At 70.6% G+C, this 109,778-nt stretch carries 121 protein-coding genes, 1 tRNA gene and 1 pseudogene (2 of these 123 cut by a window edge); 86 read left to right on the forward strand and 37 right to left on the reverse strand.

Annotated features, from left to right (window positions below; all coding sequences use genetic code 11):
* Together ACT01A_RS19935 and ACT01A_RS19940 are read right to left on the reverse strand one after the other, a co-directional pair.
* On the reverse strand, nt 1–56 hold the start of the coding sequence (locus ACT01A_RS19935; protein ID WP_445148847.1) for a GGDEF domain-containing protein. It extends 1,003 nt beyond the left edge of the window; 56 of the gene's 1,059 nt are visible here — the first part of the coding sequence; it begins with the start codon at nt 54–56; its stop codon lies beyond the left edge, outside the window.
* Between the two features lie 124 nt (nt 57–180).
* Nucleotides 181–1,266, reverse strand: coding sequence for a carboxylate-amine ligase (locus ACT01A_RS19940; RefSeq protein ID WP_445148848.1), 1,086 nt, complete (start codon nt 1,264–1,266; stop codon nt 181–183).
* A gap of 27 nt (nt 1,267–1,293) precedes the next feature.
* Here ACT01A_RS19940 and ACT01A_RS19945 point away from each other — a divergent pair, with 27 nt between their 5' ends.
* Nucleotides 1,294–1,755: a DUF4396 domain-containing protein gene (locus ACT01A_RS19945; RefSeq protein WP_445148849.1), complete on the forward strand. Its 462-nt coding sequence runs from the start codon at nt 1,294–1,296 to the stop codon at nt 1,753–1,755.
* Nucleotides 1,752–2,618 (forward strand): hypothetical protein, encoded by an 867-nt coding sequence (locus ACT01A_RS19950; protein WP_445148850.1) that lies wholly within the window; start codon nt 1,752–1,754, stop codon nt 2,616–2,618. The genes ACT01A_RS19945 and ACT01A_RS19950 overlap by 4 nt, the downstream gene beginning before the upstream one ends.
* Here the strand turns inward: ACT01A_RS19950 and ACT01A_RS19955 are convergent.
* Nucleotides 2,563–2,808 (reverse strand): hypothetical protein, encoded by a 246-nt coding sequence (locus ACT01A_RS19955; protein ID WP_445148851.1) that lies wholly within the window; start codon nt 2,806–2,808, stop codon nt 2,563–2,565. The genes ACT01A_RS19950 and ACT01A_RS19955 overlap by 56 nt on opposite strands.
* 155 nt (nt 2,809–2,963) lie before the next feature.
* Between ACT01A_RS19955 and ACT01A_RS19960 the strand changes: the two genes are divergently transcribed.
* Nucleotides 2,964–3,086, forward strand: coding sequence for a hypothetical protein (locus tag ACT01A_RS19960; RefSeq protein WP_445148852.1), 123 nt, complete (start codon nt 2,964–2,966; stop codon nt 3,084–3,086).
* 84 nt (nt 3,087–3,170) lie between these two features.
* On the opposite strand, the gene ACT01A_RS19965 is transcribed toward ACT01A_RS19960, so the two are convergent.
* The gene (locus ACT01A_RS19965) at nt 3,171–4,766 is read right to left on the reverse strand and encodes an aldehyde dehydrogenase family protein (RefSeq protein WP_445148853.1); all 1,596 of its coding nucleotides are present in this window, start codon (nt 4,764–4,766) and stop codon (nt 3,171–3,173) included.
* A complete protein-coding gene (locus ACT01A_RS19970; RefSeq protein ID WP_445148854.1) occupies nt 4,763–6,121 on the reverse strand; it encodes a proline dehydrogenase family protein in 1,359 nt (452 codons plus the stop codon). The genes ACT01A_RS19965 and ACT01A_RS19970 overlap by 4 nt, the downstream gene beginning before the upstream one ends.
* A 128-nt stretch (nt 6,122–6,249) precedes the next feature.
* Here ACT01A_RS19970 and ACT01A_RS19975 point away from each other — a divergent pair, with 128 nt between their 5' ends.
* Both ACT01A_RS19975 and lepB read left to right on the forward strand, forming a co-directional pair.
* On the forward strand, nt 6,250–7,407 hold the full coding sequence (locus ACT01A_RS19975; RefSeq protein WP_445148855.1) for a helix-turn-helix domain-containing protein: 1,158 nt from the start codon (nt 6,250–6,252) through the stop codon (nt 7,405–7,407).
* A 6-nt stretch (nt 7,408–7,413) separates the two neighbouring features.
* On the forward strand, nt 7,414–8,049 hold the full coding sequence (lepB, locus tag ACT01A_RS19980) for a signal peptidase I (protein WP_445148856.1): 636 nt from the start codon (nt 7,414–7,416) through the stop codon (nt 8,047–8,049).
* Here the strand turns inward: lepB and ACT01A_RS19985 are convergent.
* On the reverse strand, nt 8,013–9,143 hold the full coding sequence (locus tag ACT01A_RS19985) for a hypothetical protein (protein WP_445148857.1): 1,131 nt from the start codon (nt 9,141–9,143) through the stop codon (nt 8,013–8,015). The two genes, lepB and ACT01A_RS19985, sit on opposite strands and share 37 nt — an antisense overlap.
* A 394-nt stretch (nt 9,144–9,537) precedes the next feature.
* Here ACT01A_RS19985 and ACT01A_RS19990 point away from each other — a divergent pair, with 394 nt between their 5' ends.
* Both ACT01A_RS19990 and ACT01A_RS19995 read left to right on the forward strand, forming a co-directional pair.
* Nucleotides 9,538–9,975, forward strand: a complete 438-nt coding sequence (locus ACT01A_RS19990) for a hypothetical protein (protein WP_445148858.1) — start codon at nt 9,538–9,540, stop codon at nt 9,973–9,975.
* A gap of 41 nt (nt 9,976–10,016) precedes the next feature.
* A complete protein-coding gene (locus tag ACT01A_RS19995; protein WP_445148859.1) occupies nt 10,017–11,486 on the forward strand; it encodes a phospholipase D-like domain-containing protein in 1,470 nt (489 codons plus the stop codon).
* Between the two features lie 11 nt (nt 11,487–11,497).
* On the opposite strand, the gene ACT01A_RS20000 is transcribed toward ACT01A_RS19995, so the two are convergent.
* The 5 genes from ACT01A_RS20000 to ACT01A_RS20020 all read right to left on the reverse strand — a co-directional run bounded on the left by ACT01A_RS20000 (nt 11,498) and on the right by ACT01A_RS20020 (nt 14,453).
* The gene (locus tag ACT01A_RS20000) at nt 11,498–12,334 is read right to left on the reverse strand and encodes an SGNH/GDSL hydrolase family protein (RefSeq protein ID WP_445148860.1); all 837 of its coding nucleotides are present in this window, start codon (nt 12,332–12,334) and stop codon (nt 11,498–11,500) included.
* Between the two features lie 146 nt (nt 12,335–12,480).
* A complete protein-coding gene (locus ACT01A_RS20005) occupies nt 12,481–12,849 on the reverse strand; it encodes a DUF3618 domain-containing protein (protein ID WP_445148861.1) in 369 nt (122 codons plus the stop codon).
* Nucleotides 12,846–13,286: a phage holin family protein gene (locus ACT01A_RS20010; protein ID WP_445148862.1), complete on the reverse strand. Its 441-nt coding sequence runs from the start codon at nt 13,284–13,286 to the stop codon at nt 12,846–12,848. The genes ACT01A_RS20005 and ACT01A_RS20010 overlap by 4 nt, the downstream gene beginning before the upstream one ends.
* A 10-nt stretch (nt 13,287–13,296) precedes the next feature.
* A complete protein-coding gene (locus ACT01A_RS20015; RefSeq protein WP_445148863.1) occupies nt 13,297–13,977 on the reverse strand; it encodes a type 1 glutamine amidotransferase in 681 nt (226 codons plus the stop codon).
* Nucleotides 13,974–14,453, reverse strand: a complete 480-nt coding sequence (locus ACT01A_RS20020) for a winged helix-turn-helix transcriptional regulator (protein WP_445148864.1) — start codon at nt 14,451–14,453, stop codon at nt 13,974–13,976. The genes ACT01A_RS20015 and ACT01A_RS20020 overlap by 4 nt, the downstream gene beginning before the upstream one ends.
* Before the next feature lie 134 nt (nt 14,454–14,587).
* Between ACT01A_RS20020 and ACT01A_RS20025 the strand changes: the two genes are divergently transcribed.
* The 10 genes from ACT01A_RS20025 to rplL all read left to right on the forward strand — a co-directional run bounded on the left by ACT01A_RS20025 (nt 14,588) and on the right by rplL (nt 21,801).
* Entirely contained in the window at nt 14,588–16,213 is a 1,626-nt protein-coding gene (locus tag ACT01A_RS20025) for a circularly permuted type 2 ATP-grasp protein (RefSeq protein WP_445152851.1), read from the forward strand.
* A gap of 3 nt (nt 16,214–16,216) precedes the next feature.
* Complete coding sequence (locus tag ACT01A_RS20030) at nt 16,217–17,185, forward strand: alpha-E domain-containing protein (RefSeq protein WP_445148865.1); 969 nt, start codon at nt 16,217–16,219, stop codon at nt 17,183–17,185.
* Nucleotides 17,182–18,057 carry a transglutaminase family protein gene (locus ACT01A_RS20035; protein WP_445148866.1) on the forward strand — a complete coding sequence of 292 codons (876 nt, stop codon included), beginning with the start codon at nt 17,182–17,184 and terminating at the stop codon, nt 18,055–18,057. Before ACT01A_RS20030 ends, ACT01A_RS20035 begins: the two co-directional genes overlap by 4 nt.
* 169 nt (nt 18,058–18,226) lie before the next feature.
* Nucleotides 18,227–18,376: a 50S ribosomal protein L33 gene (gene rpmG, locus ACT01A_RS20040; protein ID WP_445152852.1), complete on the forward strand. Its 150-nt coding sequence runs from the start codon at nt 18,227–18,229 to the stop codon at nt 18,374–18,376.
* Between the two features lie 19 nt (nt 18,377–18,395).
* Nucleotides 18,396–18,857 (forward strand): preprotein translocase subunit SecE, encoded by a 462-nt coding sequence (gene secE / locus ACT01A_RS20045; protein WP_445148867.1) that lies wholly within the window; start codon nt 18,396–18,398, stop codon nt 18,855–18,857.
* Nucleotides 18,858–18,890: 33 nt separating this feature from the next.
* Entirely contained in the window at nt 18,891–19,412 is a 522-nt protein-coding gene (gene nusG, locus ACT01A_RS20050; RefSeq protein WP_272474283.1) for a transcription termination/antitermination protein NusG, read from the forward strand.
* A 62-nt stretch (nt 19,413–19,474) separates the two neighbouring features.
* Entirely contained in the window at nt 19,475–19,897 is a 423-nt protein-coding gene (gene rplK, locus ACT01A_RS20055; protein ID WP_445148868.1) for a 50S ribosomal protein L11, read from the forward strand.
* Nucleotides 19,898–19,899: 2 nt separating this feature from the next.
* A complete protein-coding gene (rplA, locus tag ACT01A_RS20060; RefSeq protein ID WP_445148869.1) occupies nt 19,900–20,637 on the forward strand; it encodes a 50S ribosomal protein L1 in 738 nt (245 codons plus the stop codon).
* 88 nt (nt 20,638–20,725) lie between these two features.
* Nucleotides 20,726–21,418 carry a 50S ribosomal protein L10 gene (gene rplJ, locus ACT01A_RS20065; protein ID WP_445148870.1) on the forward strand — a complete coding sequence of 231 codons (693 nt, stop codon included), beginning with the start codon at nt 20,726–20,728 and terminating at the stop codon, nt 21,416–21,418.
* A 5-nt stretch (nt 21,419–21,423) separates the two neighbouring features.
* On the forward strand, nt 21,424–21,801 hold the full coding sequence (rplL, locus tag ACT01A_RS20070) for a 50S ribosomal protein L7/L12 (protein WP_445148871.1): 378 nt from the start codon (nt 21,424–21,426) through the stop codon (nt 21,799–21,801).
* A gap of 75 nt (nt 21,802–21,876) precedes the next feature.
* Here the strand turns inward: rplL and ACT01A_RS20075 are convergent, their stop codons facing one another.
* From ACT01A_RS20075 to ACT01A_RS20085, 3 genes are read right to left on the reverse strand one after another with little or no spacing between them, the layout of a single operon-like run.
* Nucleotides 21,877–22,575 (reverse strand): M15 family metallopeptidase, encoded by a 699-nt coding sequence (locus ACT01A_RS20075; protein ID WP_445148872.1) that lies wholly within the window; start codon nt 22,573–22,575, stop codon nt 21,877–21,879.
* Nucleotides 22,569–23,216 (reverse strand): zinc ribbon domain-containing protein, encoded by a 648-nt coding sequence (locus tag ACT01A_RS20080; RefSeq protein WP_445148873.1) that lies wholly within the window; start codon nt 23,214–23,216, stop codon nt 22,569–22,571. Before ACT01A_RS20080 ends, ACT01A_RS20075 begins: the two co-directional genes overlap by 7 nt.
* A 2-nt stretch (nt 23,217–23,218) precedes the next feature.
* On the reverse strand, nt 23,219–23,704 hold the full coding sequence (locus tag ACT01A_RS20085) for a DUF4282 domain-containing protein (RefSeq protein WP_445148874.1): 486 nt from the start codon (nt 23,702–23,704) through the stop codon (nt 23,219–23,221).
* 196 nt (nt 23,705–23,900) lie between these two features.
* Between ACT01A_RS20085 and ACT01A_RS20090 the strand changes: the two genes are divergently transcribed.
* The 8 genes from ACT01A_RS20090 to ACT01A_RS20125 all read left to right on the forward strand — a co-directional run bounded on the left by ACT01A_RS20090 (nt 23,901) and on the right by ACT01A_RS20125 (nt 38,103).
* Nucleotides 23,901–24,794: a TerC family protein gene (locus ACT01A_RS20090; protein WP_445148875.1), complete on the forward strand. Its 894-nt coding sequence runs from the start codon at nt 23,901–23,903 to the stop codon at nt 24,792–24,794.
* Between the two features lie 60 nt (nt 24,795–24,854).
* Entirely contained in the window at nt 24,855–26,228 is a 1,374-nt protein-coding gene (locus ACT01A_RS20095; RefSeq protein ID WP_445148876.1) for a Vgb family protein, read from the forward strand.
* 262 nt (nt 26,229–26,490) lie between these two features.
* Nucleotides 26,491–30,144, forward strand: coding sequence for a DNA-directed RNA polymerase subunit beta (gene rpoB / locus ACT01A_RS20100; protein ID WP_445148877.1), 3,654 nt, complete (start codon nt 26,491–26,493; stop codon nt 30,142–30,144).
* Nucleotides 30,145–30,165: 21 nt separating this feature from the next.
* Entirely contained in the window at nt 30,166–34,443 is a 4,278-nt protein-coding gene (rpoC, locus tag ACT01A_RS20105; RefSeq protein ID WP_445148878.1) for a DNA-directed RNA polymerase subunit beta', read from the forward strand.
* A gap of 123 nt (nt 34,444–34,566) precedes the next feature.
* On the forward strand, nt 34,567–35,259 hold the full coding sequence (locus tag ACT01A_RS20110) for a hypothetical protein (RefSeq protein WP_445148879.1): 693 nt from the start codon (nt 34,567–34,569) through the stop codon (nt 35,257–35,259).
* Between the two features lies 1 nt (nt 35,260).
* Nucleotides 35,261–35,806, forward strand: a complete 546-nt coding sequence (locus ACT01A_RS20115; protein ID WP_445148880.1) for a DUF6036 family nucleotidyltransferase — start codon at nt 35,261–35,263, stop codon at nt 35,804–35,806.
* 123 nt (nt 35,807–35,929) lie between these two features.
* Nucleotides 35,930–37,039 carry a GGDEF domain-containing protein gene (locus ACT01A_RS20120; protein ID WP_445148881.1) on the forward strand — a complete coding sequence of 370 codons (1,110 nt, stop codon included), beginning with the start codon at nt 35,930–35,932 and terminating at the stop codon, nt 37,037–37,039.
* Nucleotides 37,036–38,103 carry a GGDEF domain-containing protein gene (locus tag ACT01A_RS20125; protein WP_445148882.1) on the forward strand — a complete coding sequence of 356 codons (1,068 nt, stop codon included), beginning with the start codon at nt 37,036–37,038 and terminating at the stop codon, nt 38,101–38,103. Before ACT01A_RS20120 ends, ACT01A_RS20125 begins: the two co-directional genes overlap by 4 nt.
* On the opposite strand, the gene ACT01A_RS20130 is transcribed toward ACT01A_RS20125, so the two are convergent.
* A complete protein-coding gene (locus ACT01A_RS20130) occupies nt 38,100–38,618 on the reverse strand; it encodes a hypothetical protein (protein WP_445148883.1) in 519 nt (172 codons plus the stop codon). The genes ACT01A_RS20125 and ACT01A_RS20130 overlap by 4 nt on opposite strands.
* 168 nt (nt 38,619–38,786) lie before the next feature.
* On the opposite strand from ACT01A_RS20130, the gene ACT01A_RS20135 reads away from it, so the two are divergent.
* The 4 genes from ACT01A_RS20135 (at nt 38,787) to ACT01A_RS20150 (ending at nt 41,611) form a co-directional block, all read left to right on the forward strand.
* Nucleotides 38,787–39,698: a hypothetical protein gene (locus ACT01A_RS20135; RefSeq protein ID WP_445148884.1), complete on the forward strand. Its 912-nt coding sequence runs from the start codon at nt 38,787–38,789 to the stop codon at nt 39,696–39,698.
* A gap of 35 nt (nt 39,699–39,733) precedes the next feature.
* A complete protein-coding gene (locus ACT01A_RS20140) occupies nt 39,734–40,255 on the forward strand; it encodes a hypothetical protein (RefSeq protein WP_445148885.1) in 522 nt (173 codons plus the stop codon).
* Between the two features lie 288 nt (nt 40,256–40,543).
* The gene (locus ACT01A_RS20145) at nt 40,544–40,927 is read left to right on the forward strand and encodes a hypothetical protein (RefSeq protein WP_445148886.1); all 384 of its coding nucleotides are present in this window, start codon (nt 40,544–40,546) and stop codon (nt 40,925–40,927) included.
* A 171-nt stretch (nt 40,928–41,098) separates the two neighbouring features.
* Entirely contained in the window at nt 41,099–41,611 is a 513-nt protein-coding gene (locus ACT01A_RS20150; protein WP_445148887.1) for a hypothetical protein, read from the forward strand.
* 13 nt (nt 41,612–41,624) lie between these two features.
* Here ACT01A_RS20150 and ACT01A_RS20155 read toward each other — a convergent pair whose 3' ends face one another.
* On the reverse strand, nt 41,625–42,758 hold the full coding sequence (locus ACT01A_RS20155) for a hypothetical protein (RefSeq protein ID WP_445148888.1): 1,134 nt from the start codon (nt 42,756–42,758) through the stop codon (nt 41,625–41,627).
* 138 nt (nt 42,759–42,896) lie between these two features.
* Between ACT01A_RS20155 and ACT01A_RS20160 the strand changes: the two genes are divergently transcribed.
* From ACT01A_RS20160 to ACT01A_RS20190, 7 genes are all read left to right on the forward strand, one after another.
* Nucleotides 42,897–43,661 (forward strand): class I SAM-dependent methyltransferase, encoded by a 765-nt coding sequence (locus tag ACT01A_RS20160; protein ID WP_445148889.1) that lies wholly within the window; start codon nt 42,897–42,899, stop codon nt 43,659–43,661.
* 441 nt (nt 43,662–44,102) lie between these two features.
* Nucleotides 44,103–45,482, forward strand: a complete 1,380-nt coding sequence (locus tag ACT01A_RS20165; RefSeq protein WP_445148890.1) for an aspartate aminotransferase family protein — start codon at nt 44,103–44,105, stop codon at nt 45,480–45,482.
* Nucleotides 45,483–45,491: 9 nt separating this feature from the next.
* Nucleotides 45,492–47,129 (forward strand): PucR family transcriptional regulator, encoded by a 1,638-nt coding sequence (locus ACT01A_RS20170; protein WP_445148891.1) that lies wholly within the window; start codon nt 45,492–45,494, stop codon nt 47,127–47,129.
* 27 nt (nt 47,130–47,156) lie between these two features.
* Nucleotides 47,157–48,290: an alanine dehydrogenase gene (gene ald, locus ACT01A_RS20175; RefSeq protein WP_445148892.1), complete on the forward strand. Its 1,134-nt coding sequence runs from the start codon at nt 47,157–47,159 to the stop codon at nt 48,288–48,290.
* A 120-nt stretch (nt 48,291–48,410) separates the two neighbouring features.
* The gene (gene rpsL, locus ACT01A_RS20180; protein WP_324911581.1) at nt 48,411–48,806 is read left to right on the forward strand and encodes a 30S ribosomal protein S12; all 396 of its coding nucleotides are present in this window, start codon (nt 48,411–48,413) and stop codon (nt 48,804–48,806) included.
* Nucleotides 48,807–48,813: 7 nt separating this feature from the next.
* Nucleotides 48,814–49,284 (forward strand): 30S ribosomal protein S7, encoded by a 471-nt coding sequence (rpsG, locus tag ACT01A_RS20185; RefSeq protein WP_445148893.1) that lies wholly within the window; start codon nt 48,814–48,816, stop codon nt 49,282–49,284.
* A 141-nt stretch (nt 49,285–49,425) separates the two neighbouring features.
* On the forward strand, nt 49,426–50,487 hold the full coding sequence (locus tag ACT01A_RS20190) for a PASTA domain-containing protein (protein ID WP_445148894.1): 1,062 nt from the start codon (nt 49,426–49,428) through the stop codon (nt 50,485–50,487).
* On the opposite strand, the gene ACT01A_RS20195 is transcribed toward ACT01A_RS20190, so the two are convergent.
* Nucleotides 50,484–51,008, reverse strand: coding sequence for a hypothetical protein (locus ACT01A_RS20195; RefSeq protein ID WP_445148895.1), 525 nt, complete (start codon nt 51,006–51,008; stop codon nt 50,484–50,486). The two genes, ACT01A_RS20190 and ACT01A_RS20195, sit on opposite strands and share 4 nt — an antisense overlap.
* A gap of 235 nt (nt 51,009–51,243) precedes the next feature.
* Between ACT01A_RS20195 and fusA the strand changes: the two genes are divergently transcribed.
* The 34 genes and pseudogenes from fusA (at nt 51,244) to ACT01A_RS20365 (ending at nt 73,226) form a co-directional block, all read left to right on the forward strand.
* Nucleotides 51,244–53,343 carry an elongation factor G gene (gene fusA / locus ACT01A_RS20200; protein ID WP_445148896.1) on the forward strand — a complete coding sequence of 700 codons (2,100 nt, stop codon included), beginning with the start codon at nt 51,244–51,246 and terminating at the stop codon, nt 53,341–53,343.
* A gap of 102 nt (nt 53,344–53,445) precedes the next feature.
* Entirely contained in the window at nt 53,446–54,630 is a 1,185-nt protein-coding gene (gene tuf, locus ACT01A_RS20205; protein WP_445148897.1) for an elongation factor Tu, read from the forward strand.
* A gap of 198 nt (nt 54,631–54,828) precedes the next feature.
* Nucleotides 54,829–55,155: a 30S ribosomal protein S10 gene (gene rpsJ / locus ACT01A_RS20210; protein WP_027005623.1), complete on the forward strand. Its 327-nt coding sequence runs from the start codon at nt 54,829–54,831 to the stop codon at nt 55,153–55,155.
* A complete protein-coding gene (rplC, locus tag ACT01A_RS20215) occupies nt 55,155–55,772 on the forward strand; it encodes a 50S ribosomal protein L3 (protein ID WP_445148898.1) in 618 nt (205 codons plus the stop codon). Before rpsJ ends, rplC begins: the two co-directional genes overlap by 1 nt.
* Nucleotides 55,765–56,412, forward strand: coding sequence for a 50S ribosomal protein L4 (rplD, locus tag ACT01A_RS20220; RefSeq protein WP_445148899.1), 648 nt, complete (start codon nt 55,765–55,767; stop codon nt 56,410–56,412). The genes rplC and rplD overlap by 8 nt, the downstream gene beginning before the upstream one ends.
* Nucleotides 56,412–56,714, forward strand: coding sequence for a 50S ribosomal protein L23 (rplW, locus tag ACT01A_RS20225; protein ID WP_445148900.1), 303 nt, complete (start codon nt 56,412–56,414; stop codon nt 56,712–56,714). Before rplD ends, rplW begins: the two co-directional genes overlap by 1 nt.
* A 3-nt stretch (nt 56,715–56,717) precedes the next feature.
* Nucleotides 56,718–57,560: a 50S ribosomal protein L2 gene (gene rplB / locus ACT01A_RS20230; protein WP_445148901.1), complete on the forward strand. Its 843-nt coding sequence runs from the start codon at nt 56,718–56,720 to the stop codon at nt 57,558–57,560.
* A gap of 14 nt (nt 57,561–57,574) precedes the next feature.
* Nucleotides 57,575–57,847 (forward strand): 30S ribosomal protein S19, encoded by a 273-nt coding sequence (gene rpsS / locus ACT01A_RS20235; RefSeq protein ID WP_445148902.1) that lies wholly within the window; start codon nt 57,575–57,577, stop codon nt 57,845–57,847.
* Nucleotides 57,848–58,146: 299 nt separating this feature from the next.
* Complete coding sequence (gene rplV, locus ACT01A_RS20240) at nt 58,147–58,458, forward strand: 50S ribosomal protein L22 (RefSeq protein ID WP_445152853.1); 312 nt, start codon at nt 58,147–58,149, stop codon at nt 58,456–58,458.
* A gap of 4 nt (nt 58,459–58,462) precedes the next feature.
* The gene (gene rpsC, locus ACT01A_RS20245) at nt 58,463–59,371 is read left to right on the forward strand and encodes a 30S ribosomal protein S3 (RefSeq protein ID WP_445148903.1); all 909 of its coding nucleotides are present in this window, start codon (nt 58,463–58,465) and stop codon (nt 59,369–59,371) included.
* A gap of 52 nt (nt 59,372–59,423) precedes the next feature.
* Nucleotides 59,424–59,840: a 50S ribosomal protein L16 gene (gene rplP, locus ACT01A_RS20250; RefSeq protein WP_445148904.1), complete on the forward strand. Its 417-nt coding sequence runs from the start codon at nt 59,424–59,426 to the stop codon at nt 59,838–59,840.
* Nucleotides 59,837–60,040: a 50S ribosomal protein L29 gene (gene rpmC, locus ACT01A_RS20255; protein ID WP_445148905.1), complete on the forward strand. Its 204-nt coding sequence runs from the start codon at nt 59,837–59,839 to the stop codon at nt 60,038–60,040. Before rplP ends, rpmC begins: the two co-directional genes overlap by 4 nt.
* 353 nt (nt 60,041–60,393) lie before the next feature.
* Nucleotides 60,394–60,630: pseudogene (gene rpsQ / locus ACT01A_RS20260) on the forward strand (30S ribosomal protein S17); the annotation flags it as partial.
* A complete protein-coding gene (gene rplN, locus ACT01A_RS20265) occupies nt 60,627–60,995 on the forward strand; it encodes a 50S ribosomal protein L14 (protein WP_445148906.1) in 369 nt (122 codons plus the stop codon). The pseudogene rpsQ and the gene rplN, both read left to right, overlap by 4 nt.
* Nucleotides 60,996–60,997: 2 nt before the next feature.
* Nucleotides 60,998–61,318, forward strand: coding sequence for a 50S ribosomal protein L24 (gene rplX / locus ACT01A_RS20270; RefSeq protein WP_445148907.1), 321 nt, complete (start codon nt 60,998–61,000; stop codon nt 61,316–61,318).
* 14 nt (nt 61,319–61,332) lie between these two features.
* Nucleotides 61,333–61,938, forward strand: a complete 606-nt coding sequence (gene rplE, locus ACT01A_RS20275) for a 50S ribosomal protein L5 (protein WP_445148908.1) — start codon at nt 61,333–61,335, stop codon at nt 61,936–61,938.
* A 4-nt stretch (nt 61,939–61,942) separates the two neighbouring features.
* Nucleotides 61,943–62,128, forward strand: coding sequence for a type Z 30S ribosomal protein S14 (locus ACT01A_RS20280; RefSeq protein ID WP_146922762.1), 186 nt, complete (start codon nt 61,943–61,945; stop codon nt 62,126–62,128).
* A gap of 7 nt (nt 62,129–62,135) precedes the next feature.
* Nucleotides 62,136–62,543, forward strand: coding sequence for a 30S ribosomal protein S8 (gene rpsH / locus ACT01A_RS20285; RefSeq protein ID WP_445148909.1), 408 nt, complete (start codon nt 62,136–62,138; stop codon nt 62,541–62,543).
* A gap of 7 nt (nt 62,544–62,550) precedes the next feature.
* Nucleotides 62,551–63,084 carry a 50S ribosomal protein L6 gene (gene rplF / locus ACT01A_RS20290; RefSeq protein WP_445148910.1) on the forward strand — a complete coding sequence of 178 codons (534 nt, stop codon included), beginning with the start codon at nt 62,551–62,553 and terminating at the stop codon, nt 63,082–63,084.
* Nucleotides 63,081–63,434: a 50S ribosomal protein L18 gene (gene rplR, locus ACT01A_RS20295; protein ID WP_445148911.1), complete on the forward strand. Its 354-nt coding sequence runs from the start codon at nt 63,081–63,083 to the stop codon at nt 63,432–63,434. The genes rplF and rplR overlap by 4 nt, the downstream gene beginning before the upstream one ends.
* Complete coding sequence (gene rpsE / locus ACT01A_RS20300; protein ID WP_445148912.1) at nt 63,431–64,096, forward strand: 30S ribosomal protein S5; 666 nt, start codon at nt 63,431–63,433, stop codon at nt 64,094–64,096. Before rplR ends, rpsE begins: the two co-directional genes overlap by 4 nt.
* Nucleotides 64,096–64,269, forward strand: coding sequence for a 50S ribosomal protein L30 (gene rpmD / locus ACT01A_RS20305; protein ID WP_445148913.1), 174 nt, complete (start codon nt 64,096–64,098; stop codon nt 64,267–64,269). Before rpsE ends, rpmD begins: the two co-directional genes overlap by 1 nt.
* A 4-nt stretch (nt 64,270–64,273) precedes the next feature.
* A complete protein-coding gene (gene rplO, locus ACT01A_RS20310; protein WP_445148914.1) occupies nt 64,274–64,789 on the forward strand; it encodes a 50S ribosomal protein L15 in 516 nt (171 codons plus the stop codon).
* 116 nt (nt 64,790–64,905) lie between these two features.
* Nucleotides 64,906–65,769 carry a DUF6159 family protein gene (locus tag ACT01A_RS20315; RefSeq protein WP_445148915.1) on the forward strand — a complete coding sequence of 288 codons (864 nt, stop codon included), beginning with the start codon at nt 64,906–64,908 and terminating at the stop codon, nt 65,767–65,769.
* 61 nt (nt 65,770–65,830) lie between these two features.
* Nucleotides 65,831–67,108, forward strand: a complete 1,278-nt coding sequence (secY, locus tag ACT01A_RS20320; RefSeq protein ID WP_445148916.1) for a preprotein translocase subunit SecY — start codon at nt 65,831–65,833, stop codon at nt 67,106–67,108.
* Nucleotides 67,109–67,175: 67 nt separating this feature from the next.
* The gene (locus ACT01A_RS20325) at nt 67,176–67,850 is read left to right on the forward strand and encodes an adenylate kinase (RefSeq protein ID WP_445148917.1); all 675 of its coding nucleotides are present in this window, start codon (nt 67,176–67,178) and stop codon (nt 67,848–67,850) included.
* A 45-nt stretch (nt 67,851–67,895) separates the two neighbouring features.
* On the forward strand, nt 67,896–68,663 hold the full coding sequence (gene map, locus ACT01A_RS20330) for a type I methionyl aminopeptidase (protein WP_445148918.1): 768 nt from the start codon (nt 67,896–67,898) through the stop codon (nt 68,661–68,663).
* A 186-nt stretch (nt 68,664–68,849) separates the two neighbouring features.
* Nucleotides 68,850–68,963: a 50S ribosomal protein L36 gene (gene rpmJ, locus ACT01A_RS20335; RefSeq protein WP_037400725.1), complete on the forward strand. Its 114-nt coding sequence runs from the start codon at nt 68,850–68,852 to the stop codon at nt 68,961–68,963.
* 7 nt (nt 68,964–68,970) lie between these two features.
* Nucleotides 68,971–69,351, forward strand: coding sequence for a 30S ribosomal protein S13 (rpsM, locus tag ACT01A_RS20340; protein WP_445148919.1), 381 nt, complete (start codon nt 68,971–68,973; stop codon nt 69,349–69,351).
* On the forward strand, nt 69,351–69,746 hold the full coding sequence (rpsK, locus tag ACT01A_RS20345) for a 30S ribosomal protein S11 (protein ID WP_027005645.1): 396 nt from the start codon (nt 69,351–69,353) through the stop codon (nt 69,744–69,746). The genes rpsM and rpsK overlap by 1 nt, the downstream gene beginning before the upstream one ends.
* 12 nt (nt 69,747–69,758) lie before the next feature.
* A complete protein-coding gene (gene rpsD / locus ACT01A_RS20350; protein ID WP_445148920.1) occupies nt 69,759–70,379 on the forward strand; it encodes a 30S ribosomal protein S4 in 621 nt (206 codons plus the stop codon).
* A 123-nt stretch (nt 70,380–70,502) separates the two neighbouring features.
* A complete protein-coding gene (locus ACT01A_RS20355) occupies nt 70,503–71,477 on the forward strand; it encodes a DNA-directed RNA polymerase subunit alpha (protein ID WP_445148921.1) in 975 nt (324 codons plus the stop codon).
* Between the two features lie 32 nt (nt 71,478–71,509).
* Nucleotides 71,510–71,863 (forward strand): 50S ribosomal protein L17, encoded by a 354-nt coding sequence (gene rplQ / locus ACT01A_RS20360; protein WP_445148922.1) that lies wholly within the window; start codon nt 71,510–71,512, stop codon nt 71,861–71,863.
* Between the two features lie 187 nt (nt 71,864–72,050).
* Entirely contained in the window at nt 72,051–73,226 is a 1,176-nt protein-coding gene (locus ACT01A_RS20365) for a Fic family protein (protein WP_445148923.1), read from the forward strand.
* Here ACT01A_RS20365 and ACT01A_RS20370 read toward each other — a convergent pair whose 3' ends face one another.
* Complete coding sequence (locus ACT01A_RS20370; RefSeq protein WP_445148924.1) at nt 73,227–73,826, reverse strand: VOC family protein; 600 nt, start codon at nt 73,824–73,826, stop codon at nt 73,227–73,229. It lies immediately after the preceding gene.
* A 22-nt stretch (nt 73,827–73,848) separates the two neighbouring features.
* Between ACT01A_RS20370 and ACT01A_RS20375 the strand changes: the two genes are divergently transcribed.
* Nucleotides 73,849–74,508, forward strand: coding sequence for a Bax inhibitor-1/YccA family protein (locus ACT01A_RS20375; RefSeq protein ID WP_445148925.1), 660 nt, complete (start codon nt 73,849–73,851; stop codon nt 74,506–74,508).
* Here the strand turns inward: ACT01A_RS20375 and ACT01A_RS20380 are convergent.
* On the reverse strand, nt 74,505–74,891 hold the full coding sequence (locus ACT01A_RS20380) for a cupin domain-containing protein (protein WP_445148926.1): 387 nt from the start codon (nt 74,889–74,891) through the stop codon (nt 74,505–74,507). The genes ACT01A_RS20375 and ACT01A_RS20380 overlap by 4 nt on opposite strands.
* 70 nt (nt 74,892–74,961) lie before the next feature.
* Here ACT01A_RS20380 and ACT01A_RS20385 point away from each other — a divergent pair, with 70 nt between their 5' ends.
* Nucleotides 74,962–75,417: a MarR family winged helix-turn-helix transcriptional regulator gene (locus ACT01A_RS20385; RefSeq protein ID WP_445148927.1), complete on the forward strand. Its 456-nt coding sequence runs from the start codon at nt 74,962–74,964 to the stop codon at nt 75,415–75,417.
* Nucleotides 75,414–76,136: a tRNA pseudouridine(38-40) synthase TruA gene (gene truA / locus ACT01A_RS20390; protein WP_445148928.1), complete on the forward strand. Its 723-nt coding sequence runs from the start codon at nt 75,414–75,416 to the stop codon at nt 76,134–76,136. The genes ACT01A_RS20385 and truA overlap by 4 nt, the downstream gene beginning before the upstream one ends.
* A 6-nt stretch (nt 76,137–76,142) precedes the next feature.
* On the opposite strand, the gene ACT01A_RS20395 is transcribed toward truA, so the two are convergent.
* Nucleotides 76,143–76,277: a hypothetical protein gene (locus ACT01A_RS20395; protein WP_445148929.1), complete on the reverse strand. Its 135-nt coding sequence runs from the start codon at nt 76,275–76,277 to the stop codon at nt 76,143–76,145.
* Nucleotides 76,278–76,404: 127 nt separating this feature from the next.
* Here ACT01A_RS20395 and surE point away from each other — a divergent pair, with 127 nt between their 5' ends.
* The 3 genes from surE to ACT01A_RS20410 are packed head-to-tail and all read left to right on the forward strand — an operon-like array spanning nt 76,405 to nt 79,713.
* Entirely contained in the window at nt 76,405–77,232 is an 828-nt protein-coding gene (surE, locus tag ACT01A_RS20400) for a 5'/3'-nucleotidase SurE (protein WP_445148930.1), read from the forward strand.
* Between the two features lie 3 nt (nt 77,233–77,235).
* Complete coding sequence (gene ligA / locus ACT01A_RS20405; protein WP_445148931.1) at nt 77,236–79,209, forward strand: NAD-dependent DNA ligase LigA; 1,974 nt, start codon at nt 77,236–77,238, stop codon at nt 79,207–79,209.
* A gap of 3 nt (nt 79,210–79,212) precedes the next feature.
* A complete protein-coding gene (locus tag ACT01A_RS20410) occupies nt 79,213–79,713 on the forward strand; it encodes a GNAT family N-acetyltransferase (protein ID WP_445148932.1) in 501 nt (166 codons plus the stop codon).
* Here ACT01A_RS20410 and dacB read toward each other — a convergent pair.
* Nucleotides 79,710–80,933, reverse strand: a complete 1,224-nt coding sequence (dacB, locus tag ACT01A_RS20415) for a D-alanyl-D-alanine carboxypeptidase/D-alanyl-D-alanine endopeptidase (protein WP_445148933.1) — start codon at nt 80,931–80,933, stop codon at nt 79,710–79,712. The genes ACT01A_RS20410 and dacB overlap by 4 nt on opposite strands.
* A 70-nt stretch (nt 80,934–81,003) precedes the next feature.
* On the opposite strand from dacB, the gene ACT01A_RS20420 reads away from it, so the two are divergent.
* Together ACT01A_RS20420 and ACT01A_RS20425 are read left to right on the forward strand one after the other, a co-directional pair.
* Nucleotides 81,004–82,260, forward strand: a complete 1,257-nt coding sequence (locus ACT01A_RS20420; RefSeq protein ID WP_445148934.1) for a patatin-like phospholipase family protein — start codon at nt 81,004–81,006, stop codon at nt 82,258–82,260.
* Nucleotides 82,261–82,309: 49 nt separating this feature from the next.
* Entirely contained in the window at nt 82,310–83,566 is a 1,257-nt protein-coding gene (locus ACT01A_RS20425; protein WP_445148935.1) for a hypothetical protein, read from the forward strand.
* Between the two features lie 15 nt (nt 83,567–83,581).
* Here ACT01A_RS20425 and ACT01A_RS20430 read toward each other — a convergent pair whose 3' ends face one another.
* Genes ACT01A_RS20430 through ACT01A_RS20440 form a run of 3 tightly spaced genes read right to left on the reverse strand, consistent with a single transcriptional unit; the run spans nt 83,582 to nt 85,476 of the window.
* Nucleotides 83,582–83,824 carry a DUF6411 family protein gene (locus ACT01A_RS20430; protein ID WP_445148936.1) on the reverse strand — a complete coding sequence of 81 codons (243 nt, stop codon included), beginning with the start codon at nt 83,822–83,824 and terminating at the stop codon, nt 83,582–83,584.
* A 10-nt stretch (nt 83,825–83,834) separates the two neighbouring features.
* Nucleotides 83,835–84,974 (reverse strand): pyridoxal phosphate-dependent aminotransferase, encoded by a 1,140-nt coding sequence (locus tag ACT01A_RS20435; protein WP_445148937.1) that lies wholly within the window; start codon nt 84,972–84,974, stop codon nt 83,835–83,837.
* Nucleotides 84,975–84,999: 25 nt separating this feature from the next.
* Complete coding sequence (locus ACT01A_RS20440; protein WP_445148938.1) at nt 85,000–85,476, reverse strand: hypothetical protein; 477 nt, start codon at nt 85,474–85,476, stop codon at nt 85,000–85,002.
* A gap of 50 nt (nt 85,477–85,526) precedes the next feature.
* On the opposite strand from ACT01A_RS20440, the gene ACT01A_RS20445 reads away from it, so the two are divergent.
* Entirely contained in the window at nt 85,527–85,865 is a 339-nt protein-coding gene (locus ACT01A_RS20445; RefSeq protein ID WP_445148939.1) for a putative quinol monooxygenase, read from the forward strand.
* A gap of 61 nt (nt 85,866–85,926) precedes the next feature.
* Here ACT01A_RS20445 and ACT01A_RS20450 read toward each other — a convergent pair whose 3' ends face one another.
* Together ACT01A_RS20450 and ACT01A_RS20455 are read right to left on the reverse strand one after the other, a co-directional pair.
* Entirely contained in the window at nt 85,927–87,720 is a 1,794-nt protein-coding gene (locus tag ACT01A_RS20450) for an AMP-dependent synthetase/ligase (protein WP_445148940.1), read from the reverse strand.
* Between the two features lie 86 nt (nt 87,721–87,806).
* A complete protein-coding gene (locus ACT01A_RS20455) occupies nt 87,807–87,989 on the reverse strand; it encodes a hypothetical protein (protein ID WP_445148941.1) in 183 nt (60 codons plus the stop codon).
* A 137-nt stretch (nt 87,990–88,126) separates the two neighbouring features.
* Here ACT01A_RS20455 and pdxR point away from each other — a divergent pair, with 137 nt between their 5' ends.
* Nucleotides 88,127–89,542, forward strand: a complete 1,416-nt coding sequence (gene pdxR, locus ACT01A_RS20460) for a MocR-like pyridoxine biosynthesis transcription factor PdxR (protein WP_445148942.1) — start codon at nt 88,127–88,129, stop codon at nt 89,540–89,542.
* Here pdxR and ACT01A_RS20465 read toward each other — a convergent pair.
* Nucleotides 89,539–90,291 (reverse strand): Nif3-like dinuclear metal center hexameric protein, encoded by a 753-nt coding sequence (locus ACT01A_RS20465; protein WP_445148943.1) that lies wholly within the window; start codon nt 90,289–90,291, stop codon nt 89,539–89,541. The genes pdxR and ACT01A_RS20465 overlap by 4 nt on opposite strands.
* Before the next feature lie 152 nt (nt 90,292–90,443).
* Between ACT01A_RS20465 and ACT01A_RS20470 the strand changes: the two genes are divergently transcribed.
* From ACT01A_RS20470 to ACT01A_RS20480, 3 genes are all read left to right on the forward strand, one after another.
* The gene (locus ACT01A_RS20470; protein WP_445148944.1) at nt 90,444–92,087 is read left to right on the forward strand and encodes a sigma-70 family RNA polymerase sigma factor; all 1,644 of its coding nucleotides are present in this window, start codon (nt 90,444–90,446) and stop codon (nt 92,085–92,087) included.
* Entirely contained in the window at nt 92,084–92,332 is a 249-nt protein-coding gene (locus ACT01A_RS20475; protein WP_445148945.1) for a hypothetical protein, read from the forward strand. Before ACT01A_RS20470 ends, ACT01A_RS20475 begins: the two co-directional genes overlap by 4 nt.
* 14 nt (nt 92,333–92,346) lie before the next feature.
* Nucleotides 92,347–92,420: transfer RNA gene (locus ACT01A_RS20480), tRNA-Pro, on the forward strand.
* A gap of 73 nt (nt 92,421–92,493) precedes the next feature.
* Here ACT01A_RS20480 and ACT01A_RS20485 read toward each other — a convergent pair.
* The 9 genes from ACT01A_RS20485 to ACT01A_RS20525 form a co-directional block, all read right to left on the reverse strand.
* The gene (locus tag ACT01A_RS20485; protein ID WP_445148946.1) at nt 92,494–92,730 is read right to left on the reverse strand and encodes a hypothetical protein; all 237 of its coding nucleotides are present in this window, start codon (nt 92,728–92,730) and stop codon (nt 92,494–92,496) included.
* Nucleotides 92,731–93,345: 615 nt separating this feature from the next.
* A complete protein-coding gene (locus tag ACT01A_RS20490; RefSeq protein WP_445148947.1) occupies nt 93,346–94,371 on the reverse strand; it encodes a helix-turn-helix domain-containing protein in 1,026 nt (341 codons plus the stop codon).
* A gap of 169 nt (nt 94,372–94,540) precedes the next feature.
* Complete coding sequence (locus ACT01A_RS20495) at nt 94,541–95,122, reverse strand: carboxymuconolactone decarboxylase family protein (RefSeq protein WP_445148948.1); 582 nt, start codon at nt 95,120–95,122, stop codon at nt 94,541–94,543.
* Between the two features lie 117 nt (nt 95,123–95,239).
* Nucleotides 95,240–97,942: a hypothetical protein gene (locus tag ACT01A_RS20500; protein WP_445148949.1), complete on the reverse strand. Its 2,703-nt coding sequence runs from the start codon at nt 97,940–97,942 to the stop codon at nt 95,240–95,242.
* Complete coding sequence (locus ACT01A_RS20505) at nt 97,942–100,101, reverse strand: hypothetical protein (RefSeq protein WP_445148950.1); 2,160 nt, start codon at nt 100,099–100,101, stop codon at nt 97,942–97,944. Before ACT01A_RS20505 ends, ACT01A_RS20500 begins: the two co-directional genes overlap by 1 nt.
* Before the next feature lie 203 nt (nt 100,102–100,304).
* Entirely contained in the window at nt 100,305–100,985 is a 681-nt protein-coding gene (locus ACT01A_RS20510; RefSeq protein WP_445148951.1) for a hypothetical protein, read from the reverse strand.
* Complete coding sequence (locus ACT01A_RS20515; protein WP_445148952.1) at nt 100,982–101,809, reverse strand: PhzF family phenazine biosynthesis protein; 828 nt, start codon at nt 101,807–101,809, stop codon at nt 100,982–100,984. Before ACT01A_RS20515 ends, ACT01A_RS20510 begins: the two co-directional genes overlap by 4 nt.
* Before the next feature lie 16 nt (nt 101,810–101,825).
* Nucleotides 101,826–102,734, reverse strand: coding sequence for a DMT family transporter (locus tag ACT01A_RS20520; RefSeq protein ID WP_445148953.1), 909 nt, complete (start codon nt 102,732–102,734; stop codon nt 101,826–101,828).
* A 66-nt stretch (nt 102,735–102,800) separates the two neighbouring features.
* A complete protein-coding gene (locus ACT01A_RS20525) occupies nt 102,801–103,949 on the reverse strand; it encodes a hypothetical protein (protein WP_445148954.1) in 1,149 nt (382 codons plus the stop codon).
* 104 nt (nt 103,950–104,053) lie between these two features.
* Here ACT01A_RS20525 and ACT01A_RS20530 point away from each other — a divergent pair, with 104 nt between their 5' ends.
* On the forward strand, nt 104,054–106,123 hold the full coding sequence (locus ACT01A_RS20530) for a RecQ family ATP-dependent DNA helicase (RefSeq protein ID WP_445148955.1): 2,070 nt from the start codon (nt 104,054–104,056) through the stop codon (nt 106,121–106,123).
* 104 nt (nt 106,124–106,227) lie between these two features.
* On the opposite strand, the gene ACT01A_RS20535 is transcribed toward ACT01A_RS20530, so the two are convergent.
* Nucleotides 106,228–108,333: an aminodeoxychorismate synthase component I gene (locus tag ACT01A_RS20535; protein WP_445148956.1), complete on the reverse strand. Its 2,106-nt coding sequence runs from the start codon at nt 108,331–108,333 to the stop codon at nt 106,228–106,230.
* A gap of 167 nt (nt 108,334–108,500) precedes the next feature.
* Here ACT01A_RS20535 and ACT01A_RS20540 point away from each other — a divergent pair, with 167 nt between their 5' ends.
* Together ACT01A_RS20540 and ACT01A_RS20545 are read left to right on the forward strand one after the other, a co-directional pair.
* Complete coding sequence (locus ACT01A_RS20540) at nt 108,501–109,118, forward strand: TetR/AcrR family transcriptional regulator (RefSeq protein WP_445148957.1); 618 nt, start codon at nt 108,501–108,503, stop codon at nt 109,116–109,118.
* A 24-nt stretch (nt 109,119–109,142) separates the two neighbouring features.
* Nucleotides 109,143–109,778, forward strand: partial view of a SanA/YdcF family protein gene (locus tag ACT01A_RS20545; protein WP_445148958.1) — the 5' portion only. The gene runs 30 nt beyond the window's last position; 636 of the gene's 666 nt are visible here — the first part of the coding sequence; the start codon lies at nt 109,143–109,145; its stop codon lies off the right edge, out of view.

The following is a 109,778-nucleotide window of genomic DNA, read 5'->3' on the forward strand; positions in this document are numbered from 1 at the left end:
AGGAGCCACGGCCAGCGCTTGGGGAGAGCGGGGAGATCGGGGGCGACGGGGGACATAGCGCCTGGGAATCCATCGACCGTCGCACCCGTGCGCTTGACGGTGAGATGGATCACGCAAGTTCCACTTGTGGCGCAGGAGCGTTGAGCGGACAACGAACTGGCGCGAAAGCGCTCGTCGGCGCTAGGTGTCGCGCGTCCGGGCGACGCCGTCGCGCAGCATCGCGCCCAGGCCGCCGATCGCGTGCGCGGAGCGCTGCGCTCCGGCGCCGCCGCCGTGCTCGACCAGGCGCCGGGTGGCGTCGAGGGCGTCCTCACATCCGAGCTCCCGCGCGTGCGGCGCGACGGTCGCGAGCACGTCGGCGAGGATCAGCGCGACTGGGCGGTGGCTGCCGTCGCGGCCGGGCAGCTCGGCCGCGGTCCCGAAGCGTGCGGCGCGGAAGGCAGCCTCATCGAGCAGTTCGGGCGCGGGGTCGGGCTCGTCGGGTGCAGTCGCCGCGTGGCGGGCCAGGCAGTGCGTGAGCGCGACGAGCGCGGCGAGGTCCTCGAGCGAGGTCTGGGCGTCGAGCGCCCGGATCTCGACCGTGCCCAGGCGCGGGTGCGGGCGCAGCTTCCACCAGAACCAGGTGTAGTCCTCGACGTCGGCGGCTCGACAGAGCAGCTCGCTCGACGCGCAGAAGTCCTCGAAGTCGCGCATCGCGCGCGGGACGCCCGACCGCGGCCAGCCGCGCATCGTGACCTCGCGCGCGGAGGCCAGGCCGGTGTCGCGGCCGTAGCGAAACGGGGAGTTCGCGCCCAGCGCCTGGAGGAGCGGCAGGTGGCGTCGGAGCGCGTTGAAGCACTTGATCGCGGTCTCCGGATCCGGCATCCCAACATGGACATGAAGGCCGCCGGTGGGGTCGGCGACCGCGTCGCCGAGCAAGTGGCGGATGTGGGCGTAACGGTCCTTGTCGGTGATCTCGATCGCGCCGGGCAGCGCCGCCGGGTGCATGCCGGCGCCGAGGATCCCGGCGCCGGTCGCGACGACCGCGGCGCGCAGGCGGCGTAGCGCGTCCGCGGCCTCGTCGGCGGTCGAGCAGACGTCGGTAATCAGCTCGACTTGGCAGGCGTGCAGCTCACGCTCGACGGTGCCGTCGACCGGCCCGACGCGCTCCAGGACGGCCAGCGAGGCGTCGATCTGCGCGCCGGTCGCGGGATCGACGAGGAACAGCTCCTCCTCGACGCCCAGGGAGAACGGGGTGGAGGACCCGAAGGCGTGGGTGCGGTCCATGCGACACGGGACGTACCCTGCTGGCGCGTGCACAACCAGGACCAGACGCTGAATCGCACCGCCATCTCGGCCACCCTGCACTGCCTGACCGGCTGCGCATTGGGCGAGGTCCTGGGGTTGGTCATCGCAACGGCTTTTGGACTGGGCGACGGCGTCTCGATCGCGTTGTCGATCGGCTTGGCGTTCGTGTTCGGCTACGGGTTGACGATGCTGCCGCTGCTGCGCTCAGGGATGGGGCTGAGGGCCGCGCTGCCGCTGGCCTTCGCGTCAGACACGTTGAGCATCGCGACGATGGAGCTGCTCGACACGCTGACGATCGTCATCTGGCCGGGCGCGATGGGCGCGGGCCTGGGCGACCTGCTGTTCTGGGGTCCGCTGGCCATCGCGTTGTTCATCGCCTTCTGGGCGGCGTTCCCGGTCAACCGCTGGCTGATCGCGCAGGGCAAGGGCCACGCCGTGGTGATGGAGCATCACCACCATCACGCATGAACCCCTCGCCCGCGGCGCTCGCCAATGCCAATAACAACGCGAAGTCGACGGGCGCGCGTCGTCGCCGCTGGCGCGAGGTGCGCGCCGAGGCCTGGGCGTTGCTCGACAGCGTCGTGGCCGACGGGGCTCGCGTGGCGGTCGTCGGTGCGGGCAACGGCGACGACCTCCCGCTAGGCCGCCTCGCGCGTCGCGCGAGCCAGGTGGACCTGATCGACCTCGACGCCACCGCGGCGACCGCCGCTCGCGCCCGGGTGCGCGGCATCGCTCGCCGCCGCGTGCGCGTTCTGGAGGGCGATGCGACCGCCGGCGAAGCGGACGCGGTGATCGCTGCGGCACGGCGCGGGGCGGAGGCTTCGTCCGGCGCGGCCGCTGCGCCCCACGCGGCCGCTTCGCTCGGCGACGGGCCCTACGACGTCGTCGTCCTGGATCTCGTGCTGACGCAGCTGCTCTACCCGGCGCTCAAGGGGACGATGGGCGGCAAGGCGATCGACGCGGTGTTGTTGCGGCACGGGCAGCGGGTGACGGATGCGGTGGTGGCGCGGGCGTGGGCGGCGACGCGGGAGGGCGGCGCGGTCGTCGTGCTGCACGACCTGCTCGGATGGTGGGAGGGGCACGAGCAGCCGTTCTCGATCGAGCGGCTGCTCGGACTGGCGCCGCAGGAGGCGCTGGCGCTCGCGCAGCAGGGCTCGTTGCCGTACGGGTGCGATCCGTGGGTGGCCACGCGGCGGGCGGGCGCGGAGGTCGCGATGACACGCACGTGGCGCTGGCCGTTCGCGTCGGGCGCGGACTACGCGGTGTTCGGGTTGGTCACGCGGCGTCGTCCGGCAGGGGCGGCGGCGGTGACGGAGCCGACGGCGAGCTAGCGGGCGAGTCGTCGCGGTTGCGGCCGAGGAGCTCGTCGACACCGGGCTGGGCGGCGATGACGTCCTCGGCGGGTTCGGCCGACTTGACGATCTCCTCGGGCGAGGGCGCTGCGGCGAGGATGTCGTCGGTCGCCTCAGGCTTGATCTCGGGGAGCTTGGGCGCCGGTGGGACGGGGTTGTCGGAGGGCATGCCGCCGGTCTACCCGGAGGCTGCCGTACATCCACGGGCGGTCGCCCGCGGGGTGACGCGTCGGCGACCGTACGGGCACGGTGGGGCAGCCCGCACACGGCGTTGACGAGGGAGCACGGTGGGCGGGCAACCCGCGCGCTGGGAGGCTTGCCTTCATGGTCGTCTCGCTCCTCCCCAAGCCGCAGCACCAGCCCATCGCCGGCGACCATCAGTTCGCCCTCCCGACCGTCCGCCCCCTCCCGCGCCCGCCGCTCGTGCAGGCGCCCAACGTCTGGTGATCCCCTGATGCTCCTCCTGCTTCCCCACCCCGCGGCGGCCATCGCCGCCGACCAGACGCCCCGCCCGGGACGTCGTCGTCCGCGCTAGACCACGAGGCCGTGGCGCACGGTGTTCTCGGTGACCGCGCGGGCCTCGACGAACTGCAACAGGTAGTCGGGGCCCCCGGCCTTCGGGCCCGTCCCCGACAGGCGGCCGCCGCCGAACGGCTGGCGGCCGACCATCGCCCCGGTGATCTCCCGGTTGACGTACAGGTTGCCAACGGGCGTGCGCGCCGCGACCTCCTCGACCGTCTTCGGCGAGCGCGAGAACAGGCCGCCGGTCAGCGCGAAGCGCGCCGCGTCGACCTTGTCGCAGGCCTCGTCGATCGATGCCACCGTCTGCATCGCGAGCACCGGGCCGAAGATCTCGTCCTGGATCACCGGGTGGTCGTCCGGCAACCCCACCAACAACGCCGGCGCGACGTAGAAGCCGTCGCCGGCCGGCAGCGCGTCGGTCGCCGCCGCCACACGTGTGGCGGCCGACGCTCCCAGGCCCGTGTAGCGCCGCACGCGCATCTGCGCCGCCGCGTCGATCACGGCCGGGACGTCGGTGGCGAAGTCCTCCGCCGGGCCGACCTGCAACGTCCGCACCGCCCCGACCAGCCGCTCGGCCAGGGCGTCGGCGACCTGCTGGTGCACGAGCACCCGCGACGCCGCGCTGCACTTCTGGCCCGCAAAGCCGAAGGCCGAGGACAGCAGCGCCGGGACGACGTCATCCAGATCAGCGTCCGCGTCGACGATGATCACGTTCTTGCCGCCCATCTCGGCGACGACCTTCTTGATGTGGAACTGACCGTCCTCCACGTGCGCCGCGGACTCGAGGATCGACAGCCCTGCCGCGCACGAGCCGGTGAAGACGATCGTGTGAATGCGCGGGTCGGCGACCAGCGCCTTGCCCGGCTCGTCGCCGCCCGGCAGCAGCGACAGCGCGCCGTGCGGCACGCCGGCGGCGTGCAGCGCGTCCACGACCGCCTTCGCGCACGCCGGCGCCTGCTCGGCGGGCTTGACGACGACCGCGTTGCCGGTCGCCAGCGCCGCGCTGGCCATTCCGCAGAGGATCGCCAGCGGGAAGTTCCACGGTGCGATGACGCCGGTTACGCCCCGCGGTACGTACTTCATGGTGTTGCGCTCGCCCGGTAGCTGAATCAGCGCCCGGCCGCGACCCAACGCCTCGGCCCCCGCGGCGTAGTACTCCAAGAAGTCGATCGCCTCGCAGACGTCGCCGTCGGCCTCCGGCCATGGCTTGCCGCACTCGCGCACGGCCAGCGCCGCCAGCTCTAGCCGGCGACCGCGCAGCAGCTCGGCCGCGCGACGCAACACGGCTGCGCGCTCGTCGGCGCTCGTGGCGCCCCAGGCGCGCTGCGCCTCGACCGCCTGGCCGACCGCCGCGTCCACATGCGCAGCGGTCGCGGCGTGCGCGCGAGCCACGACGCGCTCGGGCGCCGACGGGTCCACCGAGGCGAACGCGTCGCCACGGACCAGCTCCTCGCCGATCGACATCGGGACCTCGATCGGCAGCGTCGCGTCCAGCCGGGCCAGCGCCTCCAGCGCCGACGTGCGCACCTCGGCGCGCCGCAGCTCCAGGACGGGCTCGTTGCGGAAGGACGGCGTGGTCGCGGACGTCGTCTCTGCGGCGCTCATGGCTTCTCCAACAGGGTCGTGAGGTCGACGCCCTCGGCTTGGGCGCGCAAGAACGAGTCGTTGCTGGTGTTCTCCAGCAGGCGGCGGACGAGGTAAGCCATGCCGGCCACGAGGTCGCCGATCGGGCAGTAGGCGCGCACGCGGCGGCCCGCGGCCAGCAGCGCGGCCTGCGTCTCATCGCCCAGCCCGCGCAGGACCTGGAGCTCGACATCCAACCCGCGCGCGTCCGCGTAAGCGGCGGCGTGCGCGATCGACCGGAGGTTGTGCGACGCGATCGCCGCGCGCACCACGCCGCCGGGCTGCGCGTCGATCAGGCGGCGCGTCAGCTCCTCGAAGTTGCGGTCACACGCGCGGCGGTCTTGGAAGACCGGCGGCTCCCAGCCGTGTTGAATCGCCTCGACGGTCTCGTGGTCCCAGTAGGCGCCCTTGACCAACCTGATGGTGAACGGGTAGGCACGCCGGTGCGTGCGCGCCCAGTCCAGCAGCCGGTCGAGGTGCTGGGGCGACTCGGTCAGGTAGGCCTGCAGGACGATCCCGGCGGATGGGCCGGAGGCGAACTCCTCTTCGCTCAACAGCTTCAGCGTGAGCTCGGTGATCGCCTCGCGCGTGTCGAAGGACTCCATGTCGACGTGCAAGTGCGCGCCGGTGTCGCGGGCCACGCGCAACAGGCGCCGCAGCCGAGGCTCGGCGCCCGCGATGCCGCGCTCCGGCGCCGTCGGGCGCAACAGCGGCGTTAGCGCCGACACCTTCACCGACAGGTTGACCCGGGGCAACGGCCCGAGTCCGTCACGCTCCAGGAGCTCGCGTGACGGCCATCCCTTCGAAGCCTCGTGCAGCGTCAGCAGCGTCTCCTCGCAGCGCGCCGCGTAGGACTCGGCCTCATCCTCGGTGACCGTCGCTTCCCCGAGCAGGTCGATCGTCGTCGCGACGCCTTCTCGCCACAGCTTCTCGACCGCCGGCAGCGCCGCGCGCGCGTCGGACCCGATGATGAACCGCTGCGCCATCTGCCCGACGCCGAGCGCCGCCGCCTTGGCGGTGGCGCGACGGGTCAGCGCGCCGTCGGCCAGCGCGGCGCCGCGCCGGGCCAGCGGTGAGTCGTCGGCCTCGGCCAGCAGCTCGCCGAGGTGCCGCGCGACCTCGCCCGGATCGGCGCACGCCGGGCGCACGTCGACGAAGCGGAAGACCGCGGCGCGCAGCTCGGGGTCGGCGACCATCGCGCCCATCACGCGGCGCTCGACCGCGGCGCGCGGCGTCTTGCGCGCGGTGGGCATCTGCGCGACCAACTCGCGCCCGATCCTCTCCACCCGCGGTTCGAGGTCCGGGGCGGCCTCGGCGGCGTCGGTGTCCATCAACATGGGTTGGATGTTCCCCGCGGACCGGTAACGCAACAGCACGCGATCGTCACGGAACTGTGCAGGAACACGCGACATTTGTCGCAGCACGTAGGGTTTGCCCCGGGCGGCGTGCATAGTCGCCCTCATGCATGGCCGCCGACCTTCAGGACCTCGTGGACGATCTCGCCGACGCGCTCGGCCGCCCGGTCGCGCTCGAGGACCGGCGCTGGCGCCTCCTGGCCTTCAGCGCGCATACCGAGCTGGAGGACCGCGTTCGCCAGGCCTCGATCCTCGCGCGCGCCGCGCCGTCCGACGTCGTCGCGTGGCTGGACACGCTTGGGCTCGAGCAGGCGCCGGACGTCGTGGACACGCCCGAGAACTCGGCGATCGGAATGGGTCCGCGCACGTGCGCGCCGGTTCGTCACGCCGGCACCCTGCTCGGCTTTCTGTGGGTGATCCCCGGATCGGTCCCGCTGGACGACGGGCAGCGGGCGACGCTTGTGGCGACCGCCCGCGCGGCCGGCGCGACGCTGTGGGCCCAGCGCGCCGGTGGGGGCGAGGCCCACGCTCGCATCGCGGCGCTGCTTGGCGAGCTGCTCGACGACCCCGACGCCGCAGTGCGCGCACGTGCTGCCGGGGAGTTGGCGGTCCGTCAGGGCTGGTCGCTGTCGCGGCCGACGCCGTACACGGTGGCGCTCGCAGAGCTGGACGACGGCGAGGCCGCGACGCAGGTCGCCGAGCGCGCGCGCCGCCGGTGGCAGGCCGACGACCTCGTCTGGCGCGTGCGCGGGACGGTTGCGACGGTCATCGCACACGGCGGGTCGGCACCCCAGGCGCTGGCGCAGGCGCTGGTCGACGCGGGCGCGCCGCACGTGGTGGCGTCGGCGGGGTTTGCGGAGCTGGCGGCGGCGCGCGACGCGGGCGCGGGCGCGGCGGCCGGCCTGGTCGCTGTCCAGCACGTTCCGCGCCTGGGGCCGGCCGCGACCGTCGACGCGCTGGGCTCATGGGTCTTCGCGGCGCGGCTGTGGGACGCGTCGGGGCGGCCTGCGGTGGTGGCGCCGCTGCCGCCGCTGCTGCGCGCGCGGGCCGGCGGAGATCTGGCGGAGGCGCTGGAGGCGACGCTTGACGCGGGTGGTGACGTCGCCGCCGCGGCGCGCGCTCTGCACGTCCATCGCGCCACGCTCTACCGCCGTCTGGCACGCGCCGAGGAACTGACCGGCCTGCGGCTGAGCAGCGGCGATGACCGCCTTCGAGCCCATTTGGCATTGCGGATGTGGCGACTGGCGGGCTCGCCCGCCTTAGGATGAGAGACGATGCCGCCCGTTCTGAAAGCCGCCCGAGAGAACAAGCTCGTCGAGACGATCCTGTTCCTGGCCATCGCGGTGGTGCTGGCCGTGACGCTTCAGACCTTCGCGGTCAAGCCCTACAAGATCCCGAGCGGGTCGATGGAGCCGACGCTCCACGTCGGCGACCGCGTGCTCGTCAATCGCTTCGCGCACCGCATCCTCGGCCACGAGCCGAAGGTCGGCGACATCGTGGTCTTCAACCCGCCGGTCGGCGCGGATCCGAGCAGCCCGATCTGCGGCGAGTCTGGGCAAGGTGTAGGCAGTGGAGCACCGTGCTCGAAGCCGACGCCGGAGAAGTCCAAGCAGTCGTTCATCAAGCGCGTGGTCGCGGTCGGTGGCGACACGGTCGCGGTGCGCGGCGGCGCGGTCTACCGCAACGGCAAGAAGGCAGACGAGCCGTTCGCGGCCGCCTGCGACCCGGGCTCCGGCGCCTGCGACTTCCCCAACACGATCACGATCCCCAAGGGCTACGTGTTCATGATGGGCGACAACCGCGGCAACTCGGACGACTCGCGGTTCTGGGGTCCGATCCCCAACGACTGGGTGATCGGCGGCGCGTTTGCGACCTACTGGCCGCCGTCGCGCATCGGCGGCGCCGGGTAGGTCACCGCGCCCTTGGCGTGCAGGCGGCCGTAGCGGTGGCGTGAGCGCGGACCGTAGCCGGGCCAGACGTACCAGCGGTAGCGGCCGGCGGTCAGCTTGTAGGTCTTGCCGGCCAGGCGCCAGCTGGCGCGCAGCGTGTAATGCGGACGCGTGGGCCACGCGGTGAGGAGCTTGCGGCCGTTGCGGTAGAGCTGGAAGTTGTAGTACTTCGCTCCGTGCTGGGTGCGCCAGCGGAGCGTGGGGAGGGCGGTCTTGGTGGCAGAGCCGCTGGCATTCGCGGCGGTGGTTGCAGGCGGGGCGGTCGCGGTGACCGTCGCGGTGGTGGCGTTCCCCGCCGCGTCGGTGAGCGTGATCGTGTAGGTGTTGGTCGCGCCCGGGGCGAGCGGTGCGTCGGTGACCGTACGGACTGTGGCGGGGGCGCGGTCGAGCAGCGTGGCGTCGCCTGGGCGGCGGGTGACCGTGACGGTCTGGGCGTCGGGCGACGGCGTCGCCCAGGTGACCGTGGGGCGGCGGTCGGCCGCGAGCGTGGCGGTCACGTCAACGAGGATGGGCGCGGTCGTGTCGTAGGTGAGGGAGAAGGGCGCGGGCGCGGACGTGTTGCCGGCGCGGTCGCGGCAGGTGCCGGAGACGACGGCGGACGGCGCGTCGGGACCGGCGTAGGTGAGCGCGGTACAGGTGCCGAGGCCGGAGGTCGCGTCGGTGCCGGAGAACGCGATGGCGACGGGCGCCACGTAGAACGGCGGGTGGTCCGGGCCGCGCGCGGCGGCGCCTGCGACGGCGACCGGGGGCGTCTGGTCGATCTTGATGACCTTGGTCTGGGCGGTGATGCTTGCGTCGGCGTTGGACGCAGTGCACGTGCGGCGCACGCCGATCGTGTCATCGCGCAGCGTCTCGACCGTGGGGCAGTTGCTGTCGGTCGCGCCGCCGACCGACCACGCGATCGTGACCGGGCCGACGTACCAGCCGTCATCGCCGAGGGGGCCGGCCAAGGTGTAGTCGATGGTCGGGAGGGCGGCCGCGGCGGTGGTCGCCGTCGTCGACAGGAGGGCGAGCGCGAGCAGTGCCGTGACGATGGCGGCGGCGCGGCGGTTCACGTGGTCCTCCGCGCGCGGAGGGCGCGCGCCTGCGCCTTCGGTGTCGCGCGCCGCGGTCGTCCTGTTCGCCGAACGCGTCCCTACGGCTGTTCGCGTTGCGACGCTCATCGATCACACCGACTTCTGGACCTTGGCCGTCGGCCGTGCGGCGGCCGGGTCCGGCGCGGGTGTCGAAGGGCCGGGTCCTGAGCGGGAGATTGCGCAAACGCCGGAGCCGGGATCTTCACCAGCACCAGGACGGCCACTGCGGTGGCGCGTCGTCGGCGGTGGTTCACGTCTGGAGGACCGTACGCCCGAGGCGGGCGCCACGTCAAACGAGTCGGGGTCGAGCTGGCTCAGACGGCGTCGTCAGCAGCGGGCGCCACGGCGAGGCCTGCGGAGCGTTCTGGAGTGATTGTCCCGTTTGGTGTGGCCCTCCGGCGGCGGCGCCAAGGTCACGCACGCCGGGTGGCCCGCGGTCACCGGCATCCTCTGGAAGGTCCTCGACAGCCGCGACCACGACAAGATCGGCGGCGACGCCAACGACGAGCTGCTCGGCCACCACGGCAGCGACCGCATCGAGGGCGGCGAAGGCAAGGACATCATCTGGGGCGACTGGGACCCCGCCAATAACAACGGCCGGCAGCGCGACGTCCTGATCGGCGGCCCGGGCGACGACTACATCTACCCCAGCCACGGTGCGACGAAGGTCGTCGCCGGATCCGGCCAGGACTTCATCTGGGCCTACTACGGCCACGGCACGATCGACTGCGGTCCCGGGAACGACACCGCGCGCGTACGCATGAACGGCGCGTTCACGCTGAAGCGTTGCGAGAAGGTCCTGCACTGGTAGCGAGGTGAACTCGCGCCGCCTGGTGGGCACACCAGGTAGCGATGGCTCCCACCCCCGACGCGCTCCTTGGCGCCGCCATCGAGGCGACCGTCCAACGCCACCACCGTCGCCGCCTGCGCCGGCTCGGCCACGGCGGCGTGCTCGATCCACCGCCGCGCGCCGACGACACGCTCTTCGCCACCGGCGATCCGCCGCCGCGCGACGGCTGCCGCCTCGAGGTCCTGATCGACGGCGCGCAGGCGCTGCCCCGGATCGCCGAGGCCATCCAAAACGCCCGCTCGCACGTCCACCTCACCGGCTGGCACCTGGCCTCGCACTTCGAGGTCGTCCGCGGCGGTGACGACCCGCCGTTGGCGATCGGCCCGCTGCTGGCGCACACCGCCGAGCGTGGCGTCGACGTGCGCGTGATGGTCTGGGCCGGGTCGCCGGTCCCGCTCTTTCACCCGACGCGCAAGGAGGTCGCCGCCGAGGTCGAGAAGCTCACCCGCGACACCAAGATCCAGGCCTACCAGGATCCGCGCGAGCACCCGGTCCACTGTCACCACGAGAAGACGATCGTCGTCGACGACGAGGTCGCGTTCGTCAACGGCATCGACATGACCGACCAGGCCGGCGACCGCTTTGACACCTCCGACCACGATGCGCGCCGCAAGCTCGGCTGGCACGACGTCGGCACCCGGATCGAGGGCCCGGCGGTCGCCGACGTCGCCGCGCACTTCGCGATGCGCTGGCGCGAGGTCGCGGGGGAGACGCTCCCGCCGGCGCTCGTGCCCCAGCCGCTCGACGGTGCGGGCACGAGCACCGTCCAGGTCGTCCGCACCGTCGCCGAGGACATGTACGACGCGGTCCCCAAGGGCGACTTCCGGATCCTGGAGGCCTACGTCCGCGCGTTGCGGGCCGCCAAGAACATCATCTACCTCGAGAACCAGTTCCTGTGGTCGCCGGAGATCACCTCGATCTTGGTGGACAAGCTGAAGGACCCGCCGAGCGATGACTTCCGCCTCGTCATCCTGCTGCCCGCGCGGGCGAACAACGGCCAGGACGACACCCGCGGCCAGCTTGCGGTCCTCGCCGACGCCGACGACCACGGCAACTCGCACTTCCTGGCCGCCACGATCCGCTCGCGCACGGGCGCCCGCGCCGACCCGCTGTACGTCCACGCGAAGGTCGGGATCGTCGACGACCGCTGGCTGACGATCGGCTCGGCCAACCTCAACGCCCACTCCTTGCTCAACGACACCGAGATGAACGTCGTGACCGACGACGCCGCGTTGGCCCAGGCCACGCGCGAGCGCTTGTGGGCCGAGCACCTGGAGGTCGAGCCGTCAGAGATCGCCGGCCGCTCGCCGCGCGCGGTCGTCGACGAGCTCTGGCGCCCGATCGCGATGGAACAGCTGCGCCGCCGCGAGCAGGACGAGCCGCCGACGCATCGCCTAATCGCCCTTCCGGGCGTGTCGAAGCGGTCGCGCCGGCTGCTCGGCCCGCTCACCGGGCTGGCGGACGATGGATAAGCGGCGGCGCCTTAGCTGGCTGCCGCCACTACCGTCGGCGTGATCCCGGCCATCCCGCGCGCGTTGGGGTGGAACGGCGCTGCCGTGTTCCCCGGGATCAGCGGCTCGACCCACCGCACCGACGACGACTTGCAGGAGTCGTGGCCGATCGAGGCGGTGTAGGTGTCGACGTAGCGCGCGCCGTTGGCCGCGGCGACGTTGGCCAACATGGTGTTCAACCGCTTTTGCGTCGCGCGCAGGTACGGGACGTCCGCCCACGCCAAAGGCACCTGCGGCCAGCAGCCGGAGCCCGTCTCGGGCAGGATCGGCTCGTAAGCGATCACCAGCACGCGGGCGCTCGGCGCGCGCGTGTGGATGCCCTGGATGACCGCGGCGACCTTCGGCGCGGTCGCGTTGATCCGCGCGGCGAGCTGATCAACGCCGCCGGAGTTGTACTTGTCCTGGCACGGCTTGCCGAACGGCGTCGGCGACGCGCAGTTCTCGATGATCGACGTGAAGCCGATGTCGTTGCCGCCGATCGAGAGCGTCACGGTCTGGGTCGACACGCTGAGCGCGTTGAGCTGCGGCGGGTTCGCCGGCCCCGGGGTGACGTTCTGGGACGCGGCCATGTCCTCGGTCGTCGCGCCGCTGCACGACACGTCGCTGAGCGACTTGCCCAGTTGCGCCGCGGAGAGGTGCGCGTAGTTCTTGTCAGACCGCAGGCACCCGAGCGGGTTGAGCGACTGGTTGGGGATCAGCGGGCCGGCGGCGTACGAGTCGCCGAGGCCGACGAACTGCGCGGCGGACGCCGCGGTCGCGCCGGCGGTGAGCAGAGCCGTCGCGGCAAAGAGCGCGACGGCGGTCCGCATGCGAGGGACAGCACGCATCGGATCAAGTCCTCCTGGTCGGAAGGTGACGGTGTTGGCGCGAACGTAACCCGCCGGGTCACCCTCATGTGGAGGACTTGTCCGATCTGCGTTGCTAAGCGCCTGCCGGCTGGCTCAGGCCGTGCCGGCTAGCGCCGCGACCAGACGATCCAGCCGACGACCACGCCGGCCGCGAACCCGCCGATGAGCGACACCGGGATCGGGTTCTGCTTGGCCTTGGTCGTCGCCGTCCCGGCGGCCTGCTGGGCGCCCGTCGCAACCGACTCCGGCGTGGCGTCGGAGGCCTTCTGCTTTGCGGCGTCGGCGGTGCCGGTCACCTTGGCCTTGGCGTCGTCGACCTTGTGGGTGAAGCGCGCCTTGGTCTCCTCGACCTTCTCGTGCGCGCGGGCCTTGACGTCGGCCTTCTCGGCCAGCGCCGCGGCCGTGTCGGCCAGCTCCTCGCGCGTGTGCTCGATGTCGGCCTTGATGTCGTCAGGCGTGCGGTCGGCCTCGCTCATCGGGTGGTCTCCTCGTGCTCGCGGTGGTGCCGGGCCTCGGCGACGTGCTCCTTCGTGTAGCGCACGTCCTCCTTGAGGGTCTCGACGGTCTGCTCGGGCATCGGGGGCACGGCCTTCTTGGCGCGCGCCTTGCCAGCCATCGCGAGGATCCCGGCGCCGGCGAAGAGCACGACGGCGACGATCAGCGCGGCCAGCCAGGGCGCGACGGCGGTCGCCAGCGCGAGGATCGCCGTGGCGACCAGCGCACCGACGCCGTACAGGGCGAAGAGGCCAGCGCCGCCGAACATCCCGGCGCCGATCCCGGCCTGCTTGCCCTTGGCGGTCAGCTCGACCTTGGCGAGCTCCAGCTCCTGGCGAACGAGGGTGGAGACCTGGGTCGACAGGTCCTTCACCAGCTCGCCGGTGGGGCGGTCCCGCAGGTGGTTGTCGTTGGTCATCACCTCCGGGCTACCCGGAGGTGGCACCCAAGAACGCGTCGAAGAGCGCGTAGGCGCGCAGGCGCGCGTCGGCGGCGTGGGCGTCGCCCTGGGCTTCGACCTCCGCGACCGTCGTCCCGGCGTTGTCCACCGACTCGGGATAGCCGGTCGCCCAGCTCATCGCGATCGCGGGCGTGACCTCGGGGTGGAACTGGACGCCGAGGTGCGGGCCGGTCCGGAACGCCTGGGGTGAGACCGGCGAGCGCGCCAGGAGCTCGGCGTCCGGCGGCACCGTGAACGCGTCGCGGTGCCACTGCAGGTAGCGGCCCGGTGGGACCACGGCGTCGTCGAGCGACTCGACCTCCAGCCAGCCAACCTCGGGGCGCGTCGCGCGGGTGACGGTGCCGCCCAGCGCGCGGGCGAGGTGCTGGCCGCCGAAGCAGATGCCGAGGATCGGGACGCCGAGGTCGAGGGCGCGGTCGATCACGGCGCGCTCGCGCGCGAGCCAGGGGACGGCGTCGTCGAAGGCGCTGGCCTCGGAGCCCAGGACGACGAGGAAGGGACGGCCCGAAGGATCCGGATCTCCGCCGTCCGCGGAGGCGCCGTGCCAGGCGAAGACCTCCAATTCGATCCCGCGCTCAGCGGCCCACTCGGCGAGGATCCCCGCGGGCGCGTCGGCCTCGTGCTCGAGGACCAGGGCGGGTCGGGTCACGCGACGGCGGCGGGCACCGGGATGCGAGCGCCGCCCGGACCGGGCGTGGCCTGCACGTCCTTCAGCTCGACTGCCTCGCCGCACGCCTTGCAGAAGCGGCGGTCGTCCAGCTCGCCACCGCAGTCCTTGTGCAGCAGCAGCATCGGCGGGCCGGCGGTCGGCGCCAGGTGCTTGTCGCCGAACTGCAGCAGTGCGACGATCGACGGCCACAGGTCGCGGCCCATCTCGGTCAGCCGGTACTCGTGGCGCAGCGGGCGCTCCTGGTAGGGGGCCTTCGTGAGGATCCCGGCCTCGACCAGGCGCTCCAGGCGGTCCTGCAAGACGTTGCGCGCGATGCCGAGGCGGTCAGCGAAGTCGCCGAAGCGGCGGACGCCGAGAAACGCGTCGCGGATGATCAAGAGCGTCCAGCGTTCGCCCACCAGCTCCAGCGTGCGGGCGACGGAGCACTGCTGTGATTCGTAGGTGCGGCCGAGCATCTGCGATCCATTCTAGCGCCGGTCGATAGCGTCACGCTACCCACTTTGAGTTCGACCGTGCGTACATCGAGGCCGGGTCCGATTTCGACTTCGGCCCATGGTGAATCGCGACAGTTGGGTACAGGATCGTCACCCTGTCCGACTTGGTCACCAACGACGCTGCGGCCTACCGGCCGCCCACCGGGTTCTACGACGAGGTCTTCGGACCCGACGGAGTCCCGCGGCCGCACGCGGTCTCGCTTGCGGCGGAGATCGCCCGGCTGGGCCCGCAGCTGCTCACCGCGGCGGGCCATCGGCGCGACGCGATCTTCGTCCAGCAGGGGATCACCTTCGATGCGACGGGGGAGGACGGCCCGGTCAAGGATCGTCCGTTCCCGCTGGATCTCGTGCCGCGGATCCTGCCGGCGGCCGAGTGGGATCACATCGAGCGCGGGCTGGCGCAGCGGATCCGCGCGCTGAACCGCTTCATCGACGACGTCTACCACGAGCGCGACATCGTCCGGGCCGGGATCGTGCCGTGGCGGCTGATCGTGTCGCGGTCGCACTTCGCCCGCGCCGCGCACGGCGTGCGGCCGCCGGGCGGCGTGTACTGCCACGTGGCCGGATGCGACCTCGTGCGCGACGCCGACGGGTCCTGGAAGGTCCTGGAGGACAACGTCCGCACGCCGTCGGGCATCTCCTACGTGTTGGAGAACCGGGTCGCGATGACACGCCTGGTGCCGCAGTTCTTCCAGCACCACCGCGTGCGGCCGGTCGACCACTACCCGCAGCTGCTGCTGGCGGGGCTGCGCAGCGTCGCGCCGTCCGCCGAGGACGAGGCGACCGTGGTCGTGTGGACGCCCGGGCCGATGAACTCCGCCTACTTCGAGCACGCGTTCCTGGCCCGGCAGATGGGCGTGGAGCTGGTCGAGGCGTCCGACCTCGTCGTGCGCGACGACGTCTTGTACATGCGCACGACGGCCGGACTGCGGCGCGTGCACGCGGTCTACCGGCGGCTGGACGACGACTTCGTCGACCCGCTCGAGTTCCGGCCTGACTCGCTGCTGGGCGTCCCGGGCCTGGTGCGCGCGTACCGCGCCGGGACGGTGGCGATCGCCAACGCGTTGGGCACGGGCGTGGCGGACGACAAGGCGGTCTACCACTACGTGCCGGAGATGATCCGGTTCTACCTGGGCGAGGAGCCGATCCTCGACAACGTCCAGACCTACATCATGAGCGACGACGCCCAGCGCGAGGCGGCGCTGGCGCGGCGCGCTGAGTTGGTGTTCAAGCCGACCGGCGAGTCCGGCGGCAAGGGCGTGTTCATCGGGCCGGCGACGCCGAAGGAGGCGCTCGACGGGCTGGCGGACGTGATCCGGGCGCACCCGGAGAAGTGGATCGCGCAGGAGGTGGTCAACCTGTCGACCGTCCCGACCGCGATGCCCGACGGGACGCTGGCGCCGCGCCACGTCGACCTGCGGCCGTTCGCGGTCTTCGGCGAGCAGATCCGGATCGTGCCCGGCGGGCTGACGCGCGTCGCGCTGCGCGAGGGGTCGATGATCGTCAACTCCTCCCAAGGCGGCGGGTCGAAGGACACGTGGGTGCTGGAGGAGGACGCGCCGGGCCAGGGGCCAGGTGCGAACGACACCCAGCTGCACGACATCGTCCCGACGACGATGCCCGGGCTGCGCTACGGCAGCGAGTGGCAGAACCAGCAGCAGCAACAGCAGCAGCTGCGCGCGGGCGTGGGTCAGCGCGACGCACGGCGGCGGAGGGTCTAGAGCATGTTGTCGCGGATCGCGCAGGAGCTGTTCTGGCTCGGTCGCAACGTCGCGCGCGCTGAGCACACGGCGCGCATGCTGGACGGCGTCTTCCAGGCGTCGTTGCAGGGGCGGCCGGACGATCCCGCGGGCGTGCGCCTGGGGTGGGGGTCGATCCTGGCGATCATGGGCGCGTCCTCCGACGGGCGGCCCGTGCGGCGCGACGACGTCTTGAACCGGCTGACGCTCGACCGCAGCGAGCCGGCGTCGGTGATCTCGTGCGTGTCACGTGCCCGCGAGGGCGCGCGGACGGTGCGCGACGTGATCTCCGCCGAGATGTGGGAGGCGATCAACACCACGCACTTGGCGCTCAGCGCGGGCGACCTGGAGGGCCGCATGCAGATGGGGCCCTACAGCGTGTTCCACTACATCAAGGAGCGCAGCGCGTTGTTCTGGGGGTTGAACTCCCGGACGATGCTGCGCGACGAGGCGCGCGCGTTCCTGGTCGCCGGCGGGCGGATCGAGGGCGCCGACATGGTGCTGCGGATGCTGCGCGTGGCGATGCCGGCGGGTGGGCGGGCCGACATCCCCGATGGGGAGAGCGGCGTTCGCGACGGCCAGGCGCTGGCGCTGCTGCAAGCGGTCGGCGGGTTCCAGGCGTTCCGGCGCGCGGTGCCCGCGCCGCCGAACGCGGGACCGGTGGCGCGGTTCCTGCTCTACGAGCGCGCCTATCCGGACAGCGTCGCCGCGTCGGTGGACGCCGTGCACGGCGCGCTGGTGGACGCCGACGAGGCGCCGCGCTCCTCCGAGCCGGTGCTGCGCCTGTCGCGCCTGGCCGCCGACCTGGAGTTCCGCGGCCGCGCCGCCGCCGAGGATGGCAACCTGGCCGAGGCGTCGTCGCTGGTCCAGAGCGAGCTGGCGCTGATCGACGCAGACATCGCCGAGCGCTACTTCGCGGGCGCGGGCGCGGCGGCCGGAACGGTGATCGCGTGAACTACGACATCCACTACCTGACCTCCTATCGCTACGAGGCGCCGGTCACCGACAACCTGAACGCCTTGCGCGTGCGGCCGGCGACGACGTCCAGCCAGCGCTGCGACGAGTTCCACGTCCGCCTGGATCCCGAGGCGCGGATCCACCGCCACGTCGACTACTTCGGGACCGAGGTGCTGGAGTTCGGTGTGGCCCGGCCCCACGATCACATGACGATCGACGTCCGCGCGCGCGTGGTGACCAGCGAGCCGCTGGAGGCGCCCGAGGCGCCGTGGGAGCACCTCGACGGCGACACCTACGCCGAGGCCGCGGGCGAGTTCCTCCTGCCGGGCGACGACGACCCCGACGACGAGGTGCTGGCCGACCTGCTGGACATCGCCCGCGCCCGCACGCCGCTGGCGACACTGCGCTGGCTCAACGAGCTGATCCCAGATCGCTTCGCCTACCAGCCCGGCGTCACCTACGTGGGCTCGACCGTCGAGGACCTCCTGGCCGCGGGCGCCGGCGTCTGCCAGGACTTCGTGCACCTCGCGCTGCTGCTGCTGCGCCGCCACGGCATCGCCGCCCGCTACGTCTCCGGCTACCTGTTCTCGGCCCCCGACGACGGCGGGACCGCCAGCGTCGAAGTCCAGACCCACGCCTGGCTGGAGGCGCTGCTGCCCGGCGTTGGCGGCCGCGGCGAGCCGATCTGGGTCGGCGCCGACCCCACCAACCGCCGCCTCGCGGGCGAGACCCACGTCAAGATCGGCCACGGCCGCAAGTACTCCGACGTCCCGCCGATCAAGGGCGTCTATCGCGGTCACGCAGGCGCCGAGCTCGACGCCTCGGTCCACATGACGCGCCTGGACCCGACCGCCTCGGCGCGGGCCTAGACAGCCCGGCAACGGTCCAGCCCCGAACGTCACTCCGTGGCGAGCGCGTCCGCGCTATCCTCCCTGGTCGACTCGCTCCGGGGCGAGTCTTACTTTTGCCCCGGGTCAGAGCGGGTTCGATCATCTTCATCAGACCTTTGCACGGGAGCCCGTTATGGCCCGCGGAGACGTGCGCATTGCAGTGACCCTCGCCTGTGAGGACTGCAAGCGGCGCAACTATCAGACCAATAAGAGCAAGCGCAACACGCCGGATCGCATCACGCTGCGCAAGTACTGCAAGTGGTGCCGTTGCCAGACCAGCCACCGGGAGACCCGCTAGGTCCCCTGGGTGCTTCCGCATGGCTTCTGACCGACAGAACGACCCGACGAACCCGTCGGACTCCACGCCCGAGGACCACGTCCCCGGGGAGCTGGAGCACGCCTCCGGCGAGGTCGACGAGTTCGAGGCCGCGGTTGCTGCGGGTGCCAATGGCACCCCAGACGCCGAGGACGACGAAGCTGAGCTCGAGCGCCGCATGGCCGAGCCGGTCGGCGACCTCGACGACGACGGTGACATCGACGAGGACGATCGCGCCCTCGCTCGCACCGGCGGCCGGCAGACGGCACATCCGCCTAAGGGCGGCCCGCGGTTCGTGCAGTTCCTGCGCGCTTCATGGGCCGAGCTGCAGCGCGTTCAGTGGCCCGACCGCCGGCAGGTCGCGCAGGCGACGTCAGTCGTCATCGGCTTCGTGATCGTCGCCGGCGCCTACCTCGGCGTCGCCGACTGGGCGGCTCAGAAGGTCGTCAACTTCATCATCTAGGAGTAGGGCCCACCCGCCCGGATCTCTCACTTCATGTATCGCTGGTACGTCGTCAACACCTACTCCGGGCACGAGAACAAGGTCAAGTCCAACCTTGAGCATCGCGCGTCCTCTCTTGGGCAGCGCCGTGCGATTCGTTCCGTGGTCGTCCCTACCGAAACCGTCTCCGAGATGAAGGACGGTCAGAAGGAGACCAAGGAGAAGCGGACGATGCCCGGCTACGTGCTGGTGAACATGGACCTCAACGAGGACTCGTGGCAGCTCGTCAAGGGCACGCCCGGGGTCACCGGCTTCGTCGGCGCCTCCAACGAGCCCGTTCCGCTCACCCAGCCCGAGGTCGATCGCCTGCTGCACCGCGAGGTCGCGCAGAAGGTCGCCACCAAGGCCCAGTTCTCCATTGGCGAGTCCGTCAAGGTCATCTCGGGTCCCCTCTCCGACTTCTCTGGCGAGATCTCGGAGATCAACCAGGACGCGCAGAAGCTCAAGGTCCTGGTATCCATCTTCGGTCGAGAGACACCCGTAGAGGTGGGCTTCGACCAAGTGAAGAAGATTTAGTCACACACAACGCCACATGAACCGCGCCGTGGCCAACGGAGGCGGGAGGCGGAAGGACAGACATGGCCAAGAAGGTCCTCACCCAGATCAAGTTGCAAGCTGTTGGCGGCCAGGCGTCGCCGGCGCCGCCCGTCGGCCCCGCGCTCGGTCAGCACGGCATCAACATCATGGAGTTCTGCAAGGCGTTCAACGCGCAGACCCAGCAGGACTCCGGCACGGTGATCCCGGTCGTGATCACGGTCTACGAAGACCGCTCGTTCACGTTCGTCACCAAGACGCCGCCCGCCGCGGTGCTCATCAAGCAGGCGATCAACCTCGACAAGGGGTCGGGCGAGCCGCACCGCAACAAGGTCGGCAAGATCACCAAGGATCAGATCCGCGCGATCGCCGAGAAGAAGTTCAACGACCTGAACGCGAACGATCTCGATCAGGCCGGCAAGATCATCGAGGGCACCGCCCGCAGCATGGGCGTGGAGGTCGTCTAGCCATGGCCAAGCACGGCAAGAACTACAACGAGACCAAGGCGCAGATCGACCGCGAGCGCGAGTACGCGCCCGCCGAGGCGATCGCGCTGGTCAAGTCGCTCAAGCGCGCGAAGTTCGACGAGTCCGTCGAGATCCACGTGCGCACGGGCCTGAACGTCCGTCACGCCGACGAGCAGCTGCGCGGCACGATCGCGCTGCCCAACGGCCTCGGCAAGGACGTCAAGATCGCGGTCTTCGCCCGCGGCCCGAAGGCTGACGAGGCCACGGCCGCCGGTGCTGATGTCGTCGGCGCCGACGATCTCGCCAAGAAGATCGAGGAAGGCTTCATGGACTTCGACGTCGCCATCGCGACGCCGGACATGATGCCGATCGTCGGCCGCCTCGGCCGCATCCTCGGCCCGTCGGGCAAGATGCCGAACCCGAAGGTCGGCACGGTCACGATGGACGTGGCCAAGGCCGTCGAGGAGTCGAAGTCCGGCAAGGTCGAGTACCGCACCGACCGGACCGCGATCGTCCACCTGAACATCGGCAAGACCAGCTTCGACGAGCGCCAGTTGCTCGAGAACTACGCCGCCGTGATCGAGGAGCTCATCCGCGCGAAGCCCTCGGCGGCCAAGGGTCGTTACCTGCGCACGATCACCATCGCTTCGACGATGGGACCGGGCATCAAGGTCGACTCGTCCCGTACCCGCGACATCCTCGGACTGGAGAGTGGTGAGACCGCGGCCCAGGCCGCGTAATCACGCTCGACATCCGAGGCCGTCCTGAGACCGCCGGCGGCGCACGTGATCGCGGATCGCGTGTGCGCAAGCCCGGCAGAGGAGGCCCGTGAACAGGGACCAGAAAGCAGCAGCGGTCGCAGAGATCGCTGATCAGATCAAGGAGTCGCAGGCGGTCTTCGCCGTCGACTACCGCGGCATCACGGTGGCCCAGGTCGCCGAGCTGCGCGGGAAGCTGCGCGACTCCGACGCGACGTTCCGCGTCGTCAAGAACACGCTCACCGAGCGTGCGGCTGATGCTGCCGACGCCGAGGCGCTGAAGAGCGTCCTGGAGGGCCCGACGGCCCTGACGTTCGTCCGCGGTGACGCGGCCGCCGCCGCGAAGGCGATCGCTGACTTCCAGAAGGCCACCGGCGGCGAGCTGCTGCCGTTCAAGGGCGGCCTGATGGAGGGCGAGGCGGTCGACGCCGCGCAGATCACCGCCATCTCCAAGCTCCCGTCGCGCCAGGTCCTTTACGGCCAGCTCGTCGGGCTCGTCGCCTCGCCGATCACCGGCCTGGCCCGGACGCTCAACCAGCTCGTCGGCGGCCTCGCCGTCGCCCTGGGTGGCGTTCTGGAGAAGAAGGAGAGCGGGGAGATCCCGTCCGGCGAGGCGCCTGCGCCCGCCGCCGCTCCGGCCGCTGAGGCCGAGGCACCGTCGGAGGAGCCGGCCGCTGAGGCCGAGGCGCCCGCCGACGACACCAACAACTCGGAGGATCCCGCCGAGGGTCCCGACAACACCGAAGAGACCCAGGAGGGCTAACAGTTATGGCTACCAGCACCGCAGAGTGGATTGAAGAGCTCAAGGGCATTTCCGTGCTCGAGCTCGCCGAGCGCATCAAGGCGCTCGAAGAGGAGTTCGGCGTGTCCGCGTCGGCCGCCGTGGCGGTCGCCCCGGCCGGTGGCGGCGGCGAGGCCGCGGCCGAGGAGGAGTCCTCCACGGTCGACGTCATCCTGACCGGCGCCGGCGACAAGAAGATCCAGGTCATCAAGGTCGTGCGTGCCGCGACCGGCCTGGGCCTGAAGGAGGCCAAGGCGCTCGTCGACGAGGCTCCCAAGCCCGTCAAGGAAGGCATCGAGCGCGACGAGGCCGACAAGCTCAAGCAGGAGCTCGAGGAGGCCGGCGCCTCCGTCGAGGTCAAGTAGCTCGGCCGCGGGCCTTCGCCCGCACGCAGCATCGCTTCACCGAAGGGCGTCCCGCAAGGGGCGCCCTTCGTCGTTCTAGGTGCCGTTCGCGCTGAAGTGCTGGTAGTCGGTCGGGCCCGGCCAGTTGCCGCCCCAGCCCCAGCCTGCCTTCGCGAACGCGCGCACGAGCGCGCCGCCCTTGTAGGCCATGCCCTTGCGATGGTTGGAGCGGTCGAGGTACGGCCGCGACTTGGCGTGCGTCGTCGTCCCGTTGGTGTACACGTACGGGTTCTCGATGGTGTTGACGTCGACGGCGCGGCCGTAGGCGTGCTGGGACCATCGCGTCGCACCCGTCGCACGGCGGCAGTTGAAGGCGGAGGTGTTGTCGGCCTCGATCGAGGCGTAGTCCGACGCGTCGTAGCGGTCGACCAGGTGCATCCGCCGGATCGGGAAGCGCTGGGCGTACAAGTAGGCGAACGCGGTGCGCATCGCCGCGACGGCATCGGCGTTGACGACCAGCTCGCCGCGGTGCGGGCGGCCGTCGAAGCCGAAGTAGCCGATGCGCAGGTAGCGCAGCTGGTCCAGCGACACCGGGCAGCCCGGTCGCCACGACGACCCGTTGAGGCGGTGGCGCTGGGCGGTCGTCAGGCGGTGCGCGCTGAAGGTGAAGGCGGCGGCCGCGGTGGCGTCCGCGCGGGCGGCGGCCGGAGCAGCGGCGGTGGCCGGCGTCGTCAACGTCGCGGGCGCGAGCGCGGCGGCGACCACGCACGCGGCGAGGGTCCGGCCGGTCAGCATCGGCGCAGCGTGATCGATCGCGACTTCAGGCCCGGCCCCTTCACGTACACGTTGGTGACGTACCCGCCCTGCGTCGTGCGCGACCACACCGAGCTCGTCACGCCCAGCGCCGACGACCGCACCGGATCGCCGCGCAGCTGGCAGCTGAGCCGCAGCGCATCGCCCTCGTCCAGCCGCCGCAGCTCGGCGCTGTCTGACGACGGCGAAGCCCGCACCGACAAGTGGCAGTCCCCACCGACACCGCCCCGCCCGCACGTCCGCGCGACTGTTGCCGCCACCGACCGCGGCTCCTCGGGCTCCGCGTCGGGCTCGGGCTCCGTCTCGGTCGTGGTCTCCGGCTCCGGCACCGTCTCGACCGTCGCCGGGGCGGGCATCGGCGGTGGCGCGGTGACCGTCGGGCGCGCGGGCAGCTCGACCCTCGCGACCTCGGCATGGCCGCCGATCACGCCGGTCAGCGCGAGGACCCCGACGACCACCGCCGCCACGAGCAGGACGCCCCCGCCGACGAGCAGACCACTCGGCGACCCGGATGGCGGCGTGGGAGGCGCAGCGGGCGCCGTCCCCTCCGTCAGCCGCGTCCCGCAGGCCTCGCAGAACGCCGCGTCCGGCTCGGTCTTCGCTCCGCAGTGCGGGCAGAACATCGTCAGTCGAGCTGGTGCCCGCAGGAGCGGCAGAACCGTGCGCCGGGCGTCGTCGGTGCGCCGCAGTTCGGGCAGGACGCCGCGATGGCGGCCGCCGTCGTCGGCGCCTCAGGCCCGGGTGGCGCCGGCGATGCGGGCCCGGCGGCCGGCGCGCCGCCACCATCGCCACCGAGCCAGCCGGCGGCCGTGAAGGCCTGGCGCTGTAGCTCGCCCTGGTCGCGCAGCAGCTCGCCGATCCGGAAGACCTGGATGATGAACTCCAGGATCACCCGCGTGTAGATGATGTACAACAGCGCGCCGAGTGGCGCGCCGATGACCAGCATGAACAGGCCCAGCCCGGCGCTCTCCTCGAAGCCGGCGACCACGAACACCAGCGCGGTGATCGCGATCACGACCAGCGACAGGACGTAGAGGACCTTGATGAGCTTGGTCGTGACGAAGCTCGTGAATGAGATGTCGAACAGACTGCTGAAAAACCCTCGCTCCATAGGGTCGTAGCCAACCACAAAACGGAGTGGCCGGTGCTTGATACCCTTTGCGGCGTCGAAGGGAAGTAGCCCGACGGCGCGTTCTCGTCAGCACGGTCCAAACAGCTCCCTATGAGCCAGGGCCCGGGGCGCGCGGCCTCTCAGGAGGCGGTCAAACCTTCGCGGATCACCGACCCGCGAAAGGAACCGCCCCAACATGAAGTGGATCGTCCTCATCGGCGCGCTGCTCGTCCTGCTGTCGTTCGACCTCTGGCTGGCTCGCCGCGAGAGCAAGGGCGCCGGGATGAGCGTCCGCAAGGCCACGCTGCAATCAATCGGCTGGCTGATCATCGCGCTCGGCTTCGGCGCGGGCATGATCATCGCCTTCGGCGGCCGCGACGCCGGCCTCTACTTCGCCGGCTTCCTGGTGGAGAAGTCGCTGTCGCTGGACAACGTCTTCGTCTTCTTGCTGATCCTCACGAGCTTCGGCATCCCCGAGGTCGAGCGCCACCGCCTGCTGACCTGGGGCATCGTCGCCGCGCTCGTGCTGCGCGGCATCTTCATCGCCGTCGGCGCGACCGCGCTGCACCACGCCTCGTGGATCTCCTACCTGTTCGCCGCGCTGCTGGTCTGGACCGGCTGGCGGATGTACCAGCACCGCCACGACAGCGCGGGGGAGACCGCGTTCGTCGAGAAGCTCAAGGCGCGGCTGCCGAACCTGTCGATCGCCACCGCCGCGGTCGCGGCGCTGGTCATCGCCGACATCGTGTTCGCGATCGACTCGGTCCCGTCGATCCTGGCGATCACCGACGACGCGTTCATCGTCTTCGCCGCCAACGCCTTCGCCCTGCTGGGCCTGGCGCCGCTGTTCTTCCTGGTCGCTGACCTGGTCGAGCGCCTCTACTACTTGAAGACCGCGCTGGCGGCGCTGCTGGTGTTGATCGGGATCAAGATGGCCGCGGGCGAGCTGTGGGGCAAGCTCGGCCCGGAGATCTCGCTGCCGGCGATCGCGCTCGTCCTGGGCACCGGCGTCGTGGCCTCGCTGCTGCGCGACCGGCGGATCGCCCGGGAGCGCGCGGCGGAGGTCGACGCCGCGCCCACCCCGGCGTAGCGGACGCCGTCCGGCCAAGAGCCTTGACATGGTGGAGCCTGCTGAGCAGGCTCCACCGCCATGTCACGGTCCAGCCGTCTCGCCCTCGCGGGCCTCGCCTGCGCGCTCGCGCTCGTCCCCGCCGCCGCTCGCGCGGAGGTCGTGGAGCCGCCGGTCGCGCTGGCCAGCGGCGGCAACGGGATCACGGCCGGCGCGGACGGCAACGTCTACGTCGTCGAGACCTTCAACCAGTCGGTGGCGGTCCTGTCGCCGACCGGGCAGATGATCCGGCGCGTGACCTTGCCCGGCGCGGCCGGGACGGCGACGTCGGCGGCGCTCGGCCCCGACGGCCGCGTCTGGGTGGCGATAGGCACGGGCGCCGGCAAGGGCTTCCAGAAGATCGACACGAGCGGCGGCGTCACGCCGCAGGTGACGTCGCAGACCTGCGGCCCGGTCGGCATGGCGAAATTCAACGACACGCGGATGCTCTTCACCGCGCCTGATCCCGCGGACGCGTGCGGCGCGAGCCACGGCCTGGGCGGCGTCAACGGCGACGGCAGCCAGCTTGAGGCCTTCCCGACGAACGAGGACGCCTACGACTTGGTCTTCGCCCTGGGCAAGGCGTTCGTCCCGGACTACGACGGCAACGTCGTGCGGCGTTACAGCTTGCCGGGCAACGGCGCCTGGGGTGCGGCCGAAGCGACGTTCCCGATCCCGGTCGCATCGGGCGCGCAGGGCATCGAGCTCGGTGCCGACAACAACCTCTACGTCACGATGTTCAACTCGGGCAACGTCGTCCGGATCGATCCCTTCGCGTCCAGCGGGACGAACGCCCAGATCGTCGCGTCGAACCTGACGAACCCCTTCGGGATGGCCGTCGGCGCCGACGGCGCGGTCTACGTCGCCTCGAAGGACGCGCGCATCCTGCGGATCGCGCAGGACGGCAGCCAGCGCTTCATCGCCCTGCCCGCGGGCTTCGCGGCCCAGCAGGTGGCCAAGGTCGGCAACGACATCTGGGTGACCGACAACAACAACGCGCGGGTGATCCGGATCCGCAACGCCGGCCTGCCGGAGCCCCAGCCGCCCGTCGTCACGCCGCCCGTCACGACCCCGCCGGTCATCCCGCCCGTGACGACCAAGCCGATCGCCAAGCCCAAGGTCGCCGACGTCGTCTCGCTGGCCTCGCCGAAGAAGTGCCTGTCCAAGCGGCGCCTGACCCTCACCGTCCGCAAGCCCAAGTCCGGCGCGGCGAAGGTCAGCTCGATCAAGGTCACGATCGGCAAGGGCAAGGCCAAGACCTACACCGCCAAGAAGCTCAAGGTCCCGGTGACACTGACCGGCCTGCCGAAGGGGACCTTCAAGGTCAAGCTGTCGGTCAAGCTCAGCGACGGCAAGACGCTGACCGAGACGCGCACCTACAAGACCTGCGCGACGAAGGCCAAGAAGAAGCGTTGAGCCGAACGGGCATCGGGCAAACCTGGCGGCCGTCGCATTCCACCGCTACACTGCCGCCCGTCGGCCAATAGTCGCAGCCGCCCGAATTCGCATCCCGCGCCACATACGCGGGGGCCAGGGCGGGGTCCGTGAGCGCTGACTGCCCCGCGACCGGGGTCCGCTTCGGCCTGTGCTAGATTGGCAGGTCGCGTCTCTGCGCCAGCCTGGCTGCTAAGACGCGCCCTCCCAGTTTGCCCGCCTCCACCCCTGAGGAGTCGCCGTAGTGCCTGCCCTCGACGCCACCCGGACGCGCCGCAGCTTTGCGCGCCTGGACAAGGTCCTTGACCTTCCGAACCTGATTGACATCCAGCGCCGCTCTTTCGAGTGGCTCGTGGATCCGGAGACCGGCGGTCTCCGCGAAACGATCGACGACATCTCGCCGATCGAGGATTACACCGGCCATCTGGCCGTCAACTTCGGCGACTTCGTCTTCGACGCGCCGCCGAACTCGATCGCCGAGTGCCGCGAGAAGGACCTCACCTTCTCCCGTCCGCTCACCGTCACGGTCGCGTTCATCAACCACGAGACGGGCGAGATCCGCGAGCAGTCGGTCTTCATGGGTGACTTCCCGTGGATGACCGAGCGCGGCACGTTCATCATCAACGGCACGGAGCGCGTCGTCGTGACGCAGCTCGTCCGCTCGCCCGGCGCCTACATCATGGAGGCGAAGGACCGCGAGAAGCAGGTCTTCACCGCCAACCTGATGCCGGCCCGCGGCTCGTGGCTGGAGATGGAGATCGACAAGAAGGGCAAGGTCTTCGTCCGCATCGACCGCAAGCGCAAGCTGCCGGTCACGGTCCTCCTGCGCGCCATGGCGTACAACCCGGAGACCGACGCCGACGTCGAGGAGTCCCACGAGGACATCGAGAAGCTCGACACCGAGCTGGCCGCCCTCTTCGAGAACTCGCTCTACATCCGCAACACGATCGAGAGCGATCCGGAGCCGACGAAGACCAAGAAGGGCGCGCTCATCGAGCTCTTCAAGAAGCAGCGTCCGGGCGAGCCGCCGTCGGTTGACGCCGCCTACGCGCTGCTCAACCAGCTCTTCTTCGACCCCAAGCGCTACGACCTGACCCGCGTCGGTCGCTACAAGCTCAACGCGCGCCTGGGCCTCGACATCGACCTCGAGACCCGCACGCTCACGCACGACGACATCCACGCGCTCGTCCGCGAGCTCATCAGCCTCCCCAAGCTCCTCGGCATCCCCGAGGACGGCGAGGTCGAGATCAAGGACTACGCGGCTGAGGCCAACGCCATGCCGCGCGAGCCGATCGCCGATCGCCTCGACGAGTACGAGCACTTCGGCAACCGTCGCCTGCGCACGGTCGGCGAGCTGATCCAGGAGGCGTTCCGGATCGGCCTCTACCGCATGGAGCGCGTCGTCCGCGAGCGCCTCACGACGGAGGACGAGGACACGATCACGCCGCAGACGATCGTCAACATTCGCCCGGTCGTCGCCGCGCTGAAGGAGTTCTTCGGCTCGTCGCAGCTGTCGCAGTTCATGGACCAGACGAACTCGCTGTCCGGCCTGACGCACCGCCGGCGCTTGAGCGCCCTCGGCGCGGGCGGCCTGACCCGCGAGCGCGCGCCCATCGAGGTCCGCGACGTCCACCCGACGCACTACGGCCGCATGTGCCCGATCGAGACCCCTGAGGGTCCGAACATCGGCCTCATCGGCTCGCTGTCCTCCTACGCGCAGGTCTCCGAGCACGGCTTCGTCACCACGCCTTACCGCGTGATCGAGGACGGCACGGTCACCGACAAGCTCGTGCACCTGGACGCCACCCAGGAGGAGCAGCGCCTGATCGCGCAGGCCAACCAGCCGATCGACCCCAAGACGGGCAAGCTGAAGGGCCCCGAGGTCCTCTGCCGCACCCTGGCCGGCCAGTACGTCACGGTCAGCCCGAAGGACGTCGACCTGATGGACGTCTCGCCCGAGCAGATCTGGTCGGTCGCCACGGCGATGATCCCGTTCCTCGAGCACGACGACGCCAACCGCGCGTTGATGGGCTCCAACATGCAGCGCCAGGCAGTGCCGCTCCTTAAGACCGACGCCCCTGTCGTGGGCACCGGCATGGAGCGTCGCGCCGCCATGGACACGGGCGACCTCGTCATCGCGCTGCACGACGGCACGATCGCCTACGTCGACGCCGAGCAGATCGTCGTCGAGCACGCTGAGGGCAAGGACGAGCACGAGCTCCAGAAGTTCATGCGCTCCAACCAGGGCACGCTCATCCACCAGAAGCCGCTCGTCACGACCGGCCAGCAGGTGAAGGCCGGAGACCTCCTCGCGGACGGCTCCGCCTCGGACAAGGGCGACATGGCCCTGGGCAAGAACCTGATGGTCGCCTTCATGTCCTGGGAGGGCTACAACTTCGAGGACGCGATCATCCTCTCGAAGCGCCTGGTCAAGGACGACGAGCTCACCTCGATCCACATCGAGGAGTACGAGATCGACGCTCGCACGACGAAGCTGGGCGACGAGGAGATCACGCGCGACATCCCGAACCGCTCGGAGGAGTCGCTGCGCAACCTCGACGACCGCGGCATCGTCCGCATCGGCGCCGAGGTCGGCTCCGGCGATCTGCTGGTGGGCAAGGTCACGCCGAAGGGCGAGACCGAGCTGACCGCGGAGGAGAAGCTGATCCGCGCGATCTTCAAGGAGAAGGCACGCGAGGTCCGCGACACGTCGCTGAAGGTCCCGCACGGTGAGGGTGGCGTCGTCATCGACGTCATGACCTTCTCGCGCGAGAACGGCGACGACCTGCCGCCGGGCGTCAACGACCTCGTCCGCGTGTTCGTCGCCAAGAAGCGCAAGATCTCCGAGGGCGACAAGCTCGCCGGCCGCCACGGCAACAAGGGCGTCATCTCGAAGATCGTCGACGAGCAGGACATGCCGTTCCTCGAGGACGGCACGCCGGTCGACGTCATCCTCAACCCGCTGGGCGTTCCGTCCCGCATGAACGTCGGCCAGATCCTGGAGACCCACCTCGGGTGGGCCGCCGCACAGGGCTGGTTCGACGACGAGGAGAAGGGCTTCAAGTACGGCGAGAAGGTCTACACCGCCACCCCGGTGTTCGACGGTGCCTCCCTGGAGGACGTCGACAACGCGCTGGTGCGTTGGCAGGAGGACCACAAGAAGTACGGCGGCAAGATCAACATGGACGTGGACACGAGCCGCGTCCCGGGCCGTCAGGCCACCGGCAAGTTCCAGCTCTTCAACGGCCGCACCGGCGAGCCGTTCGAGGAGACGGTGACCGTCGGCTACATGTACATCTTGAAGCTGCTGCACCTCGTGGACGACAAGATCCACGCGCGCTCCACCGGCCCGTACTCGCTGGTCACCCAGCAGCCGCTGGGCGGCAAGGCGCAGTTCGGCGGCCAGCGCTTCGGCGAGATGGAGGTGTGGGCCCTCGAGGCCTATGGCGCCGCCTACACGCTGCAGGAGATGCTGACGATCAAGTCCGACGACACCGTCGGGCGCGTGAAGGCCTACGAGGCCATCGTCAAGGGCGAGAACATCGCCGAGCCGTCGATCCCCGAGTCCTTCAAGGTGCTCCTCAAGGAGATGCAGTCGCTGGCGCTTGACGTCAACGTCGTCTCCGAAGAGGGCCAGCGCGCCGAGATGGCCGACGAGGACGACGACCTGCTGCGCGCCGCCGAGGAGCTCGGCATCGACCTCTCTGGCGTTCGCGCTGGCGACGGTCAGGCCGCCGATGAGGCGGTCGAGGGCAGCGACGACACGGATGCCTCCGATGGCGCAGAGGCCACCGGCGAAGCCGACACCGACGAGGTCGCACCGGACCTTGAGGTGGATGGCGAGATCGACCTGGGCGACATCCCTGAGGACGTCGCACCGGTCGAGGACGAGGCGTAGGACCGAGAGAGAGCAGATCGCATGATCGACATCAACAACTTCGACGCCATCGAGATCGGACTGGCGTCCTCCAAGCAGATCCGCGGCTGGTCCTCGGGCGAGGTCACCAAGCCCGAGACGATCAACTACCGCACGCTCAAGCCCGAGAAGGACGGCCTGTTCTGCGAGCGCATCTTCGGTCCCACCAAGGACTGGGAGTGCTACTGCGGCAAGTACAAGCGCGTCCGCTACAAGGGCATCGTCTGCGAGCGCTGCGGCGTCGAGGTCACGCGGTCCAAGGTGCGCCGTGAGCGCATGGGCCACATCGACCTGGCCGCGCCCGTCTCGCACATCTGGTTCTTCAAGGGCGTCCCGAGCCGCATCGGCTACCTGCTGGACATGGCGCCCAAGGAGCTCGAGAAGATCCTGTACTTCGCCGCGTCGATCGTGACGTGGGTGGACCAGGAGGCGCGCTGGCGCGACCTGCCCAAGCTCGAGGGCGAGATGCAGGAGGAGCTGACCCGCCTGCGCGAGGAGGAGAACGAGCGCGTCGAGGAGCTCCGCAAGAGCCGCGAGGCCCGCATCACGTTCCTTAACACGGGCGAGCAGGGCGACTTCGGCGACGAGGATCACCTCTGGGCCGAGTCGTTGGACATCAACGTCAAGAAGCTCTCCGACGACGAGCGCGAGAAGCTCATCAAGGAGATCCAGAAGACCTTCGCGTCGGACATCGACGACACGCAGGCCTACTACGAGGACGCCCGCGAGCGCCTCAAGGACGTCTGGAAGCTCTTCGCCAACAAGGACGAGCCGGCCGACGAGGCGCCCCAGGAGGGGCAGGACTGGCCGCTGAACACCTACGTCGACAAGGCGGCGGAGAAGGACGACTTCCGCCCCAAGACGATCATCGCCGACGAGACGTTCTTCCGCGAGCTCAAGCACCGCTTTGGGTCGCCGTTCGGCTTCGGCGAGTACTTCGGCGGCGGCATGGGCGCGGAGCACATCCGCACGCTGCTCACCGAGAAGCAGGAGTACGACCGCCTCGCGCCGCCGCGTGAGACGGACGCCGATCGCCTGCCCGGCGACGACCTCGCCCCGCAGGACCAGCCCGGCATCGTGCTCGAGCACGACCGCGAGGACCTCGAGGACCAGGTCAAGAACGGCAAGGGCCAGAAGCAGGCCCGCGCGGTCAAGCGCTTGAAGGTCCTCTCGGCCTTCCTGCATTCCGACAACAAGCCGGAGCACATGGTGCTCGAGGCCGTTCCGGTCATCCCGCCGGAGCTGCGCCCGATGGTCCAGCTGGACGGTGGCCGCTTTGCGACCTCCGACCTCAACGACCTCTACCGCCGCGTCATCAACCGCAACAACCGGCTCAAGCGCCTGCTCGACCTCGGCGCGCCGGAGATCATCGTCAACAACGAGAAGCGCATGCTGCAGGAGGCCGTCGACGCGTTGTTCGACAACGGCCGCCGCGGCCGGCCCGTCACGGGCCCGGGCAACCGTCCGCTGAAGTCGCTCTCGGACATGTTGAAGGGCAAGCAGGGCCGCTTCCGTCAGAACCTGCTGGGCAAGCGCGTGGACTACTCCGGCCGATCGGTGATCGTGTCGGGTCCGTCGCTGCGCCTGCACCAGTGCGGTCTGCCGAAGCTGATGGCGCTGGAGCTGTTCAAGCCGTTCATCATGGCCCAGCTCGTCGAGCGCAAGGCCGCGCAGAACATCAAGGCCGCCAAGAAGATGGTGGACTCGATGATCCCGGAGGTCTGGGACGTCCTGGAGCAGGTCATCCACGAGCACCCGGTGCTCCTGAACCGCGCGCCCACGCTGCACCGCCTCGGCATCCAGGCCTTCGAGCCCGTGCTCGTCGAGGGCAAGGCCATCCAGGTCCACCCGCTCGTCTGCTCCGCGTTCAACGCGGACTTCGACGGCGACCAGATGGCCGTCCACCTCCCGCTGAGCGCCGAGGCGCAGGCGGAGGCCCGGATCCTGATGTTGTCGTCCAACAACATCCTGTCCCCGGCACACGGCGCGCCTTTGGCGACGCCCGCGCAGGACATGGTGCTGGGCACCTTCTACCTCACGCACGGCGAGGACGCCGACGTGCTGGCCGAGAAGCAGACCAAGCTCGCGGCCAACGAGTGGCCGAGCAACGAGCCGCGCCCGAAGGTGTTCCGCACGGCGCAGGAGGCCGAGCTGTCCTACGACAACAAGATCGTGGGCCTGCACGACCTGGCCGAGTACCGCCAGACCAGCCGCGAGGGTGGCCACGTCCTCACGACGGTCGGCCGCATCATCTACAACGACAAGATCGAGCGCGCGCTGGAAGAGGCGCTGGGCGAGGACTACACGCCCGAGCTCTACACCTTCGTCAACCAGGCGATGCGCAAGAAGGACACCGTCAAGCTGATCGACGCGCTCGTGCAGTCGTTCGGCGCCTCGGCGGTGGCCTTGGTGTTGGACGCGTTCAAGGACCTCGGGTTCCACTTCGCGACGCTCGCGGGCATCACGGTGTCCAAGAACGACGTGATCATCCCGCCCCAGAAGGGCGAGATCCTCAAGAAGTACGAGGACGAGGTCGCGGAGATCCACGACCAGTACGACATGGGGCTCATCACGCAGGAAGAGCGCCACGAGCTGGTCGTAGAGAAGTGGACGGAGTGCACCGACACGGTCGCCGACTCCATGCAGGAGAACTTCGATCCCCTGAACCCCATCTTCATGATGGCCAACTCCGGGGCCCGAGGCTCGATCTCCCAGATCCGCCAGCTGGCCGGCATGCGTGGCCTGATGGCCAACCCGAAGGGCGAGATCATCGAGCGCCCGATCAAGGCCAACTTCATGGAAGGCCTGACGGTCCTCGAGTACTTCATCTCGACGCACGGTGCCCGTAAGGGCCTGGCCGACACGGCGCTCCGTACGGCGGACTCGGGGTACCTGACCCGCCGTCTGGTCGACGTGTCCCAGGACGTCATCATCCGCGAGCTCGACTGCGGCACGACCGAGGGCATCGAGCTCCCGGTCTTCGACGCGGGCGGTGAGCCGAACACCAACCTGGTCGGCCGCATCGCGCCGGCCGACATCGGCGGCAAGGGCTCCAAGGCGATCGTCGAGAAGGGCAAGGAGATCGACCGCGCCGAGTTCGCGCTGATCGTCGAGCACTTCCGCGACGAGCACGAGAAGGGCGGCCGCCCGATGGTGCCGGTCCGCTCGGTCCTGAAGTGCGAGGCGACGTCCGGCGTGTGCCAGGCGTGCTACGCCCGCTCGATGGCGACCGGCCAGCTCGCGCAGATCGGTGACGCGGTCGGCATCATCGCCGCGCAGTCGATCGGCGAGCCGGGCACGCAGCTGACGATGCGTACGTTCCACACCGGCGGCGTCGCCGGCGCGGACATCACGCACGGCCTGCCGCGTGTCGTCGAGCTGTTCGAGGCACGTAAGCCGAAGGGCTTGGCGCAGATCGCCGAGCAGGACGGCGTCACGACGCTCGAGGAGACCGACAAGGCCCGGACCGTGGTCGTCACCGACGACACCGGCGAGGAGCACCGCTACACCTTCCCGCGTCGCACGCGGTTGTTGGTGGAGAACGGTCAGCGCGTCCCGGCGGGCACGCAGCTCAACGAGGGCTCGCTGTACCCGCACGACCTGCTGAAGCTCCGCGGCCGGACCGAGACCGAGCAGTACCTGGTCAAGGAAGTCCAGGAGGTCTACAAGTCCCAGGGCGTGGACATCAACGACAAGCACATCGAGCTGATCGTCCGCCAGATGCTCAAGAAGGTCCGCGTGGACCAGAAGGGCGACACGAACTACCTGCCGGGTCAGTTCGTGGACCGCTACGACTTCGCGCGGGTCAACGCCGAGGTCAAGAAGGCCAAGGGCGAGACGGCACAGTTCGAGGAGATCATCCTCGGCATCACGAAGGCGTCGCTGAACACGGACTCCTTCCTCTCGGCGGCCTCCTTCCAGGAGACCACGAAGGTGCTGACGGATGCCGCGCTCGAGGGCAAGAAGGACACGCTCAACGGGCTCAAGGAGAACGTGATCATCGGCAAGCTGATCCCGGCCGCGACCGGGCTGAAGCGTTACCGCCGCATCGAGATCGAGCCCTCCGAGCCGCTCCCGCGTGCCATGGACGAGGTCGGCCTGCTCGACCAGGACGAGATCGCCGCCGAGCTCGGCCTCGGCGACGGTGACGGCCTCGGCGCCTTCGGCGCCGGCTTCGACCAGGACCTCGCGCAGCTCGAGGACATCGGCGCGGGCGGCGACACCGGCTTCGCCGACGAGCTGGCCGAGCTGGACGTGCCGCAGGACGACGGGCAGCAGTAGCTCGCCGCCTCCGCACCACGCTGTTCCGAGAGGGCGCCCTACGGGGCGCCCTCTCGCGTTCTCCACTTCGTCGAAGAGTTTCCATATTTTGTTATTTTTGGAAACTCACGCTACACTGACTTCGTGGGCTTGGTCGAACATCGACAGGAGCTGTTCGAGAACCTGGTGCGCCTCAGGCGGGCCGGGCTTGCGATGCCCGGCAACGAAGATCTGAGCGCGGTACGTCTTTCGCTCGAGCGCGAGCTGGGGGAGACGGTCTCGCGGCGGTTGGCCGCGCGCGCGCTGGGCGTCAGTCATACGGCACTGGAGCGTTGGATCAAGGCTGGAGATCTCCCGGTCGTCTACACCCGTGGTGGGCGTCTCGAGGTGCCGGTACCTGCTCTTCTGGATCTGCGTGACGCCGTCGACGCCGATCGTGCCCAAGGAGATCGGCGCTACGCGCTGGCTCCCGCGATGAGCCGCCAGCGCGAGGCGGCGCGACGTTTGCGTGCCGACGACCTGCAGCCACCACGCGGTGACGACGGCCACGCTCGGGCGCGTGCGCGCAGTCTGGCGTATCACCGGGTCGTGGCTCGGCAGTTGCGCCGGCCGATGGTCGACGAGGCGCGCCACGTCCTGCATCGATGGCGTGCGCAGGGGCGGATCGACGATCACTACGCCGCGCAATGGGAGGCATTGCTGGCTCGCCCAGTGGATGAGATCCGCGAGGCGATCGCCGAAGAGAGTCAGTCCGCCGACGATCTGCGGCAGAACTCGCCTCTTGCTGGTTTGCTCAGCGAGACAGAGCGCAAGCAGATCATCGAGCGGGTGCGCTGACATGCGCCGCCAGGACTTCGAGCACGTGATCGCGGCGGCGGCCAACGTGACCGGGCTCGACGATCTCGTTGTCATCGGTAGCCAAGCGATTCTCGGGACGCACGACGAGGTTCCGTCGGAAATGCGCGAGTCGCTGGAAGCCGATCTGTACCCACGTGACGACCCGCAACGGGCGGACATGATCGACGGTGCGCTCGGAGATGGGTCTAGCTTCCAAGTGACGTTCGGCTACTACGCCCATGGGGTCGGACCAGAGACCGCGAAGGCGCCCGAGGGTTGGGAGGGACGCCTTGTGCCGGTTCCCGTTCCGGCGCGGGTCGCGTCCGACCGGCGTCCGGTCGCATGGTGCCTCGAGCCGCACGATCTCGTGCTCTCGAAATGCGCTGCTGGCCGGCCGCGCGACTGGGACTACGCCCAGGCGGCGTTGCGCGCTGGGATCGTGCGTCTTGACGTGCTGCTCGAACGAACCCCAGACCTGCCGATCCCGCAGGTCGGGCGCGAGCACGTCGAGAAGATGCTGCGGGCGCTGGGCACCACGGACGCCTGAGCTGTCGCCGACGCTGCACGCGTCCGCAATACCGCAGCTGTAGGAGCCTGCGCCTTTTTGTCCGTCTGAGGCCCAAAGCTGCTCAAAAGCTGCACGGATATGCCGACTGTCTGAGCCATGGGGATGACGAGTCCGGTTGCCGAGGAAGGCACCGGCCAGGGGACGCCAGCCCCGGCGACATGGCTGATCGATGAACTGGGTCGGGAGCGGCTGCTCGATATGAGCGGTCGGGTGCGGACGTTGCGCACGTTGACCTTCGTCCTGCAGTTGGCGGTGTTGCTGGGATGCGCTCCTTGGCTCGGATGGTGGACGCCAGCACCGGTGATCGCGGTGGGGCTGGTCTTCGCCGTGTGCGATCGGCGGATGCCGGACAGCACCCGGCCCGAGATCCCGTTCTTGATCGCGTGGATGAGCACGCTCATCGCGATCACGGCGGGCGCGATCCTCATGGACGGCCCGAAGGCGCCGTGCGTGATCTGGTACGGCGTCGCCGTCTCCTCGTTGCCCGGCCGGTTCACGACCCGCGGGATCGTCGCGGGCGTCGCGGTCACGCTCTTCCTGCTCATCGGGATGTCGTTCGTCGACGACGCGCAAGCCGTCCTGGACAACCCCACGCTGGTCACGTTCCCCGCGATGCTGATCATCGGCGTGGCGCTCTTTGGATGGGCACACATGCACTCCGAGGTTGCCCAGCGCGCCGAGGCCGTGATGGACCCGCTCACGCAGATGCTCAACCGCAAGGCCTTGGTCACGCGCGCCGCCGAGCTCGCGCAGCAGACCGCGCTGACCAAGCGGCCCGTCGGCGTCGTCGTTGGCGACCTCGACCACTTCAAGAACGTCAACGACACCGCGGGCCACCAGGTCGGCGACGCGGTTCTGCGCGACGTTGCGTTCCGCTGGCGGCTCAGCCTCCGCGCCTACGAGATGGCCTATCGTCTCGGCGGCGAGGAGTTCCTCGTCCTGCTCCCCGGCGCGACCGTCGACGAGGCCGAGGAGGTCGCCGAGCGCCTGCGCACCGCCATTGGCGCCGCGCCGATCGCCGGCCAGAAGGTGACGATGAGCTTCGGCGTCGCCGCCTCAACCGAGGGAACCGCGTTCGACTTCGACGCGCTTTACGAGGAGGCCGACCTCGCGCTCTACCGCGCCAAGCGAGGCGGCCGCGACCGCGTCTGCGGCGGCCCGGCCGAGGCGCCGCCGGCGCTCGCGCTCGTCCCCGAAACGGAGGCCGCATGACCCCCGCCGTCACCGCGACCGCCACGGCGGCCGGCGCGCTCGACCCGGCCGCCGAGGACACCTGGCTGATCGACCACGCCGTGCGCGCGCGCTTGCAGGAGGTCGACGGCCGCCCGCGGACCGCGCGGCAGATCGTCTTCGCCCTGGAGGCTGTCGTCGTCCTGTCCGCCGTGCCGCAACTCGGCTGGTGGCCGGTGCTCCTGCTGCCGCTCGTCGCTGGCGCGTTCATGCTCGGCGACTGGCTCATGGGCCGCACCGAGCACGCGGAGGTCGTCTACGCGCTGGCGTGGTCGCTGGCGCAGATCGTCGTTGGCGCCACCGCGGTGCTCACCGGCGGGCCCGACTCGCCGTTCTTGATGTGGTTGGGAATTCCGATCGCTGCCGCGATCGGGCGCTTCACGTCACGCGGGTTGGTCGCGGCGGTCGCGTTGACGGTCGCGGTCCTCGCGGGCGCGACCGCGGGCGTCGACGCCCAGCGCGTCGTCGACGCGCCGTGGGTGCTGGCGTTCCCGCTCTCGCTGGTCGCCGGGATCGCGCTGGTCGGCAGCGCGCTGATGCGCTCGGAAGTCGAGCACCGCGCGGACGCGATCGTGGACCCGCTCACGCAGATGCTCAACCGCAAGGCGCTGGCGGCGCGCGGCCGCGAGCTGGAGCTGCAGTCCGAGGTCTCCGGTCGGCCGGTCGGGCTCGTCCTCGGCGACCTCGACCACTTCAAGGCCATCAACGACCGCGACGGCCATCAGGTCGGCGACGCGGTCCTGCGCGAGATCGCCTACCGCTGGCGCACGACGCTGCGCGCCTACGACCTTGCCTACCGCCTCGGCGGCGAGGAGTTCGTGGTCCTCGTGCCGGGCGCGACGCCCGACGAGGCTCGCGGCCTGGCCGAGAAGCTGCGTGAGGCGATCCGGGCCGAGCCGATCGCGGGCCATCCGATCACGATGAGCTTCGGCGTCGCGGTGTCCGGCGCGGCCGGCTTTGACCTCGAAGCGCAGTACTCGCGCGCGGACGCGGCGATGTACGCGGCGAAGGCCAACGGCCGCGACCGCGTCGAGATCGCGGCCTAAGCCGCCGCGCCCAGGCCCTTCGCCCACGCCGCGAGCGTCGCGGCGTGGTCTTCGCGCAGACCGTCGCGCGGCTCGGTCTCCACGAGCAGCGTCGGCGCGCCACGCTCTGCTGCCCAGACGTGGCAGGCGTCGTTGAACGCGTCGTCGATCCACGCCAGCGCGCGGTCGGGTCCGGCAAACGCGTCGATCGCTGCCAGCTTCCAGTGCGCGCGGGCGGACACGTCGGCGCGCGAGCGCTCGAACGTCAGGTGCGGCAGCCCTCTTGGCACCCCGAGCAGGTGCGGGAGGTGCTCGTCGGCCTTCTCCTCCCAGCCGCTGCACCAGGCGAGCTCGAAGGCGCCCTGAAGGGCGAGGAGGTGCTCGGCCGCGCGGGTGGAAAGGAAGTGGGGGATGCCGTCGATGACTGCGAACGCGCCGGGTGGACGCATGTCCATCGGGAAGCCCCAAAGTGAGATCACGCCGTCGATGTCCACCAGCAACAGCGGTTTCGCCTGCATTTTCGGGGTTCTGTCCATCTTCATCCAAACCTTATGCGCGTAGGAACTGGGACCGCTACGCTTTGCGAGGACCGTTTGGGTCAAGCGGTTCGGAGCGTTTGCCGATCTCTGGGGCGAGAGATCGGTGAGCTGGGTGTGAACCCTGCTCGCGCCGCCTGACCTGCCATCGCCCCAAACCACCACCACGTGACGATCCAACTCGGCATTCTCCTGGCGCTTGTCTGCGCCTTCGTTTCGAACCTGGGCTTCTTCTTCAAGCACCGTGGTGCTTGCGAGTGCCCCAAGGTCGACGTCCTCCACCCCTTCCGCACCGCTCGGCAGCTGTACTCGTCGAAGTGGTTCGCGATCGGCATGGGCATCGCCACGACCGCGTGGATCTTCCACGTGGCCGCGCTGGCCCTGGCACCGATCTCGGTCGTCCAGGTCGTCCTTGCGGGCGGCGTCGTGATGATCGGCATCATGGCCCAGCGCCTGTTTGGCGTCGAGGTCGGCAACAAGCAGTGGTGGGGCCTCGCGCTCACCTGCCTGGGCCTGATCCTGCTGGCGATCACCTTCCCGCACAGCACCGAAGGCTCGCACTCGAACTTCAACACGCCCGCGATGATCGCCTTCGAGGCCGGTCTGTTCGGCATCGGCGGCCTGCTGATCATGGGCCCGCGCGTCGGCGCTCCGGCGCACCACCACGGCGTCATGCTCGGCGCCGCGGCGGGCGTCCTCTTCGGCGTCTCGGACGTCGCGATCAAGGCCCTGACCGGCATCGTCGGTGAAGACGGCCTGCTGGCGATGGCCGCTAGCCCGTGGCTGTACGTCACGCTCGCCGCCTCGGTGGCCGCGTTCTTTTCCTCGGCTCGTGGGTTGCAGGACGGCGACGCCGTCTCCGTGATCGCGATCACCGGCACCGCCGCGAACATCACGACGGTCGCGGCCGGGATCATCGTCTTCGGCGACCCGCTGCCGGGCTCCACGCTCGGGATCGTCTTGCAGGCTGTCGCCTTCGTCCTGGTGATCGTCGCCTCGGCGATGACGCCGCCCGCGCGCTCCGCCGACGGCCAGGTCGCCGGCGGCCACGGCTTCACGCCGGCGCCCGCCGCCGCGTAGGACCACCCTTCGCAGATACCGTGGGCGGCGCTTCCATGCGCCGCCTCACGCTTCTCCTCGCGCTCGCCGCCGCCGTCCTCGTCGCCGGCGGCTGCGGCTCCAAGCCGCTTCCGATCCCGTCGCTGCCGACCGGCACGCTGACGCAAGCCCAGTACGAGGACGCCTTCCCGAAGACCGCCCAAGGCCTGGCGGCCAAGTACGACGTCGGCAAGCCGCTGGACGCTGATGCCTCCGCCGCCGACCAGGCGGCCCACGTCGCGGGCCTCCAGCACGTCCTGCGCGACTGGGCGACCCGCCTGGCGCGCCTACAGCCACCTGCAGCCGCCGCCTCCGCCCAGGCTCGTTACATCGCGGGGATCCGCAGCTTCGCCTCCGACCTCGACCGCGCCCGCACGGCGCTGGATCGCGGCGACACCACCGGCGCCAACATGCTCCTCGCCTCCGGCCGCATCGCCTCAGCCGGCACGCGCGCGGACCTCATCGCAGCCCGGCGCGCGTTCCACGCGCTGGGCTACGACCTCGAGGACCTCGACAGCGCGCCGGTCAAGACGGACTAGGGCCGTCCTGTCGTCCTTGCGCGGACCGGTGAGCAGGTCTGCGTGCGAACGCGCTCCGGCCGCGTTCCAACTCCTCGAGCGTTTCACCGCGTCGTGCCGTGCGACCGGTGCGTCGCCTGTCGTCGCGACAGTCATCCAGACTGTTCGCCCGAGGCTCGTCATAGGCAGAACATCAAAAAGCTGAGCGTCGCTGAGCCTGGTTAGAGCCGCGCCGCAGAACGGCACATGTAGAGCGCGACCGTGCACAGCCGCAAAGCAATGTCCATGACAAGCAGGAGGGTCATCAACATGAGTTCTGCATCGAATGCGAAGGCGATCGGGGCGGCAGTATTCGCCGCGCTGGCGGTGGCGGCGATCTACCTCGCCCTGGCGGGGTCGTCGTCGACCACGGCGACGGCGTCGACCAGCGACTACTGCGGCGGGCAGACGATGGGCGCGGGCGCGACCTGCGCCGGCACGGCCCGCAACCTCAACGCGGTGTACGGCTCGGGCGACCAGCACAGCGTCTGCGTTGGCACGGCCGAGACCGGTGGCGCTGGCGCGCCGTGCTCGGGCGGGCCTTCGCCTGACGGCGTCTACGCGTCGTTCGGCAGCTACGCCACGCGTACGCCGCTGATCCGGAACAACGGCGGCAGCGCCAACACCGTCCACGGGACGGCGTTCCAGCCCTAGGCAGGGACCGGGACGGGCGGCGTCGCCTCGCGACGCCGCCCGCCGGATCCACGACACGAGAGCGAGGTGGGGGCGATGGTGCTTCGAAGTGGGCTGGTGCTGATGGCGACGGTGGTGGCGATTCTGGCTCTGCGAGGCCCGATCGCCGGGAAGCGGGACGTCGGTGGTCCAGTGCCCGCGGCGCAGAAAGCAACGACCTGGGCGCGGCTGCAGGCCGACGCGCGACCGGAAGACGCGCAGGCGGCCCGCGTGGCGCTGCACGAGCGGTTCGCACTCTGGCGCGGGCGGCCCGAGCGGATGCCGCGCGTGCTGGAGCGCAAGGTCCTGGCGACGCTCGGCGCGCCGGCTGGGACGCGCTTCACCGACGTTCAGCGTGGACGGACACCGCGGGGAGACGTCTGGGCGGTCAGGGGTGGAGCGATCGCGTGCGTCATCCAGGACGGCCCTGGAGCCGTCGTGTGCCTACCCGCGGCGCGCGTGGCGCGCGAGGGCCTGATGCTCGGCGTCTATCGGACGGGACGAAACGGGGCGGCAACCCGCTTCCGCGCCCTCGGGATCGTCCCGGACGGGACCGGCACGGTCCGGTTCGACGTCGGCGGCGCGGCGCGGAGCGTGCCGGTCAGCGGCAACGCCTACGGCGCGACCGCGCACCACCCGATCCTGCCCGCGGCCGCGGCACGATGATCCCGAAGACGGGCTAGGGCCCGAACGCGCCGTACGTGCGGATGCCGGTGATGCCAGTGCTGCCGTCGTAGACCGTGTAGCCGACCGACAGGCACGTCGACGGGCACGAGATGCCGGCCAGCAACGCGTCTGAGGTGCCGTGTGGACGCGGGACCGACTGCAGCGCCCAAGTTGAGCCGTTCCAGCCCGCCACCAGCGGCTGCGTCGTGCCGGAGACCGTCGTCCAGCCGACCGTCTCGCACGCGCTCGTGCCCGAGCAGGAGAGGTCAAAGAGCTGCGGGTCGGTCGCGCCGCCGCCAGGAGTGGGGAAGGACTGCAGCGACCATGACGTCCCGTTCCAGCTCTCGGCCAGCGGGCGCTGTACCGAGGAGCTGTCGTTGTAGATGCCGACGGCCTGGCAGTTGCTGGCCGACGGGCAGGCGACGCCGCTGAGCGCCGAGCCCACCGCTCCGGCGGGGATCGCGGCGGACCCGGTCGTCCACGAGCTGCCGTCCCAGGAGATGGCCAGCGCCTTGCGCGGCTGGCCATCGGTCTCGATGAAGCCGACCGACCAGCACGACGACGCCGACGTGCAGGTGATGCCGGCCAGCTTGCCCGCGTGGGTGTCGACGGGCAACGACAGCGACTGGATCGACCAGCTGGTCCCGTTCCAGACCTCCATCAGCGGCAAGTCGTCCGTGCCGTTGTTGTAGTAGCCGGCGGCGAAGCAAAGCGTCGAGGACGGGCAAGCGACACGGTAGAGGTCGGAGTAGGTCGCGCCGCTCGGCGTCGCCGTGGTCGAGCTGCCGAAGCTCGAGCCGTTCCAGGACTCGGCGTGCGGCACGAAAGTCCCGGAGCTGTAGGCGTGGCCGACCGCGAAGCAGATCGTCGGCCCGCAGGTGGCGCCGAACAGCTCCGCCGTGGTGGAGACCGGAGTCTGCTGCGCGAACGACGTGCCGTCCCAGGTCCCGGCCAGCGCGGAGGACGAGGCGCCCGACTGGCGGCCGACGAGCAGGCAAGTCGAGATCGTCACGCAGTGCACGCCCGTGAGCAGGCTGGTGTTGGGGAGCACAGAGGTCGGCGGGACCGTCCACGTCGCGGTAGCCGAGGAGGCGGTGAAGGCCGCGAGCGCGGCAATGACCGCCAGTGATCCGAGCGTGAACCGCATGCCGCGCATGGCTAAACCAGCCTTCCGAGAGTGATGACTACACACTGCTAAGCGATTGTGCGCAGCGTGGACCTGTGCGGATGGTTACGTCAAGGGCGGCGGGTTGCCCGGTGGCAGGACGGGTGGGAGGATTCGACGATGGCTGCGCAGGACGTCACACCGCGCTACGACGCGATCGGGCAGGGCTATGCCGCCAGGCGGCGGGAGGATCCGGAGCTGAAGGCGCGGATCGAGGCGGCGCTGGGCGAAGCCAAGACGGTGGTGAACGTCGGCGCGGGCGCGGGGTCGTATGAGCCGCGGGATCGGCATGTTGTCGCGGTTGAGCCGAGTGATGTGATGGCGGCGCAGCGCGGGCCGGAGCGGGTGCCGGCGATCCGGGCGGGCGCGGGCGCGCTGCCGTTGCGCGACAACTCGGTCGACGCGGCGATGGCGATCATGACCATCCACCATTGGGATGCCGATGCGCAGCGGGGCGTACGGGAGCTGCGGCGGGTCGCGCGCGGGCCGGTCGTGATCTCGACGTTCGATCCCGGAGTAAGCGGCGCGATGTGGCTGATGGCCGACTACCTCACCGAGGTCGCGGAGATGGACCGGCGGATCTGCCCGGCGCCGGAGACGATCGCGGCGTGGCTCGGCGGGGCGGAGGTGGAGGTCGTCCCGGTCGCGCGGGACACGCCCGATCAGACGCTGCTCTCCTTCTGGGCGCACCCCGAGCGCGTGCTGGACGCCGACGCGCGGGCGGCGACGAGCGGGTTCGCCCGCCAGCCGCGCGAGGTCGTCGAGCGTGTGGTGCGCGACGTCGAGCGCGATCTCGCTTCGGGCGTGTGGGACGAGCGTCACGGCCACCTGCGGCAGCTCGACGCCTACGACGCCGGGCTGCGGCTGATCATCGCGCCCGGCTAGGCCGCTTCGGCGGTAGGTGCCTTGACCCCGGCGCCTGGCGCTTCGTCGCTCGCGGCCGCCGCAGCACCTGTCCCCGGCCGCACGATGCGCGGGAACAGCTCCGCGTCGCAGTACGGGCACAGCGAGGCCGTGCTGTGCGGGATCACCGCATAGCTCGTCAGGCCGCAGCTCGGACAGGAGACATTGGGCACGCGCCCTTAAGTACGGCCAGCGCGCCGAGTTGTGACAACGGACGGGTTGGTCGGACGACGCCCGTAGCCTGATCAGGGGGTCCGGCGCCGTGCCAGGAGGCATTGCACCGGTTAGACGATGTGGCAGAAGCATTGGCCGATCTTGGGCCAGCGTGGCAGGCGGACTCGCGGGAGCCTCCCGGCCTGGGTACCGTTGTCCACCGCGACGGCGTACCTGCCAGATCGGACAACGGGAAAAGGGAGAGCGTCGATGGCGACCACCGCCGAGACGAGCAACGCCGAGCTCCAGGAGCTCGCTCGCAAGCATCTGTGGATGCACTTCAGCCGCATGGGCGCCTACCAGGACGGCGCCGAGGTGCCCATCATCACGCGTGGCGACGGCTGCTACGTCTGGGACCAGCACGGCAAGAAGTACCTCGACGGCCTCAGCTCGCTGTTCTGCACGAACATCGGCCACGGCCGCGCCGATGTGGCGCAGGCGGGTGCCGATCAGGCGAAGGAGCTCGGCTTCTTCACCAACTGGAGCTACGCGCACCCGCGCGCCATCGAGCTGGCCGCCAAGATCGCCGAGCTGACGCCGGGCGACCTGAACCGCGTGTTCTTCACCAGCGGCGGCTCGGAGGCGGTCGAGTCCGCGCTGAAGCTCGCTCGCCAGTACCACAAGCTGCGCGGCAACGGGACCAAGTACAAGGTCATCGCGCGCGAGACGGCCTACCACGGCACGACGATGGGCTGCCTGATGGCGACCGGCATCGCCAGCCTGCGGGCGCCCTACGAGCCGCTGCCGGCGGGCGGCTGCCACGTCCCCAACACCAACACCTACCGGTTGGCCGAAGGCCACAAGGCCGAGGAGCTGGTGGAGGCGATTGCCCACCGCATCGAATTCGAAGGCCCGGAGACGGTCAGCGCGATCATCCTCGAGCCGGTCCAGAACGCCGGCGGCTGCTTCGTCCCGCCGGAGGGCTACTTCGAGCGCGTGCGTGAGATCGCCGACTACTACGACATCCTCTTCATCTCCGACGAGGTCATCTGCTCGTGGGGCCGCCTCGGCGAGTGGTTCGGCGCCCAGCGCTTCAACTACCAGCCCGACATCATCACGACGGCCAAGGGCATCACCTCGGCCTACGCCCCGATGGGCGCGGTCATCGCCTCCGAGAAGGTCTTCGAGCCGTTCTCGCACGGCACGACAACGTTCACCCACGGCATCACGTTCGGCGGCCACCCGGTGGCGGCGGCGGTGTCGCTGGCCAACATCGCGGTCTTCGAGGACGAGGACATCCTCGGCAACGTGCGCGCCAACGAGCCCGCGTTCCGCGGCATGCTCGACGGCCTGCGCGACATCCCGATCGTCGGCGACGTGCGCGGTGCCGGGTACTTCCACGCGATCGAGCTGGTCAAGAACCAGGAGACCAAGGAGTCGTTCTCCGACGCGGAATCCGAGTCGCTGCTGCGCGGCTACCTCTCCTCGGAGCTGTTCGAGCGCGGGCTCATCTGCCGCGCCGACGACCGCGGCGACCCGGTGATCATGCTGTCGCCCCCGCTCATCGCCGGCCCCGAGCAGTTCGCGGAGATCGAAGGCGTCCTGCGCCCGGTCCTCGAAGAGGCCTCGCGCCGGATGAACGTCGGGTAGGCGGACGCCTTGCTGACCGTCCGGGAGCTGCTGCGGGATCTGGACGTCGGGGTCCTCGCCGGTGAGGCGAACCTCGACGCGCCCGTGCGCTGGGTCCACATCTCCGAGCTGGCGGATCCCACGCCGTGGCTCTCGGGCGGTGAGCTGCTGCTGACCACCGGCCTTTCACTGCCGTCGGCGGCCGAGCAGCGCGCGTACGTCGCCCAGTTGGCCGACCACGGGCTCGCGGGCCTGGGCTTCGGCGTCGGCTTCGGGCACGAGGCCGTGCCAGAAGCGCTGATCGAGGCGGCGGCCGAGCGGGACTTCCCGCTGATCGAGATCCCCTACGACACGCCGTTCATCGCGGTCACCGAGAAGGCGTTCGCGCGGCTGGTCAACGAGCAGTACGCGTTGTTGCAGCGGTCGATCGCGGTGCAGGAGCGGCTGCAGCGGATCGTGCTGTCCGAGCGCGGGCTGGACGCGATCGCGGCGGCGCTGGCGACGCTGATCGGCGGGACGACCGTGGTCTTCGACGGCCGCGGCGAGCCGCAGGCGCTGCACGCGTTCCGGCGCGAGCTGCCGGACGACGCGTTGAGCGCGGTGGGCGCCGAGCTGCGCGAGCGCGCGCGGCGGACCGAGGCGCGCGGGTTCGTGCCGTCGCATCCGGACTTGGCGCCGCGGTCGCTGGCGCTGCCGGTTGCGGGGGCCGAGACGACCGGGCTGCCGCAGGCGTGGCTGGTCGCGGTCAAGGACTCCGGCGGCCTGTCGGAGTTCGACCGCGTGGTCCTGCACCAGGCGGTGACCGTGGTCGCGCTGGAGCTGCTGCGCCGCCACGTCGCCTCGTCGACCGAGCGGCGGCTGGCGGGCGACGTGCTCAGCGAGCTGGTGGCCGGGACGGTCTCGGGCTCGGACCTGACGCGGCGGCTTGAGCCGTTCGGGTTGGGCGGTCGCGTGACCGCGCTCGTGCTCTCGCCGCCCCCGCGCGCGGCAGGCAAGGGCGGCGGCGGGCCGGAAGCGTGCGAGGCCGCGCTGGCGAGCGCGCTGCGCGATGAGGCGGTCAGCGGCCTGGTGGCGACGGCCAGCAACCACGTCTGCGCGCTGCTGCCCGGGTTCCTGGACGAGGAGCTGTTCGAGTTGTCCCAGCGCGTGCTGGATCGCGTGGTCGCCAAGCTCGGCGCGGTGCCGGCCGCGGGCGCGGGGCGTGCGGTGGCGGCAGGCGACGCGCGGCGGGCCTACCACGAGGCGCGCTGTGCGCTCGAGGCAAGGACATTGGGTCGCCCGATCGAGACCAACGGGCACGTGTCGTCCAACGGCAACGGCACGGCCGTGGCGACCAAGCCGACGGTCGCGACCTACCGCGACCTGGGGTCCTTCCAGTTGTTGTTGTCCTTGCAGGACAGCGACGCGCTGCGCCTGTTCTGCGAGTCCCTGCTCGGGCCGATCGAGACCGGTGAGGGGCACTACGGCGGCGAGCTGATGCGCTCGCTCGAGGCGTTCATCGAGTGCAACGGGCAGTGGGAGGCCGCGGCGCGGCGCCTGTACTGCCATCGGCACACGCTGCGGTACCGGATCCGGAAGATCGAGGAGCTGACGGGGCGCGACCTCGCCAGCGCACGTGACCGGATCGAGTTCTGGCTCGCCCTCCGCGGGCGCGAGCTGGTCAGCTAGGCACAGTTACACAGGAGAGGTTCCTTCATGCGGGTTGGCGTTCCGACCGAGATCAAGACCGACGAGTACCGCGTGGCGATCACGCCGGCGGGCGTGCGTGAGCTAGTCGATCGGGGCCAAGACGTGCTGATCCAGCACGGCGCGGGGGAGGGGTCTGCGATCCCGGATGCGGAGTACGCCGAGCAGGGCGCGTCGATCGTCCCCGACGCGGCCGCCGTCTTCGCGGGCAGCGACATGATCGTCAAGGTCAAGGAGCCGCAGGCGGTGGAGGTGGCGATGCTGGAGGCGCGCCACATCTTGTTCACGTACTTGCACCTGGCGCCGGACGCGGCGCTGACGGAGGGCCTGCGCCGGTCGGGTGCGACCTGCATCGCCTACGAGACCGTCACCGACAAGAACGGCCGGCTGCCGTTGTTGGCTCCGATGAGCGAGGTGGCGGGCAAGATCGCCACGCAGGCCGGGGCGTTCATGTTGGAGAAGCCGCTCGGTGGTCGCGGCCTGCTGCTCGGCGGTGTGCCCGGCGTGGCGGCGGGCAAGGTGATGGTCATCGGCGGCGGTGTGGTCGGGTTGACCGCGGCGGAGATCGCGATCGGCATGGGTGCTGAGACCTACGTCTTTGACCGCTCCATCGATCGCCTGCGCGAGTTGGACTTCCTGCTGAACAACCGCTGCTCGACGGTCTTCAGCTCGACGCTGTCGATCGAGAAGCTGCTGCCCGAGGTCGACCTCGTCATCGGCGCGGTGCTCGTGCATGGCGCCAAGGCGCCGCACGTCATCACGCGCGAGCAGCTGAAGTTGATGAAGTCCAACGCGGTGCTGGTCGACGTCTCCATCGACCAGGGCGGCTGCTTTGAAACCAGCCGGCCGACCACCCACACCGACCCGACCTACGAGGTCGACGGCGTCACCCACTACTGCGTGGCCAACATGCCCGGCGCCGTCCCGATCACCTCGACCTTCGCCCTCACGAACGCGACCATGCCCTACGTGATCAAGCTCGCCGAACACGGCGTCCACGCCGCGCTCAAGAGCGACCCGGGCTTCCTCGAAGGCCTCAACGTCGCCGCCGGCGAGGTCACCTACGCCCCCGTCGCTGCCGACCAAGGCCTCACCGCGCTGGCCCCGCTCGACGCACTGGACCGCATTCCGGCCGTCGCCTAGCTGGGATCGAACCCGGCCGGTTTCTCGCGCGCGCGAGGAGAAGATGTCGTGCGCGGTCCGCCCAGCTGTCACGCGCCGGAAACGGACTGGGGCCGAACCCTTGCTACCATCACGCGCCGCATGCCCACCACGAGCCAACTCGTCCGCAAGGGTCGCAAGCCCAAGCCGCGCAAGATGTCCACCCCGGGTCTCAAGTCGGGGAAGGGCAACAAGAAGAAGCAGGCCGCTCCGCAGCGTCGCGGAGTCTGCACGCGCGTCTACACGACGACGCCAAAGAAGCCGAACTCCGCCCTGCGCAAGGTCGCGCGTGTTCGCATCACCGGCTCGGTGGAAGTGACGTCCTACATCCCGGGCGAGGGCCACAACCTGCAGGAGCACTCCGTCGTGCTCGTGCGTGGTGGCCGCGTCAAGGATCTCCCGGGCGTCCGGTACAAGGTCATTCGCGGGACGCTCGACGCGTCCGGCGTCTCGGACCGCAAGAAGAGCCGTTCCATGTACGGCGTCAAGAAGAAGTAGAGACTTCATGCCCCGCCGCTCCGCAGCAACCATCCGGCCGGTCGAGCCGGATCCCGTTCACCGCTCGCGCCTGGTCACCCAGGTCATCAACAAGGTCATGCTCGACGGCAAGAAGAGCACGGCCGAGCGGATCGTCTACGACGCGCTCGCGATCATCGGCGAGAAGACCGGCAAGGATCCGGTCGAGCAGCTCGAGGCGTCGCTGAAGGCCCTCACGCCGGCCCTCGAGGTCCGCTCCCGCCGCGTCGGCGGCGCGACCTACCAGGTCCCGGTCGAGGTCCCGCCGCGCCGCTCGCGCACGCTCGCCGTCCGCTGGCTCGTCGAATTCGCCCGCCAGCGCCGCGAGAAGACGATGGCCCAGCGCCTCGCCAACGAGCTGATGGACGCCATCAACTCCCAGGGCGGCGCCTACAAGCGCAAGGACGACATCTACCGCATGGCGCAGGCCAACAAGGCCTTCGCGCACTACCGCTGGTAGCACGCGCTCCGCGCACCACGCTTCGCCGAACGGCCGCCCATCGGGCGGCCGTTCGCGTTTGAGGGAGCCGCTCACAGGGACTGGCCGTTCGGCGGGGCGAACGCCCGGTTTCAGGTCGTTTGATCGACTAGCGTCGCCGCCATGGCGGGGGACCGGGGGCAGGAGCACAATGGTTGGACGATCGTCGCGGCGGTGCTCGCGGTCCTGATCGTCGTCGTGATCGTGGTCACGGCGGTGCTGTGGGTGCTGTCGGGCATCGGCCACGTGCTGGGGCTCACGCCGACCTACAGCGAGGCGACCGATCGCCCGACGGGGTGGGTCGCAGACCACTACGAGCACGTCGTCTGGGGCTACGTGCTGACGGTCGTCGCGATGCTCGCGCTCATCGTCCTGACGTGGCTCGGCGTGCGGCTGCTCAGGTCCGAGGTGGGCGCGCGGCAGACGGCCGGGCGCGGTGCGGGCGCGACGGCGGCGTTGCTGCTGCTCATCCTGCTGGTCCTTCCCGTGGGACGGCGCGACGGCATCCCGGAGGCGGTGGCGGTCGCCGACACCGGCACGCCCACGGTCACGAGTGAGACGGCAAAGGCTGTTCAGGTGCCCGACGTGACCGGGCTCACGGCGGCGAAAGCGCGCGACGCGCTCGAAGGAGCGGAGCTCCGCGCCACCCTCCGATACGCGCCGGCCGGCGAACGGCGCTGCCGCGTCTTCGCCCAGGATCCGTCCGCGGGCGAGACCGCGGCCGGCGGCGACGCGGTCTCGTTGCGCTGCCGAGCGCGGATCCCCGCCGTCGCACGCCACGCGCCGCGAGCGGCCGAGCGGCGGATCGAAGAGGCCGGGTTCGACGCGCGGATCGTCGGCGCACCGGGCGACGGGGGCCTCGATCGCTGCCGGGTGCGCAGCCAGAGCCGCTCCGGCCTGGCCGAGCCCGAGACGGTGGTGCGCCTCCGGCTGACGTGCCGACCCAAGCCCAAGCCCAAGCCCAAGCCGAAGCCGGCGCCCAAGGCGCCGGTCGCGCCCGCGCCCGCGGAACCGTCGTGCGATCCCAGCTACTCCGGCGCGTGCCTGGACGCGGACGCGAGCGACTACGACTGCGCGGGCGGCAGCGGCGACGGGCCGCAGTACACCGGCCCGGTCACCGTCGTCGGGGACGACCACTTCGACCTCGACCGCGACGGCGACGGGGCCGGCTGCGAGACGAGCTAGGTCGACTCGCGGGCCCGGCGGCGGCGCGCGGCGCGCTCGGCTGCGGACTCCGTGGCCGGTGTGGCCGCTCGTTCGGGCGTGGGTGCCGGCGCCGGGCGGCCGCCGAGCGCCAGCAGCGCCCCGCCGGAGAACAGCAGCAGCGCTCCGCCGAGCGTCTCGAGGTAGTAGCCGGTGCCGGGGTCGGCCTTGGCCTCGGCGTAGATGTCGCCGACCGAGCCGGTGTCGTGGATGTGCGGGCGGTCCCAGATCCAGGCGATGGCCAGGGCGGCGATGCCGGCGATGACCAGGCCGACCAGCGCGGTGCGGGACGCACGTAGGCCCGTGAAGAGCAGGAAGAGCGCCAGCAGAGCCAGCAGGATCAGCGCCGGGCCGTGCCGGTCCCAGCCGGTCTGGGCGGTGTCGGCGTCGACGACCTTGGAGGTCGTCCCGACCGTGATCTCGATGACGCTGGAGAACGAGGCCACCAACAACAGGAGGGCGCCGACCGTACCCAGCAGCGCCAGCGCCAAACGCGCCGTCATGACCCCGGACGAGCGCACCCGGGGCGCACGCGCCCCTTTGCTATCATCGCCTTCTGCCCCGGGTAGAGCGCGACTCATGCGCGCACGCCTCCGGGTCGCTTTCCGCGCAAGGATGGATTCCTCGAGCACATAGCGCCACGACCAGGACACCTTCCTGACGTGCGCGCGGGCCCGAGGGGCCCGTTTTCTTTGCCCGCAGCCCCCTCCGCTTCCACCACCGTTAGCCGACTCAGATATGCCACGCAAGTTCTCCCTCCAGAAGACCCGGAACATCGGGATCATGGCGCACATCGACGCCGGCAAGACGACGACGACCGAGCGCATCCTCTATTACACCGGTCGTACCTACAAGATCGGTGAAGTCCACGAGGGCGCTGCCACGATGGACTGGATGGAGCAGGAGCAGGAGCGGGGGATCACGATCACGTCCGCCGCGACGACCTGCACCTGGGACGAGCACCGCATCAACATCATCGACACCCCGGGCCACGTGGACTTCACGGTCGAGGTCGAGCGCTCCCTGCGCGTCCTCGACGGCGCCATCGCGGTGTTCGACTCGGTCGCCGGCGTCGAGCCGCAGTCCGAGACCGTCTGGCGTCAGGCCGACAAGTACCACGTCCCCCGTATCGCGTTCATCAACAAGATGGATCGCATCGGCGCGGACTTCGACCGCTCGGTCGAGACGATGATCGACCGCCTCGGCGCCAACGCCGTGCCGGTTCAGCTGCCGATCGGCGCCGAGGCCGACCTGATCGGGATCATCGACCTGATTGGCATGAAGGCCATCATCTACAACGATGACCTGGGCAAGGACTTCGACGTCATCGACATCCCCGACGAGCACAAGGACCGCGCCGAGCAGGCGCGCGAGGCGCTCATCGATGCCGTCACGACCTTCGACGACGACCTCGCCGAGGCCTACCTCGAGAACGGCGACGTCGAGATCGACCAGCTCAAGTCGGCCATCCGCACGGCCGTCCTGAACCTCGGCATCACGCCTGTCTTCTGCGGCTCGGCCTTCAAGAACAAGGGCGTGCAGCCGCTGCTCGACGCCGTCATCGACTACCTGCCGTCCCCGCTGGACGTGCCGGCCGTCGAGGGCATCGTCGAGGCGCGCAACGGCGACATCACCGAGGAGGTGCGCAACGCCTCCGACGACGAGCCGTTCGCTGCGCTGGCCTTCAAGATCGCCGCCGACCCGTTCGTCGGCAAGCTCACCTACTTCCGCGTGTACTCCGGCAAGCTCAGCGCGGGCTCCCGCATCCTCAACGTCTCTTCGGGCAAGACCGAGCGCGTTGGCCGCATCCTGATGATGCACGCCAACGACCGCGAGGAGCTCGAAGAGGTCTACGCGGGCGACATCGCGGCGGCGGTCGGCATCAAGCAGATCGTCACCGGCGACACGCTGGCCGCGCCCGACGCGCCGATCAAGCTCGAGAACATCGTCTTCCCCGAGCCGGTCATCAAGGTGGCCGTCGAGCCGAAGACGAAGTCCGACCAGGAGAAGATGTCGGTCGCCCTGGGCCGTTTGGCCGAGGAGGACCCGACGTTCCAGGTCCAGACCAACGAGGAGACGGGTCAGATCGAGATCTCCGGCATGGGCGAGCTGCACCTCGAGGTGCTGGTCGACCGTATGCGCCGCGAGTTCAACGTCGAGGCCAACGTCGGCAAGCCCCAGGTCTCCTACCGCGAGACGATTCGCGGCGAGGCCAAGAAGATCGAGGGCAAGTTCGTCCGCCAGACCGGCGGCTCGGGCCAGTACGGCGTCGTCTACATCGACATGGAGCCGGCGCCCGGCGAGGGCTTTGACTTCGTCTCGAAGATCAAGGGCGGCTCGGTCCCGACCGAGTTCATTCCCGCGATCGAGAAGGGCGTGGAGGAGGCCATGGAGACCGGCGTCAAGGCCGGGTACCCCATGGTCGACATCCGCGTCACGCTGGTCGACGGCAAGTACCACGACACGGACTCTTCGGAGATCGCGTTCAAGGTCGCCGGCTCGCTCGCCTTCAAGGAGGCGGCCAAGCGAGCCAAGCCCGTTCTGCTCGAGCCGATCTTCGCCGTCGAAGTCGTCACCCCGGAGGACTTCCTGGGCGACGTCATCGGCGACCTGAGCAAGCGGCGCGGTCGCGTCGAGGGTCAGGATCGCCGGGGCAACGCCCTGGCCGTCACGGCTCGCGTCCCGCTGTCGGAGATGTTCGGCTACGCGACGGACCTGCGTTCCAACACGCAGGGCCGCGCCACGTACACCATGCAGTTCGACAGCTACGACGAGGTTCCGCCGAACATCGCGGAGAAGATCGTCGAAGGCCGCAGCGGCGACGCCGCAGCCGCGTAACACACCGAGCGGACGTCTAACGACGGATCGCGATAGCTTTCCCTGGTTCGCCCAGGTAGGCACCCCCTCAGAACACACAAGCTTTTCGAAGGAGCAATTGAAGTGGCGAAGGAGAAGTTCGAGCGCGACAAGCCGCACGTCAACGTCGGCACCATCGGTCACATCGACCATGGCAAGACGACGCTGACCGCGGCCATCACGACCGTGCTCGCCGAGAAGATGGGCGGCGAGGCTCGTAGCTTCGCGGAGATCGACAACGCTCCGGAGGAGAAGGAGCGCGGGATCACCATCGCCACGTCTCACGTCGAGTACCAGACCGAGGCGCGTCACTACGCGCACGTCGATTGTCCCGGCCACGCCGACTACGTGAAGAACATGATCACGGGTGCGGCGCAGATGGACGGCGCGATCCTCGTGGTCTCGGCCGCCGATGGCCCGATGCCCCAGACCCGTGAGCACATCCTGCTCGCGCGTCAGGTCGGCGTCCCCTACATCGTCGTGTTCCTCAACAAGGCGGACATGGTCGACGACGAGGAGCTCCTGGAGCTCGTCGAGGTCGAGGTCCGCGACCTGCTTTCCGAGTACGACTTCCCGGGCGACGACATCCCGTTCATCACGGGTTCCGCTCTGAAGGCGCTCGAGGGCGACGAGGAGTACAAGCAGAAGATCTACGAGCTCGCTGACGCGCTCGACTCCTACATCCCGGAGCCGACCCGTGACCTCGACAAGCCCTTCCTGATGCCGGTCGAGGACGTCTTCTCGATCACGGGCCGTGGCACGGTTGCCACGGGCCGCATCGAGCAGGGCATCGTCAACACGGGCGACAACGTCGAGATCGTCGGCGTGCGCGACACGACCACCACGGTCGTGACGGGCGTCGAGATGTTCCGCAAGATCCTTGACCAGGGCCAGGCTGGCGACAACGTCGGCTGCCTGCTCCGTGGCACCAAGCGTGAGGAGATCGAGCGCGGCCAGGTGCTGTGCAAGCCGGGCTCCATCACGCCGCACACGAAGTACAAGGCCGAGGTCTACGTCCTCAAGAAGGAGGAGGGCGGCCGTCACACGCCGTTCTTCACCGGCTACCGTCCCCAGTTCTACTTCCGCACGACGGACGTGACCGGGGTCGCTAACCTGCCCGAGGGCGTCGAGATGGTCATGCCGGGCGACAACGTCGCCATGGAGATCGAGCTGATCCAGCCGATCGCGATGGACCAGGGCCTCCGTTTCGCCATCCGCGAGGGTGGCCGCACGGTGGGCTCGGGCGTCGTCACCGAGATCATCGAGTAGCAAGATCGTTTGCGCGACGGGGCGCCTACGGGCGCCCCGTCATTGCGCAGACACCCGCAGTACCAACTTCAGATACGACCGCAGGGCAGTGGAGCGGAGACCCGTCGAAATCGGCGAGCGGTCCGCTCCTAAAGCCACGAGGCAACCCAGCGGACCAGCATTTCCCAGACAGCAGACGGAATCGAATCGAACAGGCAGATGGCAGCCGCCACACAGAACAAGATCCGCATTCGCTTGAAGGCCTACGACCACCAGGCCCTCGAGACGGCGGCTAAGGAGATCGTCGAAACGGCGACGCGCACCGGCGCGACCGTTTCGGGTCCCGTGCCGCTGCCGACCGACCGCAACATCTACGCGGTCATCAAGTCGCCGTTCAAGGACAAGGACTCGCAGGAGCACTTCGAGATCCGGACGCACAAGCGCCTGATCGACATTCACGGGCCGACCCCCAAGACGGTCGACTCGCTCCAGCGCCTGGACCACCTCCCCGCCGGCGTGAACATCGAGATCAAGCTCCTCGCCTAATGCCCGCCATCCTCGCCAAGAAGCTCGGGATGACGCAGCTGTTCCTTGAGGACGGCCGCGTCGAGCGCGTCACGGTCCTCGAGGCCGGCCCGTGCCCCGTCACCGGAATCCGCACGCATGAGCGTGACGGCTACGAGGCCGTCCAGCTCGCGTTCGGTGCGTCCAAGGAGAAGCACCTCTCCAAGGCCGAGCTCGGCCATCTCAAGAAGGCGTCCGCGCCGCCCATGCGTCACCTCGTGGAGTTCCGCGACGAGGCCGGCGAGCTGCAGGTCGGTGACACGGTCACCGTCGAGGCCTTCGAGGTCGGGCAGCACGTCAAGATCGCCGGCACGTCCAAGGGCAAGGGCTTCCAGGGCACGATCAAGCGCCATAACTTCAAGAGCGGTCCGAAGTCCCACGGCTCGCACAACGTGCGCGCCCCGGGATCCATCGGTGCGTCCGCCTGGCCCGCTCGCGTGATGAAGGGCATCCGCGGCCCCGGCCAGATGGGCAACAAGCGCATCACCCAGAAGGGTCTGGAGATCGTCCGGATCGATGCGGGGGACAACCTCCTGCTCGTCCGTGGCGCGGTCCCCGGTCCCAAGAACGGCTTCGTGGAGGTCCGCACCGATGCCTAGTGCCAAGAACCTCGGCGGTGGCGCCGACGTGACCCTTGACGACGTCGCCTTTGGCGCGTCTTTCAACGGCCCGCTCGTTCACGAGTCGGTGCGCGCCGAGCTGGCCGCGCTGCGCCAGGGTACGTCGTCCACCAAGACCCGCGGCGAGGTCCGCGGCGGTGGCGCCAAGCCGTGGCGTCAGAAGGGCACGGGCCGCGCTCGCGCCGGCTCGTCCCGCTCGCCGATCTGGACGGGCGGCGGCACGGTCTTCGGGCCCAAGCCGCGCCACTACACCTTCAAGGTCAACCGCAAGGAGAAGCGCGCCGCGTTCCGCAGCGCGCTGTCGATCCACGCCGAGCGCGGCTCGATCGCGGTCTTCGACGTCAAGGCGTTTGACGACGTCTCGACGAAGGCCGCCGCCAAGCTGGTGACCGACTGGGGCGCCAAGGGCTCCCTGCTGGTCGTCCTGGGCGTGGAGGAGGAGCGGGCGGCGCTGTCGTTCCGCAACCTCGCCAGCGTCCGCGCCGTGGTCCCGACGACCAACGTCGGCGTCGCCGATCTGATCGGCGCGGCCAACGTCCTGGTGTCCGAGGCCGCGCTGTCGGAGCTGACCGCGCGCGCCAAGGGCGAGAAGAACACCGCCGAGGAGGCGAACGCCTGATGGACGCGTCCCAGGTGATCATCCGCCCGGTCGTCAGCGAGAAGAGCTACGTGCTCGCCGCGGCCGACAAGTACACGTTCCGGGTCCACCCGAACGCCCACAAGACGCAGATCCGCCAGGCGATCGAGTCCCTCTTTGAGGTCAACGTCGTCGAGGTGCGCACGATGTCGGTGAAGTCCAAGCCCAAGCGGCGTGGACAGAGCATCGGTCGTACGCGCGCCTGGAAGAAGGCGATCGTGCAGGTGGCTCCGGGTCAGTCCATCCCGATCTTCCAGGGCCTCGAAGGCCTCGAGGAGTCGTAGTCGATGCCCGTCCGTAAGCCCAAGCCCACCTCGCCGGGCCTCCGTTTCGTCTCGTACCCGGACTTCGCGGAGATCACGAAGACCGAGCCCGAGCGCACGCTCGTCGAGGGCCTGAAGAAGTCCGGCGGTCGCAACTCCAACGGTCGCAAGACCGCCCGCCACCGCGGCGGCGGAGCCAAGCGCCTGTACCGCAAGGTCGACTTCAAGCGCCGTCGTGACGGCATCCCGGCGAAGGTCGCCGCGATCGAGTACGACCCCAACCGCACCGCCTACATCGCGCTGCTGCACTACGCCGACGGCGTCAAGTCCTACATCCTGGCTCCGGCCCGGCTGCAGGTCGGCGCCACGGTGAGCAGCGGCCCGGGGGCGGAGATCTCGGTCGGCAACTGCCTCCCGCTGGCGAACATGCCGACGGGCACGTTGATCCACAACGTGGAGCTCCAGCCCGGGCGCGGCGGCCAGATGGGCCGCTCGGCCGGCGTGTCGATCCAGCTGATGGCGAAGGACGGCGACTACGCGACGCTGCGCCTGCCGTCCGGCGAGATGCGCATGGTCCGGGCCGAGTGCCGCGCGACCGTGGGCGTCATCGGCAACGCCGACCACCAGAACGTCAAGATCGGTAAGGCCGGCCGCAAGCGTCACATGGGCGTTCGCCCGCAGACGCGAGGCACGGCCATGAACCCGGTCGACCACCCGCACGGCGGCGGCGAGGGCTCCACCACGCCCGGCCGTCACCCGGTCACGCCTTGGGGCGTGCCGACGCTTGGGTACCGCACCCGTAAGAAGAACAAGTCGTCCGACCGCTACATCGTCCGCGCGCGCAAGCGTGGCAAGGGCAAGCGGTAGAGGGTTAGAAGCCGATGAGCCGTTCGAGCAAGAAGGGCCCGTTCGTCGAGGAGCGCCTGTTGGCGCGCATCGACAAGATGAACGAGGCCAACACCAAGCAGATGATCCGCACCTGGTCGCGGACGTCGACGATCTTCCCCGAGATGGTCGGCCACACCATTGCCGTTCACGACGGGCGTAAGCACGTGCCCGTGTTCGTGAGCGAGTCGATGGTTGGCCACAAGCTCGGCGAGTTCGCGCCGACGCGCACCTACCGCGGTCACGTCGACACCGGGAAGAAGCGATGACCCCGGCTGACGACGAGAAGCAGGAGCCGGAGACCGAGGTCGTCGACGAGACGACCCTCGAGGAGACCCCGGTGGAGCCGGTCGAGGCCGACGAGGCTGACGCCACCGAGGACGAGGTCGCCGAGGAGGCGCCCGCCGAGGTCGCCGAGGAGCCGGTCGCTGAAGAGAAGCCGAAGCCCAAGCGCTCGCGTGCGAAGAAGCCCGCGGCCGAGGCTCCGGTCGAGACCAAGCCCGCTCCCGCCCGGAAGGCCGTCGCTTCCACCAACGGCGCCCCGGTCGTCAAGGCCCATGCCAAGTACGTGCGCACCTCCGCCCGCAAGGCGCGGCTGGTTGCCGATCACGTCCGCGGCAAGTCGGTCGTCGAGGCCCGCGCGATCCTCGCGCACACGCCCCGCGCCGTCGCGGAGGATTGGGAGAAGCTCCTGAACTCCGCCGTCGCCAACGCCGAGCACAACCACGAGTTGCTTGGCGACGACCTGCGCATCTTGTCCATCACCGCCGATGAGGGTCCGACCCTCAAGCGCTTCCGCCCGCGGGCGATGGGGCGCGCTTCGCGGATTCGCAAGCGCACCTCGCACCTGTCGATCGCGCTCACGCCGAAGGAGCAGTAAGAGCATGGGACAGAAGGTTCACCCCGAGTCCATGCGCGTGGGCTACATCCACGACTGGAAGTCGAACTGGTTCACCGAGCGTGACTTCAGCGACTACCTGGCCGAGGACGTCGCCATCCGCAGCCACATCACCAACAAGCTGGCGCACGCCGGTTTGAGTGACATCACGATCCGCAAGGACGCCAACGAGGTGGAGATCAACATCCACACCGCGCGTCCGGGCATCGTGATCGGCAAGTCGGGTTCCGAGGTCGACGCGCTGCGCCGCGATCTGCACAAGATCACCAAGAAGCAGATCAAGGTCAACATCTTGGAGATCAAGCGGCCTGAGCTTGACGCCAAGCTCGTCGCCCAGTCGATCGCCGAGCAGCTCCAGAACCGCGTCGCCTTCCGTCGCGCGATGAAGCGCGCCCTGACGAGCGCGATGCGCTCGGGCGCCAAGGGCTGCAAGATCCAGGTCGGCGGCCGCCTCGGCGGCTCCGAGATGGCTCGCACGGAGATGTACTCCGACGGTCGTGTCCCGCTGCACACGCTGCGCGCCGACATCGACTACGGCTTTTACGAGGCCCGCACGACCTTCGGCCGCATCGGCTGCAAGGTCTGGATCAACAAGGGCGAGATCATGCCCGAGGGCTACGGCGGCTCCGATCTGACCGAGATCGAGGCCCCGCAGGCCGCTGGCATGGACCGTGGCAATGACCGCGGTGGCCGTGGCGGCGATCGCGGTGGCCGTGGCGGCGACCGTGACGGTCGCGGCGGTGGCCGTGGTGGCCGTGGCGGCGGCGGGCGTGGCCCCGGCGGTCCGGGTGGCCCGGGCGGTCGCGGCGGCGGAGGCCGTGGCGGCGGAGGCGGCGGTCGCGGCGGTGGGCCGGGTGGCCCGCGCGGCGGCGGCGGATACGGCGGGGGTCGCTAGATGCTTTCCCTAAGCGTGTCACTCGCTTCCAGCACTCTGGAGGTAACGCCTGATGCTTTCGCCTAAGCGAGTCAAGCACCGCAAGCAGCACCGTGGGCGCAAGCCCGGGTTCTCGCGCGGCCAGACCACGGTCATGTTCGGCGAGTACGGCATCAAGTCGCTTGACGCCGGCTGGCTGACCAACCGCCAGATCGAAGCCGCTCGTATCGCGATGACGCGCAAGATCAAGCGCGGCGGCAAGGTCTGGATCAACGTCTATCCGGACAAGCCCGTCACCAAGAAGCCGGCCGAGACCCGCATGGGTTCCGGCAAGGGTTCGCCCGAGGGCTGGGTCGCCGTCGTCAAGCCGGGCCGCGTCATGTTCGAGCTGGCCGGCGTGCCGGAGCCCCTCGCCCGCGAGGCCCTGCGCCTGGCCGGGATGAAGCTGCCCGTCCGCACCAAGATCGTGACCGCGGAGGACAACGCGTGAGCACCTCTCGTGAGATCCGGGACCTTCCCGACAACGAGCTCGTCGACCACATCAAGACCGTGCGTCGCGACCTCTTCGGCTTGCGGTTCCAGCACGCCACCGGCGAGCTGGAGAACACCGCCGGCCTCAAGACCGGCAAGCGCGACCTCGCTCGCGCCCTGACCATCGCCCGCCAGCGCGGGATCGACACGAACAAGTAGCCATGGCTGACGAGACCCCCGACACGACCGAAGAGCAGGTCACCCCCGCCGCCGAGGCGACGGAGGAGACCACCGCTGCTCCCGAGGCCGAGGCCGCGGCGGCCCCCGAGGCTGCTGCCGAGCCCGCCGAGCCGGTCACCCCACTCACCCCCAAGGAGCGCAAGGTCGCTGCCCGCGCCCGTCGCGGCGTGCGCCGCGGCGCGACGCCCGAGGAGCGTGCCGAGGCCCGCAAGGTCAAGGCCGCCGCTCGCTCGCGCTACCGCGCCAACGCGCGGGCCAAGCGCAATGAGAAGCGCGGCGAGCCCGGGCCCGCCAAGACGGCGTCCCCGGTCGAGCACGGCCCGGGCGCCCCGAAGGAGCGCCTCGGCACCGTCGTCTCCAACAAGGCCGACAAGACGATCACGGTCCGCATCGACACGGCCCGTCGTCACCGTCGGTACCAGAAGATCGTGCGCAGCTCGACGACGCTTCACGCTCACGATGAGAACAACGACGCCAACACCGGCGACACCGTTCGCATCATCGAGTCCCGTCCGCTGAGCGCCACCAAGCGCTGGCGCCTGGTCGAGATCCTGGAGCGTGCCAAGTGATTCAGAACGAGTCACGACTCAAGGTCGCCGACAACACCGGCGCCCGCGAGATCCTCGTCATCCGCGTGCAGGGCGGCTCCAAGCGCCGTTACGCGCACGTCGGTGACGTGATCACCGCCACGGTCAAGACCGCCAGCCCGCAGGGCACGGTCAAGAAGGGCGAGGTCGTCAAGGCCGTCGTCGTGCGCACGAAGAAGGAGTTCGGGCGCGAGGACGGCACGTACATCGCCTTTGACGAGAACGCCGCCGTGATCATCGATGCCGCGGGCAACCCGCGCGGCACGCGCATCTTCGGGCCGGTGGCCCGCGAGCTGCGCGATCGCAACTACATGAAGATCATCTCGCTCGCACCGGAGGTGCTCTAGCCATGGGCTTGAAGATCCGTCGTGACGACGAGGTCGTCGTGATTGCCGGCAAGGACCGCGGCAAGACCGGCAAGGTGCTCAAGGTCGATCCCGCCAAGGAGCGGGTCACCGTCGAGGGCATCAACATCGTTAAGCGCCATCAGCGCCCGCTCCCCAACGCCCCTCAGGTCGAGGCCGGCGTGATCGAGCGCGAAGGCCCCATCCACATCAGCAACGTCCAGCTTCTTGATCCCAAGACCAAGAAGGGCACGCGCGTTGGTGTCGTCCGCGAGGACGGCAAGCGCAACCGCGTGGCCCGCGGGTCCGGGACGAAGTTCGACTAAGGCCGCCAGGAACCATGGAAGCCGCAGCCACCCAGACCGCACGCTTTAAGACGCAGTACCTCGAGAAGATCCGTCCCGCGCTCATCGAGCGTTTCGGCTACTCGAGCTACATGCAGGCGCCCAAGCTCGTGAAGATCACCCTGAACATGGGCGTCGGTGACGCCAAGCAGGATTCGAAGCTTCTCGATGCCGCCGCCGAGCAGCTCGCGACGATCGCCGGCCAGAAGCCGTCGATCCGGCGCGCACGCAAGTCCATCGCCCAGTTCAAGGTCCGTGAGGGCATGCCCGTCGGCGTCTCCGTGACGCTGCGCGGGGATCGCGCCTACGAGTTCCTTGACCGCCTCGTCTCGGTCGCGCTCCCGCGCACCCGGGACTTCCGCGGGCTCAAGCCGACGTCCTTCGACGGCCGCGGCAGCTACTCGATGGGCCTGAAGGAACAGATCATCTTCCCCGAGATCGACTACGACGCCATCGACAACGTGCGCGGCCTCGACATCGCCATCACCACGACGGCGAAGTCCAAAGAGGAGACCTACGCGCTGCTCGAGGCGTTTGGCATGCCCTTCAGCCGTGAGGGCAACCCGTACGTGACCGCCGACGACGGCACCCAGGAGAGCTAGACCCGTGGCCAAGACGTCCCAGAGGGTCCGCCAGCAGCGCGGGTCCAAGTACAAGACCCGGGAGTACACCCGGTGCCGCAAGTGTGGTCGCAGCCGCGCGGTCTACCGCAAGTTCGGCGTCTGCCGGATCTGCCTCCGCGAGCTCGCGCACAACGGCTTCATCCCCGGCATGACGAAGTCGAGCTGGTAGGTCCGATATGTCGATGACCGATCCTGTCGCCGACTACCTGACGCGCATTCGCAACGCGATCCGCGCGCAGCACGACGTCGTCGAGATCCCCGCTTCGAAGCTCAAGCGCGAGATGACCCGCATCCTCGCCGAGCAGGGCTACATCGAGGCATGGGAGACCGAGGCGCCGAATAGCGACCACCCCGGCTCGCTGATCCGCATCCAGCTCAAGTACACGGAGGACCGCAAGTCCGTCGTGTCGGGGCTGCAGCGCGCATCGCGTCCGGGCCAGCGCTACTACGTGCCCGCCTCCGGCATCCCCAAGGTGCTGGGTGGCATGGGTACCGCCATCGTTTCGACGTCCCAGGGCGTCATGACCGGCCACGAGGCCCGTCGCCGAGGCATCGGCGGCGAAGTCGTGGCGAAGGTTTGGTGATCGTTCGATGAGTCGTATTGGTCGTAAGCCCATCGAGGTCCCCGCCGGGGTCACCGTCGCCATCGAGCCGGAGTCGGTTCGCGTCAACGGTCCCAAGGGCGAGCTCGTGGAGCGCATCCACCGTGACATCACGGTGGAGCAGAACGAGAACATCATCACGGTCACGCGTCCGACCGACCGCGGCGAGCACCGGGCCATGCACGGCCTGTACCGCTCGCTCGTGGCCAACATGGTCATCGGCGTCACCGAGGGTTACGTCAAGACCCTGGAGATCCAGGGCGTCGGCTACCGCGCCGCGCTCAAGGGCCGGGACCTGGAGATGGCCCTCGGCTACTCGCACCCGGTGTCGATCAAGGCGCCGGACGGGATCGAGTTCGAGGTCCCGCAGCCCACGCGAGTGATCGTCAAGGGCATTGACAAGCAGCTGGTCGGCGAGATCGCCGCCAACATCCGCAAGCAGCGGCCGCCGGAGCCCTACAAGGGCAAGGGCATCCGCTACGAGGGCGAGTACGTCGCCCGCAAGGTCGGTAAGCGAGCATGAGCATCAAGACCCCTGAACAGCGTCGCCTCAAGCGCCGTCGCCGCGTGCGCGCGAAGGTCACGGGCACGGCCGAGCGCCCCCGCATCTCGGTGCGCCGGTCCAACCGCGGCATCTTCGCCCAGCTGGTCGACGACCTCACGGGTACGACGATCGCCGCCGTCCAGTGGACGGAGCCGGAGCTGCGCGAGCTCGCCAAGGGCGAGCAGAGCGCCAAGGCCGGGGAGCTTCTCGCGCAGCGCGCGAAGGCTGCCGGCGTCGAGTCCGCCGTGTTCGATCGCGGCGGCTACCAGTACCACGGACGCGTCAAGGCTTTCGCCGACGGCGTCCGCGAGGGAGGACTGACGGTATGAGGCACGACAGCTTCGCCGACCGCGTTGTCTCGCCGGCCGGCCTCGACCTGCAGGAGCGGGTCGTCGAGATCAACCGCGTCGCCAAGGTCGTCAAGGGCGGCCGGCGCTTCTCGTTCACGGCGCTGGTCGTCGTGGGCGATGAGAACTCGGTGGTCGGCATCGGCTACGGCAAGGCCAACGAGGTCCCGATCGCCATCCAGAAGGGTGTCGAGCAGGCCAAGAAGAACCTGTACCGCGTGCCCAAGCACGGCTCGACGATCACGCACCCGGTGCTGGGCATCTTCGGCTCCGGCCGCGTGCTGCTCAAGCCGGCCTCGCCCGGTACGGGCGTCATCGCCGGCGGCGGCGTCCGCGCGGTGCTGGAGCTCGCGGGGATCCACGACATCCTGAGCAAGTCGCTCGGCACCCAGAACCCGATCAACCTGGTCAAGGCCACGCTGGCCGGTCTCCAGGACCTCCGCACGCCGGAGGAGGTCGCGCAGATCCGCGGCCTATCGATCGCCGAGGTCTTGGGCCTGAACAACGAGGCGCCTGCGGCCGAGACGCTGGAGGCCTTCGAGGCCGAGGGCGAGCCCGCCGCCGAGGAAGGCGCCGTGGCCGTCGCGACCGAGGAGGCGCCGGCCGAGGAGGCCGAGGCGCCGGCTGAGGAGGCCGCGGAGTAATGCCCAAGGTCACCCAGATCAAGAGCAAGAACGGCTCCAACCAGCGCCAGATCGACACGTTGCGCTCCTTGGGGCTCCGCAAGATCGGCCAGACGGTCGAGGTCAAGGACAACGAGCAGTCCCGCGGGATGCTCCACCGTGTCCGGCACCTCGTGAAGGTCGAGGAGGACTAGCCCCATGGCTGACGAGAAGAAGACCGAGGAGACCCCCGCCGAGGCGATCGGGCTCCACAACCTCAAGCCGGCCCCCGGCTCCCGCAAGCCGCGCAAGCGCGTCGGCCGCGGCGAGGGCTCTGGCCTGGGCAAGACCGCTGGCCGTGGCCAGAAGGGCTACGGATCGCGCTCCGGCGCCAAGGACCGCGCGCGGTTCGAGGGCGGCCAGATGCCGATCCACATGCGGATGCGGAAGCTGCGCGGCCCGCACATGAAGAAGTCGATGCCGTTCGAGATGTTCCGCACCTACACGCAGGGCGTGAACATCCAGGACCTGGAGCGCCGCTTCGACGCCAACGCCGAGGTCACCCTCGACGCGTTGAAGGCCTCCGGTCTGGCCAAGAAGGGCGACGTCCCGGTCAAGATCCTGGCCAAGGGCTCGATCAGCAAGCCGCTGACGGTCCACGCGCACAAGTTCTCCGCGTCCGCCAAGGAGGCCATCGAGGCCGCCGGCGGGACCGTGGTGGTCGTCGAGTCCTAGGGCTCGCCGCCGCGCGGTCATACGCGCAGCTGCACTTCATCGAGGGCCCCGGGCGACCGGGGCCCTCGGTCGTTCCGGGGTGAGCGCGCCCGCCGGATCGGGCATGATCGCTGATCATGATCGAGGGTTCGAACCATTCCGAGGCCGTGCCGGAGGGGCGGTGGGAGCGTTCGCTGTTCTTCCTGGATCACGTCTGGGAGCTCTTTCGCGGCGACCGGGCGCTGATCGCGGTGGCGGCCGTGGGCACCGTGCTCAACGTCGCGGCCGCGGCGGTGATCTTCGGCCTGGCGGAGTGGCTGGTCGGCGACGCGGGAATGCGGGCGTTCACGGCGGTCTCGCTGGCGGCGATCGCGCTGCCGTCGACGATCGTCTCGACGTTCTGCAACGTCGCGCTGGTGCGGATGGCGCAGGCGCGGTTCGAGGGACGGCACTGCACGGCACGCCAGGGGTTCGCTGCGGCACGTACGCGCTGGCGGCCGATCCTCGCCTGGTCGCTGCTGTCGGTCGGCGTGGGCGCGGTGCTGGACTGGATCGCTGAGAAGCTGCCGTTCGGCGGCGCGCTGGCGTCGTGGCTGCTCGGCGCGGCGTGGTCGCTGGGGACGATGTTCGCGATCCCCGTGATGGCGCTGGAGGACGCGGGCGCGCGGCGGGCGGCGAAGCGGTCGGTCGAGCTCTTCCGGGCGCGGTGGGGCGAGAGCCTCGGCGGCCAGGTCTCGGTCGGCTTCATCTCGTTCATGGCGGCGATCCCTGGCGGGCTGCTGCTGGTCGGAGGCCTGAGCCTCGGCGGCACCACGGGCGTGGCGCTGGCGGCCGGTGGCGGCGCGCTGCTGATGGCGTCGATCACGGTCACGCGCGCGCTCGAAGAGCTGTTCGCGCTCGCGGTCTACCGCTTCGAGACGGCCGGCGCGGCATCGTTCGGGTTGGAACCGTCCCAGCTCGACGCGTTCGTCAACCTTAAGCACCGCCGCGGCAGCGACTGACAAGGCGGCAACGCTGGGCGGGCTCCGTCGGGCGCATGTCGGATACCCTTCGCGATCTCTCATGCTGTCCACGATCCTGAGCGCGTTCACCGTCCCGGAGATCCGCAAGAAGCTCGCCTTCACGGCGCTGATCCTTGCCCTCTACCGCGTCGGTTCCCACATCCCCGTCCCGGGCGTCAACGTCCAGGCGGTCAAGGACGCCCAGGAGTCGTTCGGCGGCGGCGGCATCCTGAACCTGCTGAACACGTTCAGCGGCGGCGGCTTGAGCCGGATCGCGCTGTTCGCGCTGGGCATCATGCCCTACATCACGGCGTCGATCATCCTGCAGCTGCTGACCGTCGTGGTGCCCTCGCTGGAGAAGCTCCAGAAGGAGGGCGAGGTCGGCCAGGCGCGCATCACGCAGTACACGCGCTACCTCACGGTGGGCCTCGCGTTCGCCCAGTCGATCGGCTACGTCTTCCTGTTCAAGTCGCTGGCACCGTCGGCCGGCGAGAAGCTCATCTCCGAGTTCGACACGGCCCACGTCTTCCTGATCGTCATGTGCCTGACGGCAGGCACCGTGCTGCTGATGTGGATGGGCGAGTTGATCACGCAGCGCGGGATCGGCAACGGCATCTCGCTGATGATCTTCGCCTCGATCGTCGCGGGCCTGGGCAACGGCATCCAGTCGTGGTGGAACAACCCCGACCAGGTCTTCGTCGTGATGATGCCGTTCCTCGCGCTCGGCGTCGTCTGCGCGATCGTCTTCATCCAGGAGGGCCAGCGCCGGATCCCGGTGCAGTACGCCAAACGCGTGATCGGCCGCCGGATGAGCGGCGGCGGCCAGACCTACCTGCCGCTGCGCGTGAACATGGCCGGCGTCATCCCGGTCATCTTCGCCGCGTCGATCATGGCCTTCCCGCCCACGGTCGGCCAGCTCATCAACACGCCCTTCACGCACGACGTCGCGAACTTCCTCAACCCGGGGAAGGCGCCGTACGTCATCGGCGAAGCGATCTTCATCATCTTGTTCACGTACTTCTACACGGCGGTCACGTTCAACCCCGTGGACCAGGCCGAGAACCTGAAGAAGTACGGCGGGTTCATCCCGGGGGTGAGGCCAGGCCGGCCCACCGCGGAGTTCCTGGATCGCATCCTCGCCCGACTCACGTTCCCGGGCGCCCTGTACCTCGCCGCCGTCGCGGCGCTTCCGACGATCGTCATCGCGCTCACCGGCGCGACGCAGTCGTTCCAGTTCGGCGGCACGTCGCTGCTGATCGTCATCGGCGTGGCCCTCGACACGATGAAGCAGCTCGAGGCCCAGCTGATGATGCGCAACTACGAGGGCTTCCTCAAGTAGGATGCCCGACCTTCCCGGGACCGGTGGCCTCGAGGCCCCGGTTCGCAGCGATGCCGTGAGCGAGTCCGTGTCAGAACTGAACCTCATCCTGGTTGGGCCTCCTGGTGCCGGCAAGGGCACCCAAGCGGAGCGGATCCAGCAGGACTTCGGCCTGCCCTACTTCGCGACGGGCAACATCCTGCGCAAGGCGGTCACTGACGGGACCGAGCTGGGCAAGCAGGCCAAGGCCTACATGGACGACGGCAAGCTCGTCCCCGACGAGCTGATCGTCGGCGTGCTGCTGGAGGCGCTCGACGGCGCCGAGGCGACCGACGGCTTCCTGCTGGACGGCTTCCCGCGCAAGATCTCGCAGGCCGACGCGCTCGCTGAGGCGCTGGAGAAGGTCGGCCGCAAGCTGACCGCGGTGCTGCTGATCGACGTGCCCGACGAGGAGGTCATCCGCCGCCTCTCCGGCCGCCGCACGTGCGCCAAGAACGGGCACACCTACCACGTCGACTTCGACCCGCCCAAGCACGAGGGCGTCTGCGACCAGGACGGCTCCAAGCTGATCCAGCGCGACGACGACAAGCCCGAGGTCATCTCCAAGCGGCTGGTCACCTACCACGACGAGACCGAGCCGCTGGTCGAGTACTACGAGGCGCGCGACCTGCTGCGGCGCTTCGACGGCACGCGCACTCCGACCGAGGTCCACGATCACATCCGGGCCACGATCGCGACGCTGCGCCTCGAAGACGCGATCTAGGCGCCGCGCGCCGTCGCACCTGCTTACCGCCTAGCCTCTTACGCCGTGATCATCAAGAAGTCCCCCGCCGAGATCGAGAAGATGGCCGTCGCGGGGGAGATCCACGCGCGATGCATGAAGCTGGTGGCGAGCGAGATCCGCGAGGGCGTCTCGACCGCCGAGCTGGACGCGGTCGCTGAGGACTTCATCCGCTCCGAAGGCGCGGTGCCGTCGTTCAAGGGCTACCGCGGGTTCACCGGGTCGATCTGCGCGTCGCCCAACGCGATGGTCGTCCACGGCATCCCGGGCCCGTACCGGCTCGGCGCCGGCGACGTGATCTCGATCGACATCGGCGTCACCAAGAACGGCTGGGTCGCCGATGGCGCGGTCACCTTCGGCGTCGGGCCACTCACGCCGGTGGCGGGCAAGCTGCTGGAGGTCACGCGCCAGTCGCTCTTTGACGCCGTCGAGGCGTGCCGGCCGGGCAACCACCTCGGCGACGTCTCCAACGCCGTGCAGACGACGGTCGAGGGCGCGGGCCTGTCGGTGGTCCGGTCGCTGGTCGGCCACGGCATCGGCCGCGACATGCACGAGGAGCCGCAGATCCCGAACTACGGCGCGGCCGGCAGCGGCCCGCTGTTGGAGCCCGGGATGGTGCTGGCCGTCGAACCGATGACGACCGCCGGGCGCCACATGGTGCGCATGGGCGACGACGGCTGGGCGATCTACTCCCAGGACGGGTCGCTGGCCGCGCACTTCGAGTTCACGATTGCGGTGACCGAGAACGGGCCGCGGGTCATGAACCCTTGGCACGAGGGCGAAGACGGCCTCTAGGTCGGGGTGCTGGGGGCGGCTCGAACCCAGCAATCGTTCGCCACCAGACGGCGCGCGAACGCCTTTGCTATCTTCAACTGTCCGCGCGTGCGCACTGCCCCTGCGTGCGCGCCATCCGTGATGTAGCAGCGGTTGCTCCCGCGGCAACCAGAGCGCGTCACCGGGCCAAACTCTTGGAAAGGGACCATGAAGGTACGACCGTCGGTCAAGCCGATGTGCGAGAAGTGCAAGATCATCCGTCGCCACGGCGCGGTGCTCGTCATCTGCCAGAACCCCCGCCACAAGCAGCGTCAGGGGTAGTTGAGTCATGGCTCGAATCGCCGGGGTCAACGTTCCCCTCAATAAGCGCGTCGAGGTCGGTCTGACCTACATCTACGGCATTGGCCGTTCGACGTCCAACAAGCTCCTGTCCGACGCCGGGATTGATCGCGACCGCAAGGTCCGCGACCTAACCGAGGACGAGGTCACCAAGCTTCGCGACGCCGTCGACCAGCTCGTGGTCGAAGGCGACCTGCGCCGTGAGCGCTCGCAGAACATCAAGCGCCTGATGGAGATCGGGTGCTACCGCGGCCTGCGCCACCGGCGCGGCCTGCCGGTCCGGGGGCAGAACACCAAGACCAACGCTCGCACGCGCAAGGGCCCGAAGCGCATGTCGATCGCGGGTAAGAAGAAGGCTGGTAAGAAGTAGTGCCCGCTCCCAAGCGCCCGCAGCGTGGCCGCCGCAAGCCGAAGAAGAACATTCCGGTCGGCCAGGCCCACATCAAGACCTCGTTCAACAACACGATCGTCTCCCTCACGGACCGCGAGGGCAACGTGATCGCGTGGGAGTCCGCCGGCGGTGCCGGTTTCAAGGGCTCCCGCAAGTCGACCCCGTTCGCCGCGCAGGTCACGGCCGACGCCGCTGCCCGCAAGGGCATCGAGCAGGGCCTCCAGAAGGTCGAGGTCTTCGTGAAGGGTCCCGGCTCCGGCCGTGAGACCGCGATCCGCTCGCTTCAGGCCGCCGGCCTTGAAGTGACGGGCGTGAAGGACGTTACCCCGCAGGCCCACAACGGCTGCCGCCCTCGCAAGCGGCGCCGCGTTTAGGACTTAGACGCAATGGCTCGTGACACCAGCCCCCAGTGCAAGCAGTGCCGCCGTGAAGGGCAGAAGCTCTTCCTGAAGGGCGAGCGCTGCCTCACCGACAAGTGCGGCGTCGAGCGCCGCGCGTACCCGCCCGGCGACCACGGCCGCGGCCGTCAGAAGCAGTCGGAGTACCGCGTCCAGCTGCGTGAGAAGCAGAAGGCGCGCCGCTACTACGGCGTTCTCGAGGGCCAGTTCCGCCGCTACTACGACAAGGCGTCGCGGCAGGAAGGCATCACGGGCGAGAACCTGCTGACGCTGCTCGAGTCGCGTCTCGACAACGTGATCGTGCGCCTCGGCTTCGCCGCGTCGCGCCGTCAGGCTCGCCAGATGGTGCGCCACGGCCACTGGACGATCAACGGCCGTCGCGTCGACATCCCCAGCTACCAGGTCCGTGAGGGCGACGTCTTGGCCGTCAAGGTCGGGACCGGCGCTGAGGCCATCATCCGCGACGCGACCGAGCTCACCGCTCAGGTCCCGGCGTGGCTGCAGGCCGATCACGATGGCCTGACGGCGAAGGTGCTGCGCAAGCCGGAGCGTCGTGAGATCACGACGCCCGTGCAGGAGCAGCTCATCGTCGAGCTGTACTCCAAGTAGCACCAGACCGACCACGCGCGCCCTCCCGAGACGGCTTCGGAGCGGGAGGGCAGCGCGCGAGAGGCCCGGCGACCCTCCCCAGCTGCTGCGCCGGGCACCACGAACAGAAATTAGGACCTCCCAGTGCTCGACTTCCAGATCCCTCGCATCACCAGCGAATCCGTCGAGGAGCATCGCGGCTCGTTCGTCATCGAGCCCCTCGACCGTGGCTTCGGCTACACGTTCGGCAACTCGCTGCGGCGGGTGCTGCTGTCGTCGCTCGCCGGCGCGGCGGTGACCAGCGTGCGGATCGAGGGCGTCGCCCATGAGTTCTCGACGATCAAGGGTGTGACGGAGGACGTCACCGACATCGTCTTGAACCTCAAGGGCATCGTCTGCCGCATGCACAGCGACGCCACCGAGATCGAGGCCCCGCTGGTCGTCACCGGCCCGGGCGAGATCACGGCGAAGGACATCGACCTGCCCGCGGGCGTCGAGATCCTCAACCCCGACGTGCACATCGCGACGCTTGAGAAGAAGACCAAGCTCGAGATGTACATGACGATCGGCCGCGGCCGCGGCTACCGCCCGGCCGAGGAGAACAAGTCGCCCGATCAGCCGATCGGCGTCATCCCGATCGACTCGATCTTCTCGCCGGTCCGTCGCGTCGCCTACGCCGTCGAGCAGGCGCGCGTCGGCCAGCGCACGGACTACGACAAGCTCACGCTCGACATCGAGACGGACTCGTCGATCGACCCGCAGGCCGCGCTGCGCGAGGCCGCCGAGATCCTGATCTCGCAGCTGGCGATCTTCACGGACGCGGATCGCATCGAGGAGCTCCGCGCGGGTCCCGGCGGCGCTCTGGATGCGGGCCAGGTCCCCGGCGTCAACGGTGCCGGCGCGACGTCGCAGGGCCCGATGCACGACATCCTCATCGAGGAGCTCGAGCTCGGCGTCCGCTCCTACAACTGCCTGAAGCGCGCGGGCATCCAGACGGTCGGCGATCTGATCAGCAAGTCCGAGGGCGAGCTGGCTGCGATCCCGAACTTCGGCAAGAAGTCCATCGACGAGGTCATCGAGACCCTCCACGCCCGCGGCCTGGCGCTGCGCGACGACTGAGCGTCCCGAGCGAGTTAGAAGAGAGAACGACCATGCGCCACCAGAAGACCCGTCACAAGCTCAGCCGCGACTCCGCGCACCGCAAGGCCCTCCTGGCCAACCTGTGCAAGGAGATCATCCAGCACGAGCGGATCAAGACCTCTGAGGCCAAGGCCAAGGCGGTCAAGCCCGAGGTCGAGCAGCTCATCACGCTCGCCAAGCGCGGCGACCTCCACGCCCGCCGCCAGGCGCTCTCGATCCTGGGCCAGGACAAGTTCACCGTCCACACCCTCTTCGAGGAAGTCGCACCGCGCTACGCCGACCGCCCGGGCGGCTACACCCGCATCCTCAAGCTCGGCCCGCGCCGCTCGGACTCCACCGAGATGGTGTTCATCGAGCTCGTCTGAGCTTCCGCGACATCGCTTTTCCGACGGGCGCCCTCTGGGGCGCCCGTCGTCGTTTCATGCAACGAAAGTTGAACGACTCCGGATCAGATTCAACTTTCAAGGCGATTAGTTGAAACAAAGGGCTGATGATGCAACACTCGTTCAACTCCGCTCGCCGGGTTCATCTTCTCTGTCTCCTGGTTGAATCGTGGACCTCGACCGCCTCCGCAACAGCCCGATCGGCCGACTCGTCCCGATCACCGCGCCGGATCCGTCCACGCGCGAGCCGGTCGCCGGCGAAGCGTTTCTCCCAGATCCGCTTCCGGCGTCGCTGACGCTCTCGACCGCGACCTGGAACCGGGTCAACGCCGCCACCGCGGCGCTGGCGCGTCTGGATGGCGCCGCGCGGCTGGTCCCGAATCCGGCGCTGCTCCGCCGTCCGACGCTGCGCCGGGAAGCGCAGAGCACGAGCGCGCTCGAAGGGACCTACGCGCCGGTCGCCGATGTGCTCGCGGCGGATCGCGACGCGGGCGACCTCACCGCGGCGATCCACGAGGTTCTCAACTTCGAGAGCACCGCCGAGCTGGCCTTCTCGTGGCCGGAGGACCGGCGGCTGACCCTCACGATGCTCGGCGAGCTGCAGGCGACCCTGGTCGCGGGCACGGCCGGCGAGCTGGGTGACGCCGGCGGCCTGCGCGACCGCATCGTCGTCATCGGCTCTCCAGGTCGTCCGCTCGCGGAGGCCCGGTTCGTCCCACCGCCGCCGGGCGACCAGCTGCGGTCCGGGGTCGAGGCGTTGTTGGGGTGGATCTCGGAGCCACCGGACATCCCGACCGTCGTGCAGGCCGCGATGACCCACTACCAGTTCGAGACCCTGCATCCGTTCTCCGACGGCAACGGCCGGATCGGGCGGCTGCTCGTGATCGTGCAGCTGCTGCGCGGCGCGGTGATCCGCGAGCCGCTGCTCGTCGTCTCGCCGTGGTTCGAGGCCCGTCGCGAGCGCTATCAGGACGCGCTGCTCCGGCTCAGCGGGGATGGCGAGTGGGACACGTGGATCGCGTTCTTCGCCGAGGGCGTGGCCGCGGCGGCAATGGAGTCGCAGGCCAAGGTCGAGCGGCTCGTCACGCTTCAGGACGAGCTGCGGGCGCAGGTCCAGCGCGCGAACAAGCGGGGCGCCGCGGAGCGACTGGCCGCGGATCTTGTCGGCGCGCCGTTCCTCACCGTCGCCGACGTCGCCGAGCGGTACGGCCTGTCGGCCCAGGGCGCCACCAAGATCGTCCGGACGCTCGTCGAGCTGGAGCTCCTCGAGACCAGCGCGCAGCGGGGCCGGCGCGGCTCGCAGATGTACTCCGCGCCGGATGTGCTGCGCGTGCTCCTCGCCTGATCAGCCCTCGCGCCGCTTGGCGTACGGATCCTGCGGGGTGCGGTCGTCGCTGAGCGAGCCGCGGGAGCGGAGGACCAATGCCTCGATCGCATCGGCGAGATGGATCGGGGCGATGTTGTAGTCGTTGCGTTCGACGCGGAGCTTGTGGGCCTCCAGCAGGACCTCGGCGTGGGTGAAGCCGGTCGGTGGCTCGAAGCGGTAGGAGGCGAGCTCGATCAGCAACCCCAAGGGGTCGGTGAAGTAGATGGAGTCCATGAAGCCGCGGTCCTTGACGCCGGAGTGGCGGATGCCGCGCTCGTCCAACCGCTCGACGGTCTGGCGGAAGGTGGCGTTGGACACGCTGAACGCGACGTGGTGGACGCAGCCGGGGTCGGTCGGGGTGCGATCGGGTGTGCCGGCGCGGTCCTCGTTGGTGAAGATCGTGATCAGGCGGCCGTCGCCCGGATCGAAGTACAGATGCGACTCGGAGGCGTTGTCGAGGTTCGGCTGCTCGAAGACGAACGGCATCCCGAGCACGCCCTCCCAGAAGCCGATCGAGGTCTCGCGGTCGGCGCCGACGATCGTGATGTGGTGGACGCCCTGCGTCTGGAGCTTGCGCATGGTGGGACGGTACGCTTTCCGTATGAGCGATCTCTACGGCAGCTACGCCGGAACCCGCGCACCGGCGCGGGCGAGCACGGCGACGATCTTCGGCCAGACGATGTTCCTGGTCGGCATCGCGATCGCGTTCCTGGCGCTCGGCTCGGTCGTCGGCCGCGACATGGCGCTCGGCACCGCCCGGATCCTGAGCTTCGTCGCGCTCGGCATGGTCCTCGCGCAGTCGTTCGTCGCACCGCTGCGGCTCGGCGCGCTGGGCATCACGTGGCTGTTCGGCTTCGCGCTCGTCCTCGGCCTCAGCCTCGGCCCGGTCCTCGACTACTACGTCCAGGCCGACCCGGTCGCCGTCACCCAGGCCGCGGGCGGCACCGCGATCATCACGCTCGGCATGGGCGCCTACGGCCTGGCCACCTCGAAGGACCTCGCGAAGTGGATCCGCCCGCTGAGCTTCGCGATGCTCGGCCTCCTGGCGATCGGCCTCGTGCTGCTGCTGTTCGGGTCGGGCGGCTCGCCGATCTTCAGCCTCGCGGTCCTCGCGATCTCCGCGGCCGTCCTGGTCGTGGACTTCAACTACCTGCGCCGCCACGCGACCGAGGACGACGTCATCTGGCTCGCGACCGGGATCTTCGTCTCGATCGTGAACATCTTCCTCTCGCTGCTGAACCTCCTCGGCGGGCGCAACTAGCGCTCGACGAACGCGATGCCGTGGCGCTGCGCGAGCGCCACGACGTCCTCCGGGCGGCCGGCCGCAGCGACCGCCGCCGCCCGGATGAAGGCCTCCATCTCGCTCCCGGGCGAGAACACCACCAACGCGCGCGCCTCTCCGTCTGACTCGTTGCGGATCGTGTGCGCCACGCCGCCGGGGATGTGCACGACCTCGCCCGCGCGCGTCACGCGGCGCTCGTCCTCGACGTAGATCGCCAGCTCGCCTTCGTCGACGCGATAGACCTCGGCCGCGTCGTGTCGGTGCAGCCCAGGCGGCCCGCCGCCGGCGGCCATCCGGACCTCGGCGACCAGCAGCGCGTCGCTGCTGACCTTGATGTCGATCTCGTCATCGCCGACGCGCATCGCGTCCTCCTTCTTGGACAGGTATCCTGACTTCTCGTCTGCCGGTCAGGGTAGACAGGAGCCCTGTCCAGTGTCAAGCCGCCTTCCGCAGACGACCGCGCGCACCGCGCCCGAGAACCTCGCGATCCTCTTGCGCGAGCCGTTTCAGGCGATGACCGACGTCTTGCTCGAGCGCCTGGCGCAGCGCGGCCACGACGCGGTTCGCCAGCCGCACGCCGCGGTCTTCGAGTTCTTGGATGACAACGGCACGCGCGTCTCGGTCCTCGCGGAGCGCGCGCGGATCACCAAGCAGTCGATGGCCGAGCTGGTCGCCCACCTGGAGGCCCACGGCTACGTGGCCCGTACGCCCGACCCCGTGGACGGCCGCGCGAAGCTCGTCAGCGCCACGGCACGCGGGCGCGAGGTGTACGCCATCGCGCGCGCCACGGTCGCCGAGCTGGAAGCACGGCTGGCGCAAGAACTGGGGGAACGCGACGTCGCCAAGCTGCGCGCGCTGCTGTTGCGCGCGGGGGAGGCGCTGCGGTGACCGCTCGCCTGACGATCGAGTACGACGGCACGGACTTCGCCGGCTGGGCGATCCAGCCCGGGCAGCGCACCGTCCAAGGCGAGCTGGAGGAGGCGCTCACGACGCTCAACGGCGGCGCGCCGGTCCCGCTCACCGTCGCCGGCCGCACCGACCGCGGCGTCCACGCGCTCGCGCAGGTCGCCTCCCACGATGGCGAGCCCGCGTCGCTGGAAGGGCTTAACGCGCTGTTGCCGCGCGACGTCGCGGTGACCGCGTCAGAGCCGGCGGCGCCAGGGTTCGACGCGCGCCGCGACGCCGTCTCGCGGACCTACTGCTACAGGTTGCTCACGCGCCGCACGCGTAGTGCCTTCGAGGCCCGGCGTGCGCTGTATTGGCCGCACAGGATCGACCGCGAGTCGCTCGACGCGTGCGCCGCGGCGCTCGTCGGAACGCAAGATTTCACCGCGTTTACGCCGACCGAGACCGACCACGTGCGCTTCGAGCGCGCCGTGTTCTCGGCTGAATGGCGGGTGGCCGATGACGACCACCTCGAGTTCTGGATCACCGCTGACGCGTTCATGCGACACATGAACCGCGTGCTGATCGGGACGATGCTCCAAGTCGCCGGAGGGCGACGCTCGCTCGACGGGTTCACGACCCTGCTCGAGGGGCGCCCACGTGCGGAGGCGGGTCCTACCGCGCCCCCGCACGGGCTCTACTTCGTCAGCGTCGGCTACTGAGCGACGCTAGACCGCGGCGCCGCGGCGGCCGCTGAAGAACAGCACGAGGGCGACGATCGCCAGCGCGAAGATGATGGGGTGGACGATGACGCCGCCGGCGATGGCGATGATCAGCAGCACGATGGCGAGCAGAAGCAACATGTGGTGGAACGACTCCTGAGTCGGACGGAAGAAAAGGGAACTACGAACTGCGGGACTCCTCAACCCCTACGCCTAGGAGTGCCCAAGTTTGGGCGCCCGTCAAACAGGATCCTTAGACTCGACGGCGATGCGCGTGCTGCTGACCAACGACGACGGGATCGACGCCGAGGGCCTCCAGCGCCTGCGGCGCGAGCTGCTGACCATCGACGGGATCGACCTCGCGGTCGTCGCGCCAGACGGCAACCGCTCGGCGGTCGGGCGCGGGATCACCGTGCGCCGGGCGCTGGCGGTCGAGCGGATCGACTTCGGCGACGGCACCTACGGCTTCGCCACCGACGGCACGCCGGTCGACTGCGTGCGGTTGGCGTGGCACGGGCTGATCGCCGACGGCTGGCTGCCGGAAGTCGTCGTCTCGGGGATCAACCACGGCGGCAACCTCGGCGACGACGTCACCTACTCCGGCACGGTCGCCGCCGCCATGGAGGGCCTGCTGCTCGGGCTGCCAGCGATCGCGGTCTCCCAGCAGTCCGAGAAGGGCGAGATGGACTTCCTGCACGGCACGCACTTCGTCTTCGACCACGCGGCGAAGTTCGTCACGCGCGTGGTCGAGGAGCTGGAGGCGGTGCCGCTGCCGCCCTCGACCTTGTTGAACATCAACGTCCCGGCCGGCGAGCCGCACGGCGTCGAGGTCGCCCGGCTGGGCAAGCGCGTGTACAAGGACAAGCTCGCGCCCGCTGACGAGGACGATCCGGCCCACGCTCGTCGCACGTACTACCTCTATGGCGCCGAGCCGGGGTACGAGGACGAACCGGGGACCGATCTCGTCGCGGTCGCAGCGGGCAGGATCGCGGTGACGCCCGTGCATCTGGACCTCACCCATCACGACGGCATCGGCCCGCTCTCGACGGCGGACCTGGACCGCCTGCTCGCTCCGGCCGCGCAGGAGGTCGAGTAGGCGGTGAGCGACCGCGCGGCGGAGCTGCGCGCGCTGCTGGCCCACCACGGCCACCGCTACCACGTCCTCGACGATCCGGAGATCGGGGACGCCGAATACGACGCGTTGCTCGACGAGCTGCGCGCGCTGGAAGCCGAGCACCCCGAGCTGCGGACGCCGGACTCGCCGACGCAGAGGGTGGGCGGAGCGCCCGTGAGCGTGCTGGCCAAGGTCGAGCACTTGCTGCCGATGCTGTCGCTGGCCAACGCGCGCTCGGAGGACGAGCTGGAGGCGTGGGTGACGCGGATGCGCGCGCACCTGGCGCGCGAGGGGATCGCCGACGCGCAGTTCGCCTACGTGTGCGAGCCGAAGGTCGACGGGCTGGCGATCTCGCTGCTGTACCGCGACGGCGTGCTAGAGCGGGCGGCGACGCGCGGCAACGGCGAGGTCGGCGAGGACGTCACGCACAACGTGCGGACGATCGCGGCGGTGCCGGCGACGGTGGAGGGGGCTCCGCCGCTCGTCGAGGTCCGTGGCGAGGTGTACATGTCGCTGACCGACTTCCAGGCCTTGAACGAGCGCCGCGCCGCGGCGGGCGAGTCGACGTTCATGAACCCGCGCAACGCGGCGGCTGGGACGATCCGGCAGCTCGATCCGCGGCTGGCGGCGCAGCGGCCGTTGTCGCTGTGGTGCTACGGGATCGGGGCGCGCGAGGGGTTGTCGTTGGGGTCGCACTGGGGCGCCTTGGAGTGGCTGCGCGCGCACGGCTTCCCGGTTCATGATGATGTCGCTCGCCTGGAGTCCGTCGACGCGGTCGTGGAGCGCTGCGCGTGGTGGCTGGATCGCCGTGGCGCGCTGGACTTCGAGATCGACGGCGTGGTCGTCAAAGTCGATGACGTTGAACAACAGCGGCGCCTGGGCGTCTCCGGGCGCGACCCGCGCTGGGCGATCGCCTGGAAGTTCGCGCCGACGACCGCGGTCACGCGGCTGAACGACATCACCTGGAACGTCGGCAAGTTCGGGGACCTGCACCCGTTCGCCGAGCTGGAGCCGGTGCACGTCAGCGGCGTGACCGTGAAGCTCGCGACGCTGCACAACGAGGAGGACCTCGCGCGCAAGGACGTGCGCCCGGGCGACGACGTGATCGTCATGCGCGCTGGCGACGTCATCCCGCAGGTCGTCTCGCCGGCGCCGCACGCGGTGGAGCGCAAGGGGCGGGCGCGAACCCCGCGGCCGCCGAAGCAGTGCCCGGTCTGCCAGACCAAGACGGTCAAGCCGGAAGGGTCGGTCTTCACCAAGTGCCCCAACCTGGTCTGCCCGGGGCGCCAGTGGCAGCTGCTGACGCAGTTCGCCTCCCAGGGCGCGATGGACATCCGCGGGCTGGGGGAGAAGCAGGTCGCCGCGTTGCAGGCGGCAGATCTCGTCCACACCGCCGCCGACTTCTACGACCTGACCGCGGACCAGCTCAGCGAGCGGCTGGTCGAGGCGATCGCGGGGTCGCGAGCGCGGCCGTTCGCACGCGTGTTGTACGCCATCGGGTTGGAGGAGGTCGGGTTCGTCACGGCGCGCGCGCTGGCGCAGCGGTTCCGGGCGATCGACCCGTTGTTGGAGGCGTCGGTCGAGCAGATCGCGCAGACGCCGGGGATCGGGCCGATCGTGGCGGCGCGGATCCACGAGCAGCTCGCCGATCCCGCGACGCGCGAGCTGATCGCGCGGCTGCGCGCTGCCGGGCTGCGCTTCGAGGAGGAAGGTCCGCCGCCCGGCGAAGGGCCGCTGAGCGGCAAGGCGGTGGTTTTGACCGGCACGTTGCCCGACCTCACGCGCGAGCAGGCGACCGAGCGGATCACGGCCGCGGGCGGGCGCGTCACGTCGTCGGTGTCCAAGAAGACCGCGTTCGTCGTCGCGGGCGACGCGCCCGGCACCAAGCTCGAGAAGGCGCAGCGGCTCGGCGTCCCGGTCCTCGACGAGGCCGGCTTGTTGGAGGCCTTGAAGGGCTAGGCGATGGCCGCGACCGGAACCGTCACGCTCGCGCCCGTCGACGACGCGCTGCGCCCCGGGGTGATGGCGATCGCCGTCGCGCCCGAGCAGGTCCGCTTCGGCGGCGTCCCCGCGCAGGCGCTGGCCGCGGGCGACCGCGAGACCGCGCGCGAGTCGGTGGTGATCCTGCGCGACGGCGTCCCTGTTGGCTTCTTCCAGCTCGACACCCGCTCGGTTCCGGGCGCGCCCGCAGCCGCCGACATCCTCGGCCTGCGCGCGCTGGCGATCGACCGCGGCGTGCAGGGCCAGGGCGTCGGGACCGGCGCGATGCACGCGCTCCCCGCCTACGTCCGCGCGCGCTTCCCGGCGCGGCGCTTCGTCGTCCTCACCGTCAACCTCGACAACCCGGCCGCGCTCGCGCTCTACCGGCGCACCGGGTTCACTCCGGCCGAGGGCGTTCCGCTCTACCAGGGCGGTCGCACCGGCCCGCAGCAGGTGCTGATCCTCGACGTGGCCGGTGGCTAGTCCAGGCGCGCAATAGCGCTGACCATCCGGTCCTCGACGGCCTTCGCGCAGTAGTTGCAGACGCGGTTCTCGATGAACGAGAAGGCGATCGTGCGGCCACCGGTCGTGGCGCAATAGCCGCTGAGGGCGCTCACGCCGATCAAGGTCCCCGTCTTGGCGGCGCAGCGGCCGGCGGCGGCGGTGCCGCGCATGCGACCGCGCAGCGTCCCGGTCTGGCCGGCGATCGGCAGCGAGGCGCGCCAGGTGGAGGCGGCGTCTTGGGCGTCCATGCGCTGCAGCAGCCGGACGACCTGCTGGGCGGTCGTCTGGTTGGCCCGCGACAGCCCGGAGCCGTCGACCAGGCGCGGGTGGACGCCGAGCGTCGCGAGCTGGGCGCGGACGACGGCCAGGCCGGCGGTGGTGGAGCCGCGGGCGCCGTAGGTCGCGCCGAGCGCCTTGGTCAGCATCTCGGCGTAGTAGTTCTCCGACGGGACGTTCGTGCGCTGGATCAGCGAGGAGACCATCGGCGAGGGCAGCGAGGCGATCGGATCGGCCTCGGTCTCCGCGTCCTGGGCCTCGATGGCGCCGGACGACGGGCGCCGGCCGGCCTTTGGCGCGCGCTCGTAGGACACCTTCTCGGCCTTCAGGTAGGCCGCCAGCTTGGCGGCGGCGCGCTTGGCCGAATACGCGCGGCCGTGACTCCACGACAACCCCGAGAGCCAGCCGCCGAGGTCGCCGTCAGGCTTGTAGGACGAGTCCGGCCCGCCGCGCAGCGTGTCGAAGAACGACTCATCGCCGACGACCGCGCCCTCGATCTCCTTGATCCCCGCTGCCGCGACCTGGTCGGCGAGGGCCTTCAGGCCCGCGTCGTCGAGCGTCGGGTCGCCGCCGCCCACCAGGTAGAGGTTCCCGGGCAGCACGCCGTCGGCGTCCGGGACTACGCCCGGCCCGGCCTCGACGCGCGTGGTCAGCGTCGCGGAGCCGCCGAACTTCAGCAGCGCCGCGGCGGTCACGAACAGCTTCTCGTTCGAGGCCGGGGCGAGCGCCAGCGTGGGGCGGTGCGAGTAGAGGACGCTGCCGTCGGCGAGGTCGACCACGTAGGCGCCCGCGGACGTCCCGAGGCGGTTGTGCAGCGTGTTGAGCGTCGAGCGCAGGCCGGCCTGGCTGACCGCCTGGGCGGCGGTCGGGAACAGCAGCAGGGACACGGCGAGCGCGAGCAGGAGGATCCGGCGTGGGCGCATCGGCGAGCGAGGGTATCTGGACGTCCGGGTGGCCCGTCGCACCGGGGCCAGGAGTACGATCTGTTGCGAAATGGGCAAGGTCGTCAAGCTCGAACCCGCCGCAACGCCGAAGGGTGCGCCCCGGCGGCGGCGTCCGCGCCGGTCGAAGACCGCGCTGGTGCTGGGCGGCGGCGGCTTCACCGGCGGCGTCTACGAGATCGGCGCGCTGCGCGCGCTGGACCTGCTCTCGGTCAACCGCACCGTCAACCAGTTCGACGTCTACGTCGGGACGTCCGCCGGGTCGTTCGTGGCCGCGCTGGCCGCCAACGGCGTGACGCCCGAGGAGATGATGCGGGTCGTCAACCAGCAGGTGCCGACCCCGTTCCGCGACATCGACCTCGGTCAGCTGCTGCGCCCGAACGTCAAGGAGTACGTCCGCAAGGGCGTCGCGCTGCCGTGGAAGGCGGTGTCCGTCATGCGCGAGCTGGCGCCGCAGCTCGGCTCGGTCTCGGTGATGGACTTCGCGCTCGGCCTCGCCGAGGGGTTGCCATCTGGCGTGTACTCGGGATCGGGCCTGGAGTCCTACATGCGAACGGTCCTGAGCGACCCCGACCGCTCCGACGACTTCCGGCTCCTGGAGCCCGAGCTCTACCTCGCGGCGACCGACCTGGACACCTGCGAGCGGATCGTCTTCGGCGCCAACGACTGGGACGACGTCCCGATCTCGACCGCCGTGCGCGCGTCCACCGCGCTGCCGATGGTCTTCAAGCCCGTCCGCGTGCGCGACCGCGAGCTGATCGACGGCGGCATCGTCTCCACGACCAACCTGGACATCGCCGTCGAGGCGGGCGCGAAGTTCATCGTGGTGGTCAACCCGCTCGTCCCCTACGTCAACGACTTCACCGAGCGCGTGTCCGGGCTGCTGGGCTCGCGGCCGCGGCACGTGTCGGACATGGGCCTGCCGCAGATCGGCTACCAGGCGTTCAAGCTGATGGCCTACCAGCGCCTCCACGAGATGGCCAAGCAGTGGGAAGAGCGCTACCCGGGCGTCGACATCGTGCTCATCGAGCCCGAGCCCAACGACGAGCTGATGTTCCAGACGTCGATCATGAACTTCACCAAGCGCGTGGACATCGCGCGCCACGGCTTCCAGTCGGTGACGCTGAAGCTCGCCTCCGACTACGACAACTTCAAGGAGATCTGCGACCGCCACGGGATCGAGATCTCGGCGACGCGGGTCCGCAAGGTCGTCAAGCACTTCGCCGCCGAGCAGGAGAAGACACGGGCGTGGCGCAAGATCCTGGAGCAGACCACGGGCACCCTGCTGCGCCAGAGCGGCGGGTCGTAGGGCCGGGCGCAGCGCAACTTCTGCACTTCTTCGGTTTTCTTGCGGGGAGATGCCCCGCACCTTCGCCTTCATCGTCGCGCTCGCGCTGCTGGTCCTCGCCTCCGTGGGAGGCTCGGTCGCCTTCGCCGCCGACCCGCCGCTGGCCAACACCGGCTCCGCCAAGGAGATCGGGCAGACGCAGGCGACGCTGGTCGCGACCGTCACGCCGCGCGGCAGCGCCACGTCCGTGCGCTTCGACCTTGGGACCGCGACGTCTTACGGGTTGCAGTCCTCGTCCAAGGACATCGGGTCGGGGACCGATCCGGTCACGGTCGAGATCCCGGTGCAGGGGCTCACGCAGAACACGACCTACCACTTCCGCGTGGTCGCAACGAGCGACGGCGGCACGGTCAACGGCGGCGACGCGACGTTCAAGACCGCGGCGACGGTGACGGCGCCGGCGGTCTCGACCGGCGGCGTGGCAGAGGTGGGCACGACGGCGGCGACGCTGACCGCGGCGATCAACCCGCACAGCGCCTCCACGTCCTACAAGTTCGAGTGGGGGACGTCGAGCAAGCTCGGGACCTCGACGCCGACCGGCACGCTCGGCGCGTCCACACGCTCTTCGACGGTGCGCACGCGGATCGGCGGCCTGGCCGCGGGCAAGAAGTACTACTACCGCGTCGTCGCGACCAACGCGGCGGGCACGTCGCGTGGCTCGACGCGCACGTTCAACGCTGCCTCGACCGCGACGTCGGCGACGCTGAGCGCCTCGTCGGACCGCGTCACCTACGGCAAAGGCGTGACGCTGAGCGGCAAGCTCGGCGGCTCGAAGATCTCGGGCGTCACGGTCAAGCTCCAGACCACGGCGTTCCCGTTCAGCTCGCCGTTCGCCGACACCGGCAACGCGCTGAAGTCCAACAGCAAGGGCGAGTACACGTTCTCGCTGCCGGTCGTCACGCAGACGACCCGCGCGCTGGTCGTCGTCGACGGCCTGCCGCCGTTCTTCTCCACGCCGGTCACGATCCGCAGCGCGGCCCGGACCGGCATCACGTCGCTGACGCGTCGCGTCAACGGCCAGGTCGTCGTGCGCGGCCGGATGGTCCCGGCGACCTCCGGCGGCGTCGTCGCGCTCCAGCGCCAGTCGGCCAACGGCGCGAAGTGGCTGCCGCTCAAGCGCGCAAAGACCCGCGCCGGCGGCGCCTACTCGATCACGCTGCGCGCCCGCAAGAACGCGATGTCGATCCGGGCCGTGGGCCTGCCGCACGACGGCGGCGCCCACGTGTCGGGCGCGTCGCGCACCGTGAAGATCGCCGCGCGGCGCTAGCGCCGCGCGCGCCGACTACAGCGGCAGCTTGCCGCGGCCCTTGCGCCCGCCCTCGGCGGACTTGTTCATCATCTTGGAGCTGGTGCGGAAAGGCTTGGAGAGCCAGTCGCCGAGCTTGCCGGGGGCCTTGGAGGCGCCGCGAGAGCCGACGCCCGCGGTGCGGGTGGCCGCGTTCTGCGGGTGACGGGAGAGGCGCGGTGCCAGAAAGGCGAGGAGCGCCAGCACGACGCAAAGGACGATGACTCCTGCGATGACCATGTCCGAGGGACTACCCGGAAACGGCGATGTCCAGCGCGCGAAGCAGGCGGTCGACGTGCTCGGGGAGGTGGGGCACGGTGATCCGGACGCGATCGGGCGCGCCGACGGAGGTCCCGGTCTGGACGATCACGCCGGAACGGTGCAGCGAAGCGGAGAGCTCGGCGGCCCTGTCGCGGCCGGATGCGGTCACCCAGAGCACGTTGGCCTGCGAGGCCGGAAGCTCGAAGCCGCGCTCGCGCAGCGCGGCGATCAGCGGCGTGCGGTGCGCGGCGATCTGCGCGGCGCGGCGCTGTGGCGTGTCGCCACGGGAGCGCAGCGCCTCCAGCGCGCCGGCCTGCGCCAGCTCGTTGACGCCCAGTTCCGGCGCGAGCTGCTCCAGCAGCGGCTCGGCACCCGGCCCGCCGAGCGCGTAGCCGCAGCGCAGCCCGGCCAAGCCCCAGGCCTTGGAGAACGTGCGGAAGATCAGCAGCCGCGGGAAGCGCTCCAGCAGCGCGAGCGTCGCGTCGACCTCTTCGGCGTCGACGTAGTCGCGCAGCGCCTCGTCGAGCAGGACCACCACGCGTTCGGGCAAGGCCTCCAACAACTGCTCCAGCGTGTCGACCGACAGCAGCTCGCCGGTCGGGTCGTTCGGGTTGCAGAGCGCGACCAGGCGCGTGCGGTCGGTGACCGCGGCGAGGATCGGCTCGACGCCGAAGCCGTTGACCGGCACCGCGGAGGCGCGGGCCTGGCGGGCCATCACGGGATACAGCGGGTACGACGGCCACGGCGTGATCAGCTCGTCGCCGTCCTCCAGCAGCGCGCCTGCCGCCTCGGACATCAGCGCCGCGGTGCCGTCGCCGACGACGACGCGGTCCTCCGCCAGGCCGTGGCGGTGGGCCAGCTCGGAGCGCAGCTCGGCGCTGGAGCGGTCCAGGTAGCGGTGCAGGCCGCGCCGCGCCGCGAAGGTGATGGCGTTGACGATCGCCGGGTGCGGGTACTCGGGCCACGTCGTGCGGGAGAGGTCCAGCGGCTCCTGGCGCGAGAGCTCTTTCGCGCGCCGCTCGGCGGCTGCCTCGCGCAGGTCCGCGTTGACCTCCTCCTCGCTGAGCCCCTCAAACTGGCGGTAGTAGCCGAGGAGGCCGCGCTTCTTGGGCTGCTGCTGCTCGGCCATGGGGTGGGTGGGGCCGGCTCCCCGGTCAACCCTGGCCGGGCATCACCGAGGAGCCCGGGCCGTTGATGACGATGAACCAGAACGAGAAGATCGCGGCGCAGATGATCGCCGTCGTGGCGAAGACGCGGCCCAGGACGCCGGAGCGCTGGTCGATCCCGGCGGCACGGCGCACGAGGATCCACGCGCGGTCGATGCGCTTGAGCAGCATCAGCCCGCCGAAGAGCACGGTCAGCATCACCGCGAAGGCGACGAGGATCGCGAAGCCGACGCTGCCGGTCCAGTACTGGACGCGCGCCGCGACCCACAGCGAGCCGGCCGGGATCGGGCCCCAATAGAGCAGCGTGACGAAGATCTCCAGGGCCAGCAGCGCATGGCCGAGCCACCGGTCGATACGCCGGCGCGCGGCGGTGCCACGCTGGGGGAGGGCGCGGTACTTCGTCGGCGCCGTCCCCGGGCGGCGGCCGATGAACAGCCCGCCGTTGTCGGTGGGATCCGTCCTCACAGACCTAAGGGTACGGCTTCGTCTGCGGAAAGGTGCCAGGATCCTTCGGCGTGAGCCTGAACGTCCATGCGGAGATCCACGGGCTGGCGGGGCGCGCGGGGGAGTTGCGCGATCTGCTGGCCGAGCACGCGGCGCGGTTGCGCGCTGCTGACGGGTGCCTCGGGGCGTCCGCGGCGGAGGTCGTCGGCGAGGTCGCCGAGTTCCTGTTGATCGCGCGCTGGCGCGATGAGGAGGCGCTGCGAGCGCACTACGTCACGCCGGAGTTCACGCGCTACGTGACGTCGATCGGCGAGCTGCTCGCGCGGCCGAGCGACGTCACGCTGGCGGAGGTCGCCCGAGAGGTCCGCGCGCAGGCGGACCTCTCAGAAGACCCGACGCGTCAGGGTTAGGCGGAGCCCTCGGAGTACAGCCCGTCGAAGAGCGGCGCGATCTTCGACCTCCCCAGCACGCCTAGCCTTCGCCGTAGAGGTCGTCGAAGATTGCCTCGTACTTGTCGTTGACCACGTTGCGCTTGACCTTCAGGGTCGGCGTCAGCTCGCCGGTCTCCTGGGAGAGGTCGTGGTCGAGGATCGCGAACTTCTTGACCTGCTCGACCTGCGCGTACTTCGCGTTGGCCGCGTCGAGGATGCCCTGGATCAGCGCGCGGACCTGGTCGTTCTCGGCGAGCGCCGGGATCGAGCGGTCCTCGATGCCGTTCTGCTCGGCCCAGGGGACGATCTCCTCCTCGTCGAGCGTGATCAGCATCACGGGGAACGGGCGGCGGTCGCCGTGCATGACCGCCTGGGAGACCCAGCGCGACTGCTTCAGGTCGTTCTCGAGGTTGGCCGGCGTCAGGTTCTTGCCGCCCGCCGTGATGATGATGTCCTTCTTGCGGCCGGTGATCGACACGAAGCCGTCGGCGTCGACCGAGCCCAGGTCGCCGGTGTGCAGCCAGCCCTCGTCCACGGCGCCGAACGACGCGTCGTCGTTGCGGTAGTAGCCCTGGAAGATGTTCGCGCCGCGGATCAGCAGCTCGCCGTCCTCGGCGATCTTGACCTCGACGCCGGGCAGCGGCTTGCCGACCGTGCCGAACTTGTGGTCGTCGGGCCGTGAGGAGGTCGCGACCGTCGACGTCTCGGTCATCCCGTAGCCCTCCATCACCGGGATGCCGCAGCCCCAGAAGAACTCCAGGATCTCGGGCGCGATCGGCGCCGCGCCGGTGACCGCCTCGCGGATCCGGCCGCCGAACAGGCCCTTGACGAACTCGGCCTTGGGCGCGACCGGCGCGAAACGCTCGGTCAGCTCGGCCGGGACCGCCTCGCCGCGGATGAGCTTGTCCTGGATCTCGCCGCCGGCGGTCCGGACCAGCTCGAGCTCCTCGGCCGACAGCTGCTGCTGGGCCAAGGTGTAGATCTTCTCGAAGATCCGCGGGACCGACGGTAGGTAGGTCGGCTTGACCTCCATCAGCTCGCCGACGATCGCCTTCGTGTCGCCGCCGTAGTAGGCGATCGCGGTGCCGCGGTCGGCCGCGCCGAGCAGGATCAGCAGCGCGAACGCGTGGGCCAGCGGCAGGAACAGGTAGACGAGGTCGTCGCCGCCGTCGAACAGGCCGCGCTCGCCGACCATGTCCAGCACCGAGCGGTAGTTGCCGTGCGTGAGCACGCAGCCCTTCGGCGGGCCGGTCGTCCCCGACGTGTAGATGAAGGTGTAGGGGTCGTCCTTGCCGATTGCGGCGGTGCGGTCGGCCAGCAGGTGCGCGTCACGGCGCTCGCCGCGGCCGCGGACGTCGTCCAGCGAGATGGCGTCGGCCACGTCGCCGGACGGGTCGACGACGACGATCTTGCGTAGCGACGGCAAGCGGTCGCGGACGGCGGTGATCTTCGCCACCTGCTCGGCGTCCTCGCAGACGATGATCACCGCTTCGCTGTTGCCGGCGACCCACTCGCACTCCTCGGGCGAGTTGGTGGGGTAGATCGGGACGACGACCCCGCCCGCGGCGGAGATCGCCAGCGACGCGTAGGACCATTCGGGGCGCGTGTTCGCGAGGATCGCGACGCGCTCTCCGGGCTGTAGGCCCAGGGCGATCAGGCCGAGGCCGATCTCCCCGACGATCTCTCCGACCTGGGCAAAGGTGACGTCACGCCAGGCGCCGTCGACCTTGTACTTGACGGCGACGCGGTCGCCGAACTGCTCGGCGGCCTTCGCGCTGAGGTCCGCGATCGTGATCGACCCGGTCCCCTGGGCAGGCGTGGTGCCAGCCTCCATGGTGCTCCTCCTCCGTTGACACCCTCTCGGCGGAGAAGTCTAAGGTCCGCGCGCCTGGCGCGCGAGGGGCATGCCGCGCACCGCTGTTAAGCGGTGGCCTCCGAGGGAGCGGGGGCAGGAGCCCGGTCTTGCAAAGACGCCAAGAAGAGCGTCTTGTCGATGCGGCCCTGGAAGATCGGGACGCCCATCTCCATGCACTTGGCGATGACGTCGCGCCGTTCGAGACCGGACTCGCGGGCCATCTCGGTCGGCGTGAGGTGAATAGCCATTGGCATGCCTCCTATGTGGGGGGAGTTGGTGACGGTTGCAACGTAGCGCGACCCACGGACGGCGACAAGCCAGTTCGGCAAACGCACAGATTCCGGTCCGACAAGCGACGGGAGCCTGCCGTGCAAGAGTCCTGCACATGACGTCCACGGAGAGCCTGGGGCTGGAGCTGCTGGTGGTGGTCGACCGCGCCGACGGACGATCGTTGCGCGCGCAGCTCGAGGACCAGCTCCGCGACGCGATCCGCCGTGGCGCGCTGCACGCGGGCACCGTGCTGCCGTCGACGCGGGCGCTGGCGCGGGAGCTCGGCGTGTCGCGCGGGGTGGTCGTGGAGGCCTACGCGCAGCTTGCGGCCGAAGGCTTCCTGGTCGCGCGCACGGGCGGGGAGACGCGGGTCGCGGAGGTCGCGCGCGAGGAGGCCGGGCCGGATGGCGGTGCCGGGAAGCCGGCGGTCGCCGAGCGCGTGCCGCCGCCGGTGCGCTTTGACTTCCGCACCGATGCCGCCGACCTGGCGGCGTTCCCGCGGCGCGCGTGGGCGGCGGCGGTCCGCGACGTTCTCCGTGACATGCCCGACGTGGCGCTCGGCTACGGCGATCGCTGCGGCGCGCCGGTGTTGCGCGCGACGCTCGCGGCGTACCTGGGCCGTGCGCGGGGCGTCGCGGTGGAGGCCGAGCACGTCGTCGTGACGACCGGGATCACGCAGGCGATCGCGGTGCTGGCGCGGGCGCTGCGGCGCTCCGGCGTGCGCGCGATCGCCGTCGAGGACCCGGGCTTCCCGTTGCATCGGATGGTTCTCGCGCGCGAGGGGCTGCGCGTGGTCCCGGTCCCGGTCGACGCGGGCGGGATGGTCGTGGAGGCGCTGGACGCGCTGCCCGACGTTGGCGCCGTGCTGGTGACGCCTTCTCACCAGATGCCGCTGGCGATGGCGCTGGCGCCGGAGCGGCGGGCGGCGCTGGTCGCGTGGGCGGCGGCGCGCGACGGCTGGGTCCTGGAGGACGACTACGACGGCGAGTACCGCTTTGACCGCGACCCGGTTGCCGCCCTGCAAGCGCTCGCGCCCGCGCGGGTGATCTACCTCGGGTCGGCGAGCAAGACGCTGGCGCCCGCGCTGCGGCTGGGGTGGATGGCGGTCCCGCCGGAGCTGTATGAGGCGGTGGCCGACGCGAAGCTGCTGGCCGACTCCGGCTCGCCGCAGATCGACCAGCTCGCGCTTGCGTCCTTTGTCGAGCGCGGCGAGCTCGACCGCCACCTACGGCGGATGCGCGCGCGGTACCGGGCGCGGCGCGACGTGCTGCTGCCGGCGTTGGCCGAGCACGTGCCGGAGATCGCGGTGGAGGGGATCCCGGCCGGGTTGTACGTGTCGGGACGGCTAGATGATGGGGTTGCCTTGGGGCCGCTGCTGGCGCGGGCGTGGCGGTCCGACGTGGGGCTGCTGGGCTTCGAGCACGGCGGCGTCGCGCGGGTGCTGTTGGGCTACGCGAACCTGCCGGAGCCGTCGGTGGTGCCGGCGGTGCGGGCGTTGGCCGAGGTGATTCGGCCCGCCCACCCCGGCTAAATCGGGTTCTCGACGTCGATGTAGGTGTGCTCCACGCCGAACTCGGCGGCCAGGATCTCGCCCAGGCGCCTGACCCCGAAGGTCTCGGTCGCGTGGTGGCCGGCGGCGATGAAGTGGATGCCGGCGTCGGTGGCGATCGAGAAGCCGCGCTCGGCGGGCTCGCCGGTGAGGAACGCGTCGAGGCCGAGCGCGGAGGCTTCGAGGATCGAGTCGGTCGCCGCGCCGGAGACGATGCCGAGCGTGCGGATCCGCTCTGGGCCCGCGGGGACGACGAGCGGGGCGCGGCCGCCAACGGCGCGGGTGGTGCGCTCGGTCAGTTCGGCGATCGTAATGCCGTCCGGCTCGGGGAAGCTGACGCGGAAGCCGTACTCGGCGAACGGCTGTGGGTCCTGGCCGCCCAGCGCCTGCGCGAGCAGCGCGTTGTTGCCGTGCTCGGCGTGGGCGTCCAGCGGCAGGTGGTAGGCGGCGAGCGCGACGTCGTGCTTGATCAGCGGCGCGAGCCGGCGGTGCAGAAGCGGCGTGATCTCCTGCGGGTCGCCCTTCCAGAACAGCCCGTGGTGGACGACGATCAGCTGCGCGCCCGCGGCGATCGCGGCGTCGATCAATCGACCATTCGCTGAGACTCCGGTGACGACCGTTCGAACCTCGACCGGGCCGGGTACCTGGAGGCCGTTGGGGCCATAGTCGCGGAAGTCGTCGATTGCGAGCAGCCGGTCCAGGTGGTCGACGAGTTGTGTGAGCTCTGGCATGAGGGGTATGGGAAACGCTACATTTCCGCCCAGCGTGACCTGGGGAGGTCGCGGGCAGGCGGGAGACAGGGACTGGGATCTTGGCAACGCTCGCATCACCGGGAGTCTCCGCGACGGCGCGGAGTCGACCCGACGTCACCGACCACGATCTGGTGCAGGCCGTCCGGGCAGGGGACGACCACGCCTTCGAGCGCCTGTATCACCGCTATCACCGGCGGATCAGCGCCTACATCTTCGGGATGGTCCACGACCACGGCCGCGCGGAGGACCTCACGCAGGAGGTCTTCGTCAACGCGCTGCGGCGCATGCGCGCCACCGATCGGCCGATCGTCTTCAAGCCGTGGGTCTACGAGATCGCCAAGAACGCGTGCATCGACCAGTTCCGGCGCACCTCGCGCGCCGAAGAGGTCTCGATCGACGCGGAGGACGGCGCCGGCCTGGCGCCTTCTGATCAGGGCAAGCTCCACGCGCGCGGGCAGACGCCCGACGCCGCGGTCGAGTCCAAGCAGCAGCTGGCCGACCTTCAAGGCGCGTTCGGCGGGCTCTCGGAGGCCCACCACCAGATCCTGGTGATGCGCGAGCTGGAGGGGCTCTCCTACCGCGAGATCGGCGAGCGCCTCGGCATGTCGCGCCCGTCGGTGGAGTCGACGCTCTTCCGCGCACGGCGCCGGCTGACCGAGGAGTACGAGGAGCTGCGCACCGGCGAGCGGTGCCTGCGGATCCAGGGGATCATCGAGGGCGCCAGCGCTGGCTCGCTGGGGATCCGCGACCAGCGGCGCGTCGGCTCGCACATCACGCACTGCCAACCGTGCCGCAAGCACGCGGTCATGGCAGGGCTGGACGCGGGCGCGATCGCGCGCCGTCCGGTGCGGGCGCGGATCGCGGCGTTCCTGCCGCTGCCGGGCTTCCTCAAGCGGCTGGTCGGCGGCAGCGGCGACGCCTCCGACGTCGTCGCGGGGCACACGCTGGCGGCCACGGCCGCCCAGCACGGCGACGCGATGGCCGGCTGGATGAAGGCGGGCGCGGTCGCGGCGGCGGTCGCGCTGGCGGGTGCCGGCACGGCCGGTATCTCGCACGTGACGAGCGCGGACGGCGCCAAGCCGTCGGGCGACACGGCTGGAAAGGCCGCAGACGCGGTCCGGGGCGGCGGCGCGAGCGGCGCGTTTGAGCGGTCGGCGGCGGCGGCGAGCGCCGCGGGCGCAGGCGCTGCGGGGACGGGATCGAGCGCCGGCGGCGGGTCGTCGTCCTCGCACGTGACCAAGGCGCGTGGCGGCACGTCGCACTCCAGCTCGGCGGGCATCGGGTCCACGAGCGGTCCGGCCGGTGCGGCCGACGGCTCAGGCTCGGGCGCCGGCAAGGGCTTCTCGGGTGACTCTTCGGGCAGCGGCGGGTCGTCGGCGGACAAGGGCAGCAGCGGCAGCGGGTCCAAGGAGACCGCGTCGTCGTCCGCGACGCCGTCGAAGGGCTCGTCCTCGGGGAGCGGCTCGACGTCGACCACGACGACCGCGACCGACCCGGTCACCAGCACGGTCACCGAGACCACGACGGCGGTCACCGGCGGCGGCTCGTCGCAGCCGCTGGTCGATCCGAACCTCGGCGCCCTCACGGGCGGCGGGTCTTCGGAGCCGCCGGCGTCGACGGGCGAGGTCGTCTCGGGCACGACCGACGCGGTCGGCGGGGCGGTCGGCGGCCAGGTCGGCGGCGTCGTGCAGGGCGCGGGCGAGGCCGTTGGGAACACCGTCGACCAGACCCTCGGCGCGGTCGGATCGATCCTGGGCGGCGGCAAGAAGCAGTGAGCGAGACGGAGGCCGACCTCCTCGGTTCGCTCACGGAGACCGGCCTCTACTCGATCGGCGCGTTCTTCGCCGATCGCCACCCCGAGCTGTGCGACGACGTCATCGCCGAGGCCCAGGCGATCGAGGATCTGGGCCTCGCCGCATGGGCCCATCGGGAGAGCACGACCATCGACCACGCCTTCCAGACCCTCGTCACCGGCCTCGCCGTCCGCTACTACAAGGCCGTCGCAGGCACAGCCAGTTAGACTGAACTTCACCTCGGGGCGTGGCGCAGCCTGGTAGCGCGCGCCGTTCGGGTCGGCGAGGTCCCCGGTTCGAATCCGGGCGCCCCGATGAGGCAGCACCAAGAAGCACCAGAAGGGCCGCGCACCCGACGCGGCCCTTCGCCGTTCTGGGCCCAGCCACCTCAAGCCGTCGCGGCGCTCAACGCGCTGCGTGCGTAGGCGAGGCAGATCACCTCGATGCGCGCTGCCGGGACGGCGGCGCGGAGCGCCTCGCTCGCCATGCGGATGCCGGGTGCGCCGCGCCGACCGAAGAGCGTGGCGAAGTGGCGCAGCCCGATCGCGGTCGCTGGGCCGGCGATGGGGTCGGAGGCCAATCGGGCGAGCGTGCCACCGACCTCGTCGGCGATCGTCGTCTGCATCAGGCGGAAGCAGTCGGCGGCGTCCTTGTCGTTCCAGGCGATCGCGACGCGGCTGTTCCAGGCGATCGATGATCTTGTAGGCCTTGGCGATGAGCAGCGCCGCGCTGCCTGCGACCTTGGCCTCCACGCTGCGTCCGTCCGCTGGGGCCAGCGCAGCGATCACCATCGTGTCGTGGTCGACGAGCGCGGCCTCCAGCCCGGCGGTCTTTCGGGCCGCGCGCGAGCCGTGCGCGCCGAGGCGAGCACCACGCGTGCCTACCGGCGAGGCGACGTCCCGCGGCACGATCAGATCGACCGGCACGAGGGCCGGGACGCCGTCGATCTCGAGCTCGCGCACCCAGGCGCCAGGCCCGGCCGCGCCCGTGCGCTGGTCGAGGTGGAAGTCGGCACTGGACATCGCCGCCTCGAGCAGCGGGTCGTCGTCCAGCTGACGCGGATCGATGGCCAGGTCGCCATCGGTCGTGTACGGAGAGATCGCGAGGTCCGCGTCGCCGGTGCGGAGGTAGATCGCCTGAGCCCCGGCGACGATCACCGCATCGGCGTGCGGCCGCAGCGCCTCGAGCGCGTCCAGGAGCACGCCCCGCGCGGCAACGTATCGTGGATCGACCGGTTCGCTCACGCCGTCCACGGCGGCAGCGTGTTCAGCCGCCAGCCGTCGCCGAGAACCAGCTCGTCCAGCAGCGCTGCGCCCTCCGAAGGCATCCGGCCGGCTCCTGCCAGGCAGTCGACGACGACCTGCGCGGGGGCTGCATAGGTGATCCCGGCCACGGTCTCGGTGCGCCGCCAGACGACGTCGTCGAACGGCTGCAGCAAGACGACGTTGGCGGCCTCGTCGGTGGGCAGCAGCCGCAGCTCGGCCGCGGTGCGCTCGACATCGCCGGCGAACGCCACGAGCTGAGACGGCGCGGCGACTGGCGCGCGGCGCACCGCGGCGAACGATCCGGTGACCGCGACCGGGCTGCTGACCCCGTCCAGTTCGGCGAGCGCCGTGCGGGCGCCGTTCGATGCGATCCACCACGTGGCCGCATTGGCCTTGAAGAGGTCGTAGTTCTGGGCCCAGGCGCGCAGGAGGCTGACGACGTCCACGTCCTGTACGGCGCCGCGTGGCCCGCGCTCGACGAGCGCCTCGCGGTCGAGCGTGTCGAGCAGGCGGGAGACGTAGCCGGGGGTGAGCGCGGTGGCGGTGGCCAGCTCGCCGACGCCATACGGCGGGCGGATCTCCGCGAGGGTACGGATCAGCCGCCCGGCCTTGCCGCCGCGTAGTCCGGCTCCGGCGCGAGAGCGCGGTGCGGGGTCACGTGCGGCGCCGGTCGTGTGGATGAACACTGCCGGGTTGGTCAGACGGAGGTCGACGTTGCCGGTCAGGTCGAGATAGTTGAGGTCGTCCATGCGCAACGCCTCGCGGGTGCGCTCGCTCAGCCACGGCGCGACGACCAGGATGGGCACGTACGGCGACGCGCGACGCAGCGAGCGTAAGAGACCGGAGGACATCGCATCGACGTCCCGCGGGCGCAGCGTGGCCCTGACCTCCACGACGAGACGCGACGCGCTGCCGTTGGGCTCGGCGAGCACGATCTCTGTGCCGGCGCCGTCGTCGGGTGTCGCGCTCTGGGCGCGCCTCGCCGACCAGCGCTCGGGCAAGCGCTCGTTGAGCGAGGAAATCGCTGCCTCGAGAAGCGAGGTTTCCTGGATAAGAGGATTTGCTGACACTGTCAAGGCGGCAGTCTACAGCAATATTTCCTGAAATAGACGATTTGCTAACGACGCAAATACGAGAAACGGGGAAACGATGGGTCGCAGTAGCGGTCGGTCAGGACGGTACGGCTGTCCGGCCCGCGCTCGCCGGCAGCGCGCACGCGCGGGTGCCGCTGAAGCCTCCGGGCTCGATGGCGAGGCCGGTGTTGAGGCGGGCGCGGAGGTTCTCCCAGGCGATGAGGTAGGAGAGCTCGATGAGGCCGTGGTCGCCGAAGCGGGTGACGAGGGCGGAGATGGTCTCCGGGGCGGAGATGGCCGGTGTTGCGGTGAGCTGCTCGGCGAAGGCGATGACGAGGAGCTCGTCGGTGGAGAAGAGGCCGGAGGGCTCAGGGTCGTGGAGGGCGAGGAGCTGCGCGTCGGTGAGGCCGGAGCGGCGGGCGTACTCGGAGCCGATGTCGATGCAGAAGCGGCATTCGACGATCGTCGCGGCCTTGAGCACGGCGAGGTGCATGAGCGGCTCGGGGACGGCGCCGGGGCGTTCGACGGCGCGGTTGAAGAGGCCGAACCAGCGCAGGAGGCGCGGATGGCGGGCGTAGATCGCGGTGGACTCAGCGATCGGCTCGCCGTAGAGGCGGCGCGCGGACCAGATCGTCAGGCGCGCCTGGAGGCCGGTGGCCGGAGTGATGGGCGACGGCATGCGGTCACGTTAGATGTCCGCCAGCGTTCACGACAGGACCGGTTGCGCACGGCGCGGCCGGACCGGTGGGGGCCGGTCCGACCGCGCGCGCGGGGTGACCGCCTGGTCTCTAGGCGGTCACGACTTGGTGGCCTTGGTCTTCGCCTTGGCCTTGGTCGCCTTCTTGGTGGTCTTGGCCGCGGCCTTCACGCACGGCACCGGGATCGTGCGCGAGCGCGTCGCCCCGTTCTGGCCCGTGAAGCTCACGCTCGCGGACGCGCCGCCGCACGGGAGCTTCGTGGTCTCCAGGATCGACCGCTTGCCGTAAGGCAGGTCGAGGTCGAACGCGGAGATCGGGACGTCGGGGATCGACCCGAAGGTCGTCGTCACGCGGCCGGCCTTCGACAGGCTCGTCGAGCCCTCCAGCGCGATCGTGATCCCGCCCCCGCGCAGGACCGCCACCAGCGATGGCAGCGTCGTCGAGTTCTGCACCAGGTAGACCGGGCCCTTGAGCGCCGTCGCACCGAGGATCGGCGTCGTCGCCGACGCCCCGCCGACCTGCGACGCGGCCGGGCAGGCGTCCGCCGCCAGCTGCGCCGGCAGGCACAGCTTGCCCAAGGCCTTCAACTTGACGCCCATCTGCTTGGGCAGGCCGAACTTCACGACCTTCAGGTTGGCCTGGCCCCGCGTCTGGGTCAGCCCGACGTGCAGGCCCGCGCCGGCGGTCTTGGTCGACGGCTTGGCCGTCGCCTTGATCGACGGCGCGAACTTCAGCGCCTTGCAGCCGTCCAGCCCGAAGCGGCTGGTCAGCGTCCGCGACTCGGCGCCGCCGGCGCTGGTCGCCGTCACCCCGATCGCCGCGTCGCCGCAGCTCGTCGGGTTGAGCATGAACCCGTCGCGGTCGAGCGTCAGCCCGATCGACCGCAGCCGCAGCGGGATCCCGCCGACGATCTGCGGCAGCGGGTCGGTCTCGACCGTGATCCGCGCGTCGGTCCGCGCCACGCGCACCGCCGACCGCACGACGACCGTGCCGAGGTCGTACGGCCCGGCGATCGCCGGGACGACGAGGCTGAGCCCGAACGGCGCGCCCTTGTAGCCCTCGGTCAGGTACGCGGTGCCCTTCAGCCGCAGCGGGTGCGTGCCCGCCCCGGCCGCGACCTCCACGGTGCCGACGCGCGACGCCGCCCCGCACGCCCCGGCCGACGCAGCGCCCGCGCCGCACAGCGGCACCGAGCCGATCTGCGCGGTCAGGCCCGCCGGCAGGGTCACCGACGAGATCGCGCCCAGCGCCGCGGTGCGATCCGCACGCGCGACCTGCAAGGCGAAGGACGTGCTCGCCCCGGCCTTCGCGTTGGTCACGCCCGCGGTCGCCGAGGGGGCGAAGCCGCCGCTCGCGCAGTCGCCGCCGCCCAGCGCCACCGGCGCCGTCAGCGCCACCGGCGCGGTGCCCGACCACGGCGTCAGCGCCGCGGTCGCGTTGGCCGTACCGCACGCCGCGGGCGACGCCAGCACCGCGCGCGGGCCGCCGTCGAAATGCAACGTGAAGGACTTGAACGGCTGCTGCGGGGTGTTGGCGAACGTCGTGGTCAGCTGCCCGGTGGCCGGATCGGCGGCGATGTCGCCCGCCAGCTTCAGCCGCACGCCGCTGCCCGCGACCGACACGTACACCTTGAAGTGCCCAGCGCCGTCGGACGGCCCGAGGTAGATCGGACCCGTCAGCGGCGAGGCGAGGATCGGCGAGACGATCGTCGCGCTGCCGACCTTCGACCCGTCCGGGCAGCGCGGCGCGGACGCCTCGCCGATGCCGACGCCGGCCGCGTCACAGGTCTGTAGCCCGTCCGCCGCCGACGGCGAGATCGTGTAGCCCTCGGGCAGCGTCACCACCGTGTCGCGCACGTCGGCCGAGGCGATCCCGTCGGCGTCGCGCTCCTGCGGCACCGTGACCGCGACGTCCAGGCCGGTCGGCGCGTCGGCCGACGTCGCCTGCGGCGTCACGCTCACGCTCGGCGCGAACGGCACGTCACCGCAGTCGGTCGGCGCCGGCGAGGTGACCTCGCGCGTGACGAACTTCGACGGCTCCGTCCACGACGAGACCGACAGCTTCGTCGTCATCGGCTCGCACGACGTCGGGTTGCGCAGCAGCGGCACCCGCGGCGTCGATACCGAGGCCGAGCACGTCGAGCCCATGCCGGAGAAGTCCAGGCAGCTCCCGCGCAGCGCGTCGTGTGACGGGTCGGATGGCACGCCCCACAGCGTCAGCGTCTGGCCGCGCACGCGCGCGCCCTGGTTGACGCCCTCGATCAGCGTGTCCAGCCCGCCGTCGCCGGCGCGGACGCCGAAGCCGATCTTCACCTGCGGGAAGATCACCGCGAACCCGAAGACCGCGGGCTCGTCGGCCGTCGGCGCGACGTTGTACACCGCGAACGTCAGCGGGCTGTAGCCGTAGCCGCCGATCAGGTCGGCGTCGAGGACGGCCACGCCCACCTGCGTGTCGTCGGGGCACGTCGCCCCGCCCATCAGGCCCGCGCCGAACGTCGCGGCCGGGCACTGCGGGACGCCCGCGGCATCGCCGACCAGGCCCGCGGGCAGCGACAGCCGCACGGTCTTGAACGGCGCGACCGGCCGCTCCCCGTAGGTGGGGTCGTTGACCGTGTTGAACGAGAACGACGTCGAGACGTCGGGATGCGCGCCGGCCCGGTTGTCGGTGCTCGTCACCGTCAGGCTGTCGGGCCCGAACACGGGATCGTCGGCGTGCGCGGCCGGAACGGCCGCACCGCCCAGCGCGGTCACGGCGGCGGCCAGGGCGGCCGCGCGCCGGAGGGTCGTCTTCACCATCGTCATCACGCGGCCTTCTTGGTCTGGCGCAGGACGAGCGTCATGCGCGCGGTCTTCTTGGTGTTCGAGCAGGAGACGACGACCGTCACGGTCAGCCTCCCGGAGCGCTTCAGCGAGCTGCGCGCCTTCGACGACAACTTCAGCGCGAGCTTTACGGACCCGGCGCTCTCGCGCCCGGCCGTGGCCGACGCGACCGTCGTCGCCTTCTTGGCGCCCCGCAACGTCGCGGTCGCCTTCGCCGCGAGCACGGTGCTGTCGCTCACCCTCACCGACAACGACAACTTGCCGGTCCGCGCGAACGTCGCACGCGACGCCGCGCTGACCTTGGACACCGAGAACGTCGGCGCCACGTCGTCGGCCGACGCAGCGGCGCTGCCGTCGACGGCGGTCAGCGACGCGGGCGCGCCCGGTGCCGGCGCGTCGGGCGCCAGCGGGCCGCGGCACGCCTCGCCGGCGCACTCCGCCGGGGGCTCGATGACCGGGAAGCCGCCGCCGATCCGCGCGTCGTAGACGTCCGCGACGCCGCCGTCGCGGTCACCCCGGACGAGCGTGTCGTGGGTGCGGATGAACACGTCGCGTCCGTCGGCCGAGTTGTCGACCACGTGCGCGTCGGTCTTGGTCCCGACCGAGATCACGTGCAGGGCGCCGTCGGTCTCGTGGGCGTAGACGTCGAACGCGTCGTCGGTGTCGTCGGCGGTCAGCCGCTCGGCGCTCTCGAAGAACAGCGTGCCGTCGTTGGCGTAGGCTCGGGGCTGGAGCTGCTGGTTGCCCTGCATGTCGCGCAGGCCGCCGGTGTACGTCGAGCTCACGCCTGCGGCCGGGCAGGACACGCACGTCACGGTCGAGCCGACCGCGTACTCATAGACCTGGCCGCGCCCGCCGTTGGGATCGCTCGTGAGCGCGCTGCTGCTCGTGAACGCCAGGCGGCGGCCGTCGGGCGAGATCGACACGGGGTTGGCGAACTCGCCGTAGAACCAGAGGTTCGAGTCGACCGTCGACAGCGTCGCGATGAAGTGCGGCGCGCCGACGCCGGCGACGAACAGGTTCGGCTGGCCGGCGGTGGCGTCGGCCGAGCCGAGCGTCGCGGTCGTGACGAAGTAGATCCGGCTGCCGTCGGCCGCGCTGCGCATGACGCCGCTGAACGCGTCGCCGTTGCCCGGGTCGAGCTCGGCGAGCAGCTGCAGGACGTCGTTGTCGAGGTCATAGGCGTACAACCCGCCGTGGGCGGCGCCGTCGACCAGCGGCTTGTCGGCGGTGAAGAAGACGCGGCTGCCGTCCGTTGACGCCGCGACGAACTGCGCATTGGCACCGCTCACCGGGCCGCGCGGGTCGCCCGCGATGTGCGAGGCCGAGACGAGGTCGGTGGTCCGGCCGCCGATCCGCACGTAGAGCTGGCCGTCGACGGCGAAGAAGATCCGCGAGCCGTCGGCCGAGATCGCCCGCGCGTCACCGGGTGCGTAGGTGTAGGCGTAGCTGTTGGCGGTGCGCCCATCGCCGAAGACGGCGTTCGGGTTGGTGGGGTTGGTGGTGCCGGCGGGCAGCACGCTGGCGACGCGCAGCTTGCCGTCGACTAGCTCGTAGACGCGGTTGACGCCGCCGGGGACGCTCGGGAGCAGCTGCTTGGTGGACTCCAGCACGACGTGCCGGCTGTCGGCCGAGCGGCCGGCGTAGAACGCGGGCGCCGGGTCGGTGTCGGGCAGCGTCGGCGAGGGCGTCAGCCAGGTCGCGACGCCGCCGGTGGTCGAGAAGGCGTCCGGCGCGCCGTTGCGGTCCTGGGCGGCCAGCGAGGTGCTCGCGCCGGCGGTGTAGAAGGCGACCCGGAGGTCGTCGGAGACGTCGTTGGGGAAGATCGCGTCCAGCAGCCCCGGACCGGGGCTGGCGTTGGGCGCGCCGAGCGTCACCGTCTGCCAGCCGCCGGCGGAGCGGTGGGCGCTGTAGTAGGTGGCGACGACGTTGTTGTTGGTGTCGCCGTAAGCGCCGAGCGACATGAAGGCGACGTGGTCGCCGTCGTCGCTGGACCGCAGCCCGGCGAGCACGTCGGCGCCGTGCTTGTCGACCGGCGAGACCTGCTCGTAGGCGCGGGGTGTGGTGGCGACCGAGGCGGCAGCGACGGGGACAGCCGTCACCGCCAGCGCGCTGGTGAGGCCGAGCGTGAGCGCGCTCACGGCACGGCCAGATCGCCGGCGAAGCCGGCGAGGAGCAACTACTGGCACTACATCTCCTCCTGCTGGGACGGGACGCTCAGGGGTTGCGTGGGGCGCACCCGAGCGGACAGGCGGCTACAGTAAACGCCCACGTTCCCTTTGACAAGTGGAGCACGGGGATACCGGCTGTCAGGGCGCGGACGGGGCGGTTGTCTTCGCCGCTGCTAGCCCGCGTGGAACCAGACGTCGGCCGCCGCGGCAGCGCGCAGTGCGGCGGCGCCGTCGTTCAGGACCGGCTCGCCGTGGGTGACGAGGACGTGCTTGGGCTCGAGGTCGAGCAGCGGCTGGAGGGTCGGCGCGAAGCGATCGCGGTAGAACGCGCGGCGGCTGGGCTCGTCGGCGTCGAAGGACCACATCCGCAGCTCGCCTTCGGGCGTGGCGACGACCGCGTCGCCGAACGCGAGCGCGCCGTGGGCCGGGAAGAAGAGCGGCGTCTCGCCGCGGCGGGGCTTGCCGATCGCGTGGGCGCGGACGCCGTGCGGGCCGGGCGCGCCGCCGGGCTCCAGCTGGGTGAAGCGGACGCCCGCGTCGGCGAGGCGCTTGCCGGCCTGCGGCGGGCCGTGGACGGTGGCGTCGTAGCGGGCGGCGAGGGCCGCGGCGGAGCGGACGTGGTAGCCGATCGTGATGAAGATGTATGTCTTGCTCGCCGTGTTGGCCAGCGCGTCGAGCTGCGCGGCCGTCGCCGCACCCTCCTCGTCGGCCAGGACCAGCGGGTCGACCAGCAGCAGGTCGCCGTCGGCGATCAGCGCGTAGGAGCCGACCTCGCGGCCGAAGTCGTCGCGGGTCGGGTGCCAGTCGGGGTGGCGCGCGGTCCAGCGGTGGATCGCGGGCGCGATCTCCTTCACGACGCGCTGATCTCCACCGCGGCGCCGGTCACGTGCACGCCGCTGTCCGGGTCCGGGTCGAGGTCGACGAGCAGGAGGCTCGGGCGGCCCATGTCGTCACCCTGGTGGATGGTGATCCGCACGGGCGCCTCGACCAGGCCGAGCGCGCGCAGGTAGGCGCCGAACGCGGCGGCGGCCGCGCCGGTCGCCGGATCCTCGAAGACGCCGCCGACCGGGAACGGGTTGCGCGCGTGGAACGTGGTGGCGTCCTCGCGGTAGACGAGCGCGACCGTCGTGAGGTCGTGCGCGTTCATGTAGTCCTTGAGATCGTTGAAGTCGTAGGACAAGTCGGCGAGGCGCTCGCGCGTCGCCGCGGCGAGGATCAGGTGGCGCGCGCCGGCGTAGGCGACGCGGGGCGGGAGCGCGTCGTCGAGGTCATCGGCCGACCAGCGCAGCGCCGCCAGCGCGCGGCCGACGATCGGCGCGTCCTGCACGTGCGGGGCCACGCTGGTGAGCGTCGCGGTGATCGTGCCGCCGTCCTCTTGTTGGGTGCGCACCGTGATGTCGCCCGCGGCGGTCTTCAGCACGCGCTCGCCCGGGCCGTCGCGCTGAGCCAGCGCGACCGCGGTGGCGATCGTCGCGTGCCCGCAGAACGGCACCTCGATCTCGGGGCTGAAGTAGCGGACCGCGTCGCCGTCGACGAACGCGGTCTCCGAGTAGCCGACGCCGTTGGCGATCGCCTGCATCTCCTCGGCGTTCAGCCCGCCGGCGTTCAACACCACGCCCGCGGGATTCCCGCCCTGCGGGTCGTCGGTGAAGGCGGCCAGGCGGAGGATCTCGGGCATGTTCGGTGGAGCCTACTCAGTGGCCGCGCCGGGCCAGCGCAGCACCGCTGAGGCAGAGCGCCCCGCCCAGCAGCGCCAGGTCGGGTGGGGTCTCGCCGAAGTAGGCCCAGCCGAACAGCGTGGCCAGCGGCGGGACGAGGTAGGTCGTCGCGCCCATCCGCCCGGCGCTGGTCTGTGAGAGCGCGTAGGCCCAGGTCGTGAAGGCCAACGCGGTGGGGAAGAGGCCGAGGTAGGCGGTCCAGGCGAGGGCCTCGGCGGAGGCGCGTCCAGCCTCGTCGATCAGGGTGGGCGCGAAGGGCAGGCAACAGACCGTCCCGATCGCGCAGGCCAAGAACGTGACCGTGAGCGGCGAGGAGGTCGCCAGCAGCGGCTTCTGGGCGATGACCGCGATCGCGTAGGTCAGCGCGGCGAGGAGGCAGAGCGCGACGCCGACGCTTGGCGTGAGGCCGTCGCCGTCGCTGGTCGCGATCCCGATCAGGATCGCGCCCGCGAAGGCGATCGCGCACCCGGCGACCAGCGTGCGCGGGAAGCCCTCCTTGAGCACGACGCCCGCCAGCACCGCGATCAGCACCGGGCCGACGTTGACGAGCATCGCGGCGGTGCCGGCGTCGACGTGGCGCTCGCCCTCGTTGAGCGCGACGTTGTAGACGCCGAACCAGAGCACGCCGACCATGAGCAGGCGAGGGAGGTCCTGGCGCGGCGGGAGGAAGGCCGCCTGGGTCGCGCCGGCCTGTCGGCGCTGGAACATGACGAGCGCGCCGAGCGCGGCGGTCCCGAGCAGCAGGCGGCCGAGCGTGAGGGCTCCGGCGGAGAGGTCGTGGCCGGCGGCGCGGATGCCGACGAACGCGGACGCCCAGAGGACGACGGTGGTCAGGGCCGCCGCGAGGACGAGCGGGGGCGTGCGGGTCGTGGTGAGCGTCTCCATGCCTTCGGAGACGCTAGAGGGGGGACGGTTCGGACCGCGCCGAACCGTCCCGCCCTCGAGGCGCTGCTAAGTGCCGACGTCGATCGTCGGGCGCGGGCCAGTGGTCGTAGTCGTGCCGTCATAGACCGACACGCCGGCCGCGCGGCACGTCGTGCTCGTCGGGCAGGAGACGCCGTTGAGCTGCGCATCCGTGACGCTCATCGGGCGGGAGTCCGTCTGCAGGCTCCACGCCGAGCCGTTCCACAACGCGACGTTCTTCTCGACGTTGAAGTTGTCGGCCTGGGTGTAGTTGCCGACCGCGATGCAGCCCGTCGCCGAGAAGCACGAGATGTCGTTCAGCTGGGCGTCCTGGCCAGTCGTCGGGGTGGCGACCGAACGGGTGGACCACGTCGTGCCGTTCCAAGTCTCGGCCAGCGTCGTCTGAACGCCGAGGCTGTCGAACTGGTAGCCGACGGCCTGGCAGGACGTGGCCGTCGGGCAGGCGACGCCCGACAGCTCGGCGCCCGTCGAGCCCGACAGCGTCGCCGTGGTCTGAGTCGTCCACGTCGAGCCGTTGAAGCGGTAGGCGATCGGCGTTCGCGGCTGAGCCGACTCGAACCAGCCGACGGCCGTGCACGCCGTGGTCGTCGTGCAGTGGACGTCGTTGAGCTCCAGGGCCGTCGTGCCGGAGGGGCGCGTCAGCGTAGTCGCAGTCCAGTGCGTGCCGTTCCAGGTCTCGACCAGCCCAGTGTCGGACGTGGCGGTCTGGAAGCGGCCGGCCGCGACGCACGTCGTGGTGCCGGGGCAGGAGACGCTGCGCGGCTGCGTGACGACCGCGCTGGGGGCCGCGGCGAACGACGTGTTGGCCCACGTCGACCCGTTGAACTTCTCGGCGCGGCCGGGAGTGCCCGCGACGAAGTCCGTGCCGACGGCGATGCACAACGTAGTCGCAGTGCAGCTGACGCCGTAGAACTCCGCCGTCGAGGAGGCCGGCGTCGTGGCGCCGTAGGTCGTGTTCTCCAGGCGGTAGAGCAGGCCGCGCGTCGCGCCGCCGGTCTGGTAGCCCGAGAAGATGCAGAACGTCGAGCTCACGCACGACGAGCCGGTGAACTGGCTAGTGGTGGAGGGCTGCGTGAAGGACGCGCCCGTCCAGGCGGCGGAAGCGCCTGGGGCCAGTGCTGCCGCGACGGCTAGAGCCAAAGCGGCAATAAGTGAGAACCTGCGAACGTTGGACATATTGGCAACGACCCTCCTGTGGCCTTCCGTGTGCGTCAACCACCCGAATCGACGCAGACGGTGCCAGTTGGCGCGTCGGCCTTGCACTACCTTGGTGTACGCCTATGACGACCGCCCTGTCGACCCGTGCCGAACGGCATCTCCAGGCCCTCGCGGGCCCGTCCGCGACGTTCCGCGAGCACCAACTGGACGCGATCTGCGATCTCGTGGAGGACCGCGCGCGGGTGCTCTGCGTGCAGCGGACGGGCTGGGGGAAGTCGGCGGTGTACTTCGTGGCGACCGCGCTGCTGCGGGAGGCCGGCGCTGGGCCGACCCTGATCGTCTCGCCGCTGCTGGCGTTGATGCGCAACCAGATCGAGGCCGCCGAGCGGCTCGGGCTGCGCGCGCACACGGTCAACTCGACCAACCGCGACGCGTGGTCGGAGGTCTCGGAGCTGCTGCGCTCGGACTCCGTCGACCTGCTGCTGATCTCGCCGGAGCGGCTGAACAACCCGCAGTTCCGCGAGGAGATGCTGCCGGCGTTCGCCGAGCGGGTCGGGCTGCTGGTCGTCGACGAGGCGCACTGCATCTCGGACTGGGGACACGACTTCCGGCCCGATTACCGCCGGATCGGCGACATGCTCGACCGGCTGCCGGAGGGCGTGGGCGTGCTGTGCACGACGGCGACGGCCAACGACCGCGTGGTGGCCGACGTGTCGGAGCAGCTCTTGGCGGGGCGCGAGGCGGGAGCGCTGCGCACCTACCGCGGGCCCTTGGGGCGCTCGTCGCTGCGCTTCGAGGTCGTCGACCTGCCGTCGCAGGCCGACCGGCTGGCGTGGCTGGCGCAGTGGGTTCCGCAGCTGCCGGGCTCCGGGATCATCTACACCTTGACCAAGCGCGACGCCGAGCTGGTGGCGACGTGGCTGACCGGGCGCGGCGTGCCGGCGGAGGCCTACAGCGGCGAGATCGACACGGCTACGCGCGTGAACGTCGAGGACCGGCTGCTGCGCAACGAGCTGAAGGCCGTGGTTGCCACGAGCGCTCTAGGCATGGGCTATGACAAGCCCGACCTCGGGTTCGTGGTGCATTACCAGGCGCCGGGCTCCGTCATCTCCTATTACCAGCAGGTCGGGCGTGCGGGCCGCGGGATCGACTTGGCCGAGGTCGTGCTGCTGCGCGGCGCCGAGGACAAGCGCATCCAGGACTTCTTCATCGAGCAGGCGTTCCCGCGGCGCGAGGTCGTCGACCGCGTGCTCGGGTTCCTGGACGAGGTCGGCGGTGACGGCGCGTCGACGCAGGAGCTGATGGCTCAGGTCAACCTCGGCAAGGGGCGGATCGAGGGCTTGTTGAAGGTGTTGGACGTCGAGGGCGCGGTCGGGCGCGCGGGCTCGCGCTGGATGGCGCAGCCGGGCAGCGAGTGGTTCTACGACGCCGAGCGCTACGGCCGGATCACCGAGCTGCGCCGCCGCGAGCAGACGGCGATGGCGGCCTTCGGAGCCGATGGGCGCTGCCTGATGCGCGCGCTTCAGGAGGAACTCGACGATCCGGAGCCCGCCGACTGCGGGCGCTGCTCGGTCTGCGCGGGCGCGCGGTTTGACGGGGCGCTTGACGCGGTCGTCGTTCGCGACGCCTCCATCCACCTGCGCTCGCGCCCGATCGTGCTGGACGTCAAGAAGATGGCGCCGGGCTCGGACGGGCGCATGAAGAAGATCCCCGATCCCGTGCGCGTCGAGGAGGGCCGGGCGCTGGCGCGTTTCGGCGACGGCGGTTGGGACCGCCTGGTCCAGGCCGGCCGTGCTTCGGGGCGCTTCGACGACGAGCTGGTCGCGGCGGCCGCCGAGACGGTGCGGACCTGGAACGTGCCGGTGACCTGGATCACGGCGATCCCCTCGTCGCGGTCCGGCGCGCTGGTGCCCGACTTCGCGGCGCGGCTGGCCGCGGCGCTCGGGGTGCCGTTCGCCGAGGTGCTCGCGCGCGTGGACGAGCGCCCGCCGCAGCGGGAGATGGCCAACGCGCCGCAGCAGGTCGCCAACGTGCGCGGCGCCTTCGCGGTCGGCGACGGCGTGGACGACGGGGCGGTCCTGCTGGTCGACGACGTCCGCTTCAGCGGCTGGACGCTGGCGATGGTCGGTGGGCAGCTGCGCCAGAAGGGCGCAGGGCCGGTGTTCCCCTTCGCTCTGGCCGCCGCGTTCTGATCACCCGCGCGACGCCGAGATAGCTGCGGCCACGGCCCGACAAGGGGGTACCGGAGCCGTGGCCGCGTCGGGCATCGTGCGGGATGAGCAGCCTTCGGTCACTACTACAAACGTGGGAACCGCTCGATGAGTGTCCGCAGCCGGTCGTCGGGCGCCTGCAGCGCCTCGCCGTCCAGGCGCTCCACGAGCTGCAGGCCGCGCAGCGCGCCAGTGACCAGGACTCCGTCGGCGGCGCGCAGCTCGGCGAGCGTCAGCGGCCGCTGGTCCACCGGGGCGCGCTCGATCAGCCGCAGCCGTGTCACGCCCGGCAGCACGCGGCCGTCCAGCGGCGGCGTGACGAGCCGGTCGTCGATCCACGCGAAGACGCTGGCCCGCGTCGTCTCCAGCACGCCGCCGTCGAGGTCGACGAGCAACGGCGTCTCCGGATCGGTGACGTCTTCGAGGGCGTCGATCAGCCGCCGGTCGCGCCACTTGCGGTCGCCGAGGCCGCCGGGCACGGCCACCGCGCGGAGGCGCACCGCGCCCGGCGCCGGCAGCGGCGCCACTTGCAGCCCGAGCTGCCCGTCGACGTCCAGCAGCACCCGCAGCCGGCACGACCCGCCCTGCTCCAAAGCGGTGTGGAGGATCAGCGCCTCGGTCGCGCCGGGCAAGGCGAGGCCGTAGACCTCACGGGCCGCGTCTTGGAGGCGCTCGAGGTGCTCGTCGAGCGCGACCGGCACCGAGTCCTGCACGAGGATCGTCTCAAAGACGCCCGCCGCAGGATCGGGGCGCGGGACGGGATGCGCGGCGAGACGCAGCGGCGTGGGCGAAGCGGCCGCGGCGGCGCTCCACGTAGGCGGCTCGGCGCCGATCGCGGCCAGGAGCGGGCGGGCCTTGGCGAGGGCTTCGGCGGCCTCGGCGGCGGGGTCGGAGTCGGCGACGATGCCGCCGCCGACGTCGAGCCAGGCGTGGCCGGCGACGCATTCGAAGGTGCGGATGGCGACGGAGAGCTCGAGGCCGGCGGTCGGCGAGGCGAAGCCGATCGCGCCGCAGAAGGCCTGGCGGGCGGCGGACTCCAGCGAGGAGATCACGTCCATCGCCGCGAGCTTCGGCGCGCCCGTCACCGAGCCGGGCGGGAAGGTCGCCGCCAGCAGCGCACTGTCGGTCACCCCGGCGGCGAGCCTCCCGCTGACCTCGCTGACCAGGTGCCAGACGCCGGCGTGCCCGCGGACGTCCGCGAGCGCGTCGACCCGGACGCTGCCCGGAGTGCAGACGCGGCCGAGGTCGTTGCGCATCAGGTCGACGATCATCACGTTCTCGGCCCGGTCCTTCGCGGACGCGGCGAGCTCGTCGCGGTGCGCGACAGCCGCCGCAGGGTCATCGAGCGGGCGCGGGCGAGTGCCCTTGATCGGCGCGGTGGCGACGCGGTCGCCGTGGCGCGTGAGGAAGAGCTCGGGGGAGAGGCTCGCGATCGCGCCGTACGGTCCGCTCAGGAACGCGCCGCGGTCGGGCGCCAGCGCCGCAACCCCGCGCGTGAACAGGTCGGCCGCGTCGCCCTCCAGCGGCGCGCGCAGGCGCAGCGCGAGGTTGGCCTGGAAGAGGTCGCCCGCCGCGATTCGCTCCCGGCACGCGGCGACCGCGCGCGCGTGGCCCTCGGGCGATGGCGTCGCGCGCCAGGGGCCGGTGCGCAAGCGACGCGGCGCGACGGTGTCGGCCGCGGCGAGCCGCGCGCGCAGCTCCTCCTGCCGCGCCTCCAACGCCTCCGCGCGCGCGTCGGTCCACAGCGCCTCGAACCACCACTGCCCTGCGCGATCGCAGACCAGCACGTGGTCGTGGAAGGCGAGCATCGCGTCCGGCAGGCGCTCGCCGCGGCCGGGCGGTGGCGGCGGACCGAGCGTCGGCTCCAGCTCGCGCCCCAACCCGTATGACAACGCTCCGAACCAACCGCCGCCGACGAAGCCTTCCGGGATGTCGCCCGCGACCGGCGGCAGGACGTCGAGCGCGGCGAAGGCGTCCTGCGCCTCGGCATCCAGGACGCGCAGCGGCGCGCTGCCCGCGATCGCCGCCGCGGCCGCCCACCGGCCGACCAGCGCGAACGGACGCTCGTCGTCGCGCACCAGCAGCGCCGCCCGCGCTGCCGGGACCGCGCCCGTCAGCGCCACGCGGACCGCGCGCGCGGCGCCGCCGGCGAGTGGGCGCGACGGGGTGAGGGTGGGGGACGGCGACGACATGCCAATTGACATTGTCGCGGCATCGGGCCGATTCGGCCGAAACGGGGCAACGGGGAGGGAAACTGTTCCGTATCCGAACTATGTTCGACCGACGGTCGGTGAAGCTGGCGCGCAGATGCTCCACTTTCGTCATTGGCGGGTTGAGTGACGATGGTTAGAGTCCGGCCATGGCGACCGACGCGCCCACGCGAGGGCGGCCCAGAAGCCCGCAGGCGGATCAGGCGATCTTCGACGCCACGCGCCGGCTGTTGGCGGGCGTCGGGTACCAGCGCCTCACGATCGAGGGCGTCGCCGCCGAGGCAGGCGTGGCCAAGACCACCATCTACCGCCGCTTCCCGCACAAGGCGCATCTGGTCCTCGCCGAGATGAGCCAGGCCGCGCGCGACGTGCCGATCGAGTTGCCGGACACCGGCGCCTTCCGTGACGACCTGCTCGCGGTCGCTCACTTGATCCGCGCTGAGATCTGCCCGAGCTCGCCGTCGTCGGTCGCCGCCGCGCTGATGACCGAGGCGATCAGCGACTCCGACTTCGCCGACCAGGTCCGCGCGTTCGCCGACGTCCGCTTCGAGCAGGGCCGCCCGGTCTACGACCGCGCCGTCGCCCGCGGCGAGCTGCGCGCCGACGTCGACTGGCGCGTGGTCTCCGAGATGCTTGTCGGTTGGATCTTCCACGCCGCGGTCGCGAGCCGCCGCGTGCCGGACGACGCCGCGCTGGCCCACGCCGTCGACCTGCTGATCGGCGGCGTGTCTCCCGCCGGACGCTTTCGCAAAACGGCCGCCGCGTAGAACCGCCCCGGTAAACTGGTGGGCATGCTCCACCGGCGTGCGCTGCTGCGGATCGCGATCGGCGGGACCGCGGCGGTGACGCTGCTGGTCGCCGTCGCCAACGTCGTGGTCCTCGCCGGCGCGCGCGGGACGACGGCTGACCCGGCCGCTGAGCCGCACGCGCAGGTCGCGCTCGTCCTCGGCGCGGGCCTGAACCAGGATGGCTCGCCATCGGGCATGCTTGAGGACCGCCTCCGCGCCGCCGTCGCGCTCTACCGCGACGGGCGCGTCGACCGGATCCTCGCCTCCGGCGACCACGGCCGCCCCGGCTATGACGAGCCCAACGCGATGCGCCACGAGCTCGTCCGCCTCGGCGTTCCCGACGAGGACGTCTTCACCGACCACGCCGGCTTCGCGACGCTCGACAGCGTCGTACGCGCCAAGAAGGTCTTCGACGTCAAGTCCGCGATCGTCGTTACCCAGGGCTTCCACCTGCCGCGCGCGCTGTGGCTCGCCCGCCAGGCCGGGCTGACCGCGTACGGCCTGGAGGCCGGCGCAGGCCACGGCTACGGCCGCAACGGCACCAAGGCGAAGGTCCGCGAGGTCATCGCGCGGACCAAGGCCGTCGGCGACATCCTCACCGGCGCCAAGCCGAAGTTCCTGGGGCCGACGGTCGACGTC

This window comes from Baekduia sp. Peel2402, from assembly GCF_052567285.1.

Excerpts from the sequence above, each read along its gene's own strand:
- ACT01A_RS19940 (WP_445148848.1), bottom strand. The coding sequence starts at position 1,266 with ATGGACCGCACCCACGCCTTCGGGTCCTCCACCCCGTTCTCCCTGGGC.
- ACT01A_RS19950 (WP_445148850.1), top strand. The coding sequence starts at position 1,752 with ATGAACCCCTCGCCCGCGGCGCTCGCCAATGCCAATAACAACGCGAAG.
- ACT01A_RS19955 (WP_445148851.1), bottom strand. The coding sequence starts at position 2,808 with ATGCCCTCCGACAACCCCGTCCCACCGGCGCCCAAGCTCCCCGAGATC.
- ACT01A_RS19960 (WP_445148852.1), top strand. The coding sequence starts at position 2,964 with ATGGTCGTCTCGCTCCTCCCCAAGCCGCAGCACCAGCCCATCGCCGGC.
- ACT01A_RS19965 (WP_445148853.1), bottom strand. The coding sequence starts at position 4,766 with ATGAGCGCCGCAGAGACGACGTCCGCGACCACGCCGTCCTTCCGCAAC.
- ACT01A_RS19970 (WP_445148854.1), bottom strand. The coding sequence starts at position 6,121 with ATGTTGATGGACACCGACGCCGCCGAGGCCGCCCCGGACCTCGAACCG.
- ACT01A_RS19975 (WP_445148855.1), top strand. The coding sequence starts at position 6,250 with ATGGCCGCCGACCTTCAGGACCTCGTGGACGATCTCGCCGACGCGCTC.
- lepB (WP_445148856.1), top strand. The coding sequence starts at position 7,414 with ATGCCGCCCGTTCTGAAAGCCGCCCGAGAGAACAAGCTCGTCGAGACG.
- ACT01A_RS19995 (WP_445148859.1), top strand. The coding sequence starts at position 10,017 with ATGGCTCCCACCCCCGACGCGCTCCTTGGCGCCGCCATCGAGGCGACC.
- ACT01A_RS20000 (WP_445148860.1), bottom strand. The coding sequence starts at position 12,334 with ATGCGGACCGCCGTCGCGCTCTTTGCCGCGACGGCTCTGCTCACCGCC.
- ACT01A_RS20005 (WP_445148861.1), bottom strand. The coding sequence starts at position 12,849 with ATGAGCGAGGCCGACCGCACGCCTGACGACATCAAGGCCGACATCGAG.
- ACT01A_RS20010 (WP_445148862.1), bottom strand. The coding sequence starts at position 13,286 with ATGACCAACGACAACCACCTGCGGGACCGCCCCACCGGCGAGCTGGTG.
- ACT01A_RS20020 (WP_445148864.1), bottom strand. The coding sequence starts at position 14,453 with ATGCTCGGCCGCACCTACGAATCACAGCAGTGCTCCGTCGCCCGCACG.
- ACT01A_RS20030 (WP_445148865.1), top strand. The coding sequence starts at position 16,217 with ATGTTGTCGCGGATCGCGCAGGAGCTGTTCTGGCTCGGTCGCAACGTC.
- secE (WP_445148867.1), top strand. The coding sequence starts at position 18,396 with ATGGCTTCTGACCGACAGAACGACCCGACGAACCCGTCGGACTCCACG.
- nusG (WP_272474283.1), top strand. The coding sequence starts at position 18,891 with ATGTATCGCTGGTACGTCGTCAACACCTACTCCGGGCACGAGAACAAG.
- rplK (WP_445148868.1), top strand. The coding sequence starts at position 19,475 with ATGGCCAAGAAGGTCCTCACCCAGATCAAGTTGCAAGCTGTTGGCGGC.
- rplA (WP_445148869.1), top strand. The coding sequence starts at position 19,900 with ATGGCCAAGCACGGCAAGAACTACAACGAGACCAAGGCGCAGATCGAC.
- rplL (WP_445148871.1), top strand. The coding sequence starts at position 21,424 with ATGGCTACCAGCACCGCAGAGTGGATTGAAGAGCTCAAGGGCATTTCC.
- ACT01A_RS20075 (WP_445148872.1), bottom strand. The coding sequence starts at position 22,575 with ATGCTGACCGGCCGGACCCTCGCCGCGTGCGTGGTCGCCGCCGCGCTC.
- ACT01A_RS20080 (WP_445148873.1), bottom strand. The coding sequence starts at position 23,216 with ATGTTCTGCCCGCACTGCGGAGCGAAGACCGAGCCGGACGCGGCGTTC.
- ACT01A_RS20085 (WP_445148874.1), bottom strand. The coding sequence starts at position 23,704 with ATGGAGCGAGGGTTTTTCAGCAGTCTGTTCGACATCTCATTCACGAGC.
- ACT01A_RS20090 (WP_445148875.1), top strand. The coding sequence starts at position 23,901 with ATGAAGTGGATCGTCCTCATCGGCGCGCTGCTCGTCCTGCTGTCGTTC.
- ACT01A_RS20095 (WP_445148876.1), top strand. The coding sequence starts at position 24,855 with ATGTCACGGTCCAGCCGTCTCGCCCTCGCGGGCCTCGCCTGCGCGCTC.
- rpoC (WP_445148878.1), top strand. The coding sequence starts at position 30,166 with ATGATCGACATCAACAACTTCGACGCCATCGAGATCGGACTGGCGTCC.
- ACT01A_RS20115 (WP_445148880.1), top strand. The coding sequence starts at position 35,261 with ATGCGCCGCCAGGACTTCGAGCACGTGATCGCGGCGGCGGCCAACGTG.
- ACT01A_RS20120 (WP_445148881.1), top strand. The coding sequence starts at position 35,930 with ATGACGAGTCCGGTTGCCGAGGAAGGCACCGGCCAGGGGACGCCAGCC.
- ACT01A_RS20125 (WP_445148882.1), top strand. The coding sequence starts at position 37,036 with ATGACCCCCGCCGTCACCGCGACCGCCACGGCGGCCGGCGCGCTCGAC.
- ACT01A_RS20130 (WP_445148883.1), bottom strand. The coding sequence starts at position 38,618 with ATGGACAGAACCCCGAAAATGCAGGCGAAACCGCTGTTGCTGGTGGAC.
- ACT01A_RS20140 (WP_445148885.1), top strand. The coding sequence starts at position 39,734 with ATGCGCCGCCTCACGCTTCTCCTCGCGCTCGCCGCCGCCGTCCTCGTC.
- ACT01A_RS20145 (WP_445148886.1), top strand. The coding sequence starts at position 40,544 with ATGAGTTCTGCATCGAATGCGAAGGCGATCGGGGCGGCAGTATTCGCC.
- ACT01A_RS20155 (WP_445148888.1), bottom strand. The coding sequence starts at position 42,758 with ATGCGGTTCACGCTCGGATCACTGGCGGTCATTGCCGCGCTCGCGGCC.
- ACT01A_RS20160 (WP_445148889.1), top strand. The coding sequence starts at position 42,897 with ATGGCTGCGCAGGACGTCACACCGCGCTACGACGCGATCGGGCAGGGC.
- ACT01A_RS20165 (WP_445148890.1), top strand. The coding sequence starts at position 44,103 with ATGGCGACCACCGCCGAGACGAGCAACGCCGAGCTCCAGGAGCTCGCT.
- ald (WP_445148892.1), top strand. The coding sequence starts at position 47,157 with ATGCGGGTTGGCGTTCCGACCGAGATCAAGACCGACGAGTACCGCGTG.
- rpsL (WP_324911581.1), top strand. The coding sequence starts at position 48,411 with ATGCCCACCACGAGCCAACTCGTCCGCAAGGGTCGCAAGCCCAAGCCG.
- rpsG (WP_445148893.1), top strand. The coding sequence starts at position 48,814 with ATGCCCCGCCGCTCCGCAGCAACCATCCGGCCGGTCGAGCCGGATCCC.
- ACT01A_RS20190 (WP_445148894.1), top strand. The coding sequence starts at position 49,426 with ATGGCGGGGGACCGGGGGCAGGAGCACAATGGTTGGACGATCGTCGCG.
- ACT01A_RS20195 (WP_445148895.1), bottom strand. The coding sequence starts at position 51,008 with ATGACGGCGCGTTTGGCGCTGGCGCTGCTGGGTACGGTCGGCGCCCTC.
- fusA (WP_445148896.1), top strand. The coding sequence starts at position 51,244 with ATGCCACGCAAGTTCTCCCTCCAGAAGACCCGGAACATCGGGATCATG.
- rpsJ (WP_027005623.1), top strand. The coding sequence starts at position 54,829 with ATGGCAGCCGCCACACAGAACAAGATCCGCATTCGCTTGAAGGCCTAC.
- rplC (WP_445148898.1), top strand. The coding sequence starts at position 55,155 with ATGCCCGCCATCCTCGCCAAGAAGCTCGGGATGACGCAGCTGTTCCTT.
- rplD (WP_445148899.1), top strand. The coding sequence starts at position 55,765 with ATGCCTAGTGCCAAGAACCTCGGCGGTGGCGCCGACGTGACCCTTGAC.
- rplW (WP_445148900.1), top strand. The coding sequence starts at position 56,412 with ATGGACGCGTCCCAGGTGATCATCCGCCCGGTCGTCAGCGAGAAGAGC.
- rplB (WP_445148901.1), top strand. The coding sequence starts at position 56,718 with ATGCCCGTCCGTAAGCCCAAGCCCACCTCGCCGGGCCTCCGTTTCGTC.
- rpsS (WP_445148902.1), top strand. The coding sequence starts at position 57,575 with ATGAGCCGTTCGAGCAAGAAGGGCCCGTTCGTCGAGGAGCGCCTGTTG.
- rpsC (WP_445148903.1), top strand. The coding sequence starts at position 58,463 with ATGGGACAGAAGGTTCACCCCGAGTCCATGCGCGTGGGCTACATCCAC.
- rplP (WP_445148904.1), top strand. The coding sequence starts at position 59,424 with ATGCTTTCGCCTAAGCGAGTCAAGCACCGCAAGCAGCACCGTGGGCGC.
- rplX (WP_445148907.1), top strand. The coding sequence starts at position 60,998 with ATGGGCTTGAAGATCCGTCGTGACGACGAGGTCGTCGTGATTGCCGGC.
- rplE (WP_445148908.1), top strand. The coding sequence starts at position 61,333 with ATGGAAGCCGCAGCCACCCAGACCGCACGCTTTAAGACGCAGTACCTC.
- rpsH (WP_445148909.1), top strand. The coding sequence starts at position 62,136 with ATGTCGATGACCGATCCTGTCGCCGACTACCTGACGCGCATTCGCAAC.
- rplF (WP_445148910.1), top strand. The coding sequence starts at position 62,551 with ATGAGTCGTATTGGTCGTAAGCCCATCGAGGTCCCCGCCGGGGTCACC.
- rplR (WP_445148911.1), top strand. The coding sequence starts at position 63,081 with ATGAGCATCAAGACCCCTGAACAGCGTCGCCTCAAGCGCCGTCGCCGC.
- rpsE (WP_445148912.1), top strand. The coding sequence starts at position 63,431 with ATGAGGCACGACAGCTTCGCCGACCGCGTTGTCTCGCCGGCCGGCCTC.
- rpmD (WP_445148913.1), top strand. The coding sequence starts at position 64,096 with ATGCCCAAGGTCACCCAGATCAAGAGCAAGAACGGCTCCAACCAGCGC.
- rplO (WP_445148914.1), top strand. The coding sequence starts at position 64,274 with ATGGCTGACGAGAAGAAGACCGAGGAGACCCCCGCCGAGGCGATCGGG.
- ACT01A_RS20315 (WP_445148915.1), top strand. The coding sequence starts at position 64,906 with ATGATCGAGGGTTCGAACCATTCCGAGGCCGTGCCGGAGGGGCGGTGG.
- secY (WP_445148916.1), top strand. The coding sequence starts at position 65,831 with ATGCTGTCCACGATCCTGAGCGCGTTCACCGTCCCGGAGATCCGCAAG.
- rpmJ (WP_037400725.1), top strand. The coding sequence starts at position 68,850 with ATGAAGGTACGACCGTCGGTCAAGCCGATGTGCGAGAAGTGCAAGATC.
- rpsM (WP_445148919.1), top strand. The coding sequence starts at position 68,971 with ATGGCTCGAATCGCCGGGGTCAACGTTCCCCTCAATAAGCGCGTCGAG.
- rpsD (WP_445148920.1), top strand. The coding sequence starts at position 69,759 with ATGGCTCGTGACACCAGCCCCCAGTGCAAGCAGTGCCGCCGTGAAGGG.
- rplQ (WP_445148922.1), top strand. The coding sequence starts at position 71,510 with ATGCGCCACCAGAAGACCCGTCACAAGCTCAGCCGCGACTCCGCGCAC.
- ACT01A_RS20370 (WP_445148924.1), bottom strand. The coding sequence starts at position 73,826 with ATGCGCAAGCTCCAGACGCAGGGCGTCCACCACATCACGATCGTCGGC.
- ACT01A_RS20375 (WP_445148925.1), top strand. The coding sequence starts at position 73,849 with ATGAGCGATCTCTACGGCAGCTACGCCGGAACCCGCGCACCGGCGCGG.
- ACT01A_RS20380 (WP_445148926.1), bottom strand. The coding sequence starts at position 74,891 with ATGCGCGTCGGCGATGACGAGATCGACATCAAGGTCAGCAGCGACGCG.
- ACT01A_RS20395 (WP_445148929.1), bottom strand. The coding sequence starts at position 76,277 with ATGTTGCTTCTGCTCGCCATCGTGCTGCTGATCATCGCCATCGCCGGC.
- surE (WP_445148930.1), top strand. The coding sequence starts at position 76,405 with ATGCGCGTGCTGCTGACCAACGACGACGGGATCGACGCCGAGGGCCTC.
- ACT01A_RS20410 (WP_445148932.1), top strand. The coding sequence starts at position 79,213 with ATGGCCGCGACCGGAACCGTCACGCTCGCGCCCGTCGACGACGCGCTG.
- dacB (WP_445148933.1), bottom strand. The coding sequence starts at position 80,933 with ATGCGCCCACGCCGGATCCTCCTGCTCGCGCTCGCCGTGTCCCTGCTG.
- ACT01A_RS20420 (WP_445148934.1), top strand. The coding sequence starts at position 81,004 with ATGGGCAAGGTCGTCAAGCTCGAACCCGCCGCAACGCCGAAGGGTGCG.
- ACT01A_RS20425 (WP_445148935.1), top strand. The coding sequence starts at position 82,310 with ATGCCCCGCACCTTCGCCTTCATCGTCGCGCTCGCGCTGCTGGTCCTC.
- ACT01A_RS20430 (WP_445148936.1), bottom strand. The coding sequence starts at position 83,824 with ATGGTCATCGCAGGAGTCATCGTCCTTTGCGTCGTGCTGGCGCTCCTC.
- ACT01A_RS20435 (WP_445148937.1), bottom strand. The coding sequence starts at position 84,974 with ATGGCCGAGCAGCAGCAGCCCAAGAAGCGCGGCCTCCTCGGCTACTAC.
- ACT01A_RS20450 (WP_445148940.1), bottom strand. The coding sequence starts at position 87,720 with ATGGAGGCTGGCACCACGCCTGCCCAGGGGACCGGGTCGATCACGATC.
- ACT01A_RS20455 (WP_445148941.1), bottom strand. The coding sequence starts at position 87,989 with ATGGCTATTCACCTCACGCCGACCGAGATGGCCCGCGAGTCCGGTCTC.
- pdxR (WP_445148942.1), top strand. The coding sequence starts at position 88,127 with ATGACGTCCACGGAGAGCCTGGGGCTGGAGCTGCTGGTGGTGGTCGAC.
- ACT01A_RS20465 (WP_445148943.1), bottom strand. The coding sequence starts at position 90,291 with ATGCCAGAGCTCACACAACTCGTCGACCACCTGGACCGGCTGCTCGCA.
- ACT01A_RS20485 (WP_445148946.1), bottom strand. The coding sequence starts at position 92,730 with ATGCAGACGACGATCGCCGACGAGGTCGGTGGCACGCTCGCCCGATTG.
- ACT01A_RS20495 (WP_445148948.1), bottom strand. The coding sequence starts at position 95,122 with ATGCCGTCGCCCATCACTCCGGCCACCGGCCTCCAGGCGCGCCTGACG.
- ACT01A_RS20500 (WP_445148949.1), bottom strand. The coding sequence starts at position 97,942 with ATGACGATGGTGAAGACGACCCTCCGGCGCGCGGCCGCCCTGGCCGCC.
- ACT01A_RS20515 (WP_445148952.1), bottom strand. The coding sequence starts at position 101,809 with ATGCCCGAGATCCTCCGCCTGGCCGCCTTCACCGACGACCCGCAGGGC.
- ACT01A_RS20520 (WP_445148953.1), bottom strand. The coding sequence starts at position 102,734 with ATGGAGACGCTCACCACGACCCGCACGCCCCCGCTCGTCCTCGCGGCG.
- ACT01A_RS20525 (WP_445148954.1), bottom strand. The coding sequence starts at position 103,949 with ATGTCCAACGTTCGCAGGTTCTCACTTATTGCCGCTTTGGCTCTAGCC.
- ACT01A_RS20530 (WP_445148955.1), top strand. The coding sequence starts at position 104,054 with ATGACGACCGCCCTGTCGACCCGTGCCGAACGGCATCTCCAGGCCCTC.
- ACT01A_RS20535 (WP_445148956.1), bottom strand. The coding sequence starts at position 108,333 with ATGTCGTCGCCGTCCCCCACCCTCACCCCGTCGCGCCCACTCGCCGGC.
- ACT01A_RS20540 (WP_445148957.1), top strand. The coding sequence starts at position 108,501 with ATGGCGACCGACGCGCCCACGCGAGGGCGGCCCAGAAGCCCGCAGGCG.